General features: G+C 69.1%; 98 protein-coding genes (1 of these 98 only partly in view). 51 read left to right on the top strand and 47 right to left on the bottom strand.

All coding sequences use genetic code 11. The features are described from left to right. Positions 1-1,882, top strand: the 3' portion of a protein-coding gene (locus ACZ54P_RS09580) for a transglutaminase TgpA family protein (RefSeq protein WP_465461081.1). Its footprint begins 296 nt before the window's first position; only the last 1,882 of its 2,178 coding nucleotides appear in the window; its start codon lies off the left edge, out of view; it ends in the stop codon at positions 1,880-1,882. Positions 1,883-1,948: 66 nt separating this feature from the next. Here ACZ54P_RS09580 and ACZ54P_RS09575 read toward each other — a convergent pair whose 3' ends face one another. Next, complete coding sequence (locus tag ACZ54P_RS09575; protein WP_465461080.1) at positions 1,949-3,373, bottom strand: serine/threonine protein kinase; 1,425 nt, start codon at positions 3,371-3,373, stop codon at positions 1,949-1,951. Positions 3,374-3,475: 102 nt separating this feature from the next. On the opposite strand from ACZ54P_RS09575, the gene eccD reads away from it, so the two are divergent. Together eccD and eccB are read left to right on the top strand one after the other, a co-directional pair. Beyond that, the gene (eccD, locus tag ACZ54P_RS09570; protein WP_465461079.1) at positions 3,476-4,876 is read left to right on the top strand and encodes a type VII secretion integral membrane protein EccD; all 1,401 of its coding nucleotides are present in this window, start codon (positions 3,476-3,478) and stop codon (positions 4,874-4,876) included. 4 nt (positions 4,877-4,880) lie between these two features. Continuing rightward, positions 4,881-6,314: a type VII secretion protein EccB gene (eccB, locus tag ACZ54P_RS09565; RefSeq protein WP_465461078.1), complete on the top strand. Its 1,434-nt coding sequence runs from the start codon at positions 4,881-4,883 to the stop codon at positions 6,312-6,314. Between the two features lie 574 nt (positions 6,315-6,888). Here the strand turns inward: eccB and ACZ54P_RS09560 are convergent. The 5 genes from ACZ54P_RS09560 to eccCa are packed head-to-tail and all read right to left on the bottom strand — an operon-like array spanning position 6,889 to position 14,196. Continuing rightward, positions 6,889-8,022, bottom strand: a complete 1,134-nt coding sequence (locus ACZ54P_RS09560) for a hypothetical protein (protein ID WP_465461077.1) — start codon at positions 8,020-8,022, stop codon at positions 6,889-6,891. A gap of 10 nt (positions 8,023-8,032) precedes the next feature. Further along, entirely contained in the window at positions 8,033-8,449 is a 417-nt protein-coding gene (locus tag ACZ54P_RS09555) for a hypothetical protein (protein ID WP_465461076.1), read from the bottom strand. 10 nt (positions 8,450-8,459) lie between these two features. Beyond that, positions 8,460-9,830: a hypothetical protein gene (locus ACZ54P_RS09550; protein WP_465461075.1), complete on the bottom strand. Its 1,371-nt coding sequence runs from the start codon at positions 9,828-9,830 to the stop codon at positions 8,460-8,462. 9 nt (positions 9,831-9,839) lie between these two features. Beyond that, complete coding sequence (locus ACZ54P_RS09545) at positions 9,840-10,220, bottom strand: hypothetical protein (protein ID WP_465461074.1); 381 nt, start codon at positions 10,218-10,220, stop codon at positions 9,840-9,842. Continuing rightward, complete coding sequence (eccCa, locus tag ACZ54P_RS09540; protein ID WP_465461073.1) at positions 10,210-14,196, bottom strand: type VII secretion protein EccCa; 3,987 nt, start codon at positions 14,194-14,196, stop codon at positions 10,210-10,212. The genes ACZ54P_RS09545 and eccCa overlap by 11 nt, the downstream gene beginning before the upstream one ends. A 134-nt stretch (positions 14,197-14,330) precedes the next feature. On the opposite strand from eccCa, the gene ACZ54P_RS09535 reads away from it, so the two are divergent. Together ACZ54P_RS09535 and ACZ54P_RS09530 are read left to right on the top strand one after the other, a co-directional pair. Next, positions 14,331-14,633, top strand: a complete 303-nt coding sequence (locus ACZ54P_RS09535; RefSeq protein WP_465461072.1) for a WXG100 family type VII secretion target — start codon at positions 14,331-14,333, stop codon at positions 14,631-14,633. Between the two features lie 26 nt (positions 14,634-14,659). After that, a complete protein-coding gene (locus tag ACZ54P_RS09530; protein WP_465461071.1) occupies positions 14,660-14,953 on the top strand; it encodes a hypothetical protein in 294 nt (97 codons plus the stop codon). Between the two features lie 91 nt (positions 14,954-15,044). Here ACZ54P_RS09530 and mycP read toward each other — a convergent pair whose 3' ends face one another. Genes mycP through ACZ54P_RS09515 form a run of 3 tightly spaced genes read right to left on the bottom strand, consistent with a single transcriptional unit; the run spans position 15,045 to position 17,636 of the window. Continuing rightward, on the bottom strand, positions 15,045-16,328 hold the full coding sequence (mycP, locus tag ACZ54P_RS09525) for a type VII secretion-associated serine protease mycosin (protein WP_465461070.1): 1,284 nt from the start codon (positions 16,326-16,328) through the stop codon (positions 15,045-15,047). Positions 16,329-16,332: 4 nt separating this feature from the next. Further along, a complete protein-coding gene (locus tag ACZ54P_RS09520) occupies positions 16,333-17,295 on the bottom strand; it encodes a DUF6177 family protein (RefSeq protein WP_465461069.1) in 963 nt (320 codons plus the stop codon). Then, entirely contained in the window at positions 17,292-17,636 is a 345-nt protein-coding gene (locus ACZ54P_RS09515; RefSeq protein ID WP_465461068.1) for a hypothetical protein, read from the bottom strand. The genes ACZ54P_RS09520 and ACZ54P_RS09515 overlap by 4 nt, the downstream gene beginning before the upstream one ends. A 137-nt stretch (positions 17,637-17,773) precedes the next feature. On the opposite strand from ACZ54P_RS09515, the gene ACZ54P_RS09510 reads away from it, so the two are divergent. Genes ACZ54P_RS09510 through ACZ54P_RS09495 form a run of 4 tightly spaced genes read left to right on the top strand, consistent with a single transcriptional unit; the run spans position 17,774 to position 23,825 of the window. Continuing rightward, positions 17,774-18,139, top strand: a complete 366-nt coding sequence (locus tag ACZ54P_RS09510) for a YbaB/EbfC family nucleoid-associated protein (RefSeq protein ID WP_465461067.1) — start codon at positions 17,774-17,776, stop codon at positions 18,137-18,139. Between the two features lie 32 nt (positions 18,140-18,171). Beyond that, complete coding sequence (locus ACZ54P_RS09505) at positions 18,172-18,459, top strand: hypothetical protein (protein WP_465461066.1); 288 nt, start codon at positions 18,172-18,174, stop codon at positions 18,457-18,459. Between the two features lie 13 nt (positions 18,460-18,472). Further along, positions 18,473-22,942 (top strand): WXG100-like domain-containing protein, encoded by a 4,470-nt coding sequence (locus ACZ54P_RS09500; RefSeq protein WP_465461065.1) that lies wholly within the window; start codon positions 18,473-18,475, stop codon positions 22,940-22,942. Beyond that, complete coding sequence (locus ACZ54P_RS09495) at positions 22,899-23,825, top strand: hypothetical protein (protein WP_465461064.1); 927 nt, start codon at positions 22,899-22,901, stop codon at positions 23,823-23,825. Before ACZ54P_RS09500 ends, ACZ54P_RS09495 begins: the two co-directional genes overlap by 44 nt. Positions 23,826-23,842: 17 nt before the next feature. On the opposite strand, the gene ACZ54P_RS09490 is transcribed toward ACZ54P_RS09495, so the two are convergent. Next, positions 23,843-25,096, bottom strand: a complete 1,254-nt coding sequence (locus ACZ54P_RS09490; RefSeq protein WP_465461063.1) for a sensor histidine kinase — start codon at positions 25,094-25,096, stop codon at positions 23,843-23,845. Next, a complete protein-coding gene (locus ACZ54P_RS09485) occupies positions 25,093-25,758 on the bottom strand; it encodes a response regulator transcription factor (RefSeq protein ID WP_465461062.1) in 666 nt (221 codons plus the stop codon). The genes ACZ54P_RS09490 and ACZ54P_RS09485 overlap by 4 nt, the downstream gene beginning before the upstream one ends. A 178-nt stretch (positions 25,759-25,936) precedes the next feature. Here ACZ54P_RS09485 and ACZ54P_RS09480 point away from each other — a divergent pair, with 178 nt between their 5' ends. From ACZ54P_RS09480 to ACZ54P_RS09465, 4 genes are all read left to right on the top strand, one after another. After that, complete coding sequence (locus ACZ54P_RS09480) at positions 25,937-26,590, top strand: helix-turn-helix transcriptional regulator (protein ID WP_465461061.1); 654 nt, start codon at positions 25,937-25,939, stop codon at positions 26,588-26,590. Continuing rightward, positions 26,590-28,239, top strand: coding sequence for a right-handed parallel beta-helix repeat-containing protein (locus ACZ54P_RS09475; RefSeq protein WP_465461060.1), 1,650 nt, complete (start codon positions 26,590-26,592; stop codon positions 28,237-28,239). The genes ACZ54P_RS09480 and ACZ54P_RS09475 overlap by 1 nt, the downstream gene beginning before the upstream one ends. A gap of 107 nt (positions 28,240-28,346) precedes the next feature. After that, on the top strand, positions 28,347-29,009 hold the full coding sequence (locus ACZ54P_RS09470) for a winged helix-turn-helix domain-containing protein (RefSeq protein WP_465461059.1): 663 nt from the start codon (positions 28,347-28,349) through the stop codon (positions 29,007-29,009). Between the two features lie 770 nt (positions 29,010-29,779). Next, positions 29,780-30,172 carry a hypothetical protein gene (locus ACZ54P_RS09465; RefSeq protein WP_465461058.1) on the top strand — a complete coding sequence of 131 codons (393 nt, stop codon included), beginning with the start codon at positions 29,780-29,782 and terminating at the stop codon, positions 30,170-30,172. A 72-nt stretch (positions 30,173-30,244) separates the two neighbouring features. On the opposite strand, the gene ACZ54P_RS09460 is transcribed toward ACZ54P_RS09465, so the two are convergent. Further along, positions 30,245-30,946 carry an IclR family transcriptional regulator gene (locus ACZ54P_RS09460; RefSeq protein WP_005158149.1) on the bottom strand — a complete coding sequence of 234 codons (702 nt, stop codon included), beginning with the start codon at positions 30,944-30,946 and terminating at the stop codon, positions 30,245-30,247. 79 nt (positions 30,947-31,025) lie between these two features. Between ACZ54P_RS09460 and leuC the strand changes: the two genes are divergently transcribed. From leuC to ACZ54P_RS09440, 4 genes are all read left to right on the top strand, one after another. Beyond that, entirely contained in the window at positions 31,026-32,444 is a 1,419-nt protein-coding gene (gene leuC, locus ACZ54P_RS09455) for a 3-isopropylmalate dehydratase large subunit (RefSeq protein ID WP_465461057.1), read from the top strand. Between the two features lie 33 nt (positions 32,445-32,477). Further along, positions 32,478-33,080, top strand: a complete 603-nt coding sequence (leuD, locus tag ACZ54P_RS09450) for a 3-isopropylmalate dehydratase small subunit (protein ID WP_465461056.1) — start codon at positions 32,478-32,480, stop codon at positions 33,078-33,080. Between the two features lie 253 nt (positions 33,081-33,333). Continuing rightward, positions 33,334-34,002: an HU family DNA-binding protein gene (locus tag ACZ54P_RS09445; protein WP_465461055.1), complete on the top strand. Its 669-nt coding sequence runs from the start codon at positions 33,334-33,336 to the stop codon at positions 34,000-34,002. 179 nt (positions 34,003-34,181) lie between these two features. Beyond that, positions 34,182-36,935, top strand: a complete 2,754-nt coding sequence (locus tag ACZ54P_RS09440; RefSeq protein WP_465461054.1) for an AfsR/SARP family transcriptional regulator — start codon at positions 34,182-34,184, stop codon at positions 36,933-36,935. 401 nt (positions 36,936-37,336) lie between these two features. On the opposite strand, the gene ACZ54P_RS09435 is transcribed toward ACZ54P_RS09440, so the two are convergent. The 3 genes from ACZ54P_RS09435 to cofC are packed head-to-tail and all read right to left on the bottom strand — an operon-like array spanning position 37,337 to position 41,275. Then, the gene (locus tag ACZ54P_RS09435) at positions 37,337-38,272 is read right to left on the bottom strand and encodes an NUDIX hydrolase (protein ID WP_465461053.1); all 936 of its coding nucleotides are present in this window, start codon (positions 38,270-38,272) and stop codon (positions 37,337-37,339) included. After that, entirely contained in the window at positions 38,269-40,587 is a 2,319-nt protein-coding gene (locus tag ACZ54P_RS09430) for an RNA degradosome polyphosphate kinase (protein ID WP_465461052.1), read from the bottom strand. Before ACZ54P_RS09430 ends, ACZ54P_RS09435 begins: the two co-directional genes overlap by 4 nt. Before the next feature lie 58 nt (positions 40,588-40,645). Beyond that, a complete protein-coding gene (cofC, locus tag ACZ54P_RS09425; protein WP_465461051.1) occupies positions 40,646-41,275 on the bottom strand; it encodes a 2-phospho-L-lactate guanylyltransferase in 630 nt (209 codons plus the stop codon). Positions 41,276-41,384: 109 nt separating this feature from the next. Here cofC and ACZ54P_RS09420 point away from each other — a divergent pair, with 109 nt between their 5' ends. The 3 genes from ACZ54P_RS09420 to ACZ54P_RS09410 all read left to right on the top strand — a co-directional run bounded on the left by ACZ54P_RS09420 (position 41,385) and on the right by ACZ54P_RS09410 (position 43,959). Next, positions 41,385-42,089 carry a lysophospholipid acyltransferase family protein gene (locus tag ACZ54P_RS09420; RefSeq protein ID WP_465461050.1) on the top strand — a complete coding sequence of 235 codons (705 nt, stop codon included), beginning with the start codon at positions 41,385-41,387 and terminating at the stop codon, positions 42,087-42,089. Next, positions 42,089-43,114 carry an NAD(P)H-dependent glycerol-3-phosphate dehydrogenase gene (locus ACZ54P_RS09415; protein ID WP_465461049.1) on the top strand — a complete coding sequence of 342 codons (1,026 nt, stop codon included), beginning with the start codon at positions 42,089-42,091 and terminating at the stop codon, positions 43,112-43,114. The genes ACZ54P_RS09420 and ACZ54P_RS09415 overlap by 1 nt, the downstream gene beginning before the upstream one ends. A gap of 365 nt (positions 43,115-43,479) precedes the next feature. Further along, complete coding sequence (locus ACZ54P_RS09410) at positions 43,480-43,959, top strand: cysteine dioxygenase (protein ID WP_465461048.1); 480 nt, start codon at positions 43,480-43,482, stop codon at positions 43,957-43,959. Positions 43,960-44,019: 60 nt separating this feature from the next. Here ACZ54P_RS09410 and ACZ54P_RS09405 read toward each other — a convergent pair whose 3' ends face one another. From ACZ54P_RS09405 to ACZ54P_RS09380, 6 genes are all read right to left on the bottom strand, one after another. Then, positions 44,020-45,030, bottom strand: coding sequence for an asparaginase (locus ACZ54P_RS09405; protein WP_465461047.1), 1,011 nt, complete (start codon positions 45,028-45,030; stop codon positions 44,020-44,022). 86 nt (positions 45,031-45,116) lie between these two features. Continuing rightward, positions 45,117-45,941, bottom strand: coding sequence for a class I SAM-dependent methyltransferase (locus ACZ54P_RS09400; protein ID WP_465461046.1), 825 nt, complete (start codon positions 45,939-45,941; stop codon positions 45,117-45,119). Beyond that, positions 45,938-46,318, bottom strand: coding sequence for a VOC family protein (locus tag ACZ54P_RS09395; RefSeq protein ID WP_465461045.1), 381 nt, complete (start codon positions 46,316-46,318; stop codon positions 45,938-45,940). Before ACZ54P_RS09395 ends, ACZ54P_RS09400 begins: the two co-directional genes overlap by 4 nt. 42 nt (positions 46,319-46,360) lie before the next feature. Then, the gene (locus ACZ54P_RS09390) at positions 46,361-47,098 is read right to left on the bottom strand and encodes an FAD:protein FMN transferase (protein WP_465461044.1); all 738 of its coding nucleotides are present in this window, start codon (positions 47,096-47,098) and stop codon (positions 46,361-46,363) included. Continuing rightward, complete coding sequence (locus ACZ54P_RS09385) at positions 47,095-47,520, bottom strand: FMN-binding protein (RefSeq protein ID WP_465461043.1); 426 nt, start codon at positions 47,518-47,520, stop codon at positions 47,095-47,097. The genes ACZ54P_RS09390 and ACZ54P_RS09385 overlap by 4 nt, the downstream gene beginning before the upstream one ends. 18 nt (positions 47,521-47,538) lie before the next feature. Next, positions 47,539-48,885, bottom strand: a complete 1,347-nt coding sequence (locus ACZ54P_RS09380; RefSeq protein WP_465461443.1) for a ferredoxin reductase family protein — start codon at positions 48,883-48,885, stop codon at positions 47,539-47,541. Between the two features lie 136 nt (positions 48,886-49,021). On the opposite strand from ACZ54P_RS09380, the gene ACZ54P_RS09375 reads away from it, so the two are divergent. Both ACZ54P_RS09375 and ACZ54P_RS09370 read left to right on the top strand, forming a co-directional pair. Further along, complete coding sequence (locus ACZ54P_RS09375) at positions 49,022-49,720, top strand: response regulator transcription factor (protein WP_465461042.1); 699 nt, start codon at positions 49,022-49,024, stop codon at positions 49,718-49,720. Continuing rightward, entirely contained in the window at positions 49,717-51,153 is a 1,437-nt protein-coding gene (locus tag ACZ54P_RS09370) for a sensor histidine kinase (protein WP_465461041.1), read from the top strand. Before ACZ54P_RS09375 ends, ACZ54P_RS09370 begins: the two co-directional genes overlap by 4 nt. 77 nt (positions 51,154-51,230) lie before the next feature. Here the strand turns inward: ACZ54P_RS09370 and ACZ54P_RS09365 are convergent, their stop codons facing one another. Continuing rightward, positions 51,231-51,884, bottom strand: a complete 654-nt coding sequence (locus tag ACZ54P_RS09365; protein WP_465461040.1) for a pyridoxamine 5'-phosphate oxidase family protein — start codon at positions 51,882-51,884, stop codon at positions 51,231-51,233. An 89-nt stretch (positions 51,885-51,973) separates the two neighbouring features. On the opposite strand from ACZ54P_RS09365, the gene pdxR reads away from it, so the two are divergent. Further along, entirely contained in the window at positions 51,974-53,335 is a 1,362-nt protein-coding gene (gene pdxR, locus ACZ54P_RS09360; protein ID WP_465461039.1) for a MocR-like pyridoxine biosynthesis transcription factor PdxR, read from the top strand. 39 nt (positions 53,336-53,374) lie between these two features. After that, positions 53,375-54,343, top strand: a complete 969-nt coding sequence (locus tag ACZ54P_RS09355; protein WP_465461038.1) for a zinc-binding dehydrogenase — start codon at positions 53,375-53,377, stop codon at positions 54,341-54,343. 3 nt (positions 54,344-54,346) lie between these two features. Here ACZ54P_RS09355 and ACZ54P_RS09350 read toward each other — a convergent pair whose 3' ends face one another. Continuing rightward, positions 54,347-54,889: a DUF3515 domain-containing protein gene (locus ACZ54P_RS09350; RefSeq protein WP_465461037.1), complete on the bottom strand. Its 543-nt coding sequence runs from the start codon at positions 54,887-54,889 to the stop codon at positions 54,347-54,349. A 19-nt stretch (positions 54,890-54,908) separates the two neighbouring features. Continuing rightward, positions 54,909-55,142, bottom strand: coding sequence for an Lrp/AsnC ligand binding domain-containing protein (locus tag ACZ54P_RS09345; protein ID WP_465461036.1), 234 nt, complete (start codon positions 55,140-55,142; stop codon positions 54,909-54,911). 133 nt (positions 55,143-55,275) lie between these two features. On the opposite strand from ACZ54P_RS09345, the gene ACZ54P_RS09340 reads away from it, so the two are divergent. Then, positions 55,276-56,232, top strand: a complete 957-nt coding sequence (locus ACZ54P_RS09340) for a thiamine-phosphate kinase (RefSeq protein WP_465461035.1) — start codon at positions 55,276-55,278, stop codon at positions 56,230-56,232. Here the strand turns inward: ACZ54P_RS09340 and ACZ54P_RS09335 are convergent. Further along, on the bottom strand, positions 56,229-56,975 hold the full coding sequence (locus tag ACZ54P_RS09335) for a GNAT family N-acetyltransferase (RefSeq protein WP_465461034.1): 747 nt from the start codon (positions 56,973-56,975) through the stop codon (positions 56,229-56,231). The genes ACZ54P_RS09340 and ACZ54P_RS09335 overlap by 4 nt on opposite strands. A 52-nt stretch (positions 56,976-57,027) precedes the next feature. Between ACZ54P_RS09335 and ACZ54P_RS09330 the strand changes: the two genes are divergently transcribed. From ACZ54P_RS09330 to ACZ54P_RS09320, 3 genes are read left to right on the top strand one after another with little or no spacing between them, the layout of a single operon-like run. Continuing rightward, entirely contained in the window at positions 57,028-57,498 is a 471-nt protein-coding gene (locus ACZ54P_RS09330; protein WP_465461033.1) for a GNAT family N-acetyltransferase, read from the top strand. Between the two features lie 9 nt (positions 57,499-57,507). Beyond that, positions 57,508-58,029, top strand: a complete 522-nt coding sequence (locus tag ACZ54P_RS09325) for a gamma carbonic anhydrase family protein (protein WP_465461032.1) — start codon at positions 57,508-57,510, stop codon at positions 58,027-58,029. 20 nt (positions 58,030-58,049) lie between these two features. After that, a complete protein-coding gene (locus ACZ54P_RS09320) occupies positions 58,050-58,727 on the top strand; it encodes a uracil-DNA glycosylase (protein ID WP_061986757.1) in 678 nt (225 codons plus the stop codon). 128 nt (positions 58,728-58,855) lie between these two features. Here ACZ54P_RS09320 and rpmB read toward each other — a convergent pair whose 3' ends face one another. Next, entirely contained in the window at positions 58,856-59,047 is a 192-nt protein-coding gene (gene rpmB, locus ACZ54P_RS09315) for a 50S ribosomal protein L28 (RefSeq protein ID WP_007031450.1), read from the bottom strand. Between the two features lie 133 nt (positions 59,048-59,180). On the opposite strand from rpmB, the gene ACZ54P_RS09310 reads away from it, so the two are divergent. The 5 genes from ACZ54P_RS09310 (at position 59,181) to ACZ54P_RS09290 (ending at position 65,993) form a co-directional block, all read left to right on the top strand. Next, positions 59,181-60,764, top strand: a complete 1,584-nt coding sequence (locus ACZ54P_RS09310; protein WP_465461031.1) for a DAK2 domain-containing protein — start codon at positions 59,181-59,183, stop codon at positions 60,762-60,764. A 4-nt stretch (positions 60,765-60,768) separates the two neighbouring features. Further along, positions 60,769-62,922, top strand: a complete 2,154-nt coding sequence (recG, locus tag ACZ54P_RS09305; protein ID WP_465461030.1) for an ATP-dependent DNA helicase RecG — start codon at positions 60,769-60,771, stop codon at positions 62,920-62,922. 97 nt (positions 62,923-63,019) lie between these two features. Next, positions 63,020-63,400: a hypothetical protein gene (locus ACZ54P_RS09300; RefSeq protein ID WP_465461029.1), complete on the top strand. Its 381-nt coding sequence runs from the start codon at positions 63,020-63,022 to the stop codon at positions 63,398-63,400. Beyond that, positions 63,397-65,487, top strand: a complete 2,091-nt coding sequence (locus ACZ54P_RS09295) for a caspase family protein (RefSeq protein ID WP_465461028.1) — start codon at positions 63,397-63,399, stop codon at positions 65,485-65,487. Before ACZ54P_RS09300 ends, ACZ54P_RS09295 begins: the two co-directional genes overlap by 4 nt. A gap of 2 nt (positions 65,488-65,489) precedes the next feature. Continuing rightward, on the top strand, positions 65,490-65,993 hold the full coding sequence (locus ACZ54P_RS09290) for a GNAT family N-acetyltransferase (RefSeq protein ID WP_465461027.1): 504 nt from the start codon (positions 65,490-65,492) through the stop codon (positions 65,991-65,993). On the opposite strand, the gene ACZ54P_RS09285 is transcribed toward ACZ54P_RS09290, so the two are convergent. Both ACZ54P_RS09285 and ACZ54P_RS09280 read right to left on the bottom strand, forming a co-directional pair. After that, entirely contained in the window at positions 65,983-66,390 is a 408-nt protein-coding gene (locus ACZ54P_RS09285; RefSeq protein ID WP_465461026.1) for a hypothetical protein, read from the bottom strand. The two genes, ACZ54P_RS09290 and ACZ54P_RS09285, sit on opposite strands and share 11 nt — an antisense overlap. Before the next feature lie 229 nt (positions 66,391-66,619). After that, the gene (locus ACZ54P_RS09280; protein WP_465461025.1) at positions 66,620-67,237 is read right to left on the bottom strand and encodes a TetR/AcrR family transcriptional regulator; all 618 of its coding nucleotides are present in this window, start codon (positions 67,235-67,237) and stop codon (positions 66,620-66,622) included. Positions 67,238-67,268: 31 nt separating this feature from the next. On the opposite strand from ACZ54P_RS09280, the gene ACZ54P_RS09275 reads away from it, so the two are divergent. The 5 genes from ACZ54P_RS09275 (at position 67,269) to ACZ54P_RS09255 (ending at position 75,282) form a co-directional block, all read left to right on the top strand. Continuing rightward, entirely contained in the window at positions 67,269-68,438 is a 1,170-nt protein-coding gene (locus tag ACZ54P_RS09275; protein ID WP_465461024.1) for an erythromycin esterase family protein, read from the top strand. Between the two features lie 69 nt (positions 68,439-68,507). Next, on the top strand, positions 68,508-69,407 hold the full coding sequence (locus ACZ54P_RS09270; protein ID WP_465461442.1) for a S8 family serine peptidase: 900 nt from the start codon (positions 68,508-68,510) through the stop codon (positions 69,405-69,407). Between the two features lie 88 nt (positions 69,408-69,495). Further along, positions 69,496-72,873, top strand: coding sequence for a pyruvate carboxylase (locus ACZ54P_RS09265; protein ID WP_465461023.1), 3,378 nt, complete (start codon positions 69,496-69,498; stop codon positions 72,871-72,873). Positions 72,874-72,979: 106 nt separating this feature from the next. After that, positions 72,980-73,774: an arginase family protein gene (locus ACZ54P_RS09260; protein WP_465461022.1), complete on the top strand. Its 795-nt coding sequence runs from the start codon at positions 72,980-72,982 to the stop codon at positions 73,772-73,774. A 230-nt stretch (positions 73,775-74,004) separates the two neighbouring features. Further along, a complete protein-coding gene (locus ACZ54P_RS09255) occupies positions 74,005-75,282 on the top strand; it encodes a PucR family transcriptional regulator (protein WP_465461021.1) in 1,278 nt (425 codons plus the stop codon). On the opposite strand, the gene ACZ54P_RS09250 is transcribed toward ACZ54P_RS09255, so the two are convergent. The 4 genes from ACZ54P_RS09250 to ACZ54P_RS09235 are packed head-to-tail and all read right to left on the bottom strand — an operon-like array spanning position 75,197 to position 80,199. Next, positions 75,197-77,170, bottom strand: a complete 1,974-nt coding sequence (locus tag ACZ54P_RS09250) for an FAD-dependent monooxygenase (protein WP_465461020.1) — start codon at positions 77,168-77,170, stop codon at positions 75,197-75,199. The genes ACZ54P_RS09255 and ACZ54P_RS09250 overlap by 86 nt on opposite strands. Continuing rightward, positions 77,167-78,084, bottom strand: coding sequence for a polyprenyl synthetase family protein (locus tag ACZ54P_RS09245; protein ID WP_465461019.1), 918 nt, complete (start codon positions 78,082-78,084; stop codon positions 77,167-77,169). Before ACZ54P_RS09245 ends, ACZ54P_RS09250 begins: the two co-directional genes overlap by 4 nt. Further along, positions 78,081-79,574, bottom strand: a complete 1,494-nt coding sequence (locus ACZ54P_RS09240) for a chymotrypsin family serine protease (RefSeq protein ID WP_465461018.1) — start codon at positions 79,572-79,574, stop codon at positions 78,081-78,083. The genes ACZ54P_RS09245 and ACZ54P_RS09240 overlap by 4 nt, the downstream gene beginning before the upstream one ends. A 7-nt stretch (positions 79,575-79,581) precedes the next feature. Then, positions 79,582-80,199, bottom strand: a complete 618-nt coding sequence (locus ACZ54P_RS09235; RefSeq protein WP_465461017.1) for a hypothetical protein — start codon at positions 80,197-80,199, stop codon at positions 79,582-79,584. A 321-nt stretch (positions 80,200-80,520) separates the two neighbouring features. Here ACZ54P_RS09235 and ACZ54P_RS09230 point away from each other — a divergent pair, with 321 nt between their 5' ends. The 5 genes from ACZ54P_RS09230 to ACZ54P_RS09210 are packed head-to-tail and all read left to right on the top strand — an operon-like array spanning position 80,521 to position 89,475. Continuing rightward, entirely contained in the window at positions 80,521-81,501 is a 981-nt protein-coding gene (locus tag ACZ54P_RS09230; RefSeq protein WP_465461016.1) for a hypothetical protein, read from the top strand. A gap of 38 nt (positions 81,502-81,539) precedes the next feature. Further along, positions 81,540-85,562: a nucleic acid/nucleotide deaminase domain-containing protein gene (locus ACZ54P_RS09225; protein WP_465461015.1), complete on the top strand. Its 4,023-nt coding sequence runs from the start codon at positions 81,540-81,542 to the stop codon at positions 85,560-85,562. Then, positions 85,562-85,960, top strand: coding sequence for a hypothetical protein (locus tag ACZ54P_RS09220; protein ID WP_465461014.1), 399 nt, complete (start codon positions 85,562-85,564; stop codon positions 85,958-85,960). The genes ACZ54P_RS09225 and ACZ54P_RS09220 overlap by 1 nt, the downstream gene beginning before the upstream one ends. 50 nt (positions 85,961-86,010) lie before the next feature. Then, the gene (locus ACZ54P_RS09215) at positions 86,011-88,005 is read left to right on the top strand and encodes an AbfB domain-containing protein (protein ID WP_465461441.1); all 1,995 of its coding nucleotides are present in this window, start codon (positions 86,011-86,013) and stop codon (positions 88,003-88,005) included. Between the two features lie 21 nt (positions 88,006-88,026). Further along, entirely contained in the window at positions 88,027-89,475 is a 1,449-nt protein-coding gene (locus ACZ54P_RS09210; RefSeq protein ID WP_465461013.1) for an AbfB domain-containing protein, read from the top strand. A 56-nt stretch (positions 89,476-89,531) separates the two neighbouring features. On the opposite strand, the gene ACZ54P_RS09205 is transcribed toward ACZ54P_RS09210, so the two are convergent. Both ACZ54P_RS09205 and ACZ54P_RS09200 read right to left on the bottom strand, forming a co-directional pair. Beyond that, complete coding sequence (locus ACZ54P_RS09205) at positions 89,532-90,902, bottom strand: DUF6801 domain-containing protein (RefSeq protein ID WP_465461012.1); 1,371 nt, start codon at positions 90,900-90,902, stop codon at positions 89,532-89,534. Between the two features lie 69 nt (positions 90,903-90,971). Then, the gene (locus ACZ54P_RS09200) at positions 90,972-91,598 is read right to left on the bottom strand and encodes a DUF6801 domain-containing protein (protein ID WP_465461011.1); all 627 of its coding nucleotides are present in this window, start codon (positions 91,596-91,598) and stop codon (positions 90,972-90,974) included. 346 nt (positions 91,599-91,944) lie between these two features. Between ACZ54P_RS09200 and ACZ54P_RS09195 the strand changes: the two genes are divergently transcribed. Beyond that, complete coding sequence (locus tag ACZ54P_RS09195; protein WP_465461010.1) at positions 91,945-92,865, top strand: RCC1 domain-containing protein; 921 nt, start codon at positions 91,945-91,947, stop codon at positions 92,863-92,865. A 71-nt stretch (positions 92,866-92,936) separates the two neighbouring features. Here the strand turns inward: ACZ54P_RS09195 and ACZ54P_RS09190 are convergent, their stop codons facing one another. The 12 genes from ACZ54P_RS09190 to ACZ54P_RS09135 form a co-directional block, all read right to left on the bottom strand. Further along, positions 92,937-93,593 carry a hypothetical protein gene (locus ACZ54P_RS09190; protein WP_465461009.1) on the bottom strand — a complete coding sequence of 219 codons (657 nt, stop codon included), beginning with the start codon at positions 93,591-93,593 and terminating at the stop codon, positions 92,937-92,939. 62 nt (positions 93,594-93,655) lie between these two features. Then, positions 93,656-94,276 carry a hypothetical protein gene (locus tag ACZ54P_RS09185; protein ID WP_465461008.1) on the bottom strand — a complete coding sequence of 207 codons (621 nt, stop codon included), beginning with the start codon at positions 94,274-94,276 and terminating at the stop codon, positions 93,656-93,658. Next, entirely contained in the window at positions 94,273-94,776 is a 504-nt protein-coding gene (locus ACZ54P_RS09180) for a hypothetical protein (protein ID WP_465461007.1), read from the bottom strand. Before ACZ54P_RS09180 ends, ACZ54P_RS09185 begins: the two co-directional genes overlap by 4 nt. Beyond that, positions 94,761-95,951 (bottom strand): MCE family protein, encoded by a 1,191-nt coding sequence (locus ACZ54P_RS09175; protein ID WP_465461006.1) that lies wholly within the window; start codon positions 95,949-95,951, stop codon positions 94,761-94,763. The genes ACZ54P_RS09180 and ACZ54P_RS09175 overlap by 16 nt, the downstream gene beginning before the upstream one ends. Then, positions 95,951-97,006 (bottom strand): MCE family protein, encoded by a 1,056-nt coding sequence (locus ACZ54P_RS09170; protein WP_465461005.1) that lies wholly within the window; start codon positions 97,004-97,006, stop codon positions 95,951-95,953. The genes ACZ54P_RS09175 and ACZ54P_RS09170 overlap by 1 nt, the downstream gene beginning before the upstream one ends. After that, entirely contained in the window at positions 97,006-97,998 is a 993-nt protein-coding gene (locus ACZ54P_RS09165) for an MCE family protein (protein WP_465461004.1), read from the bottom strand. The genes ACZ54P_RS09170 and ACZ54P_RS09165 overlap by 1 nt, the downstream gene beginning before the upstream one ends. Then, positions 97,995-98,984, bottom strand: coding sequence for an MCE family protein (locus tag ACZ54P_RS09160; protein ID WP_465461003.1), 990 nt, complete (start codon positions 98,982-98,984; stop codon positions 97,995-97,997). The genes ACZ54P_RS09165 and ACZ54P_RS09160 overlap by 4 nt, the downstream gene beginning before the upstream one ends. Further along, positions 98,981-99,982 (bottom strand): MCE family protein, encoded by a 1,002-nt coding sequence (locus ACZ54P_RS09155; protein ID WP_465461002.1) that lies wholly within the window; start codon positions 99,980-99,982, stop codon positions 98,981-98,983. Before ACZ54P_RS09155 ends, ACZ54P_RS09160 begins: the two co-directional genes overlap by 4 nt. Then, a complete protein-coding gene (locus ACZ54P_RS09150) occupies positions 99,979-101,244 on the bottom strand; it encodes an MCE family protein (protein ID WP_465461001.1) in 1,266 nt (421 codons plus the stop codon). The genes ACZ54P_RS09155 and ACZ54P_RS09150 overlap by 4 nt, the downstream gene beginning before the upstream one ends. A gap of 73 nt (positions 101,245-101,317) precedes the next feature. Then, complete coding sequence (locus ACZ54P_RS09145) at positions 101,318-102,172, bottom strand: MlaE family ABC transporter permease (protein WP_465461000.1); 855 nt, start codon at positions 102,170-102,172, stop codon at positions 101,318-101,320. After that, positions 102,172-102,966 (bottom strand): MlaE family ABC transporter permease, encoded by a 795-nt coding sequence (locus tag ACZ54P_RS09140; RefSeq protein WP_037311541.1) that lies wholly within the window; start codon positions 102,964-102,966, stop codon positions 102,172-102,174. Before ACZ54P_RS09140 ends, ACZ54P_RS09145 begins: the two co-directional genes overlap by 1 nt. 521 nt (positions 102,967-103,487) lie before the next feature. Continuing rightward, positions 103,488-104,483 (bottom strand): LLM class flavin-dependent oxidoreductase, encoded by a 996-nt coding sequence (locus tag ACZ54P_RS09135; protein ID WP_465460999.1) that lies wholly within the window; start codon positions 104,481-104,483, stop codon positions 103,488-103,490. A 173-nt stretch (positions 104,484-104,656) separates the two neighbouring features. On the opposite strand from ACZ54P_RS09135, the gene ACZ54P_RS09130 reads away from it, so the two are divergent. Beyond that, the gene (locus ACZ54P_RS09130) at positions 104,657-108,472 is read left to right on the top strand and encodes an nSTAND1 domain-containing NTPase (RefSeq protein WP_465460998.1); all 3,816 of its coding nucleotides are present in this window, start codon (positions 104,657-104,659) and stop codon (positions 108,470-108,472) included. A gap of 264 nt (positions 108,473-108,736) precedes the next feature. Here the strand turns inward: ACZ54P_RS09130 and ACZ54P_RS09125 are convergent, their stop codons facing one another. Beyond that, the gene (locus ACZ54P_RS09125; protein ID WP_465460997.1) at positions 108,737-110,851 is read right to left on the bottom strand and encodes a HelD family protein; all 2,115 of its coding nucleotides are present in this window, start codon (positions 110,849-110,851) and stop codon (positions 108,737-108,739) included. Between the two features lie 123 nt (positions 110,852-110,974). Here ACZ54P_RS09125 and rsmD point away from each other — a divergent pair, with 123 nt between their 5' ends. From rsmD to ACZ54P_RS09095, 6 genes are all read left to right on the top strand, one after another. Next, positions 110,975-111,529 carry a 16S rRNA (guanine(966)-N(2))-methyltransferase RsmD gene (rsmD, locus tag ACZ54P_RS09120; protein WP_465460996.1) on the top strand — a complete coding sequence of 185 codons (555 nt, stop codon included), beginning with the start codon at positions 110,975-110,977 and terminating at the stop codon, positions 111,527-111,529. 53 nt (positions 111,530-111,582) lie between these two features. Continuing rightward, a complete protein-coding gene (gene coaD, locus ACZ54P_RS09115) occupies positions 111,583-112,065 on the top strand; it encodes a pantetheine-phosphate adenylyltransferase (protein WP_037311447.1) in 483 nt (160 codons plus the stop codon). Positions 112,066-112,154: 89 nt separating this feature from the next. Continuing rightward, on the top strand, positions 112,155-112,847 hold the full coding sequence (locus tag ACZ54P_RS09110) for a ribonuclease domain-containing protein (protein WP_465460995.1): 693 nt from the start codon (positions 112,155-112,157) through the stop codon (positions 112,845-112,847). A 67-nt stretch (positions 112,848-112,914) separates the two neighbouring features. After that, positions 112,915-113,430, top strand: a complete 516-nt coding sequence (locus tag ACZ54P_RS09105) for a SigE family RNA polymerase sigma factor (protein ID WP_465460994.1) — start codon at positions 112,915-112,917, stop codon at positions 113,428-113,430. After that, positions 113,430-114,218, top strand: coding sequence for a hypothetical protein (locus ACZ54P_RS09100; RefSeq protein WP_465460993.1), 789 nt, complete (start codon positions 113,430-113,432; stop codon positions 114,216-114,218). Before ACZ54P_RS09105 ends, ACZ54P_RS09100 begins: the two co-directional genes overlap by 1 nt. A gap of 125 nt (positions 114,219-114,343) precedes the next feature. Continuing rightward, on the top strand, positions 114,344-115,069 hold the full coding sequence (locus ACZ54P_RS09095) for a DivIVA domain-containing protein (protein WP_465460992.1): 726 nt from the start codon (positions 114,344-114,346) through the stop codon (positions 115,067-115,069). Positions 115,070-115,343 lie beyond the last annotated feature (274 nt).

Raw genomic sequence — 115,343 nt, 5'->3', positions numbered from 1 at the left:
CACCGAGGGCTGGCAACTCACCCTGCAGTCCACCTGGCCCGCTAAGCCGGTCCCGGAACAACTGCTGTTCGTCCCGCTGACGGTGTTGCTCGCCGTCGTACTCGGCGTGGAATTGGTGCTGCGCCTGAAGAAACCACTGGTGGCTCTGGTACCGAGCCTGGCGGTCGCCGGGCTCGCCCAGGCGTATCAGGCGTTGACGGGTGTCGTCGCGGTGGCGGCGGCACTGGGGTACGCGTTGCCCGCCGGGCTTCTGCTGTGGACGGGCAGACGCACCTTGGCGGTGAGCAAGGCTCCTGGTGGACCGCGGTTCTCGTGGCGGATGACGGGATCGGCGGTCTGGCCCGCCCTGTCCACTGCTCTCGCCCTCGTCGTCGGAGCCGTCGCGCTCGCCGGACTCGATCCGGTCGGCCGTGATCCGCTGACCCTCAAGGACACCCAAGCCGCGCCGCCGCCGCGGAACAGGCTCGGCAATCCACTCGACGAGATCGCCCAGCGGCTCACCCGACCGGACGAGGAGGTGTTCCGCTATCGCAGCGACATCCCGGTCGACCAATGGCGCCTGATCGTGCTGAACGGTTTCGACGGGGTGAACTGGCTGGCCGATTCCCGGTTCCGGCGGCTGGGCGCGGGCCTCGACGGCGCACCCGAAGGTGTGGCGGGCTCCGCCGAACTGCGGGTGCGCGGACTCGCGGGACCCTGGCTGCCGAGCCACGCGGATCTCACCGGCGTCGACGGACTGACGCCGCTGGTGGACCAGGACGCGGGCACCTTGCTGATGGACTCCCCGTCGGCGGGTCCGGCACGGGACTACCGGCTCAGCTGGTCCTCGCCCGAAGTCGACCTCGGTGCGGGGGAGGTCGACGCGCGAGCGCCGGGTGGTCTCGGCGGTCTCGGCGCGGTGCCGCCGGAGGTCGAGCAAGTGGCCAAGGACGCCGTGCGCGGTCTGCGTCCGACGTTCCAGTCCGCGTTGCAGCTGGAGCGTTTCCTCAGCAAGAACTATCAGGTCGCGGTGGGCAAGGAGGATCTGCCGACCGGGCACGGCTGGCCGCAGTTGAGGCACTTCCTGCTGGAGAGCAAACGGGGGACGAGCGCACAATTCGCCTCCGCGTACGTGGCCTTGGCGCGGATGAGCGGAATCCCAGCGCGGCTGGTCGTCGGATTCCGTGGTTCGGCGGAGACCGACGGCGGGATGAACGTCGTCCGCAACCGTGATGTCCTGGCGTGGCCCGAAGTCGCTGTCGAGGGCGCGGGCTGGGTGGCGCTCGACCCGACCGCCACCGCGGGCAGGGCGGGACAGGATCAGGCGGGCCCCGGCAAGGCGGTCGCCAAGGCGAGGGCCCAGCTGCCGGCCGAACGGGAACTACGGCCGCCGCAGCTGCCGCCGGGCACCCCGCCGGACGCGCCCGAAGACCAGAACGCCGACGCCGGCGCGGGCTGGTGGTGGCTCGCGCTCGCCGCCGCGATCGTCCTTTTAGGACTCTGCTGGCTCGCCGGTGTTCCGATCGCGAAGGCCGTCCGCGCTCGCCGACGTCGCCGCCGGACCGGCGAGGAGGGCGTGCTCGGCGCCTGGGACGAGATCCGAGACCGGTTGCGCGCGCACGGCGTGCCGTTCCGGATCGGGATGACCCCGCGCGATCTCGCCGAATCGGCGGGTTCGCTCGCCGGGGAAGGGATCCGCGAGCCGGTCGCCAGGCTGGCCAAGGTGCTGGACGTGACGCTGTGGTCCGGGGTACCGGTCGGCGACGGCGCCGTCCGGCGGGCCTGGCAGGAGGTCGGCGAGGTGCGCAAGGGGCTGGCCACCAGACCGTTCGCGGCTCGGGTGCTGGCGGCACTCGAGCCGCGGACCCTGGTGCCGGTCAAGGGTAAGAAAACGCGCGAGTGAGTCCGTGAAGGCCTCCTTCCCTACTCTCAAGGTAGGGAAGGAGGCCTTCACGGACTTCCGTACGCGCTAGGGATTGCAGCGCGCGCCGCGGATCGGGACCGGGTCGGTGGTGTAGACGTGACGGCCGTCGGTCGCCCTGAGCTGGAAGCAGTACCGGCGCGCCGGGTCGACCGGCACGTCCATGCCGCGCTGGCGGTGCGCGACGAGCTGTTTCGTTTCGAGCCGCTCGCCCGCCATGATCACCACGAAGTCCAGTTCGCCTTCCGCCGTCCAGGTCAGCTGCACGTGATCGCTCTGATCCTGCGGCGGGGCGAGCGCCAGCTTGACGTCCGGCGCGGGTGCGGAAGCCGGTGACGGCGGCGGGATCGCGGCCGCCAGCGGGACGGCCTGCCCGCCGATCTCCGCCGGGCCGAGGACCAAGGGGACCACGGCCAGTCCGGCGAGGAGTACCGCGGCGCCTGTCATCACGACGGGCCGCCAGGGAATCTCACGTTCACGCTTGAGGGGACCGCTGAACTCGCGGATCAGGGTCCGGCCACCCGCCGGCGGGGCTTGCACCACCCGGACGGGCTGGAGCTGAGGGGCCGACGGAGCGGCGGCGACCGGCCGGGAAACCTCGGCGAAGTCGTCGAACTCGACGTCGACTTCCTCTTCTTCGCTTGGCAGTCCAGGGGATCCTCCGGTGACGACCTCGCCGCCCGGTTGGCGCAGCTTCGTGAACAGCCGCGCCAGTGACGCCACGTCCTGCGGACGGTCGGCCGGTTCCTTGGCCAGCAACCGGAGAATGGTCCCGGAAAGTTCCCTCGGGACGCTCGGGTCCTGGATCGGTGCCACCGGTTCCCGCAGTACCTGAAGGATCCGTTCGCCAGGCTGCTGCCCGGTGTGCCGGGGGAACGGCGGCGCACCGGTCAACGCGGTGTAGAGCACCGCGCCGAGTCCATAAAGGTCGGAGGTGGCGGAAAGCGTGTCGTCGCGCAGGGTTTCCGGTGCGGTGTACTCGACCGCGTACATCGGATCGCGCGGGAACCGCCGCCGCAGTGCCACCGAGAAATCGGCGAGCACGAACTCGCCGGAAGCGCGGTACAGCACGTTGTGCGGGCTGACACCGCCGTGCAGGACGTCCGCTCCATGCGCCGCGGCGAGCGCCGACGCGATCGCGGCGCCGAGCGCGAGCACGTCGGAAACCCCCAGCCGGGTACCGGAATCCAGCAGTCCGGCGAGTGAACCCGGGCACAGTTCACGGCGGATACCGCTGCGGCCGTCGGGATAGGCCATGACGTCGTCGATCCGCAGGATCGACCGCGTCGACCGCACGGCGGCCAGCGCCTTCCGCTCGCGTTCGAGCCACGCCGAGGTCTCGCGGTCGAAGGAACCGGGGAACATCTTGATCGCGAAGTCGTTGCCCGTAGCGGGATCCCGCCCCGCGTAGACGGTCGCGACGGGGCCCTGCGCGAGCAGCCGCGGTCCGCCGACTCCTGTCTCGATGCTCATGGCTCCATTGTCGCGCAAGAAGGCCGCTTTCGGCGCACTTTCCCGGCGGCAGGTTCCTGCCGAAGCGGCCCGCCGGGGCGGTCGGCGGCGGACCCTTTTCCCATGCAGACTGCCGGCCTGGTCAGGGTCACCATCACCACTCCGCACCGGCGCATCGACATGGCGCTGCCGGAACACGCGTCCGTCGCCGAAATCCTCCCCGGCCTGCTCGCGCGGGCGGGGGAGGGGTCAGGGGTGGGGGCGAGTCTTGCCGACGACGGCGTCGCCGGCGGCGGCTGGCAGTTGCGCCGCGCCGACGGGACCGCTTTCGATCTGGACCGGACGCTGGGCGCGCACCGCGTCCGGGACGGGGAGATCCTCCATCTGACACCGCGCCGCGCCGAATGGCCGGAGCCCGAGTACGACGACCTCGTGGACGCGATCGCCACCGGTTCCGGCCGCACCGGCAAGGCCTGGGGGCCGCGGCATACGCGCCACGCCGGGCTGGCCACCGGTGCGCTGGCGATGCTCTTCGGTCTGGTCGCGGTACTGCGTGCCGGGCCGCCCTGGACGTCCCCGGCGGCTTGGGCCCTGGCGGTTTCCGCGCTGTTGCTGGCCGCGGGTGTCCTGCTCGCACGGGCACTCCGCGACGCCGGGGCCGGGGCGGTACTCGCCGCCGTCGCGCTTCCGTTCGCCTTCACCGGCGGCGGTCTGCTGCTGGCCGGCGATGATCCCATCGGCGCGTTGTCCGCCGGTCATCTGCTGCTGGCGAGCGCGACGCTGCTGCTCGCCGCCGTCGTCGGTCACCTGGGGGTGACCGCCGCGCCGGAACTGTTCGCGGGGGCGGCCACCGTCGGCCTGCTCGGCGTGCTCGGCGGCTGGCTGGCCACGTTCGACGACCTCGCGGGCTATCGTTCGGCGGCCGTGATCGGCGGCGGCGTTCTCGTGCTCTCGACCACGTTCGCGCCGCTGGCCCTGCGGCTCGGCCGGGTGCCGATGCCGGTGCTGCCGCGCTCGACCGCGGACCTCGTCCGCGACGATCCCCAGCCACCGCTCGATCTCGTGCACGCCGCCGTGGCCAGAGCGGACGCGCTGCTCACCGGAATGCTGGGCGGTGCGGCGATCGTCGTCATGTACTGCCAGCTGCGGTTGATCCGCAGCGACAGCGAGGCGGCGGTCGTCCTCGTGGCCCTGCTCGCGGCCGGATTCCTGGTACGGGCGCGGTTGTACCCGATCCTGCGGCAGCGGCTTCTCCTGCTGGCGACCGGGCTCTTCGGCGCCGGGTGCCTGCTGGCCGGTCCGCTCATGGCGGACCGTTCGCTGCTGCTCGTCCTGGCCGGACCGCTGTCACTGGCGGTGGCCGCCGCCGTGGTCGCGTCCGGCGTCGTGCTGAGCACACGCGCCGCGAACCCGTATCTCGGCCGGATCGCCGAGTACTTCGAAATCCTGGTGACGCTCGCCATCGTGCCGGTGGCGTGTTCGGTGCTCGGTCTGTACGGCTACGTACGCGGACTGGGGGGCTGAAACCGTGGCTTCCAAACGAGATCAACTGCAGGCGTACCAATTCCTGGTGCAGCGCGCGATTTCCGCGCTCGTCACCAGGGAGACCGACCCGGAGCAGCCACCGTTCCGCCGCCCGTCGGGAGCCGCGTTCGCCGGTGTCGCGCTGGCGATCGTGGCACTGGCGTGCGTCGGGGTGTACGGGATGATCGTGCCTGGCGGGAACAACGCCTGGCGCAAGGACTCCGCGGTCATCGTGGAAAAGGAGACCGGCACCAGATACGTCCACCTGGACGGCAGACTGCACCCCGTCGCCAACTACACGTCGGCGTTGCTGCTGCTCGGTCAGCACGGCACCACCGAACGGGTTTCGCGCGATTCGCTCGCCGGAGTCCCGCGCGGACCCCGGATCGGCATCGCCGACGCGCCGGACGCCTTGCCCGGCCCCGAAAAACTGCTCACCGGCTCGTGGTCGCTGTGCTCCGCACCCGCGAGCGATCTGGCGGGCAGCCGGATCGAGGAGTCGGTCCTGCTGGCGGGCGCGTCGCCGTCCGGCGGCGCGGAACTGGGGGATCAGGCGCTGCTGGTGGAATCGACGTCGACCGGCGACCGGTTCCTGGTGTGGCGCGGGCACCGGCACAAGATCAACGACTACGGCGCCGTCGGGACCGGCCTCGCGCTCACCGCCGAACCGTGGGCGCGCGTCGGCCGGGCGTGGCTCGACGTCCTCCCGGAAGGCACGCCGATCGGCCCGCTTCCCGTTGCCGCGGCAGGGGAGACGTCCACCGCGGTGCCGGGCCGGACCGACATCCGCAACGGGATGCTGCTGGTGGTCCAGACCTCCGGCGGCGGACGGCAGTACTACCTCGCCGAACGAGACGCCCTGCGGCCCATCACCGAACTGCAGTACGACGTCCAGCGCGCGAGCGCCCAGATGATGGCCGCCTATCCCGGTACCGAACCGAAAACCGTGCCGCTGCCGCCGTCGTTGGCGACCATGTCGCGGCAACTGGACCCGATCCAGGCCGATGCGGGCGCGGCTCCGCCAGCCCGGCCGGTGATCGCGCGCCTGCGCGACCAGGACGCCACGGTGTGCGCCACCTTCGGCGACTCTGCCGCGGCACCTTCCTTGACCGTCGATCCCGCCCTGCCGCCCGCGGATCCGATGTCCACCACCGCCCGCCGGACCGCCGCCGGGACCCCGCTCGCGGACCGCGTCCACGTGCCGTCGGGCAGCGCGATCGTCGTCGAGGCGATGCCTTCGCCTTCCGCGGCAGTGGGAACGCTCACCGTCGTGACCGACATGGGGCGCCGCTATCCGCTGGCCTCGCCGGAAGTACTGAAGATGCTCGGCTACCCGTCGGCGCGTCCGGTGCGGCTTCCTGCCGGGTTGGTCGCGCGCCTGCCCGAAGGCCCGAGCCTCGACCCCGCTGCCGCACGGCGCCAGACCCTCGGCGGCTGACAGAGGTCGTGAGTGGCGATTCGGGTTCTAACCCGAATCGCCACTCACGACCACCTGCACGGGCGGGATGGTGGCTTGGGTGACGTGGCGCCGTACTCGCGTGAGACCTGAAAAGCACACATCCTAACCCCCATCACCACCCGAGTGCGGGGTTCAGGCACGCGAGTTCCGTCTCTGAGCACGCGTGTTACGCCTTCGCCCTGTCCCTCACCCCGACGAACAGGCTCGCCCGCAACCATGACACGGTTGTCGTTCTTCTCAATAACCCGAAACGCCACTCATGACCTCGCTCTCTCGGAACGAGGTCGTGAGTGGCGATTGGGGTTTGAGAGGTAACTCGAACGTGGCGTGTCCTGAAGGGCCCCGTTGAGACGTTGAAGGTCTCGACGGGGCCCTTCAGGACATCGCGCTTCGACGCTGGGGCGGAGATCTCCCCAACTGTGTCGCGAAAGCCACTTTCGGGACATGTGGTGTCCCGAAAGTGGCTTTCACGACATGGGTCGGGGACATGACCGGCTCCCGACCGCGCTGCTCGCCCGGCAGCGGGAATGCCCCCTCCTTCACGTACTTCGGCTCAGCGCCGTCCGTGCGGCAGTGTGAACCCGGCGTCCTGCGTGCCGTTGGCGGCCCGGCCGCGCAGCTTCGCCGGAACACCGTCGCTCTTCCCGGAGGAAGCCCGACGCGAAGAGCCATTCCGTCCCGTCGGTTGGTCCTTGGACGACGGGCGAAGCGTGCTCGCCGTGTTCTGCCCACCGGCGTGCGGCGGTGACATCGGCGACATCGGGCCGGCCGCGGCCTTCGTGCCGGAGGTCGTCGCGACCCCCGGCTGAATTTCGGACGCCAGGCTGGGTGCCTTCTTCGTCCCGACCGGCTTGGCCGCCACCGGGAGCCCGCTCAGCCCGCCCGCCGCGCCGATACCGCCGAGCAATCCCGTCGGCACCGGCGGTGCCCCCGAACCTCCGGGCAGCACACCGAGGGCGGGGACCGCGCCCGCCGCGGTCGGCAGCGGTGCGAGCCCGGCCAGCGAGATACCGGAAGATCCGTCATAGCCGGGAATGTCCGGCAGCTTGACGTCCGGGAGGGTACCGCCGCCGACACCGGCCGATTCGGCCAGTCCCTGCACCTCCGAAAGCGCGTTCATTCCCGCCTCGGCAGCCTTGATGAAGTCGGCGGGGGAGTTCCCTTCCGCGGAGGCCTGCGGCATCTCGGGCATCAGGTGATCGGGCTGCTGGATCCCGGATGCCGCAACGACCTTGAGCATCGACATGTCGAACTGCGCGCCGAGCGCGGTCATCCGCGCGCCCGACGCTTGCTGGAAGAGCGGAGCGGCCCACGCGGTGAACGGGGTGGACAACGCCTCCAGGTACTTCCCGTGCAGCACCGCCACTTCCTGCAGGGTCTCCTGGATGCCGCTCGCGAGCGTCGTCAGGGTTTCGGCGGGCTGGGCCAGATCGATGCGCTCACCCCAGAACCGGAGTTCGGCGAGCGAGCGCTGGGCCTTTTCTTCGTGGGCACGGCCGGCGTCGTCCTGCCAGGTCGGCGACAGCTCGTTCACCCGAGTGTGCAATTCGGTCGTGGCGTTTTCGATCCAAGCGCGGGATTCGGTCCACATACGCGCCGCGTCGGTGAGGACCGCGATGTTGGCCTGCTCGGCGGTGATCATCGCCAGATGTGCCTCGATCGGCAGCAGATTGTAGGGAACAGCCATGATCAGCTCCTCAGACCACGCTCTGCGGGGCGTCGCCCGCGGGCCGGTCGGCCGGTTCTTCGGTGGTGGACGGTTGCTGTTGCCCGGAACCGGCCGTCTGCTTGACCAGGTCGATGCCCTGTTTGAGCACCTTGGTGGCGGACGTGGCCAGGGCGAGGGCGCTGGTGACATCCGCCGCGCTGTAGGTGAGCGCGGCGGTTTTGACCTTCGTCGAGTCGGTGACCATCTCCTCCGTCATCTTCGTCATGAACGCGGCCATACTCGCGGTGGCGGCCTTGTCGAGCACCGACATCGCGATACCTTCGAAGAGACCGGCCACATTCACCGGTGTCCCCAGCCGGGCGAGTGACGGCGGCATCTCCGGGGCGGTGAGCTTGCTCGAATACGCGCTCATCGACTCGGTATCCGCGTTGATTTGATCGGGCATCTACCCCTCCTCACTGTCCGGCGCGGTAGCGCGGACCACTGTCTTCCTGGTCGACCTGCCACAGCTCTTCGTCGAGCAGCTGGACCGTGTCGTTCTCGCGGTCCCAGCGCCGGGGCGCGGGAGCCGGTTCGGTGGCGCGCTGGACGGGACGGCCGCGTCCGGACCGGCCCGGCAGCGAAACTCCCGGCGTCGTACCGGGTTTGCGGTCGCGGGACCGTCCGGTGGCGGCGTGTTCGGCGGCGCCGGGTTTGATCCCGCCTCCGGTCCTCGCTCCGCCGTGCTGTGGTTGCTGTTGCGCCGGTGGCATCGCGCCCGGGCTGCCGGAGGCGCTCGCGCCGCTGGAACCCGTGGTGGACAACGAAGTCACCGGCGGGAAGGCGGTGCTGCCGGTGCCTCCGGGTGAAGTGGGGCTGACCGGCACGGCCGGAGAGCCCGGCCCCCCACCCACACCGGCGGAACCACCGACGGGGCCCACACCACCTCCGGCGAGACTCGGTAGGCCCGAAGCGCCGTCGCCGATCCGCGCGAGCTGCTCCGCCGCCGTCAAAGGGGACGAGAGCGGGTCGCCAGGGCCGAGCGGATCGACCGGGTCGAGTGGCAGCGGGCTCGGTGAGCCCGATCCGCCGCCCAAGAGTTGTTGTGCCGACTGCATCGCCTGACTCAGCGCGTCCAAAGCACCAGGCGCGGCTTCAAGGGCGTCCTTGAGCGGATCCGTCGCCTCGGGTGCTTCTTTTTCGTTCGGCGTGGGCTCTTTCGGTCGCGGATCGGTGGGTGACGGTGCGGCATTGGGAGAAGCCGAGGCGGGAGCAGCGTTCGAGGCGGGCCCGGGGTTCGTGGCCGGCCCCGGCTGACCCTGCCGGGACGTGGCGGCCCGCGGGCCTGTCCAGTCCACGCCGACGGCGCCCTTCATGCCCAGCGCCGCGGCCTCGAACAGCGGAGCGAGCTTGGTGATCTCGCCGGCGATCTTCCCCTCGATATCCTGCCGCTGCTTGCCTTTCTCCTCGTCGGACAGTCCGTTGTAGTGGATGACCAGCCGCTCCGCGGCGCGCTGGGCCGCCCATAACCCGCTGTCCAGTGCGCTGATGGTGTCGAACACGTTCGACGTGGTGACATGTTTGCCGACGGTGATCCTTTCGCCCGGGTCCGTCCAGGACCTCATGGTGGCGAGGTCCGTGTTCACCCTGGCAAGGAATTGCCGTCCGGCCGCGTCCGGCCAGCGGTCCTGCGTGACGAGCTGATTCGCCTGCTGGTGAAGGAGCTTCGCCTGCTCGCCGATCCAGGTTCTCGCCTCTCGCCACAGCCACGCGGTGCTCACCAGTTTGGGGATGTGGCCTTGCACCTCGGCGTAGATCCGCTGGTACATCTCTTCGATGGAAGCCATGGGATCTCCTCAGCGCCGTCCGGCACGCGGGTCGAGCAACCGGGGATCGATCGGGGGTAGGTCGTCCTTGGGCCGCGTGACGAACGCGGTCAGGATCTCCTGCCTGCCCGCCTCATCGGCGCGGAGATAGTTCGTGGCGGTCTGCTGGACGAAGGAGGCGTAAGCCGCGAATCCCCGCTCGACCGCCGTGATGAAGGTCTGGACCGCGGGGATGGTGGCGTTCTCCGCGTGCGTGAGGTGGATGCAGAGGTCGTCCAGACCACCCGGGCACGGTGTCGACTCTTCGATCCGGGAAATGGGGCTGACCGGGGTCGCCTCGATACTGGCCATGATCCGCGACGCGAACTCCCGCATGGCGTCTGTGTCGCCCCTGATCTGGTCACCGCTCATCGTCACTCCTCAGGTCGTTTTCGGTCATCGCGGGCAGCCAGGCGAGCTGCACGAGGTCCTTTTGGCCGCGGCGGTCCACCAGCCAGCCGCGTCCCGGCGGCAGGACCTGCGCCCGCATTCCGCCCAGCAGCGGGCCTTCGTCACGGTCGCCGGACATCATCAGGCCGGGCGTACCGACTTCCCGGAGCCTGCCGAGGAAAGGCTCGAAAAGTCCTCGGCCCGCGCCCCCGGTGCGGCGGGCCAGCACCACGTGCAGGCCGATGTCGGAGCCCTGCGCGATCAGCGGCAGCAACGCCATGAGCGGATGCTCCTTGTGCGTGGCCACCATGTCGTAGTCGTCGACGAGGATGAAGATCTCCGGCCCCTGCCACCAGTTCCGCTTCCGCAGTTGCTCGGGCGTGACGTCCTGGCCGGGAAGTCGTTTCCTCAGCGCCGTGGCGGTTTCGGCGAGCAGACGGCCGCTGCGCTCGTCGTCGGTGCCGTAGCCGAGGAGGTGTTCCTTGCCCACTTCGCCGAGCAAGCTCCGGCGATGGTCGATCAGGATGACGCGGGCTTCGTCGGGCCGGTAGGCCTTCTGGATCCGCTTGGCGAGCACGCGGAGGAACGAGGTCTTGCCGCTCTGGGTGTCCGCCAGGACGAAGAAGTGCGGGTCGGTGGCGAAGTCGAGCCGCATCGGCGAAAGATCGCGTTCGTGGATCCCGACCGCGAGTCCCGGCTCTTCGCCCTCCGTGCCGTCGGTGGCGGGAAGTTCCTCGTAGGGAAGGATTCCGGGCAGCAGCCGGACCGAAGGCGCGGGCTCGCCGGGCCAAGCCGACGTCACCGCTTCCACGAGGGCGCCGAGGCCGTCGGCGAGGTCGCCCGCCTCGGTGACGCCGTCGATCCGGGGCAGCGCGACCAGCATCTGATGCCCGCTCATGGCGATTCCGTGCCCTGGCGCGTCGGCGGGGACGCTCATCGCGGCGCGCCGGTCGATCACGGAGTCGATGGGGTCGCCGATCTTCAGTTCCAGCCTGCTGGCGAACAGGTCCCGCACGTTCATCCGCAGATCGAACGAACGCGAGCAGCCGGCCACGACGTGCACGCCGTAGGAGAGGCCGCGAGCGGCGATGTCACCGACCGTCTCCTCGAGTTCGGCGAAGTCGTTGCGCAGGGTCTGCCAGCCGTCGATGACGAGGAAGACGTCGCCGTGCCGTTCCGCCGGGAACCGGTTTTCGGCCCGCAGCCTGCGATAGGTGGCGATGCCGTCGATCTGGTGCTCGGCGAACATGCGTTCCCGCTGGGCCAGGATCGTCGCCACCTCGGCGACCGTCCGCCGGACGGCACCGGTGTCGAGCCTGCCCGAAACGCCGGCGACATGCGGCAGGGTGCCGATCGACGCGAGTGTCCCGCCACCGAAATCGAGGCAGTAGAACTGGACTTCCCTTGGCGTGTGCGTGAGCGCGAGGCTGGTGATCAGCGTGCGCAGGACCGTGCTCTTCCCGGTCTGCGGCGCCCCGATGACCAGTACGTGCCCCGCGGCGCCGGTCAGGTCCAGAACCAGCGGGTCGCGTCGCTGTTCGAACGGCCGGTCCACGATGCCCAGCACCGGCCGCAGGGAACCGTTCGCCCCGGCGGTGAGTCCGCGCACGGGATCCGCGACCAGCGGTGGCAGCAGGGCGTCCAGGGTCGGCGACTCCGACAGCGGTGGCAGCCACACCTGGTGGGCCGGGGTGCCCTGCCCGGCCAACCGGTCGACCAGGATGTCCAGCAAGGTCTCGCCGACGGCGTCGTCGTCCGGTTCGGTGGTCTCCTCCGGCTCGACGGCGAAGTCCTCGGCGACGTAGGCGGTGGTGTACTCCCGCAGCACCAGGCGTTCCCCTGGCGTAGTGACCACGCCACCGCCGACGGCACGCTGGTACACGCCGGAAACGTAGGCGGAGCGGAACCGGTCCATCTGCTCGGTCCCGACCTTGAGGTAGCCGTGCCCGGGGGCACGCGGGAGTTTGAAGGCGTCGGTGACCCCGAGCACCGCCCGGCTCTCCATCTCGGAGAACGTACGGAGCCCGACCCGGTAGGAGAGATGGGTTTCCAGGCCCCGCAGCCTGCCTTCTTCGAGGCGTTGCGAGGCGAGCAGGAGATGTACGCCGAGCGAGCGCCCCAACCGTCCTATTTGGACGAACATGTCGATGAAGTCGGGCTTGGCGGACAGCAGTTCGGAGAACTCGTCACAGATCACCAGCAAAGTCGGTACTTCGGGCAGCGGAGCGCCCGCCGCCCTTGCCTTCTCGTATTCGCGCAAGGAGTCGAAGTGGCCCGCCGCCCGCAACAGTTCCTGGCGGCGGATCAGCTCGCCGTTGATCGCGTCGGTCATCCGGTCGACCAGGTGCAGTTCGTCGGCGAGATTCGTGATCACCGCGCTGGTGTGCGGCAACGCCTCCAGCCTGGCGAAAGTGGCGCCGCCCTTGAAGTCGACCAGCGCGAAATTCAACGAGCTCGGCGGATGGGTGACCGCCAGTGCGAGGACCAGTGTGCGCAGCAGCTCGGATTTGCCGGAACCGGTGGCCCCGATCAGCAGGCCGTGCGGTCCCATGCCATCCTGCGCCGGCTCCTTGAGATCTAGTTCGATCGGGGCGCCGTCGGCCTGGATGCCGAACTGGACCCGGAGCCGGTCCCGGTTCGGCCTCGGCTCCCAGGTGTCGGCCGGATCGAATTCGTACGGATCGCCCAGTTCCAGCAGTTCCGCCAGCCCGAGTTCGGTGCTCATCGGGGCCTCGCCCCGCAATCCCGCGGTCAATCGCAACGGCGCCAGCTGCCGGGCGAGCCCTTCGGCCGCGACGGCTCCTAACCGGTCCGCCTTGCCCAGAGGCGCTTCGCCGTCGATCGTCTCGCTGAGGAGATCGCCGGCTTCGTCGACGGCGAGGACGACGGTGGTCCGGTCCAGCGCCCTCGGCGGCATCGTGGTCAGGTCGACGACGGTCACCCCTTCGACGCCGCCCCCGGTCATGAGATGGGAGGACCCGGCGACCGCGCCGCCGTCCAGCACGACCACCAGATGCGGTCCGGGCAGCCGGACGTCCGATTCGGGATCGAACCGGGGCCGCTTGGCCAATTCCTCCTCCAGCATCGATTCCAAGGCCGGGATACTCGGCGCCACCAGGCGGAGCGGGCCGAGGGCGTCCGAACGCTCGGGATGCAGCGCGTGCGGCAGCCACTTGGTCCACTCCCAGTCCGCGCGGCGCTCGTCGTCGGTGCAGACCGCGATCCGCAGATCGTCGGGAGAATGCAGGGTGGCCAGCTGACTCAGCGTCGCGCGCAGCATGCCGAGGGCGGCGTTCCGGTCACCACGGAGATAGACCCGGCTGAAACCGTTGATCGCGATGGCGATCGGCAGTCTGTCCACAGTGGAGTAAACGGTGATGAACCGGCGCAGCGCCAGCGCCGACAGCGGCTCGAGTTCTTCGAGCGGTTTGGTGTCGGGCGTGACCAGGGTGATTCCCGGACTCTGCGCGCTCAGCCCGATGCGGGCGACCCCGAAGTCCGGATCCTCCTTGCGGCGCTCCCACAACCGGTAACTGCCCGCTAGGGACCACAACGAAGCCGGATCCGGGTGGAGGTACTCCATCGCCTCGCGCTGCTTGCGGATCGAACGTCGCAGGCGCAGCCGATGCTGGGCGAGATGCCGCAGGTACTTCCGGCGGGCATGGCCCATTTCCCGTTTGCTCGGGCCGCCGCCCTGGAGGAACCCCATCACGACCATGCCGAGCATGCCGACGCCCATGATCCCGTAGATGGCGAACCGCATCGACCCCGCCATGCTGCCGGAGTACATCAGCAGCATCCCGGCCGTCATCGCCACCATCGGCAGCACCATCAGCACCTGGGCCCACTGCCGCGCGGGCGGGGGCGGGATCTCCGGCGGCGGCTGAAGGATCAGCTCACCGGACGGCATCTCCGGGCCCGGCCTGCGGAGGGGGCGCTTCACCACGACTGTCGACACGCCATCGATCGTCGGCCACCACGGTGATCCCGTGGCCGGGCTGGCAGGAAGCTGCCGACCACCGGAAAGCACCGTGATCGCTCACTAACTTGGCGGAGGTAAGGGATCACCTATGTCGTGGAATGGAGAAAGACATGAGCTACGACCAGATCTACGGCGCGACGCCCGAGATGTCCTCGTTCGGCCTGAAGACCAGGTCCATCGGCGAGGAAATCAACGCCCAGGTGCAGTCGAGCCTCAGCAGCATCCAGGGGTTGAGCTCCGGCTGGAACGGTCAGGCGAACAAGGCGTTCGAGGGCGTCGAGTTCAACAGGCAGGGAAGCTGGACCACGAACACCCAGAACATCGACACCATGGCCGACGGGATCACGCAGGCGGCCGTCCGCTACTCCGACGTGGACGACCAGGGGAACACCGTCATTTCTCAGGTCATCTAGCCCGTACTGGTTGAAGGGGAAGACAAATGTCCGACGGACTTATTTCGGCCAGGTTCGGCGACCTCCACTCCATCGCCGGTGGCCTGCAGAACGCCATGAGCCAGCACGAACAGTCGTTGGAGGACCAGCGGCACGAAGCGCTGCGCTCGCAGGACTTCTGGGGCGGCCAGAACAACGAAGAGATGTACGCCGCCGTGATGCAGGACCGCAAGATCGCCGACGAGGACATCCAGCGTGGCCAGAATCAGGGCAGGGCCACGAGCACGACGGCGGACGGCTATCAGGACTGCGTCACGCAGTGCAGCGCCTTGTTCAGCTGACGGGTCGCGGGTACGACGAATCCCCGGAGCCTCGCGCTCCGGGGATTCGTCGCGTCCGGGAACCGTGAATCCGCCCGCGGTGTGCCGGTCCTCAAGGCTCCGAGATCAGGAAGACCTGTTCCGGCGGTTCGACCACGGCGGGCTGATCCGGCACGGCGGCGGCGCGGGCGGGCCGCCAGCGCCGGCGTCGCCCACGAGGCGCGATCACCGCGATCAGCGCGGCCAGCACGACTCCGGTCACCGCGGCGACCGTGAGCCACTTCGCGATCGCCGCCGTCCGCTCGTCACCGGCCTCCCGGTCGAGCCGCGCCTGATCCGGCGGCGACGGGACGAAGGCGGGCAGGGTCGCGGGTTTCTGCGGATCGAGCCCGTCGGTCACCGCCCGGTACGGGTCGACCAGCCCGGCCCCGTAAGCGGGACTGCCCTGGCCGCCGCGGGCCGGGGCCGCCGTCGCCACCAGCCGCTGCGCGACTTCGGCGGCGCTGAGGCCGGGCCAGGCCGACCGCACCAGCGCCGCGGTACCGGTGACGAACGGGGCGGCGAAACTCGTGCCGTCGACATAAGCGTGGCCCGCCACTCTCGTCGCGGTCAGTACCTTGGCGCCGGGCGCGACGAGATCGACATACCGGCCCACCTGGGAACCCTGGATCCGCGCGCCGTCGATGTCCACCGCGCCCACCGCGAGCACACCGGGGTAGGAGGCCGGATACGACGGCACTTCGGTGGTCGCGTCCCGTTGCGCGTTGCCCGCCGCGGCCACCACCAGGACATCCCTCGCGACCGCGTAGGCGACGGCGTCGCGGATGACGGCGAAGTCTTCGTGGCCCGCCAGGGAAAGGTTCAGCACCTTGGCGCCCTGGTCCGCGGCGTACCGAATCCCGTTGGCGACGACGTAAGGATCGATCCGCAGTGCCTCGCCCTGGTCGCCGACGTCGCGATCGCTGATCCGCACCGGCAGGATCCGCGCGTCCGGCGCGACTCCGTGGAATCCGATGCCCACCACCGGGTCCGCGGCCACTATGGCGGCCACACCGGTGCCGTGGGACACGCAGTCGAACGCGCCGGGATAACTGCCGGCGAGATAGAAGTCCCGGCCGGGAAGGACTTTCCCCGGCCGCTGGAGTTGCGGATGATCGGCGTCGACCCCGGAGTCGACCACGGCGACGAGCACCCCGCCGCCCCGGCTGTGCGGCCACGCCCGGCGCGGGTCGATGGCCTGTTGCGCCCAGGGTTGCGCCGGTACGGCGGAGCGCGCCGGTTCCGGCGTATGACAGGCGCCCGCCGGGGGTGCGGCCTGAGCGGAGGGTGTGCTTCCGAAGAACTGAGCTGTCACGGCGAGCACCGCGGCCAGCGCGGCCACCTGGTTTCGTTTCACTGGTTCAGCTCCCGGCGGGCTTGCCGTAGTGGTGAAGGATGTCGGTGAGTTGTTCGAAGGGCGCGGAGGTACCGCCGTCGAACCGGCACCAGAGCGCCTTGCGGAAGCCCGCGCCCAGGAGTTTCACGCGCGCGGCCGGCGTCCGGTGCGCGTGCGCCACGCCGAAGGCGGAGACCAGTTCGTGTCCGAAAAGGACTCCGTAGGGCAGTGCGGGCGGCGCGGGAGTCGAGGTACGCACGCCGTGGACGCGCCCGGGATGCGCGGCGACGACCAGGCGCGTCACCGTTCCCGCGCACTCGGCGGCCAGGTCTTCGATCCGGCGGGTGTCCACCGAACCCGCCGCCGGACCGCTGAGCCGGAGTTCCTCGACGACGTCTTGGTCCACTTGGGACACCTGGAGCCGTCCCGCCACGCCTTCTCCGACGACGATCAGTGAGGCCGCCCGCGGCGGCCGCGCAAGGCAATGGGCGGAGACGTCCGAAACCGACCAGGGTTCGGTGACCGGTTCCGCGACACCCCAGCCGAACGGCCCGGAACCGGTGAGCGTCCGCATCGCGATCTCAGTACTCCGGCCGAGCCGGAGTGGTTCCCCGGCCGGGTACGACGTCGTGATCCTGACTTCGAGATCCCCGCTTCCCGGTGCGTACTTTCGCGGGGTGGGGATCGTCGCGCCTCGGTCCGGGACGAATCGGGCGTCTTTCCAGATCAGGGGAAGGCCCAGGAAGCCGTCGCGATACCCACCGAAGTCGTCACGCACGACCCAGCCAGCCCGCGCGTCGGCGAGCAAGGATTCCGCCGGGAAGGTCAGGCCGCCGCGCGAGTGGGTGACGAGTTGCAGCACCCGTCCGCTGTCGACGGCGGTCCTGGCCGCGTCGACCAGCCAGGTGGAGGCGGGAACCACGTCGCGGAACTGTTCGACGACGAGTGCTTCGGAGGTCGCGCGGTCGGCGGCCGGATGCGCACTCATCGGCTCGCCCACGTCATTCCGCCGGTCGCGGCGACCAGGGCGGCGGTGAACTCCCGTGCCGCGGTCTCCGCTTCGGCGTCGTCGTCTGGGGCACGCCCCTCGACCCACCACACCGGTGGCGGCACCTCCACGCCGAGCAGTCGCCGCACTTCGCCGGGCACTCGCACCAGCCGCCCGGTCTCGATGGCCAGCAGCACCCGTCCCTCGGGATGCCGCAGCAGGAAGAGCAGCCGGTCTTCGTCCACGTCCACTTCGGACACCGGGCTCGCGGTCCGGATCGCCGAGACCAGGGTGTCGGCATCGGGTTCCCGGCGGCACAGGCCGACCACGTCGAAGGTCATCGGGGCGGCTCCTTTCTCCGTGTCACATGGTCGTGCGCGGAGCGGCGAGACGAGTCCCTGTGACAGCAACAGGTCACGTTGCCCCGCGAAGCTCCTGGCGACGACAAGCTGGCGAGGACGCCAACAGGGGAGGTGCCATGGATTCGCCGTTTCAGCTGGACATGCGGGCCGAGTACGGGCGGATGGCCGAGGACATCCGGTCGACCCAAGCGCGGATGGCCCGGATCCGGGCCACCGCCGAATCCGACGACGGGCTGATCGGCGTGACCGTCGGCGGGGCAGGCGAACTCATCGAACTATGGCTGGACCCGCGGATCTACCGGGCGCCCGATTCGACCGCGCTGGCACGGGAAATCACCGAAACCTTCCACCGCGCCGTCGAACGATCCCAGGAAGAGGTGATGGGGATAGTCGCGGGCTTCCTGCCGGCCGACGCCACTCCCGGGACGACGGATCTGCGGTTCGATCCGCTGTTGCACGAACTCGACCGGAGGGGCCGATGACCGGCGGTCAGGGCGGGCCCGGGAAAATCGACATGTCCCCCGAAGAAACGACGGGACAGCTGAACAGACTGCGCGCCGCGGGGGACGCTCTCGAACCGGCCTGGCTGCTGCAGCGCGGCAAGATCGACGCCCCCGAGCGGATCGGCGGCGGCCCGCTGGGGCGTGCCTTCACCGCCCTCTACTCGGCACCGAAAACCGCGGTGGCCGGCGCCATGGACCAGATTCCCGGGATCTACCGGCAACTGGCGGACAACGGCGGCCAGGCGGTGCAGGCCTACCAATCCGCCGACGGTGCCGCCGCCGGCCAGTACAACCGGTGAAGCCGCCGCGGTCATGAGCGACATCGTCGAGCCGGAGGGGGATCTCTGGAACTGGGTGGTCTCGAACGGGGGGCAGCCCAGGGAAGCGATCTGGCCGTCGGACAGCGAAACCGCCGCGTGGGATCTGGGCACGGCATGGGGCGAATCCGCGAAGGCGCTGAACGACGCCGTCCTGCTTTCCGACAACGCCGCCGGGGAACTGCGCAAGGCCTGGCGGGACGCCGCCGGTTTCGAGCTCTACTACGCCATCCACTCCTTGAACAACGGTTCGCCCGGCGAATCGGGGGTCAAGGAGATGGTGGAGGCGATGACCAGCCTGTCCGGGGCCTGCCGCGACTACGGGAATCTCATCGTCTCGGCGAAGCATGACATCCGGAAGCACATTTCCGACAACAACGAGCTTTTCGGCCGCTGCACCAGCTGGGCGGCGCAGACGGTGTTCGCCATCAAAGTCGCCCAGCAGATCGCGACCCTGATGAACGACTACGCGACCAAGGTCGGCAAACCGGTGGGCGAGGAGACCAAAACGCCGAAGAAGCCGAAATCGAGGGGCTTCTGGGGAAAAATCGGCGGGTTCTTCGTCGGTATCGGTGAAGGCGCCGTCGAGATGTTCGTCGGTTTCGCCGCGCTCGCGGGCTATGGCGACGGGCACTTCTCCTGGGACACGTTCGGTACGGCGTGGAAAGGACTGGGCAAGTTCGGCCTCGCCGTGGCGACCTACTCGACCCCGGGTTTGGCGCAGCTCGACCAGACCGTCGGCATCCCGGGTTTCGAACGCGGCGCCATGGGCGACACGCTGAAAGAAGCGGGCAAGGCGCTGGTCGCGTGGGACACCTGGAGCGAGGACCCGTCCCGCGCGGCGGGCAAGGCCACCTTCAACATCGTCAGCTCCGTGCTCGGCACGAAGGGCGCGGGAGCGGGGCTCCGCGGCGCGGGTGCCGCCGCGGCGGGAAGCAAGGTCAGCACGGTCGCCGCCGTGGGCCGCGTCGCCGAAAAGGCGGGGACGGCGATCACCAAGATCCCCACCGGCACCGAACTGGCCGCCAAGGCCGTCCGCAAGGTCCCCGGCGTCGATTCGCTGCTCTCGAAGGTGGGGCTCGGACAATCGCCCGCCGGGGTGCCGGCGCACACTGGTGACACCCCGCCCCCGCCGCACAACCCGCGTACGCCCGACGACACTCCGCCGACGAATCCGCCAGGTGACCGGACGCCGGACGGGCCGACGCCCGAGCGTCCGCCGAACCGGCCGCCTGGCGACCGGACTCCGGAACACGTACCCGACGAGCGGCGACCTGCCAGGACGACGGAAGAGCGGGTTCCCGACCGCACTCCGGAGCCTTCGACTCGCCCCGAACCCGTGACCCGGCCCGAACCCGTGACCCGGCCCGAGCCCACGACCCGCCCGGAGCCCGCGACCCGGCCCGGTTCCGTGGGCGAAGCCATGGAGCGGGGCGCGCCCCACGCGTCCGGAAAGGACACGCCGCACACCGGCACGGAGCAGGGTTCCCCCGCTCCCAAAACGAACGAGGAGACGCCGCCCGCGTCGCACCGCGAGCAAGAGTCCTCGCCGGCGTCCCGCGCCGAGAACCCGTCCGAAGCCACCCGGCCCGACGCCTCCGAGGCGCCCGTCCATCACGAGCGGACGAACACCTCGAACGGGGATGTCGAAGCGGCGGGACATCGGGCCATGGACGTGGACCAGCCGAGGGCCACGATCAACCCCGAGACCGGTGAAGTCCGCATGTCCGACCGGGTCGACCCGGCCCACACGCGCGAATCGACGGTGCTCCCGGAAGCGGAAGCCGTCCGGAAGGCGCAGCAGGAGTGGGCGACGGCGGCCCCGGTCGTCCCGCGGACACGCACCCAGAAGGTGATCTACACGACGGCGCGTGTGCTCGGCTTGGTGCACATCGGTGAGGACATGGCACGGGGGCACCACATCACGCCCAGCAGTGAGCCGCCGACGCCGCATCCCACCAGGGAACCCGCCCCGAAGGACCCCGGCGCGAAGGACCCCGCCGCGAAGGACAAGGAGGTGGCACCGGAGAAGAAGTCCACTCCGGACTCCCTGCCGGAAGGTGATCCCGGACGGGCGCCGCGGCACGACACCGAGTTCGTCGACGTGGACCTCGACGCGGGCAAGCCCCGTCAAGTCGAACCTCCTGAGCCCGCCCCGAAAGGCGAGCCCGCGTTGGCGGGTCAGGCGCCCCCGGCGGCCGCCGCGGCGGCCCGTGGGGCCGTGCCGGAGACACCGCGGCCGCTCACCCGCTCGCACTGGAGCACGGGGGAGCTGTGGCCGGAACTCGGGCCGCGCAGTCCGGGTTCGAGGATGCCGATGGGCGACCCGTTCCCGGACCGGCAATTCCGGCTGCCGAAGCCCCCGACCCGGGGCGGCTACCACCCCCAGCACCCGAGCCCGGCACGCGCGCCGGACGGGGACGTGCCCCCGGCGCGGGACATCCATTCCGTCATCAACCCGGACGAGCCGGTGCCGCCGGGCGGAAGCCACCACGACGGGGGAGACGCCGGAGACTCTCCTCCCCCACGCGAGGAAACGGGCGTCCCCGACCAGGATCCCCTTGGCCCGCACCGCGCTCCCGACCCCGATCTGGATCCGCAGATCCAGACGAGGTGGCACGAGCCCGATTTCGACCAAGTGGCGCAGAGAAAGCTGGGCGAGAACGAGTCGTTCTTCGCGTCGGCCGAGAACCTGGAGCCCCGCACCCGGTACGACATCTACGGTCCCGACGGCACCGTGCGCAGTCACGCCTACACCGATTCCCGAAGTGTGGTCACGCACGTGGACGCCGTGGCGCCGAACAACCGGCACCACATCAACGCGGAAGTCGCCTGGCCCGCCCGCAACGCCGATTACCGCGTCCAGGTCGGCCACCGGGTGGACTCGTTCGCGACCAAGGCCGACGGCACCACCCATACGGTGACTTCCGCGGAAGCGGTGGACACCATCCACGGCAAGCACCACGTCACGCGTAACGCCGAGGTCGAGACACCGGGGCGGCCTGCGAAGACGGTGCGTGTGCCGAACGAGCACATCCCGGCACCCAAGGTGGACGAACCGTTCAGCCACCGATCGGGACTGGACGAGAACACCCGCTACCACGTCGTCGACGAAGAAGGCCGTCCTCGGGGCACTTTCCAGACCGATGGCGAGGGCAAGGTCAAGTGGATCGACACCGACCAGCATCCCGGCCGGGTGAATCCGGAGCTGGTAAACCGCCTCGGTGACGCCAACTACCGGGTCGACCGCGGGCCGATGCACCAGGAGTACCGCGTCGACGGGGACGGGATTCCCGAGCCAGGCGTGAAGTACGAACGACCCGAGACCATCGGTCCACCGGTACACCACGAACGCGAGGTCGGGCAGTCCGAAGCCTTCAACCGGAAGCACACCGACGCCGCCGGGAACCCCAAACTGGACGCGGACGGAAACCCGACGCTGGAGCCTAACAAGGCACATACGGTCACCGACGAGTACGGGCAACCACGCGCGACCCACTACACCGACGCGGACGGGAAGATCACCCACGTCGAGGCGGAGACCGGCCAGCGAGGGCGGACGAACGCCGAGATCAAGCACGGCGACAGGATCGGCGCCGATGTCACCCAAGACGGTTTCTACGGGACCAAGCGGGCGAAGGACCCCGAGCACACGTGGCCGAAGCCGGACAACGAGGTCACCTACAACGCGAAGGGCGAGAAGTTCACCGGCGGGAAGACCGAGGACTGGGCGCCTCATCAGCGGGAGCAGGTGACGAAGGCGTTCACCGGCAAGCACGGCGAGCCGTTCACGAACCGGACCGATCTGCCGCCGAACACCCGGTTCACCCTGGTCGACCACAACGGTCTTCCTTACGGCACTTTCCAGACCGGGCCCACCGGGGCGGTCACCCACGTGCACACCGGAAAGCCGTTCGACGCGGACCTCAACCAGCCGCCGAAGTCGGCGGTGGTCAGTGTGGACGACGGCACGGCCTTCCACCGCACCGATGCCCGGGGCAACACCGTCGCGACGTCGGGCGTGCCGGATCCGGACGGCGCCTCCACCTTGCGGCGCGACGGTTCCGCTCAGAGCCGCGTCGGTGCGAGCGGCGGCATCGAGGTGAAGCCCGACGGCAAGAGCGGGAACATCGACGACGGTGGACACCACCGCGGCACCGCTCGAGGCGGTGGTGGTGAGGCGATCAACCAGGGCACCGAAGGGCGCCGACAGAATCAAGGCAACAAGAACACCCCGCTCACCCCGAAAAAAGACACTTTCTTCGCGCTTGAGCGTCGCCAGGACAAGGCGGGAGATGTCGTTTGGGAAGATATCTTCGAGCTTCGTGACCGCGGGGTGGACGACGCGCACTCACGCCATGTCCGGTGGCGTGAAGTAGACGAAAACGGCAGGACGACCATCCACGTGAGGAGCTTCCCCAATGACCACAACGTCGAACTCTGGCCCAGGGACTTCCGGAGCTGACGATCCGGCCGAGCTGGAACAGCAGGTGGGGAACGCGCTCGTCGACCTCGTCGGGGAACAGGGCTGGCGCCGCATCGACCTGATCAGCCGGATGACCGTCCCGGTCCAGGACCTGGCGTTGACCGTCCTTCGTGACGACGGTTCCACGCTCGAGATCGCCCCGCCCGTCGACTTGAACCGGCCCCTGGCCCGCTTGCGTGTCGCGCAGTACCGGCGTGAGCCGGAGCGCGGCGCCTGGTTCTCCGCGAGGTTCACCCTCGACTCGTCGGGGGCCTTCTTCCGCAGCTACAACCGCGATTACGAACCGGAGTGGAATCCGGCAATCGGGGATTCGAACTATGCGGAGGATCTCAAGCTCTTCGCGAGGGAACTGGAACACACTCCGGATTGGCTGCTCGACAAGCTGCCCGAATGGAAGGATCGCCCCGCCCCGCCGGAGAAGGACGTCACCGAGCTGCTCCCGTTGAACCAGGCACAGGTCGGCGAGGTGGTCACCGCGTTCCGGGATCACCTGATGCAGCACGCGCCGGTCGACTGGCAGCAGGCCTTCGTCGACTTCCGTTCGATCGGCGGCTATGTGGAGCTGCACGCTCAGGTGCTGACCGTTTTCGGCCAGGCGATCGAGTGGGAGCCCCCGGAGGCGGTCGCCTTCTTCACGGGCCTGCGCGGTGACATGTACAAGCCGGGGGAGGGAACCTGGACGTCCGTCAAGTTCCACCTCGTGGTGAACGGGAAGTTCAGCGCGGAGTACGGCTGGTACGACGAGCCTGACTGGGACCACCGGCCCGACGCGCGGTTCTTCCAAGAGGAGCTTCGGAGGTACCCGCGTGCGGACGAGCATGTTCCCGGCTGGCTTCGCGATGGAGCGGAACCGCCGCGGTAGCGGTTCCGCTCCCCGCCTCAGTTCGTGCTGATCGGAAGCCTCAGTTCGAAGATCGCGCCGCCCTCGTCGGCGTTGTACACCGCGAGTGTGCCGCCGTGCGCCTGCGCGACCCACCGCACGATGGACAACCCGAGCCCGGAAGACCCGCCGGTGCTGGCGAACCGGTCGAAGGCGTCGTCCGCCATGGTGGTGTCGATGCCGGGGCCGTGGTCCGCGACGGTCACGGTGCCGCCCGCCACGGTCAGGTGCACGAACGCCTTCGCGCCCGGTTGGCGGCCGTAGCGCACGGCGTTGTCGAGGAGGTTGCCGATCGCGCGTTGCAGCAGTGCGGGGTCGGCGTTGACCTTCGTTGGCGCGGCGGTGACGGTGACTTCGGCGTTGTCGGTCGCGTTGTCCTCGACCACGCCCACCACCAGCTGGTCGAGCCAGATCGGCTGGATGCTCAGCTGTTCCACGCCCGCGGCGAGCCGGGCGCGGACGAGCAGATCGTCGATGATGCCGCCCATTCTCGCGGCGAGCCGGACGGTTCGCGGCAGGAGTTCCGCCGACTGGGCCGGGTTGACCATCGCGGTTTCGGCGAGCGCGCGCAGGGCGGCGACCGGGGTGCGGAGGTCGTGCGCGGTTTCGGCGAGCAGGACCTCCTGTTGCTGCAAGGCCGCGGCCGCCGGCCGGATCGAGCGGCCGGACAGCAGGTGGCCCGCGAAACCGAGGACCGCGATCAGCAGGACGGTGCCGCCGATCACCAGCAGGGTGAACTGGGTGTGCGCGTCGTCTTCGGCAGCCGTGGACTGTACCGCGACGACGGCGGCGAAGGTCCTGCCGTTCTTGTCCCGCAACGGTTCCGCGCGAACCTTGACCACTTGGCCGTCCATCGCCTTTTGGTGGCCATGCACCAGTTTGCCGGTCCGCACCGCTTCGGTGGCGAGGCCGTTCAACAACTGCGGGTTCATCGGGACGCAGGTCGCGCGCGAAAGGTGCGGCTGGAACGCGGGCGCGCTGCCGGGCAGGATCGCGAACTGCGGGCAGCGATCGTTCAGCACGTCGGTGTTGACCAGGTCGAAGCCCACGGTGCCGTCGTAGGCGACCAGTCTGCTGACCGACGACGTGACCTGGGTCAGCGCGGCGTCGATCCGTTCCTCGCCCTGATCGCCGTCCTCGTTGATGAGCAGCCACGCGAAGACGACCAGCCCGAGCGTGTTCATCACGGTGAACAACGCGGTCAGCAGCCAGCGCAGCCTGCGCAGCCGATCGGCCGAGGAGTGGGTGTTCATCGGGTGCCCAGCCGGTAGCCGAGCCCGCGGACGGCGTGGATCAGTTCGGGCTCCTTCAGTTTACGGCGCAACCGCTTCACCACCACGTCGACCACATTGGACATCGGATCGGCCTGCGCGTCCCAGCAGTGCTCGATCAGATCCGCCCGCTGCACCGGCAGTCCCGCCCTGGTCAGCAGGTATTCGAGCACGGCGTACTCCTTGTTCGTCAAGGTGAGCAGCACGCCCGCCCGGCGCACTTCGCGCCGCGCGCAGTCCATCACCAGGTCTTGGTACTGCAACATCGACGGCCGGTCGAACGCGGCCCGGCGGCACAGGTTGCTCACCCGCTCGGTCAGTTCGGCCATCACGAACGGCTTCACGAGGTAGTCGTCACCGCCGTGCTCGAACCCCGCGACCCGGTCGGCGAGCGCGTCGCGGGCGGTGAGGAACAGCACCGGCGCCCGCCAGCCCAGCTGCCGTCGCATGTGGACGTAGTCGATCGCGTCGCCGTCCGGCAGCATCCGGTCGAACACCACGCAGTCGTGGCCGCCCGTCCGCAGCACCCTGTCCGCGGTCGCGATGTCGGCCGCGTCGTCGACGGCGAAGCCGGCCGCACGCAGCTGCGTGACCAGCGCGAGCCGCAGATTCTCGTCGTCTTCGACGACCATCACCCGTGTCATCAAAACCTCATGTTCGGACAGCGAAAGTAGACGCATGCAGTTTCACCGACCCGCCGCGCCGGCCCGGTTGCCCCTGAACGCTAACGCGTCGGGCATCGCCGGCCGCCCGGACGGGAGGAACTGGCATGAACAGGACGTGGTCGGCGGTACCGCGCGGGGGAAAGGGAGGGACAGCGCCATGAACGTGCACACCAGCGGGCTCAGCCTGGTCGTGGGATCGGAACCGGCTCGTGACCGGGCCGGACTGGCCGAGCTCCTCGCGGCCGTGAGGAGCGAAGTACTCATCATGAGCGCGGGAACGGATTCCACGTTCCAGCGGATCGCGCTCGCGAACGTGCGCCCCGGAGTGCGGTACAAGGTGCTGTTCCCCGACGCCGCGCGGATGTCCGGTGCGCTCAACCGGGTCTCGAGGGCAGGGGCCGAGGTGCGGACCGACGCCGAGGTCCCGATGGACGCGCTGGTGATCGACCGGACCTCGGTCGTCCTCCCCGCGGACGGCAGGCAGACCGGTGCCGCGGTGTTCCGGCTGCCCGGGGTGGTCACCGCGACGGTCGGGCTGTTCGAGCGAATCTGGCAGGCCGCCGCCCCGCTCGTCCCACTGGACCTCGTGGAACCCGAGGACGCCTCGATGCTGACCTGCCGCGAGCAGGAACTGCTGACCCTGCTTTTCTCCGGCACGACCGACGAATCCGCCGCCGCGCGGCTCGGCATCTCGGTGCGCACGGTGCGCCGGATGGTCGCCGACATCATGAACCGGCTGGGCGCCAGGAGCCGGTTCCAAGCGGGCGCCAAGGCCGTCGACCGCGGCTGGCTGATGGCCAAGGCGGGCTGATGACCACTTCGACCCCCGGCCGCGTCCTGCTGGTGGCGCCCCGGCCCGGCGCGTATCCGACCATCGGCGCCGCCTTGTCGGACGCCTCCGACGGCGCCGTCGTCACCATCGCGAGCGGTGAATACGCCGAGACCGTCGAACTGACCGGGCTGCGGGTGACGCTGGCCGCGGCGGACGGCGCGACCGTCGTCGTCGACGGCCGGGGCGCCGACCGACCCGTTTTCCGCGCCACCGGTGGATCGCTTGCCCTGAAGGGGATCGAAATCCTGGCGGACGGCGCGTCCGCGATCGAGGCCGAGGCCACCGAACTGACCGTCCAGCGCTGCACCCTTTCCGGCGGTCGCGGGCCGGCGATGGCGATCCGCGGCACGACGGCGTTCACCGTGACCGCCAGCGTGATCACGGGCGCGGAGCAGGGGATCCTCGTCGACGGTGCGCCCGGCAGGATCGAAGACACCACCGTCGAAGACGTGCTGGGAGACGGGATCACCCTCGGACAGGGCGCCGACCCGGTGGTGACCGGCTGCACGGTGACCGGCTGCGGGCTGCGCGGTTTCTACGTCTACCAGTACGCACGGCCGACCATCGAAGGCTGCGTGATCGCGCACACCGGTTACGAGGGCATCGCCGTGGCGCACCACGGCGCGCCGGTGATCAAGCGGTGCACGGTCACCGACACCCGCGGCTCCGGGATCGCGTTCGCTTCCGGCTGCGGTGGCGAGATTTCCGCGTGCCGGGTCGCCAACACCGCGGAACCGGGGATCTCGATCGCCGAGGGGGCGACGCCGACGCTGTCCGAGGCCGCAGATCCGGCCGCCGTCGGTGACAGCGCGCTGGACGAGATGCTCGCCGAGCTCGACGGGATGATCGGCCTTCCCGGCGTGAAGGAAGAGGTCCGTGCGCTGGTCGACGAGTTGCAGGTCAACGAATGGCGTCGCCGGGCCGGATTGCCGATCGGCGCCACCGGTCACCATCTGATCTTCGCGGGCGCGCCAGGCACCGGTAAGACGACGGTCGCCCGGATCTACGGGAAACTGCTGAAGGCGCTGGGAGTCCTGCCGGACGGCCAGTTCCGCGAGGTGTCCAGGCGCGATCTCGTCGGGCAGTACATCGGGCACACCGCCGAAAAGACCGCGAGCGTGTTCGAGGAGGCCAAGGGCGGCGTCCTGTTCATCGACGAGGCGTACACGCTTTCGCGGCTCGCCGGTTCCGGTGGCGACTTCGGCCAGGAGGCGATCGACACCCTGGTGCCGCTGATGGAGGAGCATCGTGACGAGGTGGCGGTGATCGTGGCCGGGTACACCGGCGAGATGGTCGACTTCCTCGCCGCCAACCCCGGTCTCGCCTCCCGGTTCGGCAAGACGATCGAGTTCGAGAACTACACTCCCGACGAACTGCTGGCCATCTTCGGGCGGATGGCGTCGGCTGGGGACTACGAACTCGATCCCGACACCGCTCCGGTGCTGACCGAGCACTTCCGGTTCATCTCCGGTGACGTCAACTTCGGCAACGCGCGGGACGCGCGCCGGTTGTTCGAGAAGGTGCGCAAGGCGCAATCGCAACGATTGCGGCTGCTGGGCCGAATGCCCGCCGTCGAGGAACTGCGCGGACTGCGAGTGGCCGACGTGCTGGCCGCGACCGCGCGCTGACGCCCTGCCGAACGTCGATCGCGGACACGGGTTCACCTACAGAGAATGCCGCCCTGCCGAACGTCGATCGCGGACACGGGTTCACCTACAGAGAGTAGGGTTTCCGTGTGCGGGTGCTGGTGACCGAGGACGACGAGAACTTACGGGTGGCGCTGGAATTCGCCTTGCGTGGCGACGGGTTCGCGGTGGACACCGCCGCCGACCTGCCCGCCGCGGACGAGGCGCTGATGGTGAACGCCTACGACTGCGCGGTGTTCGACCGGATGCTGCCTTCGGGTGACGCGCTGGCGTACGTGCGCAACCGGCGCGGCGCGGGCTGGCCGATGCCGGTGCTGTTCCTGACCGCGCGCGACAGCGTCGCCGACCGGATCGACGGGCTGCGCGTCGGCGGCGGCGACTATCTGGTCAAACCGTTCGCGATGCCGGAACTGATCGCCAGGGTGCGCAGCCTGTGCCGCCGCGACATGGCCGGGCAGGCGGTGGTGCTGCGCTGCGCCGACGTCGAACTCGACACCGGCAGGCACCAGATCTCGCGGGCGGGCGTGCTGCTCACCGTGACCCGCAAGGAGTATCTGGTCATGGAACGGCTGCTGGCCGCGACCGGGCGGCCGGTTTCGCGACCGGAACTGATCCGGTACGCGTGGGACGAGATGGCGGACCCGGCGTCCAACGTGCTGGACGTCGTCATCGCGCGGCTGCGGCGGAAACTCAAGGATCCGCCGCTGATCCACACCGTGCGAGGCTCGGGATACCGTTTGGCGCCCTCGTGAGTGGTAATGACGGTTCTAACCGTCATTACCACTCACGAGACGTGAGCTACCGCGTTTCCGGTGTCGCCAGTCCGTGAAGGACTCATTGAGGGACTCTGGGTTCCTCAATGTTCCCTTCACTCCCTCGGGCCAGCACCATCAGCCTCAGCAGCACCACCAGTCACAACGGCGGCGCGTGAAGGGCCCCTTCCCTCGGCTCAGCCGAGGAAACTCGACCTTCACACCTTCCCCAGTACATGAAGGCCCCCTTCCTTGCGCCTAGCGCAAGGAAGGGGGCCTTCATGTACTTCGCTCGACGAGGCCGCAGGCCACGAGTAGGTACCTATCGAGAAGAAAGCCAACCGTGTCGTGGTTGCGGGCGGGCCTGTTCGTCGGGGTGAGGGGCAGGGCGAAGGCGTAACTCGCGTGCTCAGAGGCGGAACTCGCGTGCCTGGACCCCGCACTCGGGTGTTACGCCTCCAAGCACGCGAGATCCGGCTCCAAGCACGCGAGTACGGCGCCACGTCACCCAAGCCACCATCCCGCCCGAACACACCACGTTTGCCTTAACCCTCACTACCACTCACGAGACGTGAGCCACCGCGGTTCCGGTGTCGCCAGGCCGTGAAGGCCTCCTTCCCTACCTTGAGCGTAGGGAAGGAGGCCTTCACGGACTCCAGCCCCAAGAACCGGCGCCGCCGGCCTGACCGGGACCGGCCGCGCTCCGTCTCACGTCCCGGATGTGCCATGCTCGACAGCGCACGAGGCGGCGAAACCGAGAGGTGACGAGGGTGTCCATCTGGGCAGGCGTGATCAATTTCGTCCGGGCACGGTACGAGGTGCTCGAAGAGCGGGACGGCTGGCTCCGGTTCCGGGCCGACACCGAGGACGGCCGCGGCCAGCAGGTGTCCTTGCACCACTTGCCCGACCACGACGGCGCGGAGTGGGTGGAGATCTCGTCTCCGGTCGGCTGGGCCGACAAGATCGACCTGCGGCGCCTGCTCGAACTGGCCGGCGGTGATTCGGTCGGCGGCGCGGCCGTGGTGGACGGCGTCGCGCTGCTCAAGCACACGGTCCCGCTGATCGACCTGAACCTGGTCAACGAGTTCGAACATCCGCTGAAGGCCCTCGTCGCCCGCGCCGACGCGCTCGAACACGAGCTGACCAAGGCCGACGAGTTCTGATCCGGCCGGTCCATTCAGGACGGAAAAGGTGAAGGCCCCCTGCGCCGCAGGGGGCCTTCGCTCGTCTTGGGGTCAGAGTCGCTCTTGCAGCGCGTCCGCGGCGGCGAGCAGGTCCGCGGCCCAGCGTGCCCCCGGTTTACGCCCTATCCGTTCGATGGGCCCGGAAACCGACACCGCGGCGACCACGGTGCCCGTCGAATCCCGGACCGGCGCCGAGACACTCGCCACACCGGGTTCCCGCTCCGCCACGCTCTGGGCCCAGCCGCGGCGGCGGACCTCCAGCAGCGTGCGCTCGCCGTAGACCGCCTCGGAAAGGATCGTCCGCTGCGTATGCGGATCCGACCACGCGGCGAGGACCTTCGCGCCGGAGCCCGCGGTCATCGGCAGCCGTGAACCGATCGGCACCGTGTCACGGAGACCGCTGGGCGGTTCCGCCGTCGAAACGCAGACGCGCTGGACGCCGTCGCGGCGGTAGAGCTGAACGCTTTCCCCGGTGATGTCGCGCAATTTCGGCAGCACCGAGCTCGCCGCGTCGAGCAGCGGGTCGGTCGAACCGCCAGCCAGTTCCGCGAGCGCGGTACCCGGCCGCCATCGCCCGTCGGGGCCGCGGCGCAACAGACGATGCACCTCGAGGCCGACCGCGAGCCGGTGCGCCGTCGCGCGCGGCAACCCGGTCCGCGTGCACAGTTCCGCCAGGCCACAAGGATCTTCGGCCACGGCCTGAAGCACGGCCACGGCCTTGTCGAGTACTCCGATACCGCTATGCTGTCCCACAAGCCGATACTATCTTCCCGAAGTTTGAGATGTCCAGATGGTGGGAAGTACCGATTTCACCGCATGTGAGGAGCCGGAAATGCCCCGGACACTGGCCGAGAAAGTGTGGGAGTCGCACCTGGTGCGGCGCGGCGAAGGGGCCGAGCCCGACCTGCTCTACATCGACCTCCACCTGCTGCACGAGGTCACCAGCCCGCAGGCGTTCGACGGACTCCGTCTGGCCGGCCGGAAACTGCGCCGCCCCGACCTCACCATCGCGACCGAGGACCACAACGTCCCGACGATCGACATCGAGCTGCCGATCGCGGATCCGGTGTCCCGTACCCAGGTCGACACCCTTCGCAACAACTGCAAGGAGTTCGGTGTCCGGCTGCACCCGATGGGCGACGCCGAACAGGGCATCGTGCACGTCATCGGCCCGCAGCTGGGCCTGACCCAGCCCGGGATGACCGTGGTGTGCGGCGACAGTCACACCTCGACGCACGGCGCGTTCGGCGCGATGGCCTTCGGGATCGGCACCTCCGAGGTCGAACACGTGATGGCCACCCAGACCCTGCCGCTCCGTCCATTCAAGACGATGGCGATCACCATCGACGGGGAACTGCGTCCCGGTGTCACGGCGAAGGACGTCATCCTCGCGGTGATCGCGAAGATCGGCACCGGCGGCGGGCAGGGCTACGTCCTCGAATACCGCGGCAAGGCCATCGAGAACCTGTCGATGGAAGCCCGGATGACGGTGTGCAACATGTCGATCGAAGCGGGCGCGCGCGCCGGGCTCATCGCCCCGGACGAGACGACGTTCGCCTACCTGAAGGGGCGTCCGCACGCGCCGCGGGGCGCGGACTGGGACGCCGCCGTCGAGAACTGGCGCGAACTCCGCACGGACGACGACGCCGTCTTCGACGCCGAGGTGCGCCTGAACGCCGACGAGCTCACGCCTTTCGTGACCTGGGGCACCAACCCCGGCCAGGGTCTCCCGCTGGGCGCCGAGGTGCCCGACCCCGAGAAGATCGGCGACGAGAACGAGCGCGTCGCCGCCGAGAAGGCCCTGTCCTATATGGACCTCAAGCCGGGCACGCCGCTGCGTGAGATCGCGGTGGACACCGTCTTCCTCGGCTCCTGCACGAACGGCCGTATCGAGGACCTGAGGGCCGCCGCGGACGTCCTGCGCGGGCACAAGGTCGCCGAGTCGGTCCGGATGCTCGTGGTCCCCGGCTCGATGCGCGTCCGGAAGGCCGCCGAAGCCGAAGGCCTGGACCGGATCTTCCTCGACGCGGGCGCGGAATGGCGCCAGGCGGGCTGCTCGATGTGCCTCGGCATGAACCCGGACCAGCTCAAGCCGGGCGAGCGCAGCGCGTCGACCTCGAACCGCAACTTCGAAGGCAGGCAGGGCAAGGGTGGCCGGACGCACCTGGTCTCGCCGCTCGTGGCCGCCGCGACGGCCGTGCGGGGCACCCTCTCCAGCCCCGAAGACCTGCTGCCCGTCACCGCCAGCTGACATCGCCGACATCCGCGAAGGAGTTTCCGAACCATGGACGCGTTCACCCACCACACCGGCGTCGGGGTCCCGTTGCGCAGGTCCAACGTGGACACTGACCAGATCATCCCGGCGGTCTACCTCAAGCGCGTGAGCCGCACCGGCTTCGAGGACGGGCTCTTCGCCGCCTGGCGCTCCGACGAGTCGTTCATCCTCAACCAAGAGCCCTTCAAAAGCGGGTCGGTCCTGGTCGCGGGCCCGGACTTCGGTACCGGTTCCTCCCGCGAGCACGCGGTCTGGGCCCTGATGGACTACGGCTTCCGGGTCGTGATCTCCTCCCGGTTCGCGGACATCTTCCGTGGGAACTCGGGCAAACAGGGTCTGGTCGCCGCTCAGGTCGAGCAGGCGGACGTCGAACTGCTGTGGAAGCTGCTCGAAAACGAGCCTGGGACGGAGGTCACGGTGGACCTCGAGTCGAAGACGGTACGAGCCAAGGACTTCACCGCGCCCTTCCAGATCGACGACTACACCCGCTGGCGGCTCCTCGAAGGGCTCGACGACATCGCCCTGACACTCCGCCATGCGGAGGAGATCGACACTTTCGAGTCCCAGCGCCCCTCCTGGAAGCCGGTGACCCTCCCGGCTGCCACTTCTTAAGGCCTGCCGAAGGGGGCGGATTCCCTTGCTGAGCAGGGAATCCGCACCCGGCCGAGGCTCTCCAAGACAGCCGGAGAAACCACACCGAACGGCACCTCAAGAGGCCCCGGAGGGGTCCCTCAAGAGGCGGAACCGCCCCCGAGACAAGGGAAATTTCCGCGCGTCGTTTGGAATTTGTGCTGCATTGGTAATACCGTGTGCGCTAAGTCGGCCGACGGGGCCGTGTACAAGTAGTTCTTCTTGGAGGACTGGAATGGCCAACAAGGCCCAGCTGATCGAGGCGCTGTCGGAGCGCCTGGGCGACAAGAAGGTCGCGTCGGAGGCCGTCGATGGCCTTGTCGACATCATCATCCGGACGGTCAACAAGGGCGAGAAGGTGAACATCACCGGCTTCGGTGTGTTCGAGAAGCGCGCCCGCGCCGCCCGCACCGCGCGGAACCCGCGCACCGGTGAGACCGTTCGCGTCAAGAAGACCAACGTGCCCGCCTTCCGCGCGGGGACGACCTTCAAGGACGTCATCAGCGGTTCGAAGAAGCTGCCGAAGGCGACCGCTGTGAAGCGTACGACCGCCGGCACCACCACTCGGACCGCCGCCACCCGCGCGACGACGACCCGGACGGCCGCCAGCCGCCCGGCCGCGACGCGTTCCACCACCACGCGGACCCGCGCCGCCGCGACCACCACCAAGGCCGCCGCGAAGCCGGCCGCCAAGGCGACCGCGACCAAGGCCGCGGCCAAGACGACCGCCACCAAGGCGGCGCCGAAGACCGCGGCGAAGGCCACGACTCGCGCCACCACGGCCAAGAAGGCGACCGCCACCAAGGCGACCGCCGCGAAGCCGGCCGCCAAGGCGACCGCCGCCAAGGCTCCCGCGAAGAAGGCTCCGGCCAAGCGGACTTCGGCGGCCGCGAAGAAGAAGTAAGCTCCCTCTCCACGAGTGAGCCAACGGCAGGGCCCCGCGCACGGCGCGGGGCCCTGCCGCAGTTTCCGGGGCCCTCTACCGGGGAAAGCCGGGGAACCCGCCCGGCCGCCGTCCTGCTTGTGTCACGCTTCTCGCCGGGGAAACCGAGGCGGGGACCACAGGATCGGCAGGACTGGAGGGTGGCCACCATCGAAATCCGGCTTCTCGGCCCGTTCCGGGTGATCGTGGACGGGGTACCGCGCTCGCTCGGCAGCGCCCGTCAGCGCGCCCTGCTCGCCACCTTGGCCCTGTCTTGCGGCCGCCTGGTTTCCATCGACACGCTCGCGCGCGGGGTCTGGGGACCCGAACCCCCGGAACGGATCCGCGGCAGCCTGCAGACGAATGTGATGCGCTTGCGGCGGTTGTTCGGTGACGACATCGTCGTGACCGAACCGGACGGTTACCGTCTCGTTTCCGCTCCCGCCGGGGTCGACGCGCTGCGATTTCTGCACCTGCTCGACGAAGCCGTCGGAAAAGAACCGGCCGAGGAACGGGAACTGCTGGCCGGGGCGATCTCGCTCTGGGACGGCACACCGCTGGAAGGTGTCGGTTCCCCCACTCTCGCCGACGAATGGGGCCCGCTGCTCACCGAGCGGTATCTGTTCGCCGTCGAAAGGCGGATCGATCTCGATACCGGGGTCGTGGCCGACGCGGAACTCGTAGCCGAATTGACCGATCTGGTCGGTCAGCATCCGCTCCGGGAATCGTTATGGGAAAGACTCGTGCGGATTCTCGCGCGCTCGGGCAGACGGGCCGAAGCGCTGGCCGGATACGCCCGGCTGCGGTCGATTCTCGCCGAGGAACTCGGTGTCGAACCGGGTGCGGAACTGCGGCGGCTGCACGCCGGACTGCTCGCCGCCGACGTTCCCACGGAGACGGTGGCTCCGGTGCCCCCGGTACCGCGCCAGCTTCCCTTCGACGTCACGGGTTTCACCGGACGCGAAACCGAACTGGCCCGGTTGGACGGGTTTCTCGACCAGGACCGGCCGACACGGATCGTGGTCATCGAAGGGACCGCCGGGGTCGGAAAGACCGCTCTCGCCGTCCATTGGTCGCATCGGCTGCGGGAAAGATTCCCCGACGGACAACTCTTCGTAGACCTGCGTGGGCATTCCGCGGGTACCCCGGTCACTCCGATGGACGCACTGTCGGAGTTCCTGCAGGCGGTGGGGGTGTCCGCCGACGCACTGCCCTCCACAGTGGAGCAACGGTCGGCGGCGCTGCGCGGCAGGCTGGCCGGGACCAGGATGCTGATGCTGCTGGACAACGCGCGTGACGCCGAGCAGATCCGGCCGCTGCTGCCCGGATCGGGCAATCTCGTCGTGGTCACCAGCCGGAACCAGTTGCGGGGACTGGTCGCCAGGGAAGGGGCGCGGCGGATGCCGTTGCGCTCCTTGGACGAGCACGCGGCCAAGGCGCTGCTCGCCGAAAGCGTCGGACACGCCCGGCTCGACGCCGAACCCGGCGCCGTGGCGGAACTCACCCTGCTGTGCGGCGGATTGCCGCTGGCACTGGCGCTGGCCGGGGAGCGGGCGTCCCGGTTCCCGGGCACCTCGCTGGCCTGGATCGTCGACGAATTACGGGATCAGCGGGTCCGGCTCGACACCCTGCGGGACCCGCAGGACGCGGGCACCGATCTGCGGGCGGCGTTTTCGTGGTCCTACAACGCGTTGAGCCCCGAGGCGGCCCGGCTGTTCCGGTTGCTGGGGTTGTTCCCCGGGGTGCCGATCCGGGTCGAGACCGCGGCCGTCGCGGCGGGCACCGGGGTTCTCGAGGCGCGCGAACTGCTGGATCGCCTGGCCTCGGCGCATTTGCTGAACCAGCCGAGTACCGACCGGTACCGGTTCCACGACCTGTTGCGGGTCTACGCCGCGGAACTCGCCGGGGGCGACGAACCGGCCGAACGCGAAGCGGCGCTGCGGCGGCTGATCGACTGGTACACCGCCGCGGTCGCCTCGGCGGACGAACTCATCCGCCCGGACCTGCTCACTTCGGACGTCACGCTGGAAGTCCTCGACGGGCCGCGGCTCGAGTTCGCCGACCGCGACCAGGCGACGGCTTGGTACGTCGAGGAACGTCCGGCGCTCGCCGCGCTGGTCCGGATCGCCGCCGATCGCGGCTGGGCGTCCCGTGCCTGGAAACTCGCTTGGCTGCTGCGTGCCTTCTACACCGAACGGCACGACCGGGAGGATTGGATCAGTACCGGCGAGCTCGCCGTCGAGGCCACGCGGGCCGCCTCCGACCCGCTGGGCCTGCAGTACGCCGCCAACAACCTCGGATCCGCCTACCTTCGGGCACTTCGCATCGATGAAGGGCTGGAGGCGTTGGAGGAGGCCAGGAAGGCGTCCGCGGAGACCGGCGGTTCGGAGGTCACGGTCGCGATCCTGTCGAATCTCTCGGGGGCCTACCACCTCCGCTCGGAATTCCGGAAGAGCGAACAGGTCGCCGCCGAGGCCGCGCGTCTCGCCGCCGACAACGGTCAGCGCACCTTCGTCCCGCACGCGCTCCTCAACATCAGCGCGAGCCGGATCGGTATGGGCGCCTACGACGGCGCCGTCGAAGCCGCGCTCGAAGCGAGAAAGGCCTTCGCCGATCTAGGCGACCGGTACCACGCGGCTCTCGCGCTCTCCAACTCCGGCGAAGCACTCGCGGGCGCGAAGCGGTTCGAGGAAGCGGAGGCGAGTTGTTCGGGCGCGCTGGCCGAACTCCACGCCCTCGGCGCCGAATACGGGACCATCGACACGCTCATCACGCTGACGAAGATCATGCTGAGTAAGGACCGGACCGAAGACGCGAAGGCTTACGGAGCCGAGGCGCTGGCCGTATGCCAGCGCCTCGGTGATCCCCGTGCCGATGAAGTACGGACGATGCTGTCCGTTCCACCCCCAGGCTGAACGGCGAGTACCGCGTCGTGACCCCCACGGGGACACGGATGGAGTAAACCAAGGGTTGCTGTCAGTTCGCTGTCACGCCTTCGGCGCTCGTGAGTGGTGATGACGGTTATTGAGGGGTAGGGCAAATGTGGCGCATGGGTCGCGTGCTCTCCGGTCCGTGAAGGCCTCCTTACTACCCTGAGGGTAGTGAAGGGGCCCTTCGCTACCCGCCGGTGTGATCCCTGGTGACACTGGGACGGCCGTGACGCCAAGCTCCGGTCGTGGACCATCGGCGTCCGACCCCCGTGTCGCGAAAGCCACTTTCGGGACACCAGACGTCGTGAAAGTGGCTTTCGCGACACGCCACGTTCGCCTTACCCCTCAAGAGAACCGTCATCACCACTCACGAGGCGGCTCGACACTCAGGGATGCGCCGGCGCCGGCGTGGGCAGAGGCGACGCGAAGTAGTCCGCCGCCACCAGCACCGGTCCGTCTTGTTCGGTCGGCGACCGGAAGGACAGGACCCAGAACGAGCCCTTCTTCGACGGCACCACACCGCCCCGCGCGGCGGGCAGCTCGACGCCGTCGCGGTCGGCCAGCGCGCTGACGACGTCCGGGATCACGCCGCCCTGGCTGGAGATCACCGGTGTCCCGCCGTCACCCGCGATGGCGAGCAGCCGCGCTACGCCGAGCACCGGGTCAGGCCAGTAGCCCTCTTCCGACAGCAGTGGCTCGTGCCGGATCTCGACCTCGAGATCTTCGGCGAGCCCGTTCACCGTCTGAACGCACCGGAGCCGCGGCGCCGAGAGCACCCTGGCCGGCCCGTAGTGCCGCAGCAGCGAACGCAACGCTTCGGCTTGCCGCTGACCCGCGTCCGAAAGCGGCCGCAGGTCGTCGTCGCCGTTCCACTCGTCGCGTTTGCCCGCCTTGGCGTGCCGTACCAGGATCACCGTGGTGAGTTCGGCGGGCAGCGCGGAGAACTCGCGCAGCACCCGCACGTCACCAGGGCGCGTCAGCAGTCTCTCCGCGGTCTCCGCGTCGAGCCAGCGCAGTTCGTCGACTTCCTCGTTCGGGGCGAACTCGCCCGAAACCGCGTGGGCGGAGAAGTAGTCGACGGTCTTCGGCGAATCCGCGACGGTGTACTCGGTCCGGAACAGATACCGGCCGAGCACCGCCTCGAAGCCGGTCTCCTCTTGGATCTCGCGGACCGCGGCCCGCGCGATGGTCTCGCCCGGATCCAGCTTTCCCTTCGGCAGCGACCAATCGTCGTAGCGCGGCCGGTGGACCAGCGCGACCTCGATCCGATCGCCGTCACGACGCCAGAGGACGGCACCCGCCGCCCGCACGACCGCGCTCATCCGGCGGCTCCGTGTCGCTTCGCCAGTTCGACCTGGTGATCGCGGACGTCGTCGCCGGACGCGGGGGACGGGGTCCACTCGCCGGTCGAGTTCAGCACCCAGCACCGGGTCGAGGGGTGCAGCGCGGATTCGAAGATGTAGTCCAGCTGCGCCGTCAGCTTCGGGTCCTTGACCCGCACCAGCGCCTCGATCCGGCGGTCCAGGTTGCGGTGCATCATGTCCGCGCTGCCGATCCACCGCGTGCCGCCCGCCCGGAAGGTGAAGACACGCGAGTGCTCCAGGAAGCGGCCGAGGACGGACCGCACATGGATGTTCTCGCTCAGCCCCTCCACACCCGGTTTCAGCGAGCAGATCCCGCGCACCACGATGTCGACCGGCACTCCGGCCTGCGAAGCGTGGTACAGCGCGTCGATCACCTGCTCGTCGACGAGCGAGTTGCACTTGATCCGGATCCCGGCGGTCTGCCCGGCGCGCGCGAGTTCGATCTCCTCGCCGATCGCGCGCACGATGCCGCGGCGGATCCCGTGCGGCGACGTGAGGATGTTGCGGTAGGTGTCCTGCCGGGAGTACCCGGTGAGCACGTTGAACAGATCCGTCAGATCCGCGCCGATCGTCGGATCGGCGGTCAGGAGACCGAGATCCTCGTAGAGGCGCGCCGTCTTCGGGTTGTAGTTGCCGGTGCCGATGTGGCAGTAGCGGCGGATGGTCGAACCCTCCTGACGCACCACCATCGACACCTTGCAGTGTGTCTTCAGCCCGACGAGCCCGTAGACCACGTGCACCCCGGCGCGTTCCAGCGTGCGCGCCCAGGTGATGTTGGCCTGCTCGTCGAACCGCGCCTTGATCTCGACCAGCGCGACGACCTGCTTGCCCGCCTCGGCGGCGTCGATCAGCGCGTCGACGATCGGGGAGTCCCCGGAGGTGCGGTACAGCGTCTGCTTGATCGCCAGCACCTTGTCGTCCGCGGCGGCCTGTTCGATGAACCGCTGGACGCTGGTGGAGAACGAGTCGTACGGGTGATGCACGAGGACGTCGCCCTCGCGCAGCGTCGCGAACACCGACTTCGGCGTCTCGCGCTCACCGAACGCCGGATGGGTGGCGGGGACGAAAGGACGGTCCTTCAGTTCCTTCCTGTCCACTCCGGACAGCTGGTGCAGGCAGGTCAGGTCCAGGAGACCGGGGACCTCGACGACGTCGCGCGGATCGACCTCCAGCTCGCGGAGCAGCAGTTCGAGCATGTGCTCGCTCATGTCCTGTGCGACTTCGAGCCGCACCGGCGGGCCGAACCGGCGCTGGGCCAGTTCGCGCTCCAGTGCCTGGAGGAGGTCCTCGTCCCGGTCCTCTTCGACCTCGAAATCCGCGTTGCGGGTGACCCGGAACGCGTGGTGTTCGGTGACCTCCATCCCGGTGAACAGCTCACCGAGGTGGGCGGCGATCAGTTCCTCCAGCGGAAGGAAGGTCGCGGTGTGGCTCTCCCTGGGCTGCTGCTCGATCCGCATCAGGCGAGGCACGTTGCTCGGCACCTTGACGCGCGCGAACCGCTCGGTACCCGCCTCGGGGTCCCGGACGGTGATGGCCATGTTGAGCGAAAGGCCCGAAATGTAGGGGAACGGGTGCGCGGGATCCACGGCCAGCGGTGTGAGCACCGGGAAGATCTGCTCGCTGAAGTAATTGGACAGCCGGAGCTGGTCGGCGCCGGTCAGGTCGTTCCAGCCGACGATGTGGATGTCCTCGTCGGCCAGTCGCGGCCGCAGGTGCAGTTCGAAGGCGTTCGTATGCCGCTCGACCAGGTCCTGGTTGCGTTTGGCGATGTAGGCCAGCTGCTCGCGGGGGGTCAGCCCGTCCGCGCTGCGGACCGGGAGGCCCGTCTCGTCGCGGCGCTTCAGCCCGGCGACCCGCACCATGTAGAACTCGTCCAAATTGGACGCGAAGATCGCCAGGAACTTGGCGCGTTCGAGCAGCGGCTGCGACTCGTCCTCGGCCAGCGCGAGCACACGCGCGTTGAAGTCCTGCCACGACAGCTCACGGTTGAAGTAGCGGTCGTCGGGCAGTGTCTCGACGGCGGTCGGCGCCGAGGTCACCGCGGGCGGCGCGGTGGGCAGCGCGCGGAACTCCTGTGCGGGACGGCTCGCCGAACCGCCGCGCGTCGCGCGGATGGCCGCGCGCGGGGTGCTGTTCGTCTTCACCGCGGGACTGCTCTTCCTCGCCCGGACGGGCTTGGTGCCGCTGTGGTCCGGTTCCGGTTTCGCGGCGGAGGTCTTCCGCTTCCTTGCCGAGTTCGGGGTGCCGCCGTCGTTTGTGCTCACGGGCTTCATTGTTCACCACTCGGCGCGATTATGTGCGCCGCGCGCGGGACGCCGGGGTGAACTCTCGTCACATCGCCACGCAGGGTGTTCCCAACAGCGTTGACGTGCGCTTTCCGGCACCCAGGGTGCGGACGTGAGCGAGATCATCCGCGGTGTCCACGTCGGCGCGGAGCGATTCCGCGGCGATCGTGAGCGGCGTCGCACCGGAAGCGGTGTGCGCCCGCGCGGAACCCTCGCCGAAGCGGGGGGCAAGTGGCAGACCGGCCGCCGCGAGCAGCAGCGTCGTGCCCGTTCCCTGCCGGTCCGCGACGAACGCCCGTCCTCCGGCGGCCTCGGCGAGCGCCGCGGTGAGGTCTTCGGTCCGCAACGCGGGCAGGTCGGCCTGCAGGGCGCCGACGAGACCGGACGGCGTGTCCCGGCGAAGCAGTTCTTCGCCGTGACGAAGGGCAGCGTTCAAACCGCCTCGCGACGGCTCGGCGACGATCTCCACCCCGAGCTCGACGAGCTCCGCCACCGACGCCGGTTCGGCGGCGACCACCAGCACCCGGCGGACCCCGTCCGCCGAGGTCGCCGCGGCCAGCGTGTCGTACGCCAGCGCCAGCACCAGTTCGGCGTGCCGTTCGGCCACGACCGCGCCGCGAAGGCGCGACTTGCCCTGCGCCGGGCGTTTCATCGGCACGATCAGGTCCACGTCCACATCTGCATTCTTACCCGACCCTCCCTGGACCCCGCTCGTGCTCGGGCGGCAGGATCACTACGGCATCGATGACCTGTGAGCGGCACGCGCGACTTCGAGGAGGACGAAATTGGCCCGACGTGAGAAGGGCGGCTTCTGGGTTGGCGTCGCCGCCGCACTGTTCTATCCAGCGACCGCCATCGCCAAGCGCGTCTACCGCGGTGCCGAGAAGATCCCCCGCGAAGGCGGTGCGTTGCTGCTGCTCAACCACGTGTCCCACATGGACCCGGCGGTGGACGCGGTGTTCGTGCACCGTCAGAAGCGGGTGCCGCGTTTCCTGGGCAAGGAGAGCCTGACCAGGACGCCGGTCTTCGGCAAGATCTTCGTCGGTGCCGGACAGATTCCGGTTTCGCGCGGCTCGGCCGCCGCCGGCGACAGCCTCAAGGCCGCCCACCAGGCGTTGCGTGACGGCAAGGTCGTGGTGATCTATCCGGAGGGGACGATCAGCAAAGACCCCGACGGCTGGACGAAGAAGCCGTTCACCGGCGCCGCGCGGCTCGCGCTGGAAACCGACGTGCCGGTGATCCCGATCGCCCGCTGGGGCACGAACCACATTTTCAACGGCTACACGAAGAAGTTCACGCCATTCCCGCGCAAGACGATCACGCATCTGGTCGGGGAGCCGCTGGACTTGTCGGCCTACAAGGACGGCTCCACTCGCAGCGCGGCCAAACTGCGCGAGGTCACCGAGTTGATGATGACCGAGATCACCGCGTTGCTCGCGGAGATCCGCCAGGAGGAACCGCCCGCGAAGAAGCCGGAGGACGACGCCTGATGGCCGGAACCGCCACCGAGGTCCAGCGCCTGACCGTGCTCGGCGCGGGGTCGTGGGGGACGGCGTTCGCCAAGGTGCTCGGCGATGCCGGCCGCGACGTGACCATCTGGGCCCGGCGGCCCGAGGTCGCGGCGGAAATCCGGGAACGCCACCGTAATTCATCCTATTTGCCCGATATCGAACTCCCCGAGCGGATCACCGCGACGGCGGATCCGGCCGAGGCACTCGACGGCGCGCAGGCCGTCGTCCTCGCCGTGCCGAGCCAGACCTTGCGGGCCAATCTGTCGGAGTGGTCCGGTCTGCTGCCGCGCGAGGCGATCCTGGTGAGTCTCGCGAAAGGCGTCGAACTGGGCACGCTCAAGCGGATGAGCCAGGTCATCGCCGAGATCGCCGCCGTCGACGACAGCCGGATCGTGGTCGTTTCCGGCCCGAACCTGGCGAAGGAGATCGCGCTGGGGCAGCCGTCGGCAGCGGTGGTCGCGTGCACGGACCACGACAACGCCAAGGCGATCCAGCAGGCGAGCTTCAACCAGTACTTCCGGCCGTACACCAACACCGACGTCGTCGGCTGCGAACTGGGCGGCGCGTGCAAGAACGTCATCGCCTTGAGCTGCGGCATGGCCGCCGGGCTCGGCCTCGGCACCAACACGATGGCGACGCTGATCACCCGAGGGCTGGCCGAGATGGCGCGGCTCGGCGCGAAACTCGGTGCCGATCCGCTCACCTTCGCCGGGCTCGCCGGCGTCGGCGACCTGGTGGCGACATGTTCTTCTCCGCTGTCGCGCAACCGGACGTTCGGCGAACGGCTGGGCAGGGGGGAGACCCTGCAGGAGGCACTGGACGCCGCGGGCGGGCAGGTCGCCGAGGGCGTGAAGTCGTGCACGTCGATCCGGGAACTCGCGCTGAGCCTCGACGTCGACATGCCCATCACCGACGCGATGCACCGCGTGTGCCACGAAGGGGTCGACCCGCGGCGCGCGGGAGCCGAGCTGCTCGGACGGTCGCAGAAGCACGAGTGGTCCTGACCACGCGTGTTTTCGAGTCCCGCAACGGCGCCTCGTATGGGGATCGCACCGGCTCGGCAGAGTGAAGGGCGTCCATCACGCGCAATCTCACCCGACCGCGCAAGGAAGACCGCAAGAACGCGACAGACCTGGGCGGATTCGTGCTGCCAGCATGGTCGGTACGTGCGGAACTCATGGTCCACGGTGTGAGATCGGTTGACCGCCGGGCTCCGCACTGGTTCGCTGTCGGCATGTTCGCACGTGGGATGACTGTGTCGCGGGGCCTCTCGGGTCTTGGCGCCGTCGCGTGTGCGTCGTGTCGCTGTTGTCGGTGAACCAGCACCCGGCCCAGCTCGACACCTTCTTCCTTCTGCGAGGACACCTTCATGTTCGCCGTCCCGGACAACACGCTCGTCATTCCCGAAAACCCCGCCCTGCGCCATCCGGTGCGCGTCGCGCTCGAATTCGCGGCGGACCGTGACCGCTGGCGGCACCTGCTGCGCTACGACCCGGAGACGCGGTTCTCCGCGCTCGTCGACAGCGACGAACTGCAGGAGATCTGGCTGATGAGCTGGCTGCCAGGCCAGCACACCGACCTGCACGACCACGAGTTCGCCGCGGGCGCGTTCACCGTGGTCAGCGGGCAGCTGAGCGAGACCGTCGCCCGGCGCGCCGTCGACGGGCGTGCGGTGACGGAGCTGCATTCGCTGTCGGCCGGTCAATCACGCGTCTTCGGACCCGGCTACATCCACGAAGTGCGCAATGAGGGCCCGGACCCCGCCGTCAGCGTGCACGTTTACCGGCACCAGCCCCGCGCCATGCGCCCGTACCACCTGGACCCCATCTCCGGCCCGGCCCGCGTTTAGTCCTCTCAATGCGTTCCTTGCGTGCGCAACTACCGCATTGAGAGGACTAAACGCGGGAAATCAGGTGAGGTCGCCGCGGAGGCGGAATTCGGCCTCGACGCGGTCCCGGGACGCACCGGTGGCGAGAAGCGTGTGCAGCAGGAGGCGGGACTTACGCGGGTCGAGCCAGCCCGCCATGGTCGCGCCCATCGCGATCAGGTCCGACTCCGAGCCACGGAAGCCATAGGTACTCCGGAACGTCGGCCCGGCGCCGGTGCGGCCGGCGACCACGATCGGCACTTCCGGCAGCGCACGTTCGATCACGTCCGCGGTCGCGGCCGAAACGTGCCCGGCCCCGTTCGCGGCGAGCACCACCCCCTTGACCCCGGCCTTGACCAGCGTCTCCAGCAGCTCTCCGGTGTCCTCGACGCCGCTCTCGACGATCGGCACCAGCCCGGAGAAGTCGGCGTTCTCCAACGACAACGCCGCCGGGCGCGGGGCGACCGGGTGGAAGTAGTGCACCGCCCCCTCCGCGAGCAGCCCGAGTGGACCGGCGGGATTCGACGAGAACGCCTCGACGTGACTCGAATGCGTCTTGCGGACCCAGCGCGCGAGGTGGACGTCGTCGTTGAACGCGACCAGCGAACCGCGTCCCCGGCTGCGGGGTTCGGCCGCGACGGTCAGCGCGGCGAGCAGGTTCGCCGCGCCGTCGGCGCTGGGCAGGCTGGGATTGCGCATGGCACCGGTGATGACGATGGGTGCCTCGGAAGCCCAAGTCAGCTCGAAGAAGTACGCCGTCTCTTCGAGCGTGTCCGTGCCTTGGACCACGACGACGCCTTGGGCGCCTTCGCCGACGGCTCGCGCGGCCCAGTCGAGGGTCCTGATCAGCGTCGCGAAGTCCATCGACGCGCTGGAAATGCCCGCGAGTGTCTCCGCGCGGACGTCCATCTCCAGGTTCTCGCCGAGGCCGCCGAGCAGGTCCGTGGCGCTGAGCCGGGGGACCGCGTGGTCTTCCCCGTCGCCGGGGACCATGGAGATGGTGCCGCCCAGGGCGGCGACGGCGACCAGCGGCCGTCGGGATTCACTCGACATACTGCCCATTCTTCAAACCCGGCCTGCCCGGGGACAAGCGTTTAGTCCTCTAAATGCGCGGGTGACCGCCACGTGAGCCCTGCCTCTCAGGAGCGTTTGACGGCTTCGAGGGTGAAGCTAGCCGCCAGCCGCTGGGGATCCTTCGCCAGCCGCCATTCCTCCGTCGCGGCGTCCAGGGTCATGAAGCCAGGCAGCGCGTTCCACGGCACGCTGTCGTGTTCCACCAGCCGGGTCAGCGTCAGACCCGCGTCGAGCAGCGACATGACGATCTCGCCCAGCCCGTGGTTCCACTCGTGCGTCCGGTTGTGCCGGAACTCCACGTCGGTGTCCACATAGGTCCCCGGCTCGTCGAACACCAGCGGTTCGGCCTGCTCGAAGTACGGATAGCGTGGCGTGATCAGCGGCTGGGTCTCGTCGAGGGTGCCCAGCATCGGGTGCATGTCCCGGATGAACAGCCGCCCGCCCGGCTTCAGCAGCGAGCCGACGACCCGTCCCCAGCGGGCGATGTCGGGCAGCCAGCAGATCGCGCCGATTCCCGTGTAGACGAGGTCGAACTGCCCGATGCCCAGCACGTCGGCGGCACTGTACACATCGGACTCGTGGTAATCGATCTCCGCACCCGTCTCGGCGGCCAGCCGTCGCGCGATCTCCAGCGCGGGCGCGGAGAAGTCGAGTCCGGTCATCCGCGCCCCGAGCCGGGACAGGGAAAGCGTGTCGGTGCCGATATGGCATTGCAGATGCACGCCGCGCAGACCGTCGACGTCACCGAGCAGCGGCCGGTCGAAGCGGACCACACCGCTGAGGTGCGCGGGGTCCTTCACGAACCGTTCGTAGCCGTAATCCGCCGACGCCGCGTGCGCCGGGGCGCGTTCGTCCCAGTTCGCCCGGTTGACGGTCACGTAGTCCGTCATGAAGTGGCGGCCTTTTCGGCGGCGCTGCGCAGCACGCAGAATTCGTTGTCCTCGGGGTCACCGAGGACGGCCCAGCCGGTGCCGTCGGGATTGCGCCGGTCGTGCAGGAGGGTCGCGCCGAGCTTCAGCAGGCGCTCCACCTCCTCGTCGCGCGGGATGTCCGGCTGCAGACAAAGGTGGATGCGGTTCTTCACGGTCTTCGGTTCGGGGACCTGGCCGAAGAACAGGGTCACGCCGTTGTCCAGCTCGATGATCGCTTCGGGGTCCCCGGGCTGGTCGTCGTCGGCCATCGGCTTGCCGACGACACCGCTCCAGAACCGCCCCAGTTCGTAGGCGTCGGTGCAGTCGAAGAAGAAATTCTGTACGACAGAGGTCATGACGCCGCAGTCTGCCCGAGCCCGCGAAACCCGGCCAACGGTTTAAGCGAGCCGCAACCCCGGCGACCGGTGCACCTGCCGTTCCGCGTCGATGACCAGCACCTGGCAGCCCGGCTGTGACGCGACCCAGGAGATCCCTTCGGCCCCCATCGCGAAAGCGGCCGTGGCCAGGGAATCCGCCGTGACGAGGTCGTCGGCGACGACCGTGACGCTCAGCAGCCCGGTGGCCGGGAGCCCGGTCCGCCCGTCCAGGATGTGCGCGCCGCGTTCGTATTCCGCCGACGTCGCGACGGCGCCGCCGGCCGACTCCACCACGGCGCAGATCGCGTCCGGCTGTTCGGGATGCCGGATGCCCACGCGCCAAGGACGGCCGGGTTCCGGTTCGCCGGAGGTGACGACGTCCCCGCCCGCGTTGATACAGAAGACGTCCAGCCCTTCGGCGTGCAGCGCCACCGCCGCCCGCTGGACCGCCCAGCCTTTGACCACCGCGTTCGGGTCGAGCCGCCGTCCGGGGAGCCGGGCGGTGAACGCCCCGCCGGACAGCCGTTCGTAGTGATCGCACAACGAAAGCACTTCGAGCAGGTCGTCGCTCAGTTCCGAGGGGGCGAGTTCACCGCGGTCGTAGCGGCAGACCTCACTGTCGGCCTTGACCGGGCTGAACCGGGCGTCGACCTCGCGCAACCAGCCGAAGACGCCGTCGACAACGAGCTCGGCGAGGTGGCCGCCCGCCCGGACGTCGACCGAGACCGGCAGTCCCATCACCTGCTCGACGCGGTTCATCTGGCGTCCAGCGCCGCCTGCAGCGATTTGACGTACGACTCGCTCGTCGCCGTCGCCCCGGAGACGGTGTCGATGTCGGCGCTCTGCGCGGTCAGCGTCTCCTCCTGCAGGATCGGGATCGCGGCCACCCCGCGCCCGCTGGTCGGCCGCCGCAGCAGCCGGACATCGGAGATCTTGTCCTCGGCCGAAATCACCAGCCGCACCTGGACGGTGCCATAGCGGTTGCTTTCGACCGAGCCGTCCAAGGTGCGTTCGGCCCCTTCGGACGCGCCACCGTCCGAAGTGGACGCACTCGGTGGTGCGGGCGCGGGCGCGGGTGCGGCCACGGTCTCCGAGCCGAGCGGACCCGGTTCGTACAGCCAGACACCGAGGAAGCCGGCGGCCGAAAGAGCGACCGTGGCGGCGACGATGGTCTTCTTCATGATCGGGGACTCCCTGACTCAGGCGGCGAGGCTGAAGCGTTCGGCGTGGACCTGCTGATTCGGCACCCGCAGTTCGCGAAGACTGCGCAACGTCGCCGAGGTCATCCCGGGCGGGCCGCAGACGAAGACGTCCCGTTCCGCCACGTCCGGCACCACCCGCCGCAGGTTGTGCGGCCCGAGCACCGGACCGTGCGGACCGGCCGAATCGGACGGTCCACTGAGGACCCGGACGACCGCGCCGCGCGCCCGTGCCAGCCCCATAAGCTCCGGCAGGAGGACGGCGTCGTTCTCGCTGCGCACGCGGTAGAGGACCACGACGTGCCCGGCGATCTCCTCCAGCAGCGCGCGGATCGGCGTGATCCCGACCCCGCCCGCGATCAGCAGCGCGTCCGGTTTCCGTTGGTGCATCGTGGTGAACGCGCCGTACGGGCCTTCGGCGAACACCCGCGTGCCGACCTTAAGCGAACGCAACGACGCGCTGCCGTCACCGGCCGCCTTCGCGGTCAGCCGCAGGGTCCGGCCGTCGGGAGCGGCCGACAGTGAGAACGGATTGGCCTGCCACCAGCGATCCCTGGTCATGAAGCGCCACAGGAAGAACTGACCTGCCTTCGCGGGCATCTTGTCGAGGTGCTTGCCGGTCATGTACACCGAGACGACGTCGTGGGATTCGGGGACCACGGCGACGACCTTCAACCGGTGACGCAGATTCCGGGCCAGCGGCAGCACCACGCGGCCGGCGAGCACCGAGCCGAGCGCGACACCCCACATCGCCCACCAGTAGACCTGTGCCCCCCGCGACGACGCGATCGATCCACCCAGCGCGATCTGATGGGTGAACGCCAGCACGACCGCGGCATAGGTGTAGAGGTGGAGGAAATGCCAGGTTTCGTACGCCAGGCGGCGACGGGCGAAGCGCGCGGAGACGGCCCCGACCAGCAGGATCAGCGCGAACGCGACGACAGCGCGCAGGATCCCCTCCAGTTTGGTCACCATCGTGACGAACTCGTCCACCACGCCGCTGTCCTCGACCTGCGCGTAACCGAAGACGAGAAAGACGAAGTGGGCGAGCAACGTCCACAGCAGGCTGAATCCGGTCCAGCGGTGCCAGACGGTGAGCCGGTCCATGCCGAGACGGCGGTCCAGCCACGGCAGCCGGGCGACCAGCAGCAACTGGAACGCCATCGCCAGCGCCCCGTACAGCCCGGCGAGCCTGCCGATGCTGATGAGGACGTTGTCCGAGGGCCCGGCGGCGAAGAAGAGCATGGTCACGGCGGCCACGTTGGCCCCGAGGAAGGTGAAGAGCCCCGCACGTGCCGCGATCCTGGGACGGATCGCCGGGCGCGGTCTCACGGCGGTCTGCGTCATGGTGGTCACACGTGGTCCCTTCCGGTCCGGTTCAAATACGTGCCACCCGGTGACCTTTCTGGGCGGAACCTGTCGGCTTGCTGTCGGGTGGGCTCCCACCTCGCCCTCGCGCGCGCGTTCACGGAGGATGGGCCTTGTGCACACCGAGAACCCCGTCCGCCTGCTCGTGGTGGACGACGAGCCGCATATCGCCGACCTGGTGGCCACCGTCGCCAGGTACGAAGGCTGGGAAGCCGTCACCGCCGGATCGGGTGAGGCCGCGCTCGCCAAGGCCACCGAATTCGCGCCCGACATCGTCGTGCTCGACCTGATGCTGCCCGGGATCGACGGGTTCACCGTGCTGGACAAACTCCGCGAGGCGGGGACGGCCGTCCCGGTCGTCTTCCTCACCGCGAAGGACGCGACCGCGGACCGGGTCGCGGGGCTCACCCGCGGCGGGGACGACTACCTCGTCAAACCGTTTTCCGTCGAGGAACTGATGGCGCGGCTGCGCGCGGTCCTGCGCCGCAGCGGCAGCCGGCCGAGGACCGCGGCGTTGCTGCGGGTCGGTGATCTGACCCTGAACGAGGACACCCGTGAAGTCGCGCGCGACGGCGAACCCGTCGAGCTGACACCGACCGAGTACGAACTGCTGCGCTACCTCATGCGGCGTTCGCCCTCGGTGCTGACGAAGGCGCAGATCCTCGACCACGTCTGGGAATACGACTTCGGCGGCCGGTCCAATGTGGTCGAACTCGTCATCTCGCATCTGCGCCGCAAACTCGACGCCGGGAACGAACCGCTGATCCACACCGTGCGCGGCGTGGGGTACGTGGTCCGGCAGGCGGCGAGATGAAGATGCTGCGCCGGTGGTATGACGCCTGGTGCTCCTCACGGCTCGGCACCCGGCTGGCGCTGGGGCTCGGCGTGCTGGCGCTGGTCGTGTTCGCCGTCGTCGGCACCGTGATGGTCGGCATCATGAAGGGCTACCTGAACGACCGGCTCGACGAACAGCTCGCCAAGACCCAGATCAGCCAGGTCCCGTCGCTGCGCACCACGCACGGCGGGAAACCGCAGCAGTCCTACGGCTGGTTCTCGGCGGTGTTCTCGGTGCGGAACGGCGACGCGCTGCCGCAGGCGGGCGGTTCCCTGCCACCGGACACGAAGGCACTCGAAAAGGTCGCCGAGGACGCGACGCGGACCGAGGTGCTGCGCACCGTCTACATCGAGGACAAGGGCACCTACCGCGTCCGGGCCTGCCCGATCGAGCCGAGCCAGAACATCGTGCTGGTCAGCGCCGCGCCGCAGGCGGAGCTGGACCGGACGGTGAACCAGCTGGTGATGGTCGAGGTCGTCGCGTTCCTGCTGGCGCTGGCGGTGCTGGTGATCGCCGGACGGCTGGTGCTGCGGCGCGGGCTGCGACCGCTGAGCGACATGGCCGGGACGGCGCACGACATCGCGTCGCACGATCTTACCACGAACGCCGATCTTCCGGTGCGCGCCACGGCGAACGGCGGCGGCGCCGAGGTCGAGGAACTGCGGACGGCGTTCAACGTGATGCTGGCGCACCTCGATTCCTCACTGGCCGCGCGCCGCGAGGCGAACGAACGGCTGCGGCGCTTCATCGCCGACGCCTCCCACGAACTGCGCACGCCGCTGACGTCGATCCGGGGCTACGCCGAACTTTTCCAGTACGCGGCGGCGAACGAACCCGCCGAACGCGAGGCGCACCTGTCGAAGATCCGTGAAGAGACCGAGCGGATGAGCGTGCTCGTCGACGACCTCCTGCTGCTCGCGCGCCTCGACGCCCCGGAGACCGAAGCGCCGCTGCGACTGGTCGATGTCGACGTCGCCGAGCTGATCACCGACGCGGGCGAGGCCTTCACCGCCGGTCGCCCGGATCATCCGCTGACCGTCGATCCGCTACCGGAAGGTGTTGTCCTGCAAGCGGATCCGGTGCGCCTGCGGCAGGTGCTGGACAATCTGCTCGCCAACGCCGCGGTGCACACGCCGCCGGGGACGGCGGTCACGCTGTCGGCTTCAGCCTCGGATTCGGAGGTCCTCCTGCGGGTGAGCGACGTCGGCCCGGGGATCCCGCCGGACGCGCGGGAGCGGATCTTCGACCGGTTCTACCGGGTCGACACCGCCCGCACCCGCGGCAACGGCGGGACCGGACTCGGGCTCTCGGTGGTGCTCTCGCTGGTCTCCGCGCACGGCGGGGCGATCGACGTCGCGAGCGTGCCGGGGTCGACGACGTTCACCGTGCGGCTGCCGCGCCACCGCCCGTAACCCTCCAGCGCGCGCTATGAAAGGACCTTTCCTTGCAAAATTTGCAAGGAAAGGTCCTTTCATAGCGCCGGTGAGCGCTACCCGACGCGCCGCTTCACGTGGTCCGGTACCGTCCACTCCGAAGCGAGGTCCGCCGACGGCTCCGGCTCCCCGAACACGGTCCGCACCGGCAGCACCCCCGCCCACGAGAGATCCGCCGCGACCTCGTCTTCAGGATCATCCGGACCTTCGCCGCGCATCTTCACCGACGCCTCGGTGAGGTCCAGTTCCAGCACCGAAACCGACGCGAACTCCTTCGCGTTGACGTCCCGCGCGTGCTCCCACGAGCCGGGCGCGAGGTGGTCGGTCAGCACGCGGAGGCCGCGCATCTTCCGGTCGGCGTCGGTCACCGCCCTCGCCTTGCCCAGGATCACCGCGCTGCGGTAGTTCATCGAATGGTTGTTGACCGAGCGCGCGTAGACGATGCCGTCGAGCAGGGTCACCGTGACGCAGACCTCGACGCCGTCGGAGTCGCGCATACTCCTCGCGCCGGTCGATCCGTGCAGGTAGAGCGTGTTCCCGTCGCGGCCGTAGCCGGTCGGGACGACCAGCGGGAAGCCGTCGCGCACGACGCCGAGATGACAGATCAGGGCTTCGTCGAGCACCGCGTACAGCGCCGAGCGGTCGGTGAGCGCGCGGTTCTTCTTGCGGCCGAGCGTGGTTCGGTCGGTGGGCGAGAGCGGGGTGGACATGGGAGCAGTCTCACCCACCAGAGTGGCCTGTAATAACGGCCAATTCTCCTATACTTGAGAAGGCCACTTCCGGAAGTGTGGAGTACAGCATGTCCGACACCGCCCTGCCGGTCAGCCTCGACCGCGACTCCGTCGTGCCGCTCGCGGTGCAGCTGGCCGACGCCTTGCGCGCGGCCGCCGGCGAGGGGCACCTGCGCGGCGGCGACAGGTTGCCCTCCACCAGGGCGCTCGCGCACCGGCTCGGCGTCAGCCGCACCGTGACGTCGGCGGCGTACGAGCAGCTTCACGCTGAAGGCTGGATCGCGGGCCGCCACGGCTCCGGCACCTACGTCACCACCACGCCGCCCGCGGACAGGCCGTCGAAAGGACCCGTGCCCGGCGCGCCCGCCACGCCGCCCACGCTGGTCGACCTCACCCCTGGCGTGCCGTGGGCCGACGGACTCGAGAAGGCGGCCTGGCGTCGTGCGTGGCGGGCCGCCGCCGACCCGCGGCCGACGTATCGCGAGGACAGGTCCGGTCTGCCCGCGTATCGCGACGCGGTGTCCGAGCATCTGCTGCGGCACCGCGGTCTCGCCGCCGGAACGGTGCTGGCCACCGGCGGTACGACGGCGGCGGTGATCGAACTCGCGGGCGCTGTCCTCGCACGCGGGGACCGGGTCGCGATCGAGGAGCCGGGTTATCAGCGCGCGGTGCAGGCGTTCCGGCGGGCGGGGTTGGCGGTCGTCCCCGCCCCGGTCGACGAGGAGGGCCTGCGGCCGGACGCGATCCCGGCCGACGTCCGCGCCGTCTACTGCTCGCCCGCGCACCAGTACCCGCTCGGCAGCCGGATGAGCGCGTCCCGCCGCGTCGAACTGGTCGAACTCGCCCGAGCCGAGGGCATGCTGGTGATCGAGGACGACTACGACGGTGAGCTGCGGTTCGACGTCGCGCCGCTGCCGTTGCTGGCCGCGCTCGCCCCCGACGTCGTCGCGCATCTCGGGACCACGAGCAAGATCCTGACCCCGGCGCTGGGCGCCGGCTGGATGGTCGCGCCACCGCCGGTCGCGGCCGCGGTGCTGGAATACCGGGAAGCGACCGGAACGCGCCCGTCGCCCGCCGGTCAGCGGGTGCTCGTCGAGCTGGCGCGGCACGGCGATCTGGGCCGCCACTTGCGGAAGCTCCGGCGAGAACTGTCGGAACGCCGGTCGCTGGTTTCGGATGCCCTGACGTCGGCTGGGATCGCGGTGCTCGGCGACGACGCCGGGGCGCATCTGGTCGTCCCTTGTGGATCGGCGCCCGAGGAGGCGGCGCGGATGGCGGCGGCGGAACGCGCCGGGATCCGGCTCGACGGGCTCGCCCGGCACTTCGCCGGCACACCGACGGTGTTCGGGAATCTCATCGGCTACGCGGGTTGTTCGCGAGAAGCGCTCCAGTCCGCGTTGAAACCGCTGATCTCCCTGCTCGGCGACTGAGCTTGACCTCCAGTCAGCTGGAGGTCGTAGCTTGCGGTCATGCAGCAGATCAGCGTGTCCCGCTTCGGCGATCCCGGCGTCCTCGAACTGGTCGAGTCACCCACCCCCGAACCCGCCGAGGGTGAGCTTCGCGTCGCAGTGACCGCGGCCGGAGTCGGCTGGCTCGATGCCCTCATCCGCCGGGGTGAAGGCCCCGACGTGTTCGCGATCGAGCCGCCGTACGTGCCGGGCGGTGCGGTGGCGGGCACCGTCGACGCGGTGGGCGCCGGAGTCGACGAGACCTGGCTGGGCAAGCGGGTCATCTCCCATACGACGGGCGGCTACGGCGGGGGATACGCGGACACGGTCATCGCGCGGCCCGACGACACCTTCCCGATCCCCGAAGGCCTCGATCCCCAGCACGCGGTGGCCCTGTTCGACGACGGCAGCACCGCGCTGGCCCTGCTGGAGAAGACCCCGGTCCAGGCGGGGGAGCGCGTTCTGGTGGCGCCGGGCGTCGGCGGTCTCGGCAGCCTGCTGGTGCAGCTCCTCCGCGCGGCGGGAGCCACCGTCCTCGCGGCCGTCCGCGGCGCGGAAAAGACGGCGATCGCCCGGAAACTGGGCGCCGAGCCGGTCGACTATTCGACGGCCGACTGGACGGGTGAGGTGCTCGCCCGCACCGGAGGCCGACGGCTGGACGTGGTGTTCGACGGCGTCGGCGGCGAACTGGGCGCGGCCTCGCTCGCGCTGCTGGGGAACGGCGGCCGGTTCTCCGGCTACGGCATGTCCAGCGGGGCGGAGACCGTGATCGGCGACGCCGACCGCGCCCGGCTGACCATTGTGGACATGGCACAGCTGGTCGGTTTCTGGCCGGAGACGCCGCGGCGGGTGCGCGAAGTGCTGCGGCTGGCCGCCGACGGCGCGCTGACGCCGGTCATCGGCCGGACGTATCCGCTGGCGGAGGCGGCCGCCGCGCACTCGGACATCGAGGCGCGGCGCTACACCGGGAAGATCCTGCTCGTGCCCTGATGATCAGAAGCGCAGCGGTACCGCGGGGAGGTTGGCGGCGATGACGTCCGAAATGGTCTGGAGCGGCCCCGTCCCCGCGGTGTCCGGCACGGTGAGCGCCGTGTAGACGGGGCGGTCCACCACGAACCACGTCGCGGTGCCCTCACCTTCGACCTGCAGCCACTGGACACTGTTGATCGTCCGCAGTCGCGAGGTCGGGGTCAGCTCCGGCGGCTTGCCGAGCCCGCACCGCAGCACCACCGGGTCGCCGGTGCCCCAGCCGACCGTCGCCTCGGGGGCGGGGTCGGCCAGCTTCCGCCGGACCAGGGTGTTCCCGGACGACGTGAGCTCGTGCGGCAACGCGCCGACGAGCTTCGCGCAGTCGGGCGAGCCCGACTGCGGCGCCGGGACCGGGACGAGCGGAAGGGGTCCGTCGGCGGCCGGGGCGCCGGAATCCGCGCCCCGGGTCAGCCCGAAGACAGCCACGCCCGCGAGGAGCAGGATCGCCAGGCAGGCGGCCGCGATCAACAGTGGTTTCGGGGGAGCGCCGGTGTCCGTGTCAGCCACCGGACCACTACACCACTCGCTACAGATTCACCACCGGGCAGGTCAATGTCCGAGTGATGCCCTCCACGTTCTGCACCTTGGCGACCACGAGCTGGCCGAGCTGATCGACGGTGTCGGCCGCGGCCACGACGATGACGTCGTAGGGACCGGTGACATCCTCCGAACTGGTGACACCGGAGATGGTGGAGATCTCCGCGGCGACCGCGGCGGCTTTGCCGACCTCGGTCTGGATGAGGATGTATGCGTGGACCACGGCGCGCCCCTTCGTAAAAGTCGGCTCAAGGTAGGAACGTTGTAGCAACGTATCGCCAGCCCCGGGAAAAACCTAGGGCTTCCGACTATCGGTGATCGACATTTGTCCGGACAAGGGAAAGTGGAGGTGACGGGTGTCACCGAATGACGGCACGGTCGCCGGGACCGGTGAATTCCGGTTGATCGAAGCGGTGACGGCCGGCCGGAAACAGCCGGAGACGACCCTGCTCGGACCGGGGGACGACGCGGCCGTCGTGGCCACCCCGGACGGCCGGACGGTGGTGTCCACCGACGTTCTCGTGCAAGGGGTGCACTTCCGCCTCGATTGGTCCAGTGCCGAACAGGTCGGGCGCAAGGCGGTCGCGGTGAACCTCACCGACATCGCCGCCATGGGTGCCCGCCCGACGTCCGTCCTCATGGGATTCGCCTGCCCACCGGACACCGAGACGGCGCTCGTCACCGAACTCACCCAGGGCATGTGGGCCGAAGCCGACCGCGCGGGCGTCGGGATCGTCGGCGGCGACATGGTGCGAGCCGACCAGATCGTGATCAGTGTCACCGCGCTGGGCGACCTCGGTGGCCGGAAACCGGTGACACGAGCCGGGGCTCGTCCCGGCGACGTCGTCGCGGTCTGCGGACGACTCGGCTGGGCGGCCGCCGGACTCGCCGTGCTCGGGCGGGGTTTCCGCTCCCCGGTCAGCGTGGTCAACGCGCAGCGCTGCCCCGAACCGGACTACGAGGCCGGGATCCGCGCGGCAGACGGAGGCGCGACCTCGATGATCGACGTCTCCGACGGTCTCCTGTCCGACCTCGGCCACATCGCCACCGCCTCCGGTGTCGGGATCGACGTGCGGACGGCGGATCTGGACGTGTCGAGCAGGCTCACCGAAGTCGGCACCGCGCTCGGTGCCGACCCGCTGAAATGGGTGCTCACCGGCGGTGAGGACCACGCGTTCGCGGCCACCTTCCCGCCGTTCGGCGACCTGCCGGAGGGCTGGTCGGAGATCGGGGTCGTGACCATGCCGGATTCGGGGGTGACGGTGGACGGGAAGAAGTACGGGCACGACAGCGGCTGGCAGCACTGGCGCTAGGAACGGGTGGCCCACCAGGTCGACGGCGCGGCGACGGTGAAACCGAGGGATTCGTACAGTGGCCTGCCGAGCCGGGAAGCGGTGAGGGTGACCGGTAGCTCCGTCAGCGGGGCGAGGGAACCGAGCATCACCGCCCGGCCGACGCCACGAGAGCGGAAGGCCTCGGGCGTGCCGACCCAGTAGTGGCTGCCGAAGCCGTCTTCGACGAAGGTGACGCACGCTCCGGCGACCTCGCCGTCGAGCCGCGCGACGAAGACGGCGGCTCCCGGCTGCTCGAGGAGGGCCGTGGGGAACATCTCACCCGGCCGGAACCGCGCGAGTTCGAAGCCCTCGATCACGGCACGTTCCGCCGCGCGCAGCTCCGCCTCCTCGACCACCCGGGTCACCTCCATCGCGGGTTCGGCGACCGGCGCGGGCGGGCGCAGCAGGACAGGCATCTGCCAGCTGCGCATGTCTCCCAGGTGGTTCAGATCGGTGGCGCTGAAGGGATCTTCGGCGTCCACCGGCCCCTTCGCCTGTGCCGCGAGCTCTGTGATCTCCGCCAGCTCCTCGGCGGTGAGATCGGGCTCCTGGATCAGGACGCGAAGCCCGGCGCGCTCGTCACCGGCGACGGCGAGAAAGCCGCGACGGCGGATCACCTCGTGGCCGCGGGAGAGGCCGGTCGCGGCCCAGAACGCGGCGGAGTTGCGGGCTTGGCGCAGTGGTGCCTCGGCGAGGCCGGCAGCGGGGGCTTCGATCGACATGAGCGCAAATCTACGGTGGGGAACGGCTCCTCCGCTCGCTAATCTCGCGCTCATGGACATTCGCGTGCTGCCCTACGATCACCCCGACGCGGTGAAACTGCTGGCCGAAGCCCAGCTCGAATTGGCGGCCAGGTACGGCAGTGAAGACGTGACCCCGATGGACGCCGCGCAGTTCGCCGCGCCGCGGGGGCTGTTCCTGACGGCGTACCTGGACGACGTCCCGGTCGCGTGCGGCGCGTGGCGATCCCACGACGGTCCTGAGCCGCTGGTTCCCGGTGACGCCGAGATCAAGCGCATGTACGTGACGGACTCGGCGCGGGGACGCGGCCTCGCGCGGGCGATCCTCGCCGACCTGGAGCGGACGGCCGCCGAGGCCGGACGGCGGCGCATGGTCCTGGAGACCGGGAACAAGCAGCCGGAAGCCATCGCGTTGTACGAGTCGGCGGGCTATCGGGAGATGCCGGGCTTCGGGTACTACAAGGACGAGCCGGAAAGCATCTGCTACGCCAAGTCGCTGGTTTAGGGAGAACACATGCCGATCTACGCACTGGGCGATCGCGAACCCTCGATCCACCCCGACGCCTACGTCCATCCCGACGCGACGGTGATCGGCGACGTCCGGATCGCGGCGTTCGCGTCGATCTGGCCGCAGACGGTGTTGCGCGGCGACTTCGGCCACATCGAGATCGGCGAGCGGTCCAACGTCCAGGACGGCTGTGTCCTGCACTGCACCCGGAACGAACCGACGGTGATCGGGAATTGCTCCGCCGTCGGGCATGCCGTGCACATCGAGGGCGCGCGAATCGGCGAGGGCTGCCTGATCGCGTCGGGATCGGTGGTGCTGAACGGAACCGTCGTCGAGGACGGCGGGATGGTCGGCGCGGGCGCGGTTCTCTCCTATGGGTCCCATGTGGACAGTGGGCAGATCGCCCTCGGCGTCCCGGCGAAGACGCGGCCGAACACGTCGTTCGGGCCGGACATGATCAAACTCGTCGTCGACGGCTATGTCGATCGTGCGGCCCGGTTCCGGGTCGAACTCCGGCGTATCGGGTGAGGTGAGTAAGCTCGCACGCCGTGACCGCACGACCGCTGCAGGACATCGTCGAAGCAGGCTGGGCGCAGGCCCTCGAACCGGTGGCGCCGCAGGTCGCCGCGATGGGGGAATTCCTCCGCGCGGAGATCGCCGCGGGCCGGACCTACCTCCCCGCGGGGGAGCACGTGCTGCGGGCCTTCCAGCAGCCGTTCCACGACGTGCGGGTGCTGATCGTCGGACAGGACCCGTACCCGACGCCCGGGCACGCGGTCGGGCTGAGCTTCTCGGTGGCGCCGGACGTCCGGCCGATCCCGAAGAGCCTGATCAACATCTACAAGGAGTACTGCGAGGACCTCGGGCACCCGTTGCCGTCCAACGGTGACCTGACGCCGTGGGCCGAGCAGGGAGTGCTGCTGCTCAACAGGTCGCTGACCGTGCAGCCCGGGAAATCGAACTCGCACCAGGGCAAGGGCTGGGAAGCGGTCACCGAGCAGGCCATCAAGGCGCTCGCCGCGCGGGACGAGCCGATGGTGGCGATCCTGTGGGGCCGCAACGCGCGAAACCTGAAGCCGATGCTGGGGAAGGTGCCGTGCATCGAGTCGGCCCACCCGAGCCCGCTCTCGGCGCACGCCGGCTTCTTCGGCTCGCGTCCCTTCAGCCGGGCGAACCAGCTGCTGGAGCAGCAGGGCTCCGCGCCCGTGGACTGGAAGCTCCCCTAGCCCTCACCCCCGCGTTCAGTCCTCTGAGTGCGGTACTTGCACGCGCAACTACCGCATTCAGAGGACTAAACGCCCATAAAAAATGGCGGGTGCTCCGAAGAGCACCCGCCATTTCCCAAAAACCCGGCTCAGCCGCGAACGACCTTGCCCGCCTTGATGCACGAGGTGCAGGCGTTCAGGCGCTTGCGCTGGGACAGACCGATCTTGGCGTGAACAGTCTGGATGTTCGGGTTCCACCGGCGGTTGGTACGCCGGTGGGAGTGCGAGACCGACTTGCCAAAGCCCGGTCCCTTGCCACAGACGTCGCACACGGCAGCCACGTCGAACTCCTCTGGATCTGGGACAAAGAATGACGCGCCCAGCATGCTGGGCAACTCGACCATAGTAACCAGTGGCTCAGCGGCCTCCGGCACCGGGTCGATACCCTCGCTGGAACAGGTAGGAGGTTACGGGGTGCGAGTGCTGGACGTGGCGGCGGTGTCGGCCTGGTCGGCGGCCTGTGTGCACAGCCTGTCCGTGCTGCGGCCGTCGATCGACGGCATCAACGTCTACCCGGTCGCCGACTCCGACACCGGCTCCAACCTGCTGTTCACCATGACCGCCGCCCGCGACGCGCTGGCCGCGGCCGAGCCGGAGGACACCGCCGAGGCGCTGTCGGCCTTCGCCAAGGGCGCGGTCGCCGCGGCCAAGGGCAACTCCGGCGTGATCATGTCGCAGGTGGTGCGCGGGATCGCCGAGACGGCGGCGGCCAGGGAGCTGGACGGGCCGGGGCTCGCGGCGGCGCTCGAATGCGCCGACAAGGCGGCCACGGGGGCGGTCAGCCGTCCGGTCGCCGGGACCATCTTGACCGTCCTCCACACCGTCGCCGCCGCCGTCCGCGACGCGACCGGGTCACTCGAAGAGGTGGCGGCGACAGCGGCGAGCGTCGCCGCGGAGGCCCTGGAAGAGACCCCGAAACAGCTTCCCGTCCTGGCCGTGGCCGGGGTGGTCGACGCGGGCGCCCGCGGCCTCGTCGCGGTCCTCGACGCCCTTTCCGGCGTGCTCTCCGGTGGCGTCACCGAACCGGAGCATCCGCTCGAAGCCCATCACCATCACACGATCGAGGCGCCGACGGCCTGGGAGGTCATGTACCTCCTCGACGGCGTCGACGAGGAAAGCCTCCCCGCCCTGCGCAAGACCCTCAGCGGGCTCGGCGACAGCGTCACCGTCGCGGGTGACGGCGCGGGCGGCTTCGCCGTCCACGTGCACTGCGCGGACATCGGCGCGGCGCTGGAGGCCGGGATCGAGCTGGGCCGCCCCCGAAAAGTCCGGGTCGAGCCGCTGATCACGCCGACACCGGTCGAGGTCGGCGGCGGAATCGATCGTTCGGTGGTCGCCGTGGTCCACGGCGGGCCGCTGGCGGAACTGCTGCGCGCGGAGGGCGTCGCGGTGCTGTCCGTGCCGCAGGGGGTCTCGCCGACGGTCGAGGAGATGCTGGGCCTGATCAACGAGGCCGCCGGGCACCACGTCACCGTCCTCCCCGGCGGTTCGCGGCTGACCGCGGCGGCCGACGCGGCGGCAGGCCACGCGATGGCCGCCGATCGCGACGTCGTCGTCATCCCGTGCGTCTCGCCGGTCCAGGTGCTGGCCGCGCTGGCCGTCCACGATCCGGACCGCCGCACCAACGACGACGTGGTCGCGATGGCCGAAGCGGCCGCCGCGACCAGGCGTGGCGAACTGCGGATCGCGCAGGAGGAATCGCTAACCTGGGTGGGCAGGGCGCAGGCCGGTGACGTCGTCGGCCTCGTGGACGGCGAGGTCGTGTTGATCGAGCCCGCGCCCGCCTCGGAGACGAACCTGGTCGCGGCCGCGGTCAGCGTGCTGAACCGGATGCTGGCCCTCGGCGGGGAACTGGTCACCGTGCTGACCGGGGTCGACGCGCCGGTCCGGCTTCCCGGTGAGCTCGCCGATCAGCTCCGCCTGGAACATCCCGAGATCGAGCTGACGAGTTACGCCGGCGGCCAGTCCGACGCCGTGCTGCTGATGGGGGTGGAGTGACCGTATGACGAACCTGCGCGCGGACCTCAAGCTGGTCGTGGGCGCGGCGACGGCGAAGGCGCTCGTCAACGGTCTCAAGATCGAGACGGTCAGCGACCTGCTGCGCCATTATCCGCGCCGTTACGCCGAACGCGGGCAGCTCACCGACATCGCCGGACTCGAACTCGGTGAGCACGCGACCGTGATGGCGCGGATCGAACGCGTCACCAAGCGCCGGATGAAGTCGCGCAGCGGCACCCTGCTGGAAATGGTGATCACCGACGGCAAACGCCGCCTGCAGTGCACCTTCTTCAACCAGGCCTGGCGCGAAAAGGACCTCGTCCCCGGCAAGAACGGTCTCTTCGCGGGCAAGGTCACCGCCTTCCGTGACGTCCTGCAGCTGGCGAACCCCGAGTACGAACTGTTCGACGCCGAGCGGCAAGCGGAGGCGATGGACGACTTCCTCGCCGAAATCATCCCGGTGTACCCGGCGGCGCAGGGGATCCCGACCTGGGTGATCGCCAAGGCCGTGCGGCAGGTGCTGGACGTGCTGGAGGTCGACGAGGACCCGATGCCGACGGAGCTGCTGGCCCGCTACGGCCTGCCCAGCCTGGAAAGCGCGCTCCGTGGCATCCACCGTCCGTCGAGCTGGCAGGCGCTGAACTCCGCGCGGGACAGGCTCAAATGGGACGAGGCCATGGCGGTGCAGCTGATCTTCGCGCAGCGTCGGCATTCCCTGGTGTCGCGACCCGCGAAAGCCTGTCCGCACACCGAGGGCGCCATCCTCGACGCCTTCGACCAACGGCTCCCGTTCGAGTTGACGGCGGGGCAGCGCGAGATCGGTGACGAGATCTCCCGCGACCTCTCGACCGAGCATCCGATGAACCGGTTGCTGCAGGGCGAGGTCGGTTCCGGCAAGACCGTGGTCGCGCTGCGCGCCATGCTGCAGGTCGTCGATTCCGGGCGGCAGGCGGCGATGCTGGCGCCGACGGAGGTGCTCGCCGCGCAGCACGCGCGCTCGCTGCGTGAAATGCTCGGCGACCTCGGGCAGGCAGGCGAACTCGGTGGCGCGGAGAACGCGACGCGCGTGACCCTGCTGACCGGTTCGATGGGCGCCAAGGAACGCAAGAAGGCTTTGCTGGAGACCGTCAGCGGCGAGGCCGGGATCATCGTCGGCACGCACGCGCTCATCCAGGACACGGTGTCGTTCGCGGACCTCGGCCTGGTCGTGGTCGACGAGCAGCACCGCTTCGGGGTGGAGCAGCGGGACGCGCTGCGCTCCCGCGGTGCCGACGAGACCAGCCCGCACGTGCTCGTCATGACCGCGACGCCCATCCCGCGCACGGTCGCGATGACCGTCTACGGCGATCTGGAGATCTCCGCGTTGCGTGAGATGCCGGTCGGCCGTTCGCCGATCAAGACGTCGGTCGTGCCGGTCGCGGAGCGGCCGGCGTGGCTGGACCGGGCCTGGCAGCGTGTTCGTGAGGAATGCGGCAAGGGGCATCAGGCCTACATCGTCTGCCCGCGGATCGGCGACGAACCGGCGTCGGACAAAGGCGACAAGCGGCCTGCGCTCGCGGTCCTCGAAGTCGCGCCCGAACTGGCCGAAGGCCCGTTGAAGGGACTGAAGATCGGGGTCCTGCACGGCCGGATGCCCAGCGACGAAAAGGACGCCGTGATGCGGGCGTTCTCCGCGGGCGACCTGGACGTCCTCGTCGCGACCACCGTGATCGAGGTCGGCGTGAACGTGCCGAACGCGACCGCGATGGTGATCATGGACGCGGACCGGTTCGGCATCAGCCAGCTGCACCAGTTGCGCGGCCGGGTCGGCCGGGGCAGCGTGCCGGGGTTGTGCCTGCTGGTCACCGAAACCCTGGACGGGACGACGACCCGTGAGCGGCTGGCCGCCGTCGAGTCCACGACGGACGGTTTCGAACTGTCCAGAATGGACCTCGAACTCCGCCGTGAGGGCGACATCCTCGGCGCGGCGCAGTCGGGCAAGAAATCGACCCTGAAACTGCTGTCACTCCTGCGCGACGAGGACGTCATCGCCGAGGCGAGGGCCCGCTCGTTGGAGATCGTCGAAAAGGACCCGGCCTTGGGGAATTTCTTGGGGCTCGCGCACATGATCGCCGACGTCGTCGACGAAGACCGCGTGGAGTATCTGGAAAAAAGCTGACGTGAGGATCTCTGCCCGATCGGACCTTGTCGACGGGCGGGCGGAGGAGTTCCCTTGTTCTGCGCGGTCTCGTGCTGCGCGGCGAGGGAGGCAGAGGATGACGTCAGCGGTGCGGGTCCAGCTCGGTGAGGACGGGGCCGACGCCGAACGGGTCGATCAGCTCACGGGATACCTTCGCGGTGAACTGATCGAACGCGGGGTCGCCGACGTCAAGGCACTGCCCGCCGGTCCGCCGCCGCCCGGCTCGCGCGGATTCGACGTCGCCACCGTCGGTGGGCTGCTGGTCACGCTGGGGCAGTCGGCGAGCGGCCTGCGCGAGATCGTCGCGACCGTGCGGGAATGGCTCTCACGCGGTGGCCGGGTGAAGCGCACGGTGCGCCTGGAAATCGACGGTGACGTGCTGGAACTGTCCGAAGCGAGCATCACCGACCAGGACAAACTCGTCGACCTCTTCGTGAGCAGGCATTCGGGCTCATGACCGGCGAGCGGCGGGCCCTGATCATCGCCAACGGGGAGTACGACAACCCCGGGCTGAGCGCGTTGCGGTCCCCGGCCGCCGATGCCGAGGCGCTCGCCGAAGTCCTCGCCGACCGCAACATCAGCGAGTTCGACGTCCAGGTGGTGCGGGACGAAACCGCGCACGTGATCGCGAGCCGGGTCGAGGACCTCTTCGCCGACAGCGCGCCGGACGATGTCCTGCTGGTGCACTTCTCCTGTCACGGCTTGAAAAGCGAGTCGGGCGAGCTGTTCTTCGCCGCCCGCAACACCCGGCCGGAACGGCTGGCGTCGAGTGCCGTGCCCGCCGATTTCGTCCAGCGCTGTATGCGGATGAGCCGGTCGCGCAGCATCGTTTTGCTGCTGGATTGCTGCTACGGCGGCGCTTTCAGCCAGGGGGTCGCGGTGCGCGCCTCCGGCGAGGCGGGTGTTCTCGACGCCTTCCCCGGCGGCGGTTTCGGTGGCCGCGGCCGCGCGGTGATCACCGCGTCGAACTCCATCGAGTACGCCTTCGAGGGCGATCACCTCGCCGACGACCACGCCCGGCCGTCGGTGTTCACCTCGGCACTGGTCGACGGGCTCCGGACGGGGGACGCGGACCGCGACGAAGACGGCTGGATCGCGCTCAGCGAGCTTTACGACTACCTGTTCGACAGCGTCCGAGAGCGGAACCCGAACCAGACACCCAGCCGCGACATCGAGATGCAGGGCGAGCTGTACCTGGCCAGGAGCAGGCGCCGCCGGATCAAGCCGTCACCCGTCCCGGCCGATCTGCGCGCGGCGAGCGAGGATCCGAACATGTTCACCCGCCTCGGCGCGGTGACGGAACTCCAGCGACGGCTCACGAGCGAGAACCTCTCCGTCGCGATCGGCGCCCACGAAGTCCTCACGACGATGGCACAGAACGACATCCAGCACATCGCCGACGCGGCGGGCGCGGCGCGGGAGGAAGCGCGGGTGCGCACCGAGCCCGGGGTGCTGCGCTTCGGCCAGGTCGTCCGAGGAGCACGGCCGGTGGCGCGGATCCGATTGGCCGGACCGCCGATCGCGCGAGCCTGCCGGTTCGCGTCGTCGCATTCCTGGCTGCAGGTGACCGAAGTCGTCGACGGAGCCGAAGTCTCGCTGGATCTTGTGGAGATCGGGCCGTTCGACGGGCGGGTCACCGTGACCGGGCCGACCGGCGAGGTGGAGGTGCGGGTCGAGGGCGAGGTCGTCCGGGAACCGGAGCCACGACCGGCCCCCCAACCGGAGCCCGAACCCGCGCCGGAACCGAGACCGGTGCACGCCCCCGCGCCGACGCCCGAGCCCGCCCGGCAACCCTCACCGCCCGCCGAAACCGTGCCCTCTCGGACGAAACCTGACCCGTTCGCCATCACCGCCGCCCTGTTCGCCTTCGCGGCCGCGGTGTACCTGGTGATCATCGCGCTGTCGTTCAGCAGCAGTGCGGAGGACTTCTTCGAAGACGGCGGCTGGACCCTCATTCCGCTCGTCGGCCTCACGATCACCGCGGGGATCGCGATGTTCTCGGCGAACACGCGCCGGATGACCGGGCCGGGGTTTCTGTGCGGGCTGGCGCTGCTCTCGACGGTCCCGTTCGGCCCGGTCGCCCTCACGCTCGCCGACGGCTGTCTGCTCATCGCGGCCGTCTGTGCGCTGGTGTCGATGCGACCTGACCGGAGTTTCCGGCTCGGGCTGGGAAAACCGCAAGGCACCCGCACCGTCCTGGCTCTCGTCTCCGGGACCTGCGCCGCGCTCGGTCTCGTGGTCCAGGCGGTCGAGCTGTTCGGCTACTCGTCCACCCGGGCCGACGAAGGCGCGAACTACGTCATGGTCTCGGTGGTTCTCCTGACCGGTACCGTGCTCGGCGCGTTCCTGCGGCCGACGGCGTTCGCGGTCGCCTTCCACGGTGGAGTGGCCGGAGGCGGCCTCGCCATGGTGTGCGCGCTGTTCTACGCGATGCCGAGCAGTTCGAGCGTGACCGGCGCGGGCTGGGGGATCGCACTGCCGATGACGATCGCGTTCACCGTCGTCACCGCCTTCGCCGCGCGCAAGACATCGGCGAAGAACTGACGATGGCCACGATGCGGCTCGCGACCGTCGAGGACGCCTGGCCCATCGCCGAGGTGAACGTCCGGTCGTGGCAGTCGGCGTACCAGGGCCTCCTGCCCGAGGCCTACCTGCGCGATCTCTCGGTCGAGGGCCGGGCCGCCCGCTGGCAGCGGATCCTCGCCGATCCCGCCAACCAAGGCGACATCCTGGTCCTCGTCGAGGACGGTGCCCTCCTCGGTTTCACCGCCGTCGACCGGATCCGCGGCGAACTGCGCGCGCTCTACCTCGCGCCGGAGCGCTGGGGCACGGGATTGGGCAGGCTGCTGCACGACACCGCCGTCGCCGCCCTGAGGGACGCGGGGCATCGCGAAGCGACGCTCTGGGTGCTCGACACCAACGAACGCGCCCAGCGGTTCTACGCCGCCGCGGGCTGGGTGCCGGACGGGGCGAAGAAATCCGACACCATGCCCGGCGAGGACGTCCTGCTTTCCGAGACGCGCTACCGAGTCGACCTCGTCAGCGGGTGAACCAGGCGCGGTCCTCGGAATTGTTGAGCGTGAGAATGATGCCGATGGCGATGCCCATCCCGATCAGCGGAGTGATCTGCTCGCTGTTGATCAGCCCGATCACCCCGATGACCACGTTCAGCGACTCCACGACGATGATCGCCACCCGCACCCAGGGTGCCCCGCTGGACATCCGCACCGCGCTCGCGATCAGCACGGCGGCGACCACGAAGCCGAGCAGCGCCAACACCAGTGCGAGGCCGGCCTCCTCGTTGCCGTGATCGAGTTCGTTCATCGCCACCGCGGTCACGAGGGCGCTGACGAGAATGTTGATGACCGCCTGGAACCAGAGAAAGCCACGGACGAACTTGAGCCGGCGCGTCATTTCCCGCGGCCGGTTCCAGACCTCTTCGGTCATGACGGGCTCCCTGTCTCGACACGAGGAGCCCAGTGTGGGCGCGAATGGCGTTGGTGTTGACGGCAAAACTGACCGCCAACGGCGGCGTGGGCTGGGTTGGTCGTGAGTGGCGATTCGGGTTCTAACCCGAATCGCCACTCACGACCCCTGGGGCACCTGCTTGCGGTCTGTGGGCCCGTCGCCGGCGGACTCCTGGTCGTGCGGGGTCAGGCGGCGCGAAACCCCGCATTCAGTCGACCAAATGCGGAACTTCACAAAAAGCGCCTTCCCGCGCCGCCACCGCCACCGCCCGCGCCGTCACCCGCGCGTCCGCCGTCGTCACGCCCTCCCGCGACAGGAAAAGCCGGTAGAACATCGGCCCGCACACCGCCCGCACCACCTCGACGGCATCGGTCCCCTCGGGGACCTCGCCCCGCGCGATGGCCCGCTCCACGATCGGCTTCATGCGTTCATGCCGGTCCTGATAGAAAGCATGCAGTGCCTCGGCCGCCTGCGGGGCCTGGAACGCCGCCAGTACCGACGCCGTCGGCAGTTCCTTCAGCGCCGGTTCGGTGAAGTACCGCACGACCTCCGCCGCCACCTCGTACAGGTCGTCTTCGACCGATCCGGTGTCGGGCGCCTGCCAGTCGTCTTCGGTGCCCATTCGCAGCGCGGCGGCGACGAGGCCGTCCGGCGACGACCATCGCCGGTACACCGTCGTCTTGTGCACTCCGGACCGCTCGGCGACCGCGTCCACGGTCAGCTCGCCGAAGCCGCGTTCGGCCAGCAGGTCGAGGGTGGCGTGCAGGACGGCGAGGCGGGTGCGTTCGGTCCGGCCGCCGGGCCGCTGGGTGCCGGAGGTTGCCAATTGCTACTCCTGTTGCGTTAGTGTGCTCAGTATGTCAGACCCAGCCGAGATCGCCGAACTCGTCGGCGACGCGAAGATCGTCGCCATCGGCGAGAACAACCACCACCTCCGCGAGTTCGGGGAGCTGCGCAATCGGTTGCTCCGCCACCTCGTCGAACAGCACGGCTTCCGCGTGATCGGCTTCGAATCCGGCTTCGCCGAGGGGAAGCTCGTCGATGAGTGGCTGAAAGGCGGCCCCGGCGACGTCGCTGACATCGGCCGTGACGGCTTCACCTTCTCGCTCGGTGAGTCGCCCGAGGCGCACGAAATGCTGACGTGGCTTCGTGAACGCGGCGACGTCCGCTACTACGGACTCGACGTGCCGAGTTCCGCGGGCTCGCCCGTGCCGTCGCTCGACGCTGTCCGGGCGTACCTGTCCACTGTGGACGAGCCTGCCACAAGCCTTGTCGACGCGGCGATCGAGGCCACCAGCGGCTACGCGTCGGTCAGCAGCGCGGACGCGCCTGCCAAGTACGCCGCCCTCGATGCCGCAGCGAAAGACAAGGCGACCGCGGCACTCACGCGGCTCAAGACGCAGCTGACCTCGCTGCGTCCCGTCTACGGGAACACCGAGGCGCAAACGATCGCGGAGCACCACGTCGAAGGCGCATTGCGCGTCGACACCTACCTCGCGGAGGTCGCCGCGATGATGTCCGGTGGCGCGCCCGCCCTGCAGAGCGGTTCGCGTGACCTGTACATGGCCGAAACCGTCCGGTTGATCCGGCGGCTGCACGGCGACGACACGAAGATCGTCGTGATGCTCCACAACGGACACCTCCAGCGCGTCCCGTTCGCGCCGTTCCCCGGGCTCACCGCACCTTCGGCGGGCACGCATCTGGCCGCCGAGTACGGCGACGACTACTTCGCGCTGGCGCTCACCGCGGTCGGCGGCAAGACCACCGGCCTCGAGCCGGATCCGGACGGACGGCTCGGTTTCACCGTGTACGAACAGGATTTGGCCAGTCCGGCCGACGGGAGCGTCGAAAGCGAAGGTCCCGGACTGGTGGATCTCCGCGCGCGACGCGGTACCGAAGGGCCCCAGAGCATCCGGCACGCGCACGTGTTCAACCCCGTCGACGTAGTCAACGCCTTCGACGCGCTCGTCTGCCTCCCGGAATCGACGGTCAGTGGCCACATCGGACAAGACAAGCCGAACGGGTGACACTCCGAGGTTGCCGCTCCCGGGGGATAGGCGTAAAGCCAAGGAATGATCATTCGACTGGTACGAGTCATGGCCGCGCTGGCCCTCTCGATCTTCGTGGCGCAGCCTGCCTCCGCGACGGAAGTCCAGCAGAACCCGCCCAACTGGGGACTGGACCGGATCGACCAGCGAACGGGTCTCGATCAGCTCTATCACTACGAGACCGACGCCAAGGACGTCACGATCTACGTGATCGACAGCGGGGTCGACGCGGCGCATCCGGACTTCGGCGGCCGGGTGAAGCCGGGTAAGGACTTCCTCAACGGCGGCACCGACACCTCCGACACCAACGGTCACGGCACCTATCTGGCCGGGGTCGCCGCGTCGAAGACCTTCGGCGTCGCGAAGGGCGCGCAGATCGTCCCGGTCCGGGTGATCGACGCACAGGGCGGCGGCGCGACGGACAAGATCATCGCGGGCATCGACTGGGTGACGCAGAACGCGCAGCAGCCCGCCGTCGCCGTCCTCGGCATCGCCGGCGCGGCCAACGACCAGCTGGACGCCGCGGTCCGCGCGCTCGCCGCGGTCGTCCCGGTCGCCCTCCCGGCGGGTGGCGAGGCCGCCGACGCGGGGCAGGCCTCCCCCGCCAGGGTGACCGAAGCGCTCACCGTCGGCGCGACCGACGCCGGCGACCAGGTCGGCTCGACGTCGAACTACGGCGAGGTCGTCGACTTGTTCGCCCCCGGCGTGGACGTGCCGGGGCCCAACGCCGGAGGAAGTGGCGGCAAGGTGCTCAGCGGGACGTCGTCGGCCGCCGCGCATGTCGCCGGCGTGGCCGCGCTGTACCGGGGCCTGCACACGGGCGCTTCGGCGGCAGAGGTCGGGAAGGCGCTCGTCGATGGCGCCGCCGTCGACGTCCTGACCGGCGTCCGTGAGGGCACCGGGAACCAGTTGCTGCAGAGTCCGGGTACGCAACTCAAGCGGGGATGATGTCCATCACCTGGGCAATGGCTCCCGCCCTCCGGGAGCGAACAGGTAACGTGCCTCACCTACCGATCCGATGATGGGAAGGACCGGCATGTTCCGCAAGGTACTGGTCGCCAACCGGGGTGAGATCGCCATCCGCGCGTTCCGCGCCGGATTCGAGCTCGGCGCGGGCACGGTGGCTGTGTTCCCGCACGAAGACCGCAATTCGCTCCACCGGCTGAAGGCCGACGAGGCCTACGAGATCGGCGAACCCGGTCATCCGGTGCGGGCCTACCTGTCGGTCGAGGAGATCGTGGCGGCCGCCAAGAAGGCGGGCGCGGACGCCGTTTACCCCGGCTACGGCTTCCTCTCCGAGAACCCCGACCTCGCGCGCGCGTGCGAAGAAGAAGGCATCACCTTCGTCGGGCCGAGCGCGGACATCCTCGAGCTGACCGGGAACAAGGCCCGCGCGGTCAAGGCCGCACGCGAGGCCGGAGTGCCGGTGCTGGGCTCGTCCGAACCTTCCTCCGACATCGACGCGCTGGTGGCCGCGGCGGAAGAGATCGGTTTCCCGGTCTTCGTGAAGGCCGTCGCCGGCGGTGGCGGGCGCGGGATGCGCCGCGTCGGGGACCCGGCGCAGCTGCGCGAGTCCATCGAGGCCGCCGCGCGCGAGGCCGAGTCTGCCTTCGGCGACCCGACGGTGTTCATCGAAAAGGCCGTCGTCGAGCCTCGCCACATCGAGGTCCAGATCCTCGCCGACGGCGAGGGCAACGTGATCCACCTCTTCGAGCGTGACTGCTCGGTCCAGCGGCGGCACCAGAAGGTGATCGAGCTGGCCCCCGCGCCGAACCTGCCGCCGGAGTTGCGGGACCGGATCTGCGCCGACGCGGTCAAGTTCGCCCGCCAGATCGGCTACCGCAACGCCGGAACCGTCGAGTTCCTGCTCGACCGGGACGGCAATCACGTCTTCATCGAGATGAACCCGCGGATCCAGGTCGAGCACACGGTGACCGAGGAGGTCACCGACGTCGACCTCGTCCAGTCGCAGCTGCGCATCGCCTCCGGTCAGACGCTGGCCGATCTCGGGCTCTCGCAGGACAAGGTGTACCTGCGCGGCGCCGCGCTGCAGTGCCGCATCACCACCGAGGATCCCGCCAACGGTTTCCGCCCGGACACCGGGATGATCAGCGCGTACCGTTCGCCCGGCGGTTCCGGTATCCGTCTCGACGGCGGGACGGCGTTCTCCGGCACGGAGATCAGCGCGCACTTCGACTCGCTGCTGGTGAAGCTCACCTGCCGCGGCCGCGACTTCCAGACCGCCGTCGGCCGCGCCCGGCGCGCCGTCGCCGAGTTCCGGATCCGCGGCGTGGCCACGAACATCCCGTTCCTGCAGGCCGTCCTCGACGATCCGGACTTCCGCGAAGGGCGCGTCACGACGTCGTTCATCGAGGAGCGCCCGCATCTGCTCACCGCGCGCCACTCGGCCGACCGCGGGACCAGGCTGCTGACCTACCTCGCCGACAAGACGGTCAACAAGCCGCACGGCGAGCGTCCGCGCACCCTCGACCCTCAGGTCAAGCTGCCGAAGCCGCCCAAGGACCTCGAACCGGCTCCCGGGTCGAAGCAGAAGCTCACCGAACTCGGCCCGGACGGCTTCGCGCGCTGGCTGCGGGAGTCGCCGACCATCGGCGTCACGGACACGACCTTCCGTGACGCGCACCAGTCCCTGCTCGCCACCCGCGTGCGCACCAAGGATCTGCTCGCCGTCGCGCCGGTGGTCGCGCGCACCACGCCGCAGCTGCTTTCGCTGGAGTGCTGGGGCGGCGCGACCTACGACGTCGCGTTGCGGTTCCTCGCCGAGGACCCGTGGGAGCGGCTGGCGAAGCTGCGGGAAGCGGTGCCGAACATCTGCCTGCAGATGTTGTTGCGCGGCCGCAACACCGTCGGCTACACGCCGTACCCCACCGAGGTGACCCACGCCTTCGTCGAGGAGGCGACGGCGACCGGGATCGACATCTTCCGGATCTTCGACGCGCTGAACGACGTCGAGCAGATGCGCCCGGCGATCGAGGCCGTGCGCGAGACCGGATCCGCCGTCGCCGAGGTCGCGCTCTGCTACACCTCGGACCTGTCGGACCCGGCCGAGAAGCTGTACACGCTGGACTACTACCTCAGGCTGGCGGAGCAGATCGTCGGCGCGGGGGCGCACGTCCTGGCCATCAAGGACATGGCCGGCCTGCTGCGGGCACCGGCGGCGGCACGGCTGGTTTCCGCGCTGCGCAAGGAATTCGACCTGCCGGTGCACATCCACACGCACGACACGGCGGGTGGCCAGCTGGCCACCTACCTCGCCGCCATCCAGGCGGGCGCGGACGCCGTCGACGGCGCTGTCGCCTCCATGGCGGGCACGACGTCGCAGCCGTCGCTGTCGGCGCTCGTCGCCGCCACCGATCACTCGGAGCGCCCGACCGGGCTGGATCTGCAGGCCATCGGTGACCTGGAGCCGTACTGGGAGAGCGTCCGCAAGATCTACGCGCCGTTCGAAGCCGGGCTCGCCTCGCCGACCGGGCGCGTGTACCACCACGAGATCCCCGGCGGACAGCTGTCGAACCTGCGCACGCAGGCGATCGCGCTCGGCCTCGGCGAGCGGTTCGAGGACATCGAGGCGATGTACGCGGCCGCGGACAAGATCCTCGGCCACCTGGTGAAGGTCACGCCTTCGTCCAAAGTGGTCGGTGACCTCGCGCTGCACCTCGTCGGCGCCGGTGTCTCGCCGCAGGCCTTCGAGGCGGAACCGAACAAGTTCGACATCCCGGATTCGGTGATCGGCTTCCTGCGCGGTGAGCTGGGCGACCCGCCCGGCGGCTGGCCGGAGCCGTTCCGTACCAAGGCCCTCGAAGGCCGCGCGGAACCGAAGCCGGTACAGGAACTGTCCGAAGAGGACCGTAAGGGGCTGGCCGAGAACCGGCGTTCGACGCTGAACCGCTTGCTGTTCCCCGGGCCCACGAAGGACTTCGAGGCGCACCGCGAGCAGTACGGCGACACCTCGGTGCTGCCGTCGAAGGACTTCTTCTACGGGCTGCGCCCGGGCGAGGAGTACTCGGTCGACCTGGAGCAGGGCGTCCGGCTGCTGATCGAGCTGGAAGCCATCGGCGAGGCCGACGAGCGCGGCGTGCGCACGGTGATGGCCACGCTCAACGGCCAGCTGCGCCCGATCCAGGTCCGCGACACCTCGATCGCCTCGGACATCCCGGCGACGGAGAAGGCCGACAAGGCCGACCCGAAGCAGATCGCGGCGCCGTTCGCCGGTGTGGTCACGCTGCAGGTGTCCGACGGCGACCAGGTCGAGGCCGGTGCCACGGTCGCGACCATCGAGGCGATGAAGATGGAGGCGTCGATCACCGCGTCCACCGGCGGCAAGGTGTCGCGGCGCGCGATCAACGCCGTCCAGCAGGTCGAAGGCGGAGACCTGCTGCTCGTTCTGGAGTGACACCCGATGCGTTTCGTCCTCTAAGTGCGGTCCTTGCGTGAGCAACTACCGCACTTAGAGGACTAATTGCGGTGAGGTGGAGCCGGGGCGCACTAACCTGTGCCGGGTGCTGATCAACGCCGTACCTCAGTTTCAGGGCGCGCTCACCGAGCGTGCGCCTGAGTTGCCCGAAGGCTGCGTCGCGCTCGCCGAACTGGCCGGCCACGTGCTCGGCGTGCCGGTGCACCACATCCGGCAGACCCGCGAGACCTCACCCGTGGTCGACGGCGTCGCCAACCGCGCGGTCCTCACCGGCGAGAACCGGGCCGCGCAACTCGCCGCGCTGGAGGCGCCCGGCGGGCCGGTACTCACCATCGGCGGGGACTGCGGCGTCGAACTCGTCCCGATCGGCGTCGCCCGCTACCGCTTCGGGTCCGGTCTCGGCGTCGCCTGGTTCGACGCGCACGCGGATCTGAACACCGCGAAGACGTCGCCGTCGGGCGCGTTCCACGGCATGGTACTGCGGTCACTGCTGGGTGAGGGCGACCCGGAGTTCGCCGCCGACCCGCCGATCGAACCCGGCCGCGTCGTGCTCGCCGGTACCCGGGTCTTCGACGAGGCCGAGCGCGCGGTGGTCGACCGCGGGCTCGTGGTGGAGACCGCCGACGTCGCCGCCGGGCTGGCCGGCGCGGACAAGGTGTACGTCCACCTCGACCTCGATGTGCTCGACCCGGGGGAGTTCGACGGATTGAACTATCCGGAGCCCGGTGGCTTGACGATCGAGCGCCTGGTGACGATGCTTCGCGGGCTGAGCGGCTTCGAGGTCGTCGGCGCCGGGATCACCGAATGCGCCGGGACCGAGGTCCGCGGCCTGGAGCCGGTGATCGAGGTTCTCGGGGAGTTGCTCACCGGAAAGCGGTGACTCTCCGTCACGGCGGTATCCCTTTCGGCCGTTCGTACGTACCGAGCGAGGCGTTTGCCGGGCATTTGTCATCAAAGCAGCAAGAGACCGCGTGATTTTGTCACATGGTGACAAGAAATCGGTTTCTTCTGCGAAAGGTGACACATTCACGGCTACTTCTCCGATGTGTTCGTTGTCACCTCACGACGAACGTGGGATGTCAGGACGCTGGGCGGAGCAAAGGAGCTGCGATGTCGGTGGAGCGCGGAATCGAACACGCTGCGCAGCCTCCCGCGGCACTTCCCCGCAAACTCGCCGACATCCTGCGGCCGGAACTGGGCAGTCTCGCCAACGAGATCGTCGACGAGATCCGGGCGACGATTCCCGCGTACGCGCGCCCGCTCGACGGGCCGTACGGGAAGTCGATCCGTGCGGGCGTCGAATACGCGATCACGTTGTTCGTCGCCCAGATCGCGGATCCCAGTGTCTCCAAGGAACAGTCGCACGAAGTCCATCACCGGCTCGGGCAGAACGAGATGCGGGAAGGCCGCAGCCTCGACACCCTCCAGTCGGCGTACCGGGTCGGCGCCCGTGTTTCGTGGCGGCGCATCATGCGCGTCGGCCGCCGCAGCGGACTCTCGTCCGCGGTGATGTCGCAACTGGCCGACGCCATGCTCGCGTTCATGGACGAACTGGCGTCCGTCGCGTTGGACGGCTTTCTCGAAGCGAAGGCACGCACGGCCGGAGCGCTGGACACCTGGCGCCGGAAGCTGCTGCACCTGGTGCTGGAAACCCCGCCCGCGCCGTCGAAGGCGATCGCGGAACTCGCGCAGCTGACCGGCTGGACGGTACCCGAACGCGCGACGCCGGTGGTGCTGCATCCGCTCGACGACACCGTCAGGCCCCGGCGGCACAACGTGGTGGATTCGGACGTCCTGGCCGAACTCGACTGCGCTGAGCCGCGTCTGCTCGTGCCCGGGGAGATCTCCGGCGCCCGTCTGGCCACCCTGCAGGCCGCGCTGCCGGACTACCGGCTGTCGATCGGCCCGTGCCGCCGGCTGGACTCCGTCGCCGATTCCCTCCGCTGGGCACGCGACGCCCTGCGCCTCTCCGAACGCGGGATCATCCAGGCCCGCCGCGTGATCCGCGCCGAAGACCACCTCGCGACGCTACTCGTGAACGCCGACACCGCGCTGACCTGCCTGCTGCGCGACCGCCTGTTCGCCCCGCTCGCCGAGATGACCGGGAAGCAGCAGGAACGGCTCCTCGAAACCCTTCGCGCCTGGCTCGACAGTCAGGGCAACGTCGTCGACATCGCGGAGCGGTTGCAGGTCCATCCGCAGACCGTGCGGTACCGCATGCGGCAGTTGCAGGCGACCTTCGGCGAGCACCTGCGTGATCCGGGAGCGCGGTTCCAGATGGAACTCGCGTTGCGGGCGGGGGTCAGCCCTGCCGCGACACCCGAGGGATACACGCTGCCGGAGGTGCTGCCGTCACCGCGCAAGAGTCCACAGTGGACTCCGAGTTGAGCGGGGTGGCGACCGAGTCCAGAAGACAACCCAGAAGCATCCGTGCCGCCGGGTTCCCGACCTGCGCCAGTGCGTCCGCCGCGGTCCTGCGAGCCCGATCGCCTTCTGTCGCGGAGGCGGCCGCCGCGGCGGCCGCCCGCCGGGTGTCGGTCAGCGACGAGGCCGTCAGGTCCGGAATGGACAGCAGTTCGGGCAGCGCGGAGATCCGGCCGTCGAGCAAGGCGGGCAAGGTCACGTCCAAACGAGTGCGAGAGCCGCGGAGGGCCAGTAGGTCTTCGGCGTGCAGGAAGACCCGCCCCAAGGCTTCGCCGTAGCCCCGGAGCGGTTCCGAAGGCGCGCCGCCGAGATGGGCACCGACGCGCAGCGGGAATTCGAAAAGGGACGAGAACAAGGGCCTCGCGCCCGACCCCGAGGTCACGGCGGTGGCCCGTAGCGTGCTGAGTTCGGTGATCCAGTCCGAGAACGTCCAGAGGATCTCAGGTGCCGCTTGCGCGATCAGCCGTGACGCGCGCCCGACGAGATAGTCGCCGGCCAACACCGTCGTCGCCGATTCCCAGTCCACACCCCGGACTTCGCGAGGAGCGGCGGCCGGACCGAGAAAGGCGAGGACACCAAGGGTGGCGATTTCGATCGCGGCGGCCACCGTGGCGTGTCCACGCGCGGGGGGACGGCCTCCCGCCAGCATCGCGCTGAAGAAGCCGAGTGCCGGCCGAGGGCGCGGGTCGTCGCTGGAAGCCGTGAACATCCTCGCCAAAAAAGGCCATTCGCGACGGACGGTCGTCACACTGACCTCGTCACAGGCGGCGAGGAACGGAAGGAGCGCCGGTCGCAGGCCCGCCGGGATCGTCATCGATTCCGGCGTGGTCAGGGTGGGCACGGCTTCCGAGAGCACGATCGCCCGGCGGCTCTTGGCGAAGAACGGGCTTTCGCTGCTCGCTCCGGCGTTGAGAACCCGCCACGTGAGGTGGTACCTCTTGGAGACGTGCCGCGCCGTTTCGAAGTAGCCGACGTAGGTCGAATCCAGCAGCCGGATGTATTCGCGGCCGGCCCCGTCGGGATCGTTCGGATGGGCCAGGATCGCGCGTGCGGCGAGCTGCCCTGACTGCACGGCTTGGCTGAGCCCTTCCCCGGTGAAGGGGTTGACCAGCCCGGCCGCGTCACCCACGCGCAATCCCGCCTCGTCGACGGCCGCGCCCGGACTGAAACCGGCGTGCAGCCGTCCGGTCGCGGCGCGCCCGGACGGGCGGAGGTTCGCCAAGGCGGGTTCGAGTTCGCTCAAAGCGGCGAAAGCCTCGTCCAGCAGGACCTCCGGTGTCACCTCACCGAAGGCCGTCACCCCGACGACATAGCCGCCGGGTGCCGGTGCGAGCCAGGCGCAGCGTGGATGGCCGCGTGGCTCGTCGGCGGGCGGGGCGAGCATCCGCAGCAACACCCTGTCGTCCGGTTCGGTGCCGGTGAACCGCTGGACGCAGGTCAAGCCGGTGCTGTGTGGTGTCCGCCCGCGGAGCCGGCCTCCGCCGCCCGCCAGGATGACGTGCCCGCCGGGTCCGTCCTTCGTGACAGGTGAATACTCCGCTCCGAGGCTGACAGCGTGGTCTCGTAAAGTGCCACACAGTTCGTCTCTGTCCACAAGGGAGTATCCGGCATCCGGCACCGGCCGGGCCGCTTCGCCGGAGACGGCGAGGGAAACCGGGAGCACCGGCCAGCGGTCCACGGCGATGCCGATCGAGCGGAGAGCCTCACGCGCGGGCTTGCCCAATAACAGGTCGTGGGTCGGAACCGGACGGCTTCGCTGGTCTGTCAGCAGAACCCGCATCCCGCCCCGTGCCAGGACGGCGGCCGCCACCGACCCGGCAGGCCCCGCACCGAGGACCAGGACGTGGCTCACGCGATGCCCGCCATCCCGGCCAATTCCCACCGGGACGGTACCTCGGGGGTCCGGGTCAGAGCCGCGGACGCACGGCCGAGATGGACCTTCGCGAGATCGCGTGCGGAGTCAAAGCCGCCGTGTGCGGCGACCAGCGCACGTACTCTGGTCAGCTCTCCGGTGCCGAAGGACGGTGAGAGCAGCAACTCGCTCAGTTCACCGGAAGTGTCCGCGCGCAACGCGGCCAGTGTCGGCGCCCCGAAGAGCCCGAGCAGGTGGTCGGTGCCCGCGGGTTTGTCGCTCCCGGTGTTCTCGAGATCGAGGCAGTCGTCCAGGATCTGGAACGCGATTCCCCAATTGAGACCGAACTCCCCGAGGGCGGCGATCAACTCATGGGCGTCTTCCCCGTCCGCGAAGGCTTCCAGCCCGCCAAGACGGCAGCACAGCTGGAAAAGCACCCCGGTCTTGCGGCTGACCAGGTCGACGTAGTCCGGCAACGACAGTTCGGTGTCGAATCCACGCTCGACGTCGAGCAGCTCTCCGTACGCGAGCTCGGAGGCGGTCCGGCTGACCGCCACGGCGACGTCCTCGCCGATTTCGGCGGCTTCGGTCCCCGCGGCCCCGAGACAGGCGAGTCCGGCCAGTATCGCGACCTCCGGCCCGGCGACCTGGTGCGCGGCGGGGCCGCCCCGGCGTACGGCGGCACGGTCGACCACGTCGTCGTGTACCAGCGAGGCGATATGGACCAGTTCGACCACCGCGCCGAGCCGGGCGACCCGGAGTGGGTCGAAACGACCGAATCCGGCGGAGACCGTCAGCATGCGTGACCTCAAGGACTTGCCTGGGCGGCTGATCAACCCGCTGATGGCGTCGCGCAGGGGAGGGACGAGTCCGGCGGTGAGCCGCTCCAGCCGGATCTGCACGGGATCGCTCATCCGGTGGAGAACCGGTAGGTGCCGTCGATGTCCAGTCCCGGAACGGTGCTCAGATTCGTCATCACCCGCCGGTACACCGCCAGATCGTTCATGTGGTCCAGCAACTGCTGCCGGTTCTTTCCGGCCGCGGGCTGGACGACCTCGTCGAACAACACCCACAGCGCCTGCTTTTCCGCCGCGGTGACGAGGTCAGGAGCCAGACCCGCGAACATCGCCTTGATGTCGTCGATGTGCTCCTGGGTGAGCGAGATCGTCGAGGCCGGATCGGTGAGCACCGACTCCGCGAGCGCGCGGTACTTGCCGTAGTAACGACGGGCTTCCGCGATCTCCTCCGGAGTGGCGCCCGCGTTCTCCGCCCGGTGTACCGCCAGGTCGAGATTCTTGTAGACGAGCTGCACGACGACGTTGCCGACGAGACTCTCCCCGAGGAACTCGTCTCTCGCCTTGTCGGCCAGTTCGTTGTCGCCCGCCAACGGCAGGTCGTAGTACGCTCCGGCGGAGCCGAGCAACCGGCAGGCGATCGAAGGCAGCGGGGTGAACGTCCGTCCGTTCCCGCCTTCACAGGCGATCGCACCCGAGTCGCCGGCCAGTGAGAACCTCTGTGCGTAGATGAGATCCGTGAAGTGGTAGCCGTCGACGGATACTCTCGCGGTCGTGTCGAGCACGACGCTGGAGGTGTAGCCGGAGGTGCGGCCCACCTTTTCGATGCGGCGGCCTTCGGTGGTGGCGGCGGTGGCGTCCGGGCTGAGCAACTCGACGTTCAAACGCGACAGAACGGTGTCGATCTTGGCCATGAACGTGCCCCCGTGCACGCTGGCGAGGAACGCGATACCGATCGCCGGATGGGTCGCCGAGATCGGTGCCATCAGATTGCGCGCCACCGTGGAACTTACGCCGATACCGGGCGAAAGCTGGGCGATCGCGGCGTCCGCGGTGTTCAGTTCGCCTTTCACCAGCGGGATGAAGCGTTTGAGCCGCGCGATCGTGCTGACGGCGTCGCCGCCGTCCGAGGGTGCGGGCTGGGTGATCTCCGATTCGGCTGTGCCTTCGAGGCCGGCGAGTACGTGCCCCGCGGAAAGGAGACACAGCGTTCCGTCCGTCTTGTCCCGCACGAGGCAGCCGAGAGTGCCGAGGGTGCCGTCGGCGAGTGAACCCAGGCTCGCGCCCTGCAACGGTGGGCGAAGCTTGTCCGTGATGCCCCCCGGTGCGGCGGTGCCGCCGCCGGAAAAGCGGAACTCGCCGGTCTCCACGACGTCGACGCCGTAGCGAGAGCCGTCCACCTCCACTGTGCTCGGCAGCAGCCGGGAACGGGAGATCAGCGCGGTCCGCCGTTTCTTGCCCACCAGCGCGATCACCGCCGGCTCAGGGGTGAGGACGCCGTCGCGGGTGCGGAAGCCCTTGGTCACCCCGACCACGTTCGGGTCGGCCAGATGGTCGTCCGCGAACCGGGTTTTGGCGACGTCCAGCGCTTTCGAGGTCCGGGCGGTCATGAACACGTCAGCGCACCTCGATGGTCGCGATCAGGGGATCTTGGTCAGGGGGGATGAGGTCGGCCTGGCTGGCCAGGTTGTTGGCGGCACCCGTCGCCGCGTTGTAAAGGGTGGTCACCCCGGTGGCGCGCCGCTCGACGGTGATCCGCATCGGACCGGTATTCCTCGCCGCCGGAGGAGATCCCTGGCCGGCGAGGGTGGCCGTTCCGGTGAACACGAATTCGACCTGGGTGGACGGAACCTCGGTCCTCGGGAACTCGACGGTCACCGGGAAACGGCCGGACAGACCACGCGCGTCCGTCACCACGATCGTCAGGGTGAACACCGCGGAGATCATGTCGCAGCCGGTACTCCTTGCGGCCATACCGACGTTCTTGTCACAGGTCGCCTGCACGATGACGGGGCCGATCGTGACTGGCTTCCCGTAGCCGATCGTCGCGGGGATCCCGGAGATCACCCGGACCGGCATCAGCTGGAAGTTGCTGGTCGGCCTGATCAGCTTCCAGGTGAGTTCCTTGAAACCGTCCGCTGGAGCCGCCTTGGCGGACGTCGTCGGCAGACCCGCCAGGCCGGCCAGCACGACGGCGCCGCGCAGGGCGGCGCGCCGGTTGAATACTGAATTCATCGTGTCCCCCCGGAAAAAGATCCTCACTGGACGATACCCAGCTCGGTTTACCCGGCACAAGTAATAGTGCGATTACCGTTGATTTGAGTGTTTCCGGGATCGGATTTGTCAGCTTCTGAGTGTCGCGAATGCACGGCCGAATGGACGATTGATCTTCGTCGACGGGCGCTGCTACGTTCAGTGGTAACGGTTGCCTGAGGCGCCTGCATGTCATCTGGGGGATTTTCGATGGTGAGTAATCGTCGATCCATGCTGTCCGGAGTTTTGGCGGCTTTCTGTGCTGTGACCTTGCTCGAAGCGCCCGCCGCGAACGGATCCATCTTGCCCGACGGTGTTGTTTCGGCCATCGATCCGGGCGCTGTGGCACGAAAACTGGTACGACGATTGGCAGGCAAGGATCCGCGTGCCGCTGTACGCGCCGACGCGTGGGTCGCGTGGGCCGAAGAAACTCCGGAGGCCGTCGAGGACTTCCTCGACACCGGACTTTCGGCCGCGGTACGGCGTGCCGCCGAAAGCGGTGCCGCCAATACGGACTTCTGCAATCGGGTCCTGCTCACCTACACCACCGAATACGCGCCGGAGGTCAATGCAGCCGCGGTGCGGGCGCTGCGCGGTACCGACGGCGACCGGGAGATTTTCGTGCGCCAGGGATTCGCCCAGGCGGAGGCCCGGGACCGGCTCGCGCGTGAGACGGATGGCGGTCAGCGGGAGGCACTGGCCGAAGAAGACCGCCGTTATGTGCGGACTCTCGCGGCGAACGACCCCGGTTCGCAGGTCAGGCTAGCCGCAGCCTTCGCGGTCCGTCCCGGTGCGACCGACGCGGACATAGTCGACTTCTTCGCCTACGGCTGGGCCACCGGAGCCCAGCTGGACCTGGAAATGCACCGGCTGCGTGACGCCGAACAGGAGGCACGCTGGCAGTCCGCGATCACACGGTTGATCACGGACGCGACCGAAGCCGAACGCGTCGCGCTCGAAGCCTCGGGTGAAGCAGCGGTCCGGTTGAGAGAGGCCGCGGCACGAGCTTGGCAGCAGGTCGGAGGCCAAACGGTGGCACCCCGCACGGCCTGGGCGGACGCGGGGGAGGTCGCGGTCGCCCAAGCCGCGAACTGGGCCGCGGTCGCGGCGGCGGCGCGGTCCGCGACGGGACCGAACTGGCAGGCCATGAAGGACGCCGCGGACCGCACGGGTGGTGAATGGGTCCTCGAGCAGGACTGGGCCCGTCAGCAGGCCGAGTTCTGGAAGGACCTGTTCGCCCAGGCCCTCGCCGGTGAGACCCGGATGCGCGACCCCGGCAACTGACCGATCTTCCAACGACTTCCGCAGGAGGGCGTAAGACGATGTCCTGTGCATCAGGCCTGAGAACCCTGGCCCTCTTCGTCGTTTTCACCGTATTGCTCGGGGGACACGGGGAAGCGCTCGCGGTGGCGCCCCCGCCTCGGTCATCCGCGGCGGCCTCGAGCGAAGACCCAGCGAACGGCCGTCCCATCCCGAAGACGGAGTACCCGGGCTGGGACGGCGAGAGCGGCCTTGGCGAGGCGATCGACCCCCGCTTGTGGAAGCTGATCGTCGACATCGCCCACCTGTCCGAGGAGCCCGAGGTCCGTGAAGCCGCTCAGGCGGCGCTGGACGCCGGGACCGAGGAAGCACTCATGGAGTTCCTCGACACCGGCGAGGTCGAAGCGCAGCAGCGCGCCCAAGCCCGCCGTGACGAAACGGCCAGGCGTGACAGGGAAACGATCCTGGATCTCAGGGGCACTGGCGGGCCGATCTTCAACGGCGAGGTCGAACGGGTGCTGGCCGGGTCCGCGGCGGATCGCGCCGCGTTCCTCGACTACGGGCGCGTGATCGCCACCGATCGGGACGAAAGGGCCCACCGCGCGACCCAGGCGCGCGCGGACGAACTCCGCACTCGGGTCCTGGCGCTGATCGGCTCGGCGGGTCCTGAGGTGAAGCGTGCCGCCCAGGAGGCTCTGGCCGCGGGTGATGCCGCGATCGCCGGATTCCTCAACGGCGGCTACGTCGACGCCGCGAAACGAGACGCTGCCGCGCGCGAGCAATACCTGAAGGACCTCGAAGAACGGAACAAGGCGGCGGAGGCCGCGAGTGAACTCGCCCAGCGTGCCGCCCGCGCTTCGACCGCCCGACGGAACCTCTTGGTCGCGCACGGCCAAGGCATCAGAGCACTGCAGAGTACGGCTAACGCGCTCGTCTCGGCGGGTACCGCGGCTCGGCAAGCCGCCCAGATCCTGGTCGCCAACACCGCGGGCGGGAACCACTCCCCGGGATCCTTCAGCCTGGTACAGCAGGAGGTCGCCCGCCAGCTGGGATTCGGGGAACAGGCGGCGGGCAAGACGCGCAACGCGGCCGTGGCCGCGACCGCGGAGGCGAACATCCTGATCGAGGTCGGCCTTCCTTACGGTGCCGATTGGGCGCAGATGGCCAGGGGGATGGACGAGGCCGCGAAGGCGGCGGTGCTGGCCATGCAGACCGCGCGGCACGCCATCGACGCGACCATGGCCACCGATGCCGCCATCGGGCGTCAGGACGAGGCCGTGGCACGAGCCGAGGAAGCCCGGCGATGGCGGGCACACGCCGACGAGCACGCACGTTCGGCGGCCTCGTTGGCGTCCGCCGCGGCGCGGCAGGCCGAGGCCGCGCGCGACGCGGCCGACCGCGCCGAAGCCGCCCGACAGGCGGCCGACCAAGCTCGCGACGAGGCCAGGAGACACGCCGGCAACGCGAGCACAGCCGCCTACCAGGCCGATATCGAAGCGCGAGGAGCCGCCAGCGCCAGGCAAGAAGCCGAACGGCAGCGGGACGAAGCCGCACGGTACCGGGTGGAGGCGGACCGGGCCGCGGAACAGGCCAGCCGGGCGCGAGGGGAAGCGGAGGCCAAGAAACGGGAAGCGGCCGGCCATCTCGAACGGGCTCTCATCCAGGAAGGTATCGCGGCCGAATGCGAGCGCGTCGCCGAGAAGGACGCCGGACTGGCGATCGCCGCTCGTGACAGGGCGTGGCAGGCACAACGGGACGCGGACGCGGCGGAAGCGCGGGCACAGGCGCTCGAAGCGTCGGCAGCGGCCGCGCACGGCACCGACCAGGAGGCGCCGGCTTGGGCGGCCGCCAACGCGGCGAGACTGGATGCGAACAACGCCGCCGCCTCGGCCCGAGAATCGAGGCAGGCGGCGAACGAGGCGACCGCCGCCGCGGCCAGGGCGCGGGAAGCCGCCACCAAGGCCACGCACGCCGCGGCCGCGTCCCGTGCCGCGGCCGACGAAGCCAAAGCACACGCGGCGAACGCCGGGGCCTTCGCGAGTACGGCCGAATCCGAGGCCGCCGCCGCACATGTGTCCGCGACCAAGGCGAACGCGGAGGCGGCCACGGCCACCGCGGAAGAGGTCAAGGCCGCCCAGAACGCGAGGAACGCCGTCCAACTGGCCGAGCAGGCGCAGGAACAAGCCCGGCTGGCGACCGTGAACGCCTTCCGGGCGAGGGAAAGCGCGGCCGAGTCGAGGGGGGAGGCGGTATCGGCCGCGACCCAGGCGGGCCACGCCACGAGGGCGGCGCTGGCCGCTCGGGCCTCGTCGTCCGCCATCACCGATCCGGCCAACACCGCGATCGTCGTCGTCGCGCCGTTCACCGGTGCGGACCTCGACGCGGACTTCGTGGCCGAGGTCGCCGCCCAGGCTTTGGCCGTCGGATCGGAACAGGCCGCCGCGGCGCAGAGCCGGGCCGACGAGGCCAATACGGCGGCCGCCCAGGCCCAGCAAGCGGCCGATCAGGCGGGTGCGGACACCAAAGCGGCGTTCCAAGCCGCGGCCAACGCGGCGAAGTCGGCATACCAGGCCGCGCAGTCCGCCGCGGGCGCACAGGACGCGGCCGCGGACGCCAGCGTGTCGGCGAAGTTCGCCAGGCAAGCCGCTGAAGAAGCGAACAACCTCGACCGTGAAGCGCACAACGATGCCTTGACCGCCCGGCGACGGGCGAACGACGCCAATGCCGACGCAGCGATCGCGGGCCTGGCGGCCGACGCCGCCGAGGGGCAGGCCGCGGCGGCCCGTGGTGCCGCCGACAATGCCGAGCGTGACGCCAAAGCCGCCCGTGAAGCCGCGACCAAGGCCGAGCAATACGCGGCGGAAGCGGCCACTGCCGCGGCGAACGCGCGGAAGCACGCCGAGAACACTTCCGCTGCCGCGCTCCAAGCGCGCGAAGCGGCGGCCTCCGCCGAGCGGGCCGCGGACCAGGCGGAGGAGGAACAACGGCAGCGGGACGAGAACCAGCGGGTGCTGAAGAACATCATCGCGTCCGGCTGCCTGCCCGGACTGTCCGTCGAGGACGCCAACATCCTCAAAGGAGACCCGGAAGGCCTGGTCGTCTTCAACGAGTACATGACCGCCGCCCGCGAGTGTCTCAACGGCGAGGACCTCACCGGATTCCTCTTCGGGATCGGGGCCGAGATCCTGCTGGAGTACATCGGCTGGAACGACATCAAGACCTGCCTCTCGGAAGGCAATGTCGGTGCCTGCCTGTGGAGCGTCGTCGACATCGTCGGTCTTGTCCTGCCGTTCCTCAAAGGCGACAAGATCGTCAAGGCGATCGCCGCCGTGGTGACCAACATCGGCAAGTGGATCGCCAAATCGGAGCGTATCGCCAAGATCGCCGAAAAGGCGCTGTCCATACTCAGCAGGCTGAAGAAGTTCTGTACCTGGTTCAGCGTCCTCGGCACGGTGACGGGTGGCGCGTCGGTCGCGGAGGGTGGCCCGGCCCGTGCCTCTTCCGCGGCGACGATGGATTTCCCCTGCGGCGAGGTGCGTTACGACAGTGACTACCTGAGTACCATCGCGTTCCTGGTGCGTGACGCCCTCGGGGTGCACGAATCCGATCGCAACATCGCGGTCGCCTACGTGGAAGGATTCCCGGGAGAGAGCGATCTGATCCATCGGCTGTACCCGAACATCGTGATCGGGGTCAGCAGCCGGAATGGCAATCCGGGCTACCATTCCGAGGACGACATTATCGATCAGCTCAAACGTGCTGGGATATCCCCGAAGAAGATCGACGCACTCTATTCGGAACGAGCGCCTTGTGACAGATGCGCTGGTCGCCTCAAGAGCGAACTGTCCGAGAAGGCGAAGGTTTCCTGGACCTTGCCTTACGGTAAAACTCTGAGCGACCGGAAGCTGCTCAACAAATCACTCGCGGATTTCATCGCCGACGCGAGAAGGAGGCATGGCCTGTTCGCGATGGCGGACGAGGGCGAGGACATCACTGGCGAACCGGTGTATCCGGTGCGTCGCCCGGCGCCTTCCGTGCCGCTCGCAGTTGCTGTCGGTAGCGCTCGCCATGAAAGGAGATCCTGATGCGTGACAGGACATTCATCGACGAAGAACACGAGCTCCGACTACGGCGATTCGCGGATCGGGTCGAAACCCACTTGCGCACGGCGGGGTTGCCTGTCCGGCGGGAAGAGGATCCGTGGACGGGCGGGGCGTTCGTGGTGAAGGTGGACCATTTTCGGGCGTCCCCTGGTGTCTACGTCGGCTGGTACTCGGCGGTGGCCTGGCACCGGCAGATCCACGAGCACGTGGTCGCCGGCGCCGGCGACCATCCGGACGTCGTGCGCTACCGGCAGGTGGACGAAGCGATGGACCAGGCGCTCGTGCGGGTCGTCGAAGCGTTCGGTCTGACCACTCGTCACCACGAGCACGAGGACTGGGCGGGAATCGAAATCCTCGAGCCGGAAGAGGAAGTACCGTGACACAAAGAGAACCAGGCGACCGCGTTCCCTTGTGTGCCGTCTTGATCGCAGTGATGATCGTCGTGGCCACGACGGCGGTTCCGGTCGCGCACGCGGAACCGTCACCCGTGCCGCGGTCCGCGGCGGTGGCGGAACTGCCGCCGGTCTCGAGCGAAGCCGAGAAACTGCGGGCAGCGCGTACCCTCGGGATCGTCCCGACCGACGCGATGATGCTCCTCCGGGACAAGGAGTTCGTCATCGCACTCTGGCGGCAGGCGACCGGACCCGAGGTGCGAGCGTCGGCGGAGCTCGCTTTCGGGGGGACGGATCTCGCGTGCACGGACTGGATCAAGAACGGAGTCCTCACCGCCAACGCGAGAGATCAGGCACAACAGATACGGGATGCCGAAGCGGCGCGGATCGCCAGGGAGGCCAAGGAGTCGGCCGCGATCCTCGTCGGTATCCCACCCGATTCGGAGTTGCTGATCCAAAGTGATCGCGACTTCATCTACGTGGTCGTCCAGCGGGCCACCGGCCCGAGGGTCAAGGCGGCGGCGTTGGCCGCGTTCGGCGCTTCGGCCGCCGAACGGAAGGAGTTCATCGCCAACGGTCTTCGCGTCGCGCACGCACGGGACCAGCAGGACGCCATCGACGCCGACGAAGCCGCGTCCGAGGCGGAGAAGATCCGCGCCGCCGCCGAAGCGGCTCGAGGACGGGCGGTGGTGGTGGTGCGGGTACTGCCGACGCCGGAAATCACCGGCTTGCCCGACGATGACGTCCTGCGCGTGATCGCGGACGGCGCGCGGCCGGGCAGCGAGATCGAGAAGGCCGCCGTGACGGCTCTACGCAGTCGCGTCCGGGCGGATTGGAAGCGATTCATCGACACCGGCGTCTACGAGGCCAACTGGCGTGATGTCGCCGCCGTGCTCGCACAGAAGGCGGCGGCGGACCGGGTACTGGTCGAAGAGATTTGGACCAAGGCGGTGACGAACGGGATCCAACCGAGGCTGGCCCGGGCGGCGGAGCGGGCGCTCGCGGAAGGCGTCGACGCCGTCCTGAGCTTTCTCGACTCCGGCCGGCACGAGGTGCTGACGCAGTCGTTCAGCCGGAACGCGATCAACGGCAACATCGCCGGCCAGTACCTTCGCGACACCGTCGGTGGCTTGGTCGTCAGCGCGGGAGCCGCGGAGCCGGCGCAGGGCGAGGGGGCGGACGCGACTTGGCGAGTCGTGTCGGGACTCGGGAATCCCGAGTGCAACTCGCTCGAATCGGTGACGAAACCGAATCACTACCTGGCCAGGTACCACGATGGCACGAAGACGAAGGTCGGGGTCCTGCCCGCGAACGGGACCGTCGGATTCGACTGGGACGCGACCTGGTGCGGGGACACCATTTTGCCCGGGGCCGGGGTGACCTTGCGTGGCGGCGCCGACTTCCTCACCCGTGGATCCGACGGACGGGCGGGGATGGGCAACGAGTTCTACTGGTGGGTGACCGATCCGAACCCCGATTCCACCGCCATCACCGTCAACTGGCTCAACAAGTACCTGCCTGACTACGACCCCTACACCGACCTGATGGTCTCACCGCTCGGACCCGAGATCGTCGAAGGTACGGTGCGCCACCGGGATTTCCAGCGGCGTTCGAATCCGGGTGCCCTCGCGTTCCGCAGCTATTGGAGCCAGCCGACCGGCGTGCAGACCTTGACCACCGGCAGGGGTACGACGTGTGCGTCCCCGGAGATCCTCGCGGCCTATTTGCGGCTCGGTGGGCATCGCGTCCTCGGTGTACCGCTCGGCGGGGAAGCCTGCACTTCCGACAAGGGCGGCCGCTTCGTGAACTTCGCGGGTGGCGGCTCGATCTATTCGATCGACCGGACCGGCGCGTACGCCGTGCTGGGCCCCATCCGCGCCAAGTGGCTCTCGATCGGAGGAGAGAAGTCCACCCTCGGCTATCCGACCGGCGACGAGACCGCTATTCCCGGCGGCCGCCGGAGCACGTTCGAACGCGGCCGCATCGACCACGACACCACGACAGGTGTCACGACCGTCTACATGGGAGCTTGAATGCGTGGAAGGTTCTTGTTGGTGACAGCGATCGTCGCCGTGGCTCTGGGAGCGACGATGACACCCGCCGCCGCGGTTCCCGACGGGGCCGTGGCCGCTGCCGAGCCGCGGTCCGCCACCCAGGAGGACAAGCTCCGTGCGGCACAGGAGATCGGCCTGGTGGCGACGCCTGACCTGCTGATACTGACCGATCGCAACTTCGTGTTCGCGATCTGGCAGCGGGCTACCGGGATAGAGGTCCGTGCTTCGGCCGAGCTCGCCTACGCCGGGGTCGAGCTCGAGTGGACACAATGGATCAAGACCGGCGTCCGCGAGGCCAACGCTCGTGACCAGGCACGGATCCTGCGTGATGACGCCGCCGCGCGCGTGGCACGCGAGGCCAAACAGCGGGCGGCGATGGTCAACGGCGTCGAGGCGTCGCAGATACTGCTTATCCAGAGTGACCGGGAATTCGCGTTCGCCATGTGGGAGAAGGCTTCCGGGCCGAAAGTGAAAGCAGCGGCGCTCGCGGCCCACCGCGGCACGGCGGCCGAGCTGAAGGACTTCATCCTCACGGGGATCTTCACCGCTCGGGCGGCCGACCAGCAGGACATCATCGACGCCGATGAACAGGCCGACGCGGCACAGAAGGCCGCTCGCGCCGCGCGGGACGCCAGGATCCGGGCCGCCGCCGTGGTGGCGGTGGAGCCGACACCTGGGCAGCTCGTGCAACCGGACGTCAACTTCGTCCTGGATCTGTGGCAGGCCGCGAAGGAGGGCACCGAGGTGCGCGCCGCCGCCGAACGCGCCCTGCGTTCGGGCGATAACGCGAAGCTGCTCGCGTACGTCACCACCGGTATCCATTCGGCGAACTTCACGGACTGGCTCAACTGGACGCGGAAGAAGGGACAGAGCGACCGGCGACTTCTGTTCGAACTGCGGACACGAGCGGAGCAAAGCCGGGTTCACCCGGCGCTGGTGGCGGGCGCGAACGAGGCGCTGGCCGGAACCGACGACGATGTCGCGCAGTTCCTGCGTCTCGGGCAGTACGAAGACACGGCCCTGGTCCAGACGATCCGTTCACAGAGCCAGGAAGTCCAAAATGGGTACCTGCGCGGTCTCACCGACGCCGTGGTGTCGCCGGACGGGGGCGGCGACGCGTCATGGCGGATCGTGCCCGGCAAGGCCGACGCCACCTGCCATTCGTTCGAGTCGGTCGCGTATCCGGAGCACTACCTGCGGCAGCTGGGCAAGCGGGTGATCATCGCTCCCTCGGACGGGACCGATCAGTTCGGGGCGGACGCGACCTGGTGCACGAAGACTCCCGCGAGCGCCACCGGAGTGTCCCTCGAATCCTTCAGTCTTCGTGGGCGGCTGATGCGGCAGTACCGGACTCAGGTGTGGGCCGCGAACTCGAGTGGACAGGACGGCCACGACACCGCGACCGGCTTCGCCACGGACGTCGTCTGGCAGCCGGGCCCGCCCTCCTGACCGAGACCACAAAGGACCCCCGTGCTTCGTTCGTGAAGCACGGGGGTCCTTTGTGGTCAGCGTCCGGCGGGCGGTGTCGCGTTGGGGCACTCGCGTTCGGGTGTCCGGGGGAGACCGACCTGGTTGACACCGAAGCAAACCTGGTTCCCCGGTCCTGAGGACATGCCGCTCAGCAGCGAGTCGAGGTTCTCTTTGACACCGCAGCCGGCGAACCTGGGAAGGGTGAATCCCCGGTACAGGGGGTCTGGCGAGTCGGGGTCGGTCCGCAGGACACCGCCGTATGCCGTGTCGTACTTCGTTCCTCGAAGATTCAGCTCCAAGGGTTCCGCCGTCACGCAGTTGTCCCCGACGCCGAGGTCGACGCCGTTGACGGTGAAGTTGCTGAGCTTGCCGTAGCCCTGGACCCGGACGGTCGCGGTCGAGCTGCCGTCGGGTTCCGAAATCACGGTTCCGGCGGCGTCGATGAGGGTGTTCCCGGTGCGGTAATCGATAGGGAGCAGTTCCATCGTCCCGGTGATCGGCAGGAAGCCGAAGCCGAGGAGATTCAGCTTGCTCGGTGGCTGGAGCGCCGTGCCGCTGATCTCGCTCGTCGTCCGGTCGAGGTAGACGGTCCAGATCGCGTTGAACATGAACCCCGGCTTCAGCCTGGCGACCGCGCCAATCTTGCCGATCGTGGCCGTGTTGACCAATTCGAACGGGAGCAGCGGGATGACGATGATGTTCGGGTCCGGCGGGTCGGCCGCGGCACGGACCGTATCCCGCGGCTTCCGCTCACCCGGCTTCCCGGTCGGCTTTTCGACCGGCTTCAACGGCAGCAGCGCGACGCTGCCGAGCGTCGGATCCTGGCCAGGAGCTTGGACGCAGGTGATGGTCTTGAGCGGGGTTCCGGCGGCCGGGACCGTCAGCGCCAGGGAAGGCGCGCCGGTGGACACCTGGAGCTCGCCCTCGACGCTCATCACGATGTCGGGGACCTTGCCCGTCGCGACCAGGCTCACGTCGCCGGTGGCGGACACCTTGGTCGTCGGGATCGTGAGGGTGACCGGGACCGGGGTCCGCTTGTCCTCGCGTGCCGCCGTGAGCTCGACGGTGGCGGCGCCTTCGACCTCGGCCACCTCCCCCAACGCGCCGGCGGGTATCACGAAGGTGAGGGAGAAGTCCTTGATCTGTATGGGCTTTCCGGTGCCGACGACCTTCGGCAGGGTGGCTTTGGTGTCCACTGTCACCGGCCGTTCGCCGACCGGATCCGGGAAGACGCAGGTGTTCGCCAGGCTTTTGTGCGCCGGTTCGGCGCCCTGAAGCGGCGGTGCGGGTTTGTCGGCCGGATCGGTCGCCGCCGAGCCGGTCAGCGTGCCGTTCACACCGGCCAGCAGGATCACGCCCGCGATCACGGGAACCCTCCCGAGCATCCGGCGGACCTGCTGTGTCATGCGATTTCCTCTCGTGTCCCACGTGGAGACCGTGCGGGACGGGCGTCCCCGCCCCGCACGGATGGTTCATCAGGTGATCGGGATCGCCGGGCTGAACGCGCGGTTCTGCGGCGGGTTGGTGTTCTTCACGGTGCAGTTGAAGTTCCACGCGGTCCAGCTGCCGTCCTTCTTGTGGAAGTCCAGCGGCGCGTTGATCGTGGTGCCGAGGGAGATCACGCTCGAACCGGGAGCGCCGGCGGTCAGCGTCGGAACGACCGTGCCGGCGTCCTGGACGATGTTGAAGCTCCGGGGGCCGGGCACGTACGGGTTGATCTGGGTCGGAACGTTCAGGTTGGACACCGTCGCCGACGCCGGCGTGGCGTTGGTGGCGGTGATCGGCATGTTGGCCTTGCCGCGGACACCGTCGTAGTTGGCGGCGTTGAGCAGCGCGTTGATGGTCGCGTTGATCGTCGCCGTGCCGCCGACGCCCGTCGGAGTGGCGGTACCGCCGGAGGGGACCGAGTCCGGCCCGGTGAAGTTCGCCTTCACGTCCAGCTGCTGCTGGCCGATGCCAGGGAAGTTGCACATGTAAGCGACGGTGCCGGTGGCGTAGTTGGTCGCGGCCGCGGCCGTGCCGGCGGTGAGCACGGCGACCGCGCCGAACACGATGCCGGTGGTGGCGACGCCTGCTGACAACTTGCCGAGTCTGCGGGACATACCTGTCATCTCCTTTGATCCAGTTTACGTCTCGGACGGCTTTCCCCATGCGCCTTTCGGCGGATTTTTCTGATCAAATATGCTCGACTTGAGCGGGTTATCTCGGTGGTGGGGTAAACCGAGGTTACCCGCGAGTTATGTACGTAACAAGGATTCATGTCGACATGTTTCTGGGTGGGTGAGGGCCCAGTTATTTCTTGTCAGTGGCCGCTGAATTGGATTATGAAGTTTGTCCGGCGGTGACAAAGACGGGGCTGATCGGCGGAACCCGGTTAACATTCGTCGCATGGCTTCAGTCAATGGACTATCCGCGACACGGCGCGTGACGACTACCGCGATAGCCGTAATGATCGCCACGCTTTCTCTTTCCGATATCGCCCATGCCGCGCCCACCGGTGAACCGCGGCCTTGGGGAAGCAACGACTACGCGCAGGGGCAGGGCAGCGTGCCGGCCTCGGCGCTCGGCGCGAGCGCCGTGTCGGCGGGTGCGCTCACTCATCTGGCCCTCAAGGACGGGGGCGTGATCGCCTGGGGCAACAACAGCTACCAGCAGACCGACGTCCCTGCCGCGGCCACCTCCGGGGTGTCGGCGATCGCCGCGGGCTGGGCGCACGAACTGGCCCTCAAGAACGGGGGCGTGATCGCCTGGGGCAACGGCTTTTACGGCCAGAACGTGGTGCCTGCCGCCGCCACCTCGGGCGTCAAGGCGATCTCGACGAGCGCTTATTTCAACCTGGCGCTCAAGACCAACGGCAGCGTGGTGAGCTGGGGGTCCCGAAGCGTGGTCCCCGCGACGGTCTCTTCCGGTGTCACGGCGATCTCGGCCGGTGGGGATCACGGGCTCGCGCTGAAGAACGGTGGCGTGATCGGGTGGGGTGGCAACGGGAAGGGCCAGATCACGGTGCCCGCGGCGGCGGCGTCCGGGGTCAGCGCGATCTCGGCCGGGCTCCGGCACAGCATCGCGCTGAAGAACGGCGGTGTGATCGCCTGGGGTGACAACGGCTACGGCCAGGCCACGGTCCCGTTGGAGGCCCAGTCCGACGTCGTCGCCATCGACGCCGGTTTCAACCACAACGTCGCGCTGAAATCCGATGGAACCGTCTTCGCCTGGGGCTCCAACGTGAAGCAGGAAAGCCGGGACACCAGCACGGAACCGCCGACCGACTTCTGGAAATTCTCCGGGGTCTGCGCTCCGGTCTACGCTGTTTCCGCAGGTGACAGCACCGGCGTCGCGCTGGTCGATCCGACCGCGCCGACGTTCTGCTGAGGCGGCGAGGTCGGTCTCGTGAGTGGTAATGACGGTTAGAACCGTCATTACCACTCACGAGTCCTAAGCCGTCAGAGGTTGGACTTCATGCTCAGGTTGATCGTGTTGCCCGGACCGGAGATCAACGCTCCCAGCGCCAGATCGTTGATGAAGCAGTCCTTGAACTCGGGGATGGTGAACACGCCCGACGACGGGATGGTCGGCGCGAACAGGTCGACGTTCTTCGACACCAGGGTCAGGTCGAGCGGCTTGACCGTCTTGCAGGCGCTCGGCGCCGTCGGCAGCGGGACGACCGGCCAGAACAGGCCGACGACGATGTTGTCGATCAGCATGTTCGCCTGCGAACGGGTGGTCAGGTCGCCGTTGGCCAGCGTGCCGGTGACCGGGCCGGTCGGCTCGATCCGCACCCTGGCCTTGATCTTGAAGACCCCCGAGACCAGCGAGATGTTCGCCGTCGAGGGCGGCAGGGACAGGTTGCCTCGGATCCCGACGTTGTCACCGTCGATGACGAGGGCGCCGTCGAGCTGGCCGGGGCCGAGGTCGAGGGTGCCGCCGGTCTTCTTCACCGTGGTCTTCCCGGTGACGGTGTAGGACACCGGGATCTCCACCGGGTCGTCCGCGAGGGCGGGGGTGGCGGCGAGGCTGCCAGCCATGGCGAGCGCGGAGGTGAGTGCGACGACCGTGCCGAGACGGCGGCGGGCGGTTTTCGGGCGCGTTCGACCGAACATGGGTTTCTCCTCGTTTTCTCTCCTGTTTTGTACTGCGGACCAAATGAGGAACGACCGGTTTGTCACCGGGGAATGAGGTCGGTGATGACCCAGCTCTCGCCTTCGCGTTCGGCGGTGACCGAAAGCTGCGCGGCGGCCGTCGTCGATGAATTGTTGTCGGCCCGCGTCGCCGCTTGATCGAGGAATACCAGCAGCCGGGCTTTACCGTCGCCGAGTTCCTGGACAGCGGATGAGGAGACGCGGGTGGTGAGAATCAGTTTCTGCGCTGGAGCCTTTTCCCTGACTTGGGCGAACAGCTGGTTGTACGACTCCAGCGCCTTACCTCTCAGCACCGAAGCGGCCGCCTTTTCGGTGCTCTCGGTCCGGTCATAGGAATAGGAGAAGATCTTGTCGAGCGCCACCGTCACCGCGGAGTTCACCTCGGCTGTCGCGCCGACGTCGGTGAGCGCGGTGTTGGCCGCCGACGGCGCCGCCGAGATCGACCTCGCCTCCAGCGTGAACCACACTCCCGCCGCCACCAGCACCGCCGCCGCGACCAGCAGGATCAGCGGCGACTTCGGCCGCCGGGACGGCTTCCCGGTGGTCTCTTCGGCGGTCTCGTCGGGGGCGGGTTCGGATTCGGCCGTGACCTCCGGCTCGGTCCCGGGTTCGGCATGGGCGTCGGTGTCGGCCGTGGCGGTCATCGCGCACCCACCGGAAGCTGGTCGAGCGCGCTGAGTTTCCAGCCTTCGGCGGTCCTGGTCAGCCCGGCGGCGAACCGGTTGCGCTTCGTCGTCGGCGCCGCGCCCTCCTTGGCCATGGTGATCTCCACCGAAGCCAGCATCTTGGCCGTTCCCGCGTGCTCGTCCAGTTCACTGATCGCCGCGTCGAGCACCTTGCCGGTCGACACCGTCGCGTCCTTGGCCAGTGTCTGCTTCGTCGCGTCGTCGGTCCTGCCGAGCTGATCGCGCAGCGGACCGGTCGACGCGGCGAGCCAGTCGGCGATGCCCTGGTCGACGCGGTGGTGGTCGAGGCTGGTCAGCCGGGCGACGAGTTCACGGCCGGTCTTCAGCGCGTCGTCGCGCGAGCTTCCATAGGTCACGGCCTCCGAACCCGTCGCGGTGAACCAGGTGTATCCGGCCCATCCGGTGAACGCGCAGGCCGCGGCGAGCACGGCGATCGCGATCTTCAGTTGCGCAGCCACAACATCTCCTCGAGGCTGGTGGACGTCGGCTGGCCGTCGACGCCGAATCCGCCGGGGACGGCGGCGGGCGGTACGCCGCCCTTCGGCGCGTTTTGCGAGCCGCGGACCGAACTCGGGTCGCCCTTGTCGAGCGTGCACGCGGCACCGGTGTTGAACGGCAGCGCCGAAAGTTCCCGGCTGCCGCGGACGGTCGTGTCCCCGTAGCCCTTGGTGCACGGCATCGGGTCGAAAAAGGTCAGTACCAGCCCGATCTTCCCGGTTTCGTCGACCGCCGTGTCGACCGCGGAGACCGCCTTCGGGGTGTTGATCAGTAGTTGCCGGAGGCCGTCGGTGCGGGCGGAGAACACGTGCGAGGTGGTGAGCAGGTTCGCCAGCAGGATCGGCAACCCGGGTTCGTTGTCCCGCAGCAGCTCGGAAAGCTGCGTCGCCGCCCCGGGCGCGGTCGCGATCAGCTTGCGGAGGTCACCGTCCGAACGGGAAAGTTGCTCGGCGAACTGCTTGGCGTTGTCGCTGAACTGCCGCCAAGCCTGTGAAGAGTCGACCTGGGTCTTCAGCACGGTGGAGCCGTCGGTGAGCAGTTTCTCCGTCTGCGGCAGGTGATTCGCGGCCTGCTTGGTGAAGTCGGTGGTGGAGTCCAGCAGCACCTGGAGGTTCGCGCCGGAACCGCGCAGGGCGTTGTCGAGTTCGTCGACCACGGTCCGCAGGTCCTCGGTCGGCACGGACGCGGTCAGCGAATTCAGGTCGGTCAGCAGATGCTGCACCGGAAGCGGAACGGTCGTCGCCTCCCGGGGGATGACCGAACCCTCGGCGAGGAACGGTCCGTCCCCGGTGCGCGGCTGCAGGTCGACGAACTGCTCGCCGACCGCGGACCGGTTCGCCACGACGGCGCGTGAGTTCGCCGGGATCGGCGGTGCGTCATCGTCGATCAGCAGATCCGCCTCCATCCCGCCGTCGGTGAGCCGCAGGTCGCCGACCCGGCCGACGGCGACGCCGCGGTAGGTCACCTCGCCGTTGGTGAACAGCCCGCCGCCGTCGGTCAGCGCGAGCTTCACGGTGTACCCGCTCGCACCGAAAAGCCGGTCGAGCCCCGCGTAGCTGGCTCCGACGAACGCCGTCGTCGCGAGCGCGATGATGACGAAGGCGATCACCTGGATCCGGACACGGATGGTGAGCATCAGCTACCTCCGGTGGGCGGTAGCGGCAGTGTCGGAAGTCCTGGGGGGACGCCTTCGCCCGGGGGCGGGAGTTCGACGCCCGGCGCGGGGATCATCGAGGCGTAGACGTTCAGGTAGTCGCCCTTGATCCCGTCGAGGACGGCGTCGGTGAACGGGAACGTCGGCAGGATCTCCAGCGACTGGGGCAGGCTCTGTCCCGCGTCGGCCAGCCGCTTGAGGATCGGTGCGAGCGCGGTCAGATCCGCGACGAGGTCGTCCCGGCTCTTCTTGATCACGTCGACGCCGACGCCGGAAAGCCGGTCCAGCGCCTGCAGCATGGAGACCAGCTGGGTGCGCTGTTCCGACAGGCTCTTGAGGCCGGGGGTGAGGTCGGTGAGGGCGCCCTCGACCTGCGTCTTCCGGTTGGCCAGTGTCGCCGACAGCCGGTTGAGCCCGTCGAGCGCCGAGGTGATGTCGGAGCGGTGCGAGTCCAGGTTGGCCACCAGTTGCTCCACAGTGGACAGGAACGAGCGGATCTCCTCCTCGTTGCCGTCCATCACCTTCGACAGCTCGCGGTTGATGGTCTGCAGCTGGCCGATCCCGCCGCCGTTGAGCAGCAGGGAAAGCGCGCCGAAGACCTCCTCGAACTCCGGGTTGCGGTTCGTGTTCGCGACGGGGATCACCGCGCCGTCGCCGAGCCTGCCTTCCGCCTTCGTCGCACTCGGCGCGAGTTCGATGAACTTCTCACCGAGGAGGCTGGATTGCCGCAGCCGCGCGATGGCGTTGGCCGGCAGGTGGACGTCGCCGTTGACCGCCAGTACGGTTTCGGCCGTCCAGCCGTCCTCGCCGAGCTTGATCGTCTCGACCCGGCCGACCGGGACGTCACCCACCTTCACCGCGGCCTGGGGGACCAGGTCGAGGACGTCGGCGAACTGCACGGTCACCCGGTACGGATGGTCGCCGATGTCCGCGCCGCCGGGGAGCGGCAGGTCGTAGACGCCCTTGAAGTCGGAGGAACAGCCGGTGAGCGCGACGCAGCACGCGGCGAGGACGGCGATCGACCGTTTCGTGGCCATCAGCGCCCCCCGGTGTAGGTGTCGCCGGCGACCGGCAGCGGAAGCGGGGCGTATTCGAGCAGGTTGCCGCGGCTTTGCAGCTTCCCGGTCTTCGGGTCGACGGCTTCGAGCACGTTCGTCACCGCCAGCGGGATGGTGTCGAGGGTTTCGGCCAGCGCGGCGCGTTTGTCGACCAGCGTCCCGGTGGTCACCGCGAGCTTGTCCACATTGGACTTGATCAGCGCGCGGTTGTCGCGGATGAACTGCTGGATGTCGGCCAGCGCACTGCCGAGACCGGTCAAGGCCTTGGCGAGTTCGTCCTTGTTCTGGGCGAGGGTGCCGGTCACCGAGGCCAGCTGCCGGTTGATCTCGCTGACGTTCCGGTCGTTGGTCGCCAGCATCGAGGTGAACCGCTGCAGTTCGTCGACGGTGGCGAACAGGCTCTCCGAGTTCCCGGACAGGGTCCTGGCGAGGTCGGCGAAGTTGCGCACGGACTCGTTGAACGGTTTGCCGTTGCCCTGCAGGTTCTTCGCACCGGTGCGAAGCAGTTCCGAAAGCGCGCCGTCGGCGTTGGCGCCCTGGGGACCGAGTGCCTTGGCGAGGGTGTCGAGGCTGGAGTAGAGCTGGTCGAGTTCCACCGGCGTCCCGGTGCGCTCGACCGGGATCACCGCGCCGTCGTCCAGCCGGTTCCCGGTGCGGGTGAGTTTGGTGAACTGGACGTACCGGTCGGCCACCACGCTCGGTGCGACGACCAGGACGCCCGAGTCGGCCGCGATCGGTGTCGAACCCTCGACCGTCAGGACGACCTTGACCCGTTCCCCTTCCGGGGTCACCGATTCGACCTGGCCGACGCGGACGCCGAGCACCCGGACGTCCGATCCACTGTAGACACCGACCGCGCGCGAGAAGTACACGGTGACGCGGTCGAGCCCGCTGCCGGAGAAGATCCACCAGAGGCCGCCGACGACGACCAAGGCCAGTACGAGCGCGAGGGTGACGAACCTGCTGATCATCGGCCACCTCCCGGCAGCTTCGGGGTGCACGGGTCCCGGTTCTCCGCGACGAGCCCGCACAGGTAGCCGTCCACCCAGCGGCCGTTGCCGAGCGAATTGTTCACCACGCGGAAGTACGGTCCGGCGAGTTCGAGGCTCTTGGCGAGATTGTCGTTCTGCCGCTGAAGGATGTCGGTCACCTCTCCGAGCTGGCCGAGCGCGCCGCCGAGCTGGTCCTTGTTGTCCGCCACCAGGCCCGAGAGCTGGGTGGCGAGGTCCTGCGAGCCGGTCAGCAGGTCGTGGATCGCCTGCCGCCGGTTGTCCAATTCGGTCAGCAGGAGGTTGCCGTCCGCGAGGAGCTTGGCGAAGTCGTCGTTCGAATTCGCGAGCGTCGTGGTGAGGCCGTGCGCGTTGGACAGCAGGCTGGCGAGTTCGTTGTCCCGTGACGACACGGTCTTCGACAGCGACGTCAGCCCGTCGAGTGCCTTCCGGATGTGCTCCGGCGAGTTCTTGAACGTGTCGCTGAGCGTGGTGAAGCTTTCCGCGAGCTGGCCGGTGTCGATCGCGCCGGCGGTGTCGGCCAGCCCGTTGAACGCCTCGGTGACGTCGTAGGGGGTGACGGTCCGGGTGCGCGGGATGATCTGCTTCGGGTTCTGCACCGTCTCGCCGGTCGGGCGCAACGAGAGGAACTTCCGGCCCAGCAGGGTCTTGATCTTGATCTCGGCGGCGGTCTTGTCGCCGACCCACGCGTCCTTGACCCGGAAACTGACCAGCACGTGGTCTTCGGCCAGCTCGACGGCGCTCACCTCGCCGACCTTGATCCCGGCGATGCGTACCTCGTCGTCGGCCTGCAATCCGGCCGCTTCGGAGAATTCGGCCTGGTACGTGGTCCCGGCGCCGATGATCGGGAGATTCTCGTAGTTCAGCGTCGCGACCAGCAGCCCGGCCGCGACGGCGCTGCCGACGAGACCGATGACGATCGGGTTCCGTTCCTTGAAGGGTTTCACGACGTGCACCTCTCCGCCGTCGCCGGTACCCCGCGGGGAGGGGTGCTCCGGAGCACGGCCGAGCACAGGTAGAAGTTCATCCAGGATCCGTAGGAGCTGATCCGCCCCAGTTCGTTCAGTTTCTTCGGGAGCACGGTGAGGGACTGCTCGACGTCGTCCTTGCCCTTCACGAGTTGTCCCGAGAGCAGACCGAGTCCGTTGATGCTGTCCTTGAGGGGCTGCCTGCCCTGCTCGAGCAGCCCGGCCGTGGCGGTGGTGAGTTCGGCGAGGCCGGAGACCGCTTCCCCGATCTCGGCGCGGTCACCGGCCAGCCCGGAGACCAGTTCCCGCAGCGTGGAGACCAGGGTGGCCAGCGCGTCGCCTTTGCCGTTGATGGTCTTCAGCACCGTGTTCAGGTTCGTGATCACGTCACCGATCACCTTGTCGCGTCCGGCGAGCGTGGTGGTCAGTGAACCCGTGTGTGCCAGCAGGCTTTCCACGGTGCCGCCCTCACCTTGCAGCACCTGGACGATCTCGCCGGAGAGCTGGTTGACGTCCTTCGGCGACAATGCCTGGAACAGCGGTTTGAAGCCGTTGAACAACTCCGTGAGGTCCAGCGCGGGAGTGGTGCGCTCCAGCGGGATCTCGGCTCCGGGCTCCAGGAGCCCGCCCGTCCCCTTGCCGCGTTCGAGTGCGATGTAGCGCTGGCCGACCATGTTGCGGTACTTGATGACGGCGCTCACGTCGGCGGGCAGCCTGCGCTCGGAGTCGAGGGAGAACTTGATACGCGCGTAGGTGTGGTCGGCGATTTCGAGTTTCTCGATCTGGCCGACCCGCACCCCGGAGATCCGGACGTCGTCGCCGACGTTCAACGACGTCGCGTCGAGGAATTTCGCGCTGTAGGTCCTGGTGTCGCCGAGGCCGGTGTTCGTGATGGACACCGCCAGCAGCACCGTGGCCAGCGTCGTGACTAGGACGAAGATCAGCCCCTTGATCAGCGGGCTCACGAAGTTCCTCATCGCAGGGTCACCTCCGTGCCCCGGTAGAGGGGCCCGACGAGCACGCTGCCCCAGGCGGGAACCTGATCGGCCGGGACACCGACCGACGGCGCGACGAGCGTGGAAATCAGTTCCCGCTCCTGCGGCGAGTTCGCGAGGCCGAGGTCACCTTGCACGCCAGGGAGCGCGGCGCGTCCCGTGCCGGTCGTCTCGATTCCCTGGCCCATCAGGCCGTTCGAGGGATAGCAGCGGGGTTCGCCGGTGGCGTTGTAGACCGGGTCGTCCTTGCCAGGGACGTATTTCCCGCGCGGCTGGCTGATGGTGATCTCCGCGTGCAGGCCGGGTTCGTCGGTGCCGGCGCCGAGGACCTTGTCCATCTGCGGCTTCAACTTGGCCAGCGCGTCCAAGGTGCAGGCGAAACTCGGTGAATACTTCGCGGCGACCTCGAGTGGTGCCCGGCTGTCGACCGCGAGCGCGATGATGTTGGCGCGGTTGTTGGTGAGGAACGTCGTGACGTGCTGGGAGGACGACGTCACCTGCTGGTAGACGGTCGCCAGTTCGGCTCGTTTCTCCTGGACGGTGTCGAGGGTGACCGCCGAGGCGCTCAGCGCGTCGAGCAGATCCGGCGCGATGTCGCCGTACAACTGGGAAACCGTCGCGAGGTCGCGGATGTTCTCGTTCAGCTTCGGGAGGTTCGGGTTGAACTTCTGGAGGTAGTCGGCCGCGGTGGCCAGGGTGTCGCCGATCTGGTCGCCGCGGCCTTCCAGCGCGGTGGCGACGGTGGTCAAGGTGGTGGCGAGCTTCTGCGGCTGCACCGCCTTGAGCAGCGGCAGCAGGTTGTCGAAGACGCGTTCCAGTTCGATCGCGTTGGCCGAGCGGTCCTGCGTGATCACGTCACCGGCGGCGAGCGGCGCCGCCTTCGAGCCGTCCGGAATGGACAGTTGCACGTACCGTTCGCCGAACAGCGTCTTCGGCACGAGCAGCGCGGACACGTTCTTCGGCAGCTGGGAGACCTTGCCGGGTTCCATGGCCAGGTCGATCTCCGCGCCGCCCTGCGTCGCGCGGACGTCGCGGATCTCGCCGACCACCACGCCGCGCGCCTTGACCTGCCCGCCCGTGCGCAACTGGTTGCCGACCCGGTCCGCCTGCAGCGTCACCGGCACGGATTCGACGAAGTCCTTCTGATAGATCTTGATCGACAACAGCACGAGGGCGGACATCACCACCAGGAACAGCACCCCGGCTGTCCTGACCCCGGCCTTGCGCAGCCCGCGCCGGCTCATGCCTCCTCCTCGTACGGGGTCACTTCGCGTCGCATGAGCGGGCACTGTGTTGATAATTCGCTCGCAAGCTCGCTCATCCGGCCACCTGCACCGTCGTCGTCGCGCCCCAGATCGCGAGGCTGAGGAAGAAGTCCAGCACGCTGACCGCCACGATCGCGGTCCGCACCCCGCGTCCGACGGCGACCCCCACCCCCGCCGGGCCGCCGCTCGCGCGGAAGCCGTAATAGCAGTGGGCGAGCACGATCACGACGCTAAACACCAGCACCTTGCCGAACGACCAGAGCACGTCACCCGGTGGCAGGAACAACAGGAAGTAGTGGTCGTAGGTGCCCGCGGACTGGCCGTAGAACCAGACGGTGATCTGACGTGACGCGAGATACGAGGTCAGCAGGCCGATCGCGTACAACGGGATGACCGCGAGGAACCCCGCGATGATCCGGGTGGTCACCAGGTACGGGACGCTGGGGATCCCCATCACCTCGAGCGCGTCGATCTCCTCGGAGATCCGCATCGCGCCCAGCTGCGCGGTGAAGCCGCAGCCCACGGTGGCGGACAGTGCGAGGCCCGCGACGAGGGGGGCGATCTCGCGGGTGTTGAAGTACGCGGAGACGAACCCGGCGAACGCCGACGTGCCGACCTGGTTGAGCGCCGAGTACCCCTGGAGCCCGACGACCGTGCCGGTGAACACGGTCATCCCGATCATCACACCGATCGTGCCGCCGATGACCGCGAGCGCTCCGCTGCCGAAGCTGACCTCGGCCAGCAGACGAGTGATCTCGCGGAGGTAGCGGTGCAGCGCGCGCGGCACCCAGGCGAGTGCCTTGAGGAAGAAGAGGATCTGGTCGCCGAGCGTGTCCAGGAAACCGAACCGCCGGTCCACGGCTTCGCGGACCCGTGCCGCGCGTGTGCGTGAAGTCGTCGTGACCATCAGCTGCCCTTCGCCGGGACGAGCTGCAGGTAAAGCGTCGTCAGCACCAGGTTCAACAGGAACAGGAGCAGGAATGTGATCACCACGGATTGGTTCACCGCGTCACCGACGCCTTTCGGGCCGCCTTTCGGATTGAGCCCGCGATAGGACGCGACGATCGCGGCGACGAAACCGAAGATGACCGCCTTGATCTCGCTGATCCAGAGATCCGGCAGCTGTGCGAGCGCGGAGAAACTGGCCAGATACGCACCCGGTGTCCCATTCTGCATGATGACGTTGAAGAAATAGCCGCCGAGGACGCCGACCACGCTGACCATTCCATTGAGGAATGCGGCGACCCCCATCGCGGCGAGCACCCTCGGCACGATCAGGCGCTGGATCGGGGAGACCCCGAGCACCTCCATCGCGTCGATCTCCTCGCGGATCGTGCGGGAACCGAGGTCCGCGCACATCGCCGACCCGCCGGCGCCCGCGATCAGCAGCGCGGTCACGATCGGGCTCGCCTGCTGGATGATCGCGAGCACGCTGGCCGCGCCGGTGAAGGACTGCGCGCCGATCTGCGCGGTCAGCGACCCGATGTGCAGCGCGATCACCGCGCCGAACGGGATCGCGACGAGCGCCGTCGGCAGGATCGACACGCTCGCGATGAACCAGAACTGCTGGATCAGTTCGCGCGCCTGGAACGGCCGCCGGAAGGTCAGGCGGACGACGTCGAGGCCGAGTGAGTACAGCCTGCCGGTCTCCCGGAGCGCACCCGCACCGGGAAATGAGGGTGCGTTAGTACGGACGCCCACGCCGACCCTCCAGTTTTCCGGGCACGGCGAATACACCCCAGGTTGCGCAATTCCTTTGCTCCGAATGGCGGAACGGAATCGTAGAATAGGGTCAACGGGGTGTTACCGTGCGGTTTCCTACTGGTCGGTACGCTAATCACGTGCCTGCTTGGTGACAAGAACTTCGGTGTGATCAAGACATCACGTCCTGGTAACCGGTGAATTCTTGTTCTTTTATGACAAAGGCCAGCGGGACTCTTGTCGGTTCTTTCGTGTTCGGTGGCGAGACAGCCGTTCGGGGAAGGTGGCACGCGGGGGCGCAGTACGTGATGGCCCCCTTCATGTACCTAGGCGCAAGGAAGGGGGCCTTCATGTACTTCAGGCGAGCAGGACACTGGAACGCCGCACGTCCCGGCGTGCGCACCCCTGGACGCCGTATCGCCGGTGGCCTGCCGCCGGTAAGGGTGCGGATGCCATGAAAGGTCCTTTCCTTGCGAAATTTGCAAGGAAAGGACCTTTCATGGCATGGGGGAGGGGCCGTCTCAGCGGGCCAGCTCAGCCACCAGTTCGTACGACCGCAGCCGGTCCGCCTGGTCGTGCACCATGGTCGTGATCATCAGCTCGTTCGCGCCCGTGTCGGCCAGCAGTGCCTCGAGTCCCTTGTGGACCGTCTCGGGCGACCCGATGATGCTGCTCGAAGCCCGGTCCTCGATGAACACGCGCTCGATGTCGGTGTACGGGTAGGCCGCGGCCTCTTCCGGCGTCGGCAGCGGGATGGGGCGCCCCTTGCGCAGGCTGAGGAACGTCAGACCGCTCGGAGCGGCCAGGTACTGGGCCCGCTCGTCGGTCTCGGCGGCCACCACGGACACGCCCAGCATCACGTACGGCTCGTCCAGGACGTCCGACGGTTTGAACGAGTCGCGGTAGAGCGCCACGGCGGGCAGCGTGTTCTCGGCGCTGAAGTGGTGCGCGAACGAGAACGGCAGGCCCAGTTCGCCCGCCATCCGCGCGCTGAAGCCGCTCGACCCGAGCAGCCACACCGGCGGCTTGTTGCCCTCGGCGGTCACGGCGTTGACCGCGCGTTGGTCGGAGTGCTCGAAGTAGGCGAGCAGCTCCGCGAACTGCTGCGGGAAGTTCTCCGCGGTGAGCCCGCCGGGGCCGCGCAGTGCCAGCGCGGTCCGCTGGTCGGTGCCGGGGGCGCGGCCGATGCCGAGGTCGATCCGCCCGGGGTGGAACGCCTCCAGGGTGCCGAACTGCTCGGCCACCACCAGCGGCGCGTGGTTCGGCAGCATGACCCCGCCGGAGCCGACCCGGATGCGTTCGGTGGCGGCCGCGACCTGGCCGATCATCACCGCGGTCGCGGAGCTCGCGATACCGGGCATGTTGTGGTGCTCGGCCAGCCAGTAGCGGTGATAGCCGAGTGCCTCGGTCCGGCGGGCGAGGTCGAGGGTGTTGAGCAGCGAGTCGCGCACGCCGCCTCCAGCCACGACGGGCGAGAGGTCGAGCACGGACAGCGGGATGTCAGGCAGAGAGGTCACGCATGGGTACAACGCGCCCGGCCCTCGATCCCTTCCCGTGACTCCGCACACCTGTCAAGCGATCGAAATTAACCGACGCGGTGTACCCGGTACCCGGCGGACTTCGACCGTTTCCAAGGTACGGTTGCCCGCGAATACGGCAGGGTAAAACCACTGAAAAGAAAGGATTAAGGGTGCCGCGTCCGGAGCGACCTTTGGACCCCGGGGACGATCCGTTGCTGGAGTTCGCCGCCGATCTCCGGCGATTGCGGGAGAAAGCCGGAAACCCGACGTACCGCGAGCTGGGCAGGCGTGCCCACTACTCCGCGGGCACCCTGTCCGAAGCCGCCGGCGGGAAGAAGATGCCCAGCTTGGCGGTGACGTTGGCCTACGTCCGGGCGTGCGAGGGGCCCGAGGTGGAGTGGGAGGCCCGCTGGCACGACGTGACCGAGCGGACGCGCCGTGGAGTCAGCGATTCACCGGTTGCCCCGGCTAAGGGGGAATCGGCGCCTTATATCGGCTTGACCGCATTCGGGCCCGCCGACGCGAGCCGATTCTTCGGCCGCGAACGACTTGTCGAAAAACTCGTCACCCGGCTATCGAGACAACGATTCCTGGCGGTTCTGGGCGCTTCTGGTTCCGGTAAGTCGTCTTTGCTCCGGGCGGGTCTGTCGCCCGCCGTCGCCGAGGACTCCGTCACGCTGCTGATGACCCCCGGCTCGCGTCCGCTGCAGGAGTGCGCCGTCCAGTTCGGCGCCGCGCTCGGGCTCGCGCCCGGTGGTCTGCTCGCCGAGTTCACCGAGCATCCGCGCAACCTCGGTCTCGCCGCCCGTCAGCTGGTCGCCGACCGCGATGGCGACGTCGTGCTGGTCGTCGACCAGTTCGAAGAGGTCTTCACGCTCTGCCAGGACGCCGATGAGCGGGAGGCCTTCCTGTCCGCGCTCGCCACCGCGACGACGGAACCGGAGAGCCGGACCAGGGTCGTCCTCGGCATCCGCACCGACTTCTACACGCACTGCGCGCGGCATCCCGAGCTGGTCGAGGCCATGCAGGACGCCCAGATCCTCGTCGGCCCGATGAATACCGAGGAGCTGAGGCAGGCCATCTCGCGGCCGGCGATCGACGCCGGGTACCGGGTCGAGAACGCGCTGGTCTCCCGCCTCGTCGCCGACGCGACCGGACAGCCCGGTGTGCTGCCGCTGCTCTCGCACGCGTTGCTGGAGACCTGGCGCCGCCGCCACGGCAACACCCTCACCCTCACCGGCTACGAATCCACCGGCGGCATCGAACGCTCGGTCGCGCAGACCTCCGAGCGCACCTTCACCGCGCTGAGCGAACGTCAGCAGCGCCTGGCGAACCAGATCTTCCTGCGGATGACCGCGCTCGGCGAAGGCACCGAGGACACCAAGCGCCGCATCACCCGCGACGAGGTGGACGCCGACGATCCCGACGTCGCCGTCGTGCTGGACAGGCTGGCGTCGTCACGGCTGGTCACCCTCGACGACAACGGCATCGAGATCGCGCACGAGGCGCTGATCCGCGGCTGGCCGCGCCTGCGCGAGTGGCTCGCCGAGGATCGCGAGGGCCTGCGCGTGCACCGCCAGCTCACCGAGGCCACCGACGCCTGGGAATCGGTCGGCCGCGACGAGGGCTGGCTCTACCGCGGTGCGCGGCTGGCCATCGCCATGGAATGGGCGGCCGAGCACGAAAGCGCTCTCTCCCGGCGCGAACGCCGGTTCCTCGACGCCAGCGTGGCCATCGAGAACCACGAGCAGGCCATCGCGCGGCGCCGCACCCGGCGGCTGCGCCAGCTGGTCGCGCTCCTGGCCGTGCTGCTGGTGCTGGCGACGGCCGCGATGGTGTACGCCGTCCGCGCCGAGCAGACCGCGACCAGCCAGCGCAACAGCGCGCTCGCGCAGAAGGTCGCCGGACAGGCCATCGCGATGCGGCCGACGAATCCGGCGCTGGCCGCGCAGCTCGCGCTGGCGGCCTACCGCGTCGATCCCAGTGTGGACACCCGCGGCAGCGTGCTCGGGATGCTCGAGTCGCCGTACTCGACCCGCGTCGCCGGACACGGCAACCGGGTCAATTCCGCCGCCCTGCGCGGTGACGGTCAGGTGCTGCTGACCGGGAGCTGGGACCGGACGGCCAAGCTGTGGTCGGTCGGGGATCCCCATCGTCCGGTCGAACTGGCCACGCTGTCCGGGCACACCGCCAACGTCAATTCGGTGGCGTTCAGCGGTGACGGTGGCGCCGTCGCGACGGCGGGCTGGGACAAGACCGCGCGCCTGTGGAACGTCACCGATCCGGCGAAACCCGGACCGGGGGTGGTGGTCGGGGACCATCCGAGCCGGGTCAACGCGGTCGCGTTCAGCCCGGTGGCGGCGGTGCTCGCCACCGCGGACGGCGACGGCACGGTCCGCCTGTTCGACGTCCGGGACCTCGCGAAGCCGGTCCTCGTGGCCACCCTTCCCGGGCACACCGGCAACATCAACGGCCTCGCATACGCGCCCGACGGACGGACGCTCGCCTCGACCGGCGCCGACAAGACCGTGCGGCTGTGGGACGTCGCCGAACCGCTCAAGGCCAGGCCACTCGGGGTGGCGACCGGGCACACCGGGATCGTCCACGCCGCCGCGTTCAGCCCGGACGGCCGCCTGCTCGCCACCGCGGGCGCGGACCAGACGTCGCGCCTGTGGAACATCGCCGACCCGATGGCGCCGCAGCCGCTGGGGACGATGGCCGCGCACAAGAGCATCGTGCGGTCCGTGGCGTTCAATCCCGACGGGACGGAGCTGGCCACGACCGGTTTCGACCGCAACGTGCGGCTGTGGGACGTCGCCGATCCGCAGAAGCCACGCGAGAAACTGCCGCTCGCCGGGCACACCGCCGCCGTGGTCTGGTCGGTGTTCTCCCGCGACGGCCGCACGCTGGTGACCGCGAGCGACGATCAGACGGTGCGGCTGTGGGATCTGCCGGGGCCCGCGATCAGCGGTCCGGCGAGGTCGGCTTGCCGGGCGGTGTTCAGCGCCGACGGGAAACTGCTGGCCACGGGCAGCCAGGACGGTGTGGTGCGCTTGGTCGACGTCTCCGACAAGCGGAATCCGCGCGAGCTGAGCAAGGTCACGGGTTTCGGCCAAGGGGTCTGCGGTCTCGCGTTCAGCCCCGACGGCCGGGCGCTCGCCGCCGGCGCCTGGGACCACACGATGCGGCTGATCGACGTCAGTGATCCGCGTAAACCGGTCGACGCCGGTGTCTTCGACCGGCCGGAGGACGAGATCGACCCGGTCGCGTTCGGTCCGGACGGCCGGACGCTCGCGACCGCGGGCACCGGGCACACGGTGAAACTGTGGGACGTGGCCGACATCCGGCGACCCGTCGCACTCGCCACGCTCACCGGACACGAGGACGACGTCCATTCGCTCGCGTTCGGCCCGGACGGCCGCACCCTGCTGAGCGGCGGCTGGGATCACACCGCGAGGCTGTGGGACATCTCCGTCGTGAAGGCGCCGAAGCAGCTTTCGGTGCTGAAGGGACATTCCGACACGGTGTTCTCGGTGGCCTACAGCCCCGACGGCAAACGCGTCGCCACCGGCAGCGCCGACCGCACCGCGCGGATCTGGGATGTGCGGGACCCGGCGGCTCCTCGCGAGGCCGCGTTGCTGACCGGGCACACCGACAACGTCATCTCGGTGTCGTTCAGCCTGGACCTGAAAACCTTCGCGACCGGCAGCTACGACCGGTCCGTGCGACTATGGGATGTCTCCGATCCCGGGGTCGTCCGCGAATCGGCGATCCTGACCGACGATGTCGACCGGGTCAACGCGGTCACGTTCGCACCGGACGGGCACACTCTCGCGGGCTCCGTCGCCGATGGGAGCGTGCGGCTGTGGGAAACCAGCCCCGAACAGGCCGCCGAACGCATCTGCGCGACCGTCCACCCGCGGATCACACCCGCGGAGTGGGAGCAGCACCTGCCGGGGCTCGACTACCGGCCGCCGTGCCCGTGACCACCGCGAATTCGTTGTTCGGCGTTGTTGTTCGGTGGCGACGCCGTGACACCGAACAACGAATTGGCGCTAGAAATACCCCTGGACGTGCGATGCGTCCCCACATCGTTCACTCACCGGGGGTCTGAAGGGCTCCTTCAGGACATTCACCAGTGCCCTGAAGGAGCCCTTCAGCTTTTCACGCCCGCCCCGACCTGCGTTTCGTCCTCTGAATGCGGTACTTGCACGCGCAACTACCGCATTCAGAGGACGAAACGCGGGGGATCAGGCCGCCGGGATCCAGTCGGGGTTCGAGGCGAGCACCGTCAGTTGCTGGGTGGCTCGGGTCAGCGCCACGTACAGCACGCGACGTCCGGTGGTCGACTCCGTGATGAGGTCGTTCGGCTCCACCAGCACGACGGCGTCGTACTCGAGGCCCTTGGAGTCGAGGCTGCCGACGACCTTGAGCCGCTCGTCGAGGAGTTCGGCGAGCCAGCCCTCGACCTCGGGCACCCGGTCCATGGCGGTGATCACGCCGACGGTGCCTTCGACGGCACCCAGGAGTTCCTTCACCGCGGCCTGCGTCGCCGCCTCCAGCCCGGCGGCCTCGACCGGCCGGACCTCCGGCGTGATGCCGGTCTGCCGCACCGCGCGCGGAAGCTCGTCGGCCTCCGCGTGCCCGGCGACGACCTTCGCGGCCAGGTCGAAGATCTCCGCCGAGTTCCGGTAGTTGGTGCGCAGGGTGAACCGGCGCCGCGTCGTCTTGAGGCCGAAAGCCTGATCGCGCGCCATCGCCGCCTCGGCCGGATCCGGCCACGAGCTCTGCACCGGGTCGCCGACCACGGTCCAGCTCGCGTACTTGCCGCGCCGTCCGACCATCCGCCACTGCATCGGCGACAGGTCCTGCGACTCGTCGACGACCACATGCGAGTACTCGTCGTAATGCTGGGGCCGGGTCGGGGCGCCGCCACGTTCCGGGTTGACCTCGATGCTCTGCCTGCCCTTGCGCCGCTTCGGCGGCTCACCGAGCAGGACGCGCAGCTCGTCGAGGAGCGCGACGTCCGCGATGGTCCAGCCGCGCGAACGGTCGGCGAAGTCGGCCGCGAGCATGCTGATTTCGGAGCGGTTGAGCAAGCCCTTCGCCGCGGCGGCGAGCCGCTTCTCCTCGCCGAGCCACCGCAGGATCTGCGCCGGGTACAGGGTCGGCCACCAGACCACCAGGAACCGGTGGAACTCGATGCGCTCACCGAGTTCGGTGATCAGCTCGGCCTTGTCGATCTGACGGCCGTCGTCCTTCGCGTGCTGGTCGGCCTTCGCGGCGAGCGCGTCGAGCAGCAGTTCGGCGGCGCGTATCCGCGACCGGTTCGGCGGACCGCCCGCGGTGTGCACCTTGCGGCGCACCTTGTCGAGTTCGCGCGCGTTCAGCCGCAGCACCTCGCCGCGGTAGACGATCTTCATGTCCTCGGGCGCGTCTTCCGGCGTGTCCCGCAGCGCGCGCAGCAGGATTTTGCGCATCCGCAGCGACCCCTTGATCGCCGCCAACGGGGCCGGGTCCTGACGGGTCGCTTCGAGGCCGTCGAGGACCTCGCCGAGCGCCCGCAGTTCGACGTTCGTCTCACCCATCGACGGCAGCACCCGCGAGATGTAGCTGGTGAACACCCCGGACGGGCCGATCACCAGCACGCCCGCGCCGCCGAGCTGGCGGCGGTGGCGGTAGAGCAGGTACGCCGCGCGGTGCAGTGCGACCGCGGTCTTGCCGGTGCCGGGACCGCCGGTGATCTCCGTGACCCCGCGCCACGGCGCCCGGATGACCTCGTCCTGCTCCTTCTGGATGGTCGCGACGATGTCGCGCATCTTCTCGCCACGCGAGCGTCCGAGCGCGGCCATCAGCGCGCCTTCGCCGACGATCTGCATGTTTTCAGGGACCGCGTCGGCGATCAGGACGTCATCGTCGACGTCGAGCACGTTCTGCCCGGAGCACCGGATCACCCGGCGCCGGACGACGTCCATCGGCTCCTCGGCGGTCGCCTGGTAGAACGCCGCCGCCGCGGGCGCGCGCCAGTCGGTGACGAGGTTGTCGAACTCGGCGTCGCGGATGCCGAGACGGCCGACGTAGATGTGGTCGTGGTCGAGATGGTCGAGCCTGCCGAACACCAGGCCCTCGTACTCCGCGTCGAGGGTCTGGAGGGTCTGGTTGGCGTGATAGACCATCATGTCGCGCTCGAACAGCATCGACGCCTGTTCGAAGATGGCTTCACGACCCGCGCCATGGCCGATCTCATAGCCCTTGGTACGCATGGCCTCAGCCTGGGCACGCAATTCGGCGAGCCGGGTGTAGACCCTGTCCACATGGGCTTGCTCGATGGCGATCTCGGCCCGTCTGACCCGAGGTTCGGACACGCAACGCTCCTAAACGCTTCTATCGCCTCCGAGGGCGAAGGACGACTCTACGCGAGGTGAGCGGCGGGTTCACCAAGTCCCGTCCAACGTTCGCGGCGGATGCCGTTGAGGCACGATGCTCCAATGACCAGGATCGTGGCGGGGACCGCGGGCGGCAGGCGGTTGAAGGTCCCTCCGAAGGGCACGAGACCCACGTCGGAACGCGTACGCGAAGCGCTGTTCAACGCGTTGGAGGTCGCCGGTGAGCTGCAAGGGACCCAGGTCCTCGACCTTTACGCCGGTTCGGGCGCGCTCGGGCTGGAGGCGCTGTCGCGCGGCGCGGCGGGCGCGTTGTTCGTCGAGTCCGACCGCCGCGCGGTCGAAGTGCTCAAGGGAAACGTCGCCGCGCTCGGGCTCGGCGGCACGGTCCGGGCCGGGGCCGTCGAGTCCGTCGTCGCCGCACCGGCGCCGGAAACCTTCGACGTCGTCCTCGCGGATCCGCCGTACGCCGTGGATTCCACCCGCCTGGGGGAGGTCATGGCCGCGCTCGCGGCGGGCCGGTGGGTCACCGGCGGCGCGCTGGTGGTGATCGAACGGGCGGCGCGGGACGGCGAACCGGACTGGCCGCCGGGCTTCGAGCCGACGCGGACGAAGCGCTACGGCGACACCGCCCTCTACTGGGCGGAATATCAGGTGTGAGACGGCGCACGGATCAACGCGCAGGGGCCCCTGCTCCTTGGTAGCGTCCGCGCATGCGGCGTGCGGTCTGTTCCGGGTCCTACGATCCGGCCACCAATGGACATCTCGACATCATCGAACGGGCGGCCAAGCTCTTCGACGAGGTCGTCGTCGCGGTGGGGGTGAACAAGAGCAAGAAGGGCCTGTTCACCGTCGAGGAACGGATGGACATGCTGCGCGAGATCACCGCGAAGCTGCCGAACGTGCGCGTCGACTCCTGGCAAGGTCTCCTGGTCGACTACTGCCGCGAGAACGACATCGTCGCCGTCGCGAAAGGGCTGCGCTCGGTCAGCGACTTCGACTACGAACTCCAGATGGCGCAGATGAACCGCGAGCTGACCGGGCTCGAGACGCTGCTGATGGCGAACAACCCGGCGTACGGGTTCGTGTCCAGCTCCCTGGTCAAGGAGGTCGCCGCGCTCGGCGGCGACATCGAGCACCTGGTCCCGCCGATAGTGTTCAAACGGCTCATGGAGAAGTACTCCGAACGAGGTTGACCCGAACGGCCGAAGTCCATGGTCGGTAGGCGGTGAAGAGTTCATCTCGGCGCCTTCTGGTGAATACACGATCGGGTTACGGTCCGAAAATGACCAACAAACGATCGCGGATCGCCGCCGCGCTGCTCGTTCTGCTTGTCACGTTCTTCGGCGGGCTGAGTGCCGCGCAGGCCACGGCCGCCCCCGTCTCGATCCAGCAGAACCCTTGTGGGGATCTCACCGGGTTCAAGCACGTGTCGCTCTCGTCGCTTCCCGCCGAGGCGACGACGACCTACAACCTCATCCAGAAGGGTGGCCCGTTCCCGTACCCGGACAAGGACGGCACGGTCTTCTCCAACCGCGAGAACCTCCTTCCGAAGTGCGCGTCGGGCTACTACCGCGAATACACGGTCCCGACCCCGGGCTCGCCCGACCGCGGTGCGCGCCGCATCGTCACCGGCAACGCCGGCGAGCACTTCTACACCGCCGACCACTACAAGACGTTCTCCGTGATCGACGCCGCCGGGACGCCGTCGCCGTCCTGCGGTGACACCTCGAAGCTGGCGAAGATCGGCTACTCGACGCTGTCGTCCGCGGCGAAGTCCGTGGTGAACTCCGCGCGCGGCGGCGCGACCGGCACGGTCTACGAGAACCGCGAAGGTGTGCTGCCGTCGTGCGCCGCCGGGTACTACCAGCTGTTCCCGGTGGGCACGAACGACCGCGTGATCTCCGGCAAGGGCGGCGAGATCATCTACACGCCGGACCGCTACGCGACCTTCAAGCTGGTGAACCTCAACGGCTGACGCGTCCGTGCAACGTTCCGTGCCTCCCCGTCCGTGAGATACACCGGAACACGGACGAGGAGGCACGATGTGGTCTAGGGACGATGCGAGCTTCAGGGAGTTCGCCAGGGACAAGGCGCTACCGCTGAGACGGACGGCGTACTTGCTCTGCGGCGACTGGCATCTCGCGGAGGACCTGGTCCAACTCGCGCTCATCAAACTCCACCGGGTCTGGCCGAAGGTCAGCCGGAAGGGGCCAGTCGACAACTACACGAGGCAGATCCTGTTGCGCTGCTGGCTCGACGAGCGGCGGCGACCGTGGCGGCACAGAGAGAACCGCGACGGCGTCGTCCCCGAAGAGCCCGCCGCCCCGGCCGACGCCGGGATCTCGGATCCGCTGCTTCGCGCCCTCGCCGAGGTTCCACCGAAACAGCGTGCCGCCGTCGTGCTGCGCTATTGCGCCGATCTCCCGGTCGCGGAGGTCGCCGTCGCGCTGCGCTGTTCGGAAGGGACGGTCAGGAGCCAGGCCGCGCGAGGACTCGACGCCCTCCGCGCGGCCATGCAGAGACAGCACGACGAGGCTGTCTCCGGGAGGAGCGTGTGATGGACGAACTCGAACACAGGCTGCGCGGGATCAAGCTGGCCGAGCCCCCGCTCGGCTTCGACCCGGACGAAGTCGCCGAGACCGCGGCGAAGAAGTCACGGAACCGGCGGGCGATGGCGTCGGCGGGGGCCGCGACGCTGGCGGTGATCGTGGCGGCGGTGGTGTTCGTGGCGCCGGGAGACGGCGTGGTGCCGCCCGCCGTCGCCCCCGCCTCGTCGGCGCTCCCGCCCCAGATACGGCCGGACGAGAACACGCCGCGAGTGGACCTGACCGCCCAGAAGGCCCGCAACCTCGAGCATCTGAAGAAGGCGGTCACGGCCCTTCTGCCCGGCGCGACCGATCTCACGTTCGGCCGGTTCGAGCAGGACTACCCGGACGAGTGGGATCTGATGACCGCGAGCGTGCGCTACCGGGACGCCTCGAAGGTGGAACGAGGATTCAACGTGACGCTCACCGGCGTGGTCTCCACCAAGAATGGCTACTCCGCGAGGACAGCCTGCCCCGGAGGTCGCGTGGTCACGTTGCCGGACGGGAAACCCCTGCGCTGCGAAGTGCTGCCGCAGGCGGGCGGGGCGCGGGTCGTGATCCTGGAAAAGGGCGATCCCGGAGCGGACCTGAAGGGATCGACCGTGAAATCGATCACCGGCCGTGACGCGATCGCGTTCCTGAGCGACGGCACCGCGGTCACCGTGACGGACCTCGGAGCACTGAACAGCCCCCGCGGGCCGTCGCTGACCGACCAGCAGTTGCTGACGCTCGTCCTGGATCCGGAGCTGACCCTTCGGTGATCATGGCGCGCGGTACCGGGCGGGACACGCCCGGTACCGCGCGCTTTCACCCCTTACGGCGGCGATGAGGGCAAACTGATTCAGGGAATGTGGGGATCGCTGTAGCAGTAGGTAGGGAGTGGGCCGTGTACCGGGTTTTCGAGGCGCTCGACGAGCTCGTCACCATCGTGGAGGAAGCCCGCGGCGTGCCGATGACCTCCAGTTGCGTCGTGCCACGCGGGGACACCCTCGAACTGCTCGACGACATCCGAGACGCCCTGCCGGGTGAAGTGGACGACGCGCAGGACGTCCTCGACAAGCGCGACCAGCTGATCCAGACCGCCCGCACCGAGGCCGCGGAGACGATTTCCACGGCGAACACCGAGGCGGACCGCACGGTCGCCGAGGCACAGGCCGAAGCCGAGCGCATCCTCGCCGACGCCCGCGCCCGCGCCGAGCAGATGATGAGCGACGCGCACGGCGAGGCCGAGCGCATGGTCGCCGCCGGACAGGCCGAGTTCCAGAGCCTCACCGACCGCTCGCGAGCCGAGTCGGAGCGGATGATCCAGGCAGGCCGCGACGCCTACGAGCGCGCCATCGAGGACGGCCGCGCCGAACAGGCCCGGCTCGTCTCGCAGACCGAGGTCGTCCAGGCCGCGCACGGCGAGGCGGCCCGCATCGTCGACGAGGCGCACGTAGAGGCCGACAAACAGCGGACCGACTGCGACGCCTACGTCGACGGCAAGCTGGCCGAGTTCTCGGAACTGCTCGCGACCACGCTGCGGACGGTCGACTCCGGGCGCAACCACCTGCGGTCCCCGATCAACCTGCCGGGCAACAGCCGGACCTCGCTGTACGACTACCAGTCCTAGCCGAGGGGTCTGGCGCCCCAGGCGCTGAGCGCGACTGTGTGGAAACAGGGACATTCAACGTCCCTATTTCCACACAGTCCCGCACGACCGGACCGATCGGACCGATCGGACCAGGGGGGACCTGAGGCCGACCGGGCTTCAGCGTCCACAGGGACATCTTCCAGACGATTTGGTGTCTCTCTATGTACGGTTCTGCGTGGGGTCGTGGGGGGGGGGTTGGGGTGGGGGCCGAACCGCCCACCCACCCCCCCCCCACGGACGCCACAGGCTCCCC

This window comes from Amycolatopsis sp. NPDC034160, from assembly GCF_055575355.1.
This window is presented reverse-complemented; position numbering and strand designations above follow the sequence as displayed.

Bases quoted from the DNA above. Each gene is read 5' to 3' on its own strand.
- leuC (WP_465461057.1), top strand. From the start codon at position 31,026: ATGCCCCGGACACTGGCCGAGAAAGTGTGGGAGTCGCACCTGGTGCGG.
- ACZ54P_RS09330 (WP_465461033.1), top strand. From the start codon at position 57,028: ATGGACATTCGCGTGCTGCCCTACGATCACCCCGACGCGGTGAAACTG.
- ACZ54P_RS09165 (WP_465461004.1), bottom strand. From the start codon at position 97,998: ATGATCAGCAGGTTCGTCACCCTCGCGCTCGTACTGGCCTTGGTCGTC.
- ACZ54P_RS09380 (WP_465461443.1), bottom strand. From the start codon at position 48,885: ATGACGCAGACCGCCGTGAGACCGCGCCCGGCGATCCGTCCCAGGATC.
- ACZ54P_RS09245 (WP_465461019.1), bottom strand. From the start codon at position 78,084: ATGAGCGATCCCGTGCAGATCCGGCTGGAGCGGCTCACCGCCGGACTC.
- ACZ54P_RS09510 (WP_465461067.1), top strand. From the start codon at position 17,774: ATGGATTCGCCGTTTCAGCTGGACATGCGGGCCGAGTACGGGCGGATG.
- ACZ54P_RS09400 (WP_465461046.1), bottom strand. From the start codon at position 45,941: ATGACGGACTACGTGACCGTCAACCGGGCGAACTGGGACGAACGCGCC.
- ACZ54P_RS09515 (WP_465461068.1), bottom strand. From the start codon at position 17,636: ATGACCTTCGACGTGGTCGGCCTGTGCCGCCGGGAACCCGATGCCGAC.
- ACZ54P_RS09415 (WP_465461049.1), top strand. From the start codon at position 42,089: ATGGCCGGAACCGCCACCGAGGTCCAGCGCCTGACCGTGCTCGGCGCG.
- ACZ54P_RS09110 (WP_465460995.1), top strand. From the start codon at position 112,155: ATGACCAACAAACGATCGCGGATCGCCGCCGCGCTGCTCGTTCTGCTT.
- leuD (WP_465461056.1), top strand. From the start codon at position 32,478: ATGGACGCGTTCACCCACCACACCGGCGTCGGGGTCCCGTTGCGCAGG.
- ACZ54P_RS09555 (WP_465461076.1), bottom strand. From the start codon at position 8,449: ATGCCCGATCAAATCAACGCGGATACCGAGTCGATGAGCGCGTATTCG.
- ACZ54P_RS09265 (WP_465461023.1), top strand. From the start codon at position 69,496: ATGTTCCGCAAGGTACTGGTCGCCAACCGGGGTGAGATCGCCATCCGC.
- ACZ54P_RS09170 (WP_465461005.1), bottom strand. From the start codon at position 97,006: ATGGCCACGAAACGGTCGATCGCCGTCCTCGCCGCGTGCTGCGTCGCG.
- ACZ54P_RS09225 (WP_465461015.1), top strand. From the start codon at position 81,540: ATGTCCTGTGCATCAGGCCTGAGAACCCTGGCCCTCTTCGTCGTTTTC.
- ACZ54P_RS09535 (WP_465461072.1), top strand. From the start codon at position 14,331: ATGAGCTACGACCAGATCTACGGCGCGACGCCCGAGATGTCCTCGTTC.
- ACZ54P_RS09575 (WP_465461080.1), bottom strand. From the start codon at position 3,373: ATGAGCATCGAGACAGGAGTCGGCGGACCGCGGCTGCTCGCGCAGGGC.
- ACZ54P_RS09300 (WP_465461029.1), top strand. From the start codon at position 63,020: ATGACGTCAGCGGTGCGGGTCCAGCTCGGTGAGGACGGGGCCGACGCC.
- ACZ54P_RS09105 (WP_465460994.1), top strand. From the start codon at position 112,915: ATGTGGTCTAGGGACGATGCGAGCTTCAGGGAGTTCGCCAGGGACAAG.
- ACZ54P_RS09270 (WP_465461442.1), top strand. From the start codon at position 68,508: ATGGCCGCGCTGGCCCTCTCGATCTTCGTGGCGCAGCCTGCCTCCGCG.
- ACZ54P_RS09275 (WP_465461024.1), top strand. From the start codon at position 67,269: ATGTCAGACCCAGCCGAGATCGCCGAACTCGTCGGCGACGCGAAGATC.
- coaD (WP_037311447.1), top strand. From the start codon at position 111,583: ATGCGGCGTGCGGTCTGTTCCGGGTCCTACGATCCGGCCACCAATGGA.
- ACZ54P_RS09100 (WP_465460993.1), top strand. From the start codon at position 113,430: ATGGACGAACTCGAACACAGGCTGCGCGGGATCAAGCTGGCCGAGCCC.
- ACZ54P_RS09395 (WP_465461045.1), bottom strand. From the start codon at position 46,318: ATGACCTCTGTCGTACAGAATTTCTTCTTCGACTGCACCGACGCCTAC.
- ACZ54P_RS09220 (WP_465461014.1), top strand. From the start codon at position 85,562: ATGCGTGACAGGACATTCATCGACGAAGAACACGAGCTCCGACTACGG.
- ACZ54P_RS09520 (WP_465461069.1), bottom strand. From the start codon at position 17,295: ATGAGTGCGCATCCGGCCGCCGACCGCGCGACCTCCGAAGCACTCGTC.
- ACZ54P_RS09150 (WP_465461001.1), bottom strand. From the start codon at position 101,244: ATGAGCCGGCGCGGGCTGCGCAAGGCCGGGGTCAGGACAGCCGGGGTG.
- ACZ54P_RS09405 (WP_465461047.1), bottom strand. From the start codon at position 45,030: ATGTCGAGTGAATCCCGACGGCCGCTGGTCGCCGTCGCCGCCCTGGGC.
- ACZ54P_RS09235 (WP_465461017.1), bottom strand. From the start codon at position 80,199: ATGAATTCAGTATTCAACCGGCGCGCCGCCCTGCGCGGCGCCGTCGTG.
- ACZ54P_RS09435 (WP_465461053.1), bottom strand. From the start codon at position 38,272: ATGAGCGCGGTCGTGCGGGCGGCGGGTGCCGTCCTCTGGCGTCGTGAC.
- ACZ54P_RS09285 (WP_465461026.1), bottom strand. From the start codon at position 66,390: ATGACCGAAGAGGTCTGGAACCGGCCGCGGGAAATGACGCGCCGGCTC.
- ACZ54P_RS09200 (WP_465461011.1), bottom strand. From the start codon at position 91,598: ATGTCCCGCAGACTCGGCAAGTTGTCAGCAGGCGTCGCCACCACCGGC.
- ACZ54P_RS09560 (WP_465461077.1), bottom strand. From the start codon at position 8,022: ATGGCTGTTCCCTACAATCTGCTGCCGATCGAGGCACATCTGGCGATG.
- ACZ54P_RS09325 (WP_465461032.1), top strand. From the start codon at position 57,508: ATGCCGATCTACGCACTGGGCGATCGCGAACCCTCGATCCACCCCGAC.
- ACZ54P_RS09190 (WP_465461009.1), bottom strand. From the start codon at position 93,593: ATGTTCGGTCGAACGCGCCCGAAAACCGCCCGCCGCCGTCTCGGCACG.
- ACZ54P_RS09385 (WP_465461043.1), bottom strand. From the start codon at position 47,520: ATGAAGAAGACCATCGTCGCCGCCACGGTCGCTCTTTCGGCCGCCGGC.
- ACZ54P_RS09490 (WP_465461063.1), bottom strand. From the start codon at position 25,096: ATGAACACCCACTCCTCGGCCGATCGGCTGCGCAGGCTGCGCTGGCTG.
- pdxR (WP_465461039.1), top strand. From the start codon at position 51,974: ATGTCCGACACCGCCCTGCCGGTCAGCCTCGACCGCGACTCCGTCGTG.
- ACZ54P_RS09545 (WP_465461074.1), bottom strand. From the start codon at position 10,220: ATGAGCGGTGACCAGATCAGGGGCGACACAGACGCCATGCGGGAGTTC.
- ACZ54P_RS09505 (WP_465461066.1), top strand. From the start codon at position 18,172: ATGTCCCCCGAAGAAACGACGGGACAGCTGAACAGACTGCGCGCCGCG.
- ACZ54P_RS09530 (WP_465461071.1), top strand. From the start codon at position 14,660: ATGTCCGACGGACTTATTTCGGCCAGGTTCGGCGACCTCCACTCCATC.
- ACZ54P_RS09550 (WP_465461075.1), bottom strand. From the start codon at position 9,830: ATGGCTTCCATCGAAGAGATGTACCAGCGGATCTACGCCGAGGTGCAA.
- ACZ54P_RS09240 (WP_465461018.1), bottom strand. From the start codon at position 79,574: ATGACCGCCCGGACCTCGAAAGCGCTGGACGTCGCCAAAACCCGGTTC.
- ACZ54P_RS09370 (WP_465461041.1), top strand. From the start codon at position 49,717: ATGAAGATGCTGCGCCGGTGGTATGACGCCTGGTGCTCCTCACGGCTC.
- ACZ54P_RS09195 (WP_465461010.1), top strand. From the start codon at position 91,945: ATGATCGCCACGCTTTCTCTTTCCGATATCGCCCATGCCGCGCCCACC.
- ACZ54P_RS09355 (WP_465461038.1), top strand. From the start codon at position 53,375: ATGCAGCAGATCAGCGTGTCCCGCTTCGGCGATCCCGGCGTCCTCGAA.
- ACZ54P_RS09185 (WP_465461008.1), bottom strand. From the start codon at position 94,276: ATGACCGCCACGGCCGACACCGACGCCCATGCCGAACCCGGGACCGAG.
- ACZ54P_RS09430 (WP_465461052.1), bottom strand. From the start codon at position 40,587: ATGAAGCCCGTGAGCACAAACGACGGCGGCACCCCGAACTCGGCAAGG.
- recG (WP_465461030.1), top strand. From the start codon at position 60,769: ATGACGAACCTGCGCGCGGACCTCAAGCTGGTCGTGGGCGCGGCGACG.
- ACZ54P_RS09155 (WP_465461002.1), bottom strand. From the start codon at position 99,982: ATGAGGAACTTCGTGAGCCCGCTGATCAAGGGGCTGATCTTCGTCCTA.
- ACZ54P_RS09480 (WP_465461061.1), top strand. From the start codon at position 25,937: ATGAACGTGCACACCAGCGGGCTCAGCCTGGTCGTGGGATCGGAACCG.
- eccD (WP_465461079.1), top strand. From the start codon at position 3,476: ATGCAGACTGCCGGCCTGGTCAGGGTCACCATCACCACTCCGCACCGG.
- ACZ54P_RS09495 (WP_465461064.1), top strand. From the start codon at position 22,899: ATGACCACAACGTCGAACTCTGGCCCAGGGACTTCCGGAGCTGACGAT.
- ACZ54P_RS09445 (WP_465461055.1), top strand. From the start codon at position 33,334: ATGGCCAACAAGGCCCAGCTGATCGAGGCGCTGTCGGAGCGCCTGGGC.
- ACZ54P_RS09205 (WP_465461012.1), bottom strand. From the start codon at position 90,902: ATGACACAGCAGGTCCGCCGGATGCTCGGGAGGGTTCCCGTGATCGCG.
- ACZ54P_RS09295 (WP_465461028.1), top strand. From the start codon at position 63,397: ATGACCGGCGAGCGGCGGGCCCTGATCATCGCCAACGGGGAGTACGAC.
- ACZ54P_RS09410 (WP_465461048.1), top strand. From the start codon at position 43,480: ATGTTCGCCGTCCCGGACAACACGCTCGTCATTCCCGAAAACCCCGCC.
- ACZ54P_RS09485 (WP_465461062.1), bottom strand. From the start codon at position 25,758: ATGACACGGGTGATGGTCGTCGAAGACGACGAGAATCTGCGGCTCGCG.
- rsmD (WP_465460996.1), top strand. From the start codon at position 110,975: ATGACCAGGATCGTGGCGGGGACCGCGGGCGGCAGGCGGTTGAAGGTC.
- ACZ54P_RS09145 (WP_465461000.1), bottom strand. From the start codon at position 102,172: ATGGTCACGACGACTTCACGCACACGCGCGGCACGGGTCCGCGAAGCC.
- ACZ54P_RS09365 (WP_465461040.1), bottom strand. From the start codon at position 51,884: ATGTCCACCCCGCTCTCGCCCACCGACCGAACCACGCTCGGCCGCAAG.
- ACZ54P_RS09500 (WP_465461065.1), top strand. From the start codon at position 18,473: ATGAGCGACATCGTCGAGCCGGAGGGGGATCTCTGGAACTGGGTGGTC.
- ACZ54P_RS09290 (WP_465461027.1), top strand. From the start codon at position 65,490: ATGGCCACGATGCGGCTCGCGACCGTCGAGGACGCCTGGCCCATCGCC.
- ACZ54P_RS09475 (WP_465461060.1), top strand. From the start codon at position 26,590: ATGACCACTTCGACCCCCGGCCGCGTCCTGCTGGTGGCGCCCCGGCCC.
- ACZ54P_RS09390 (WP_465461044.1), bottom strand. From the start codon at position 47,098: ATGAACCGCGTCGAGCAGGTGATGGGACTGCCGGTCTCGGTCGACGTC.
- ACZ54P_RS09335 (WP_465461034.1), bottom strand. From the start codon at position 56,975: ATGTCGATCGAAGCCCCCGCTGCCGGCCTCGCCGAGGCACCACTGCGC.
- ACZ54P_RS09175 (WP_465461006.1), bottom strand. From the start codon at position 95,951: ATGCTCACCATCCGTGTCCGGATCCAGGTGATCGCCTTCGTCATCATC.
- ACZ54P_RS09255 (WP_465461021.1), top strand. From the start codon at position 74,005: ATGTCGGTGGAGCGCGGAATCGAACACGCTGCGCAGCCTCCCGCGGCA.